Raw genomic sequence first — 114,522 nt, 5'->3', positions numbered from 1 at the left:
CATCGCTGATTGCACTGAAGTGGTGCATTGCTGACAAGGCACTTTTTCATTGCCCAACACCCGCCGGTAAGGAATTAGCGGGGAGTTGACGGCACAATCGAGGGCTTGGCGTGAAATTAGCGCCATCAGGTTTTGGCACAAAAAGTGCATTCATGGGACCTGAAAGTATTTTTAACAACCATCCAGCAACAGGAGATTCTGATGGCAAAGACCGTCGCAGACGTCATGAAAATGGTCAAGGAAAACGAAGTCAAGTTTATTGACTTCCGTTTTACCGACACCCGGGGCAAAGAGCAGCACGTCACCGTGCCCGTGTCCCACTTTGACGAAGACAAATTCACTTCGGGCCACGCGTTCGACGGCTCCTCTGTTGCAGGCTGGAAGGGCATTGAAGCTTCCGACATGCAGCTGATGCCTGACCCCAAGACGGCCAACATCGACCCCTTCTTTGAAGAAACGACGCTGTTCATGAGCTGCGACGTGCTCGAGCCTAGCGACGGCAAGGCTTATGACCGCGACCCGCGCTCCATCGCGCAGCGCGCTGAGGCCTACCTGAAGGCTTCCGGCCTGGGTGATACCGCTTATTTCGGTCCTGAGCCAGAGTTCTTCATTTTTGACGACGTGCGCTGGAACACCGACATGTCGGGCACTTTCTTCAAGATCGAAGAGTACGAAGCCCCATGGAATTCGGGCGCCAAGCTCGAAGGCGGCAACCGCGGTCACCGTCCGACCGTCAAGGGCGGCTACTTCCCCGTGCCTCCCGTTGACAGCACGCAGGACATGCGCGCCGAAATGTCCCTGATCCTCGAATCCCTGGGCATTCCGGTTGAAGTGTTCCACCACGAAGTAGCTGGCGCTGGCCAGAACGAAATCGGCACCAAGTTCAGCACGCTGGTTCAGCGCGCCGACTGGACGCAGATCCTCAAGTACGTGGTGCAAAACGTGGCCAATGCCTATGGCAAAACCGCCACCTTCATGCCCAAGCCCATCGTTGGCGACAACGGTTCCGGCATGCACGTGCACCAGTCCATCTGGAAAGACGGCAAAAACCTGTTTGCCGGCGACGGTTATGCAGGTCTGTCTGATTTCGCCCTGTACTACATCGGCGGCATCATCAAGCACGCACGCGCACTGAACGCCATCACCAACCCCGGCACCAACAGCTACAAGCGCCTGGTTCCTGGTTATGAGGCCCCGGTCAAGCTGGCTTACTCTGCCAAAAACCGCTCTGCATCGATTCGCATCCCTTACGTCGCCAATCCAAAAGGCCGCCGCATCGAAGCGCGTTTCCCCGATCCACTGATGAACCCGTACCTCGGCTTCTCGGCCCTGATGATGGCCGGTCTCGATGGCGTGGAAAACAAGATCCATCCTGGCGAGGCCGCCACCAAGGACCTGTACCATCTGCCGCCAGAGGAAGATGCAAAAGTGCCAACCGTTTGCCACAGCCTGGACCAGGCGCTGGACTGCCTCGACGTAGGCCGCAGCTTCCTGACCAAAGGCGGTGTGTTCACCGACAGCATGATCGACGCCTACATCGAACTGAAAATGGGCGAGGTCACACGCCTGCGTCAGGCGACTCACCCGATCGAGTTTGACATGTACTACTCACTGTAATTTTTTACAGTCTGTGGGTCCAAAAAGACGGCGAAAGCCGTCTTTTTTTATGGGGCAACGTGGTTAATCACCACAATTTTTGCGTTTTTCTACCCTTTGCGAGATACTGACAGACCGTCCTTGCCCTAACAGGCACTAGGGGTTACGCATGAAACCTACAGTACTTCTTTCGATCACAGCCACTTTTCTGACCGTTGGCGCTTCCGCAGCTTTTGCGCAGGAGCGTATTTACCGTTGCAGTGCCAAAGTTGGCAATGTGCCTGAGTACATCAACAACGCCAAAGAGGCGCAACTGCGCGGTTGCAAACAGATAGAAGGTGGCAACGTCACTGTTGTGCAGGGCACTCAGCCCAGCCGCAACGTCGTGCGTGTGGCCTCCGCAACGACCACAAGCCCGGCAACTCCCCGTGCGGCTTCAGACAATGGTGAACAACGCGCCCGCGACAGCGACTCGCGTGCCATTCTGGAAGCAGAACTCAAAAAAGCCGAGGCCAAATTGGCCGAGCAGCAAAAAGAGTACAACAACGGCGAACCTGAAAAGCAGGGCATCGAAGGGCGAAACTACCAGCGTTACCTTGATCGCGTCGCCGAGATGAAGGAAAGCATTGCCCGGAACGAGAGCGACATCGCGGGCCTGAAGCGCGAGATTGCCCGACTGCCCGGAAGCGTTGCCAGGCAGTAAGCCCCCGCGCAGCTTTCTGCGTCAGAATAGATTGCTTGAAAAAGTCCAATCCTCCTCCTGACAGCGCCCTCGCGGCGTCCTCCCGATTTCAGTCTTTTGACCTCCTGGCCACGCTTGTAGCCGTGGTTCAAACCAATGGCGTGGTGGTCTTTGCCAATGCCGCACTGGAAGACGCACTCGGGACTTCGCGCCGGACCATTGAAGGCTCCCGCTTGCCGGAGTGCTTCACGGAACCCCTGATCCTGCAGACGGCGCTTGAAGGCGCCGGCAGCAATGAGTTTGCCGCCCTGCGTTATGACGCCTGGATCAAGCCTTTGAACCGCGAGCCCCTGCCGGTGCACGTGGTCGTGGCGCAATCGGACACACCGGGTGAAGCCATTGTTGAGTTGCTCCCGCTTGAGCAGCAAGCCAGGCAGGACCGCGAGGAACGGTTGATGGACCAGGCTCAGGCCAACAAGGAGCTGATCCGCAACCTCGCGCATGAAATCAAAAACCCGTTGGGTGGAATCCGCGGGGCAGCGCAGCTTTTGCAGATGGAGATTGAATCCAAAGAGCTGACCGAGTACACCCAGGTCATCATTCATGAGGCTGACCGCCTGCAGACGCTGGTTGATCGCCTGCTGGCCCCCCATCGGCGCCCCCATCTGGTGGGCGACGTCAATATCCACGAAGTATGCGAACGGGTGCGTTCGCTGATCCTTGCAGAGTTTCCCAAGGGCCTGCGGGTGCTCCGGGACTATGACACCTCCATTCCCGACTTCCGGGGCGATAGGGAGCAGCTGATTCAGGCGGTACTGAACATTGCCCACAATGCTGCTCAGGCCCTCGCCGAGCGGATAGCTGCGGGTGATGCGCAGATCAGTTTTCGCACCCGAGTGGCGCGGCAAGTGACTTTTGGCAAGCAGCGTTATCGCTTGGCACTGGAATTGCATGTCATTGACAATGGACCGGGCGTACCGGACTCCATCAAGGACCGCATCTTTTATCCCCTGATCTCAGGGCGTGAAGGTGGCTCGGGGTTGGGGCTGACATTGGCGCAAACCTTTGTTCAGCAACACCACGGCTTGATCGAGTGCGATAGCGTCCCCGGCCGCACGGATTTCAAGCTGCTGATACCTCTGCCTTGATGTCTGTGGCCTTTTAGTGGCGGGAAACTGGTAGAACCAAAGGGACAAAAAAATGAAACCGATCTGGATTGTTGATGATGACCAGTCCATCCGGTTTGTGCTGGAAAAAGCCTTGCTGCGCGAGGGCTTGCCAACCCGCAGTTTCACCAACCCGCGTGAGGTGCTGACGGCGCTGGACTCCGCTTCCGACGACGAAGGGCCGCAAGTGCTGGTGAGCGACATCCGTATGCCTGGCGGGTCGGGCCTGGATCTGCTTGCCAAGGTCAAGGAGAAGCACCCCGGGCTACCGGTCATCATCATGACCGCGTTCTCTGACCTGGACAGCGCTGTGTCGGCTTTTCAGGGCGGCGCGTTTGAGTATTTGCCCAAACCGTTTGATCTGACCAAAGCCGTCGAACTGATACGCCGCGCAGTCGAGGAAAGCCAGCGTGAGGAAGTGGCCGAAGAACGCATGGCCGCCACACCGGAGATGCTGGGCCAGGCCCCCGCCATGCAGGACGTGTTCCGTGCCATAGGGCGGCTGAGCCAGAGCAATGTGACGGTCATGATCACTGGCGAGTCGGGCTCGGGAAAAGAACTGGTCGCCCGAGCGCTGCACAAACATTCTCCGCGCGGTGATGCTGGAAACAACGGGCCGTTCATTGCCATCAACACCGCAGCCATTCCCAAGGACCTGCTGGAGTCCGAGCTGTTCGGTCATGAGCGTGGCGCTTTCACCGGCGCACAAACCATGCGCCGGGGGCGGTTTGAGCAGGCCGATGGCGGTACGCTTTTCCTCGACGAAATTGGCGACATGCCGTTTGACTTGCAAACGCGTCTGCTGCGTGTGCTGAGTGACGGGCATTTTTATCGGGTGGGCGGGCATAACGCGGTCAAAACCAATGTGCGGGTCATTGCGGCCACACATCAGGACCTGGAGCAACGGGTCAAGGAAGGCAGCTTCCGCGAAGACCTCTTCCACCGACTCAACGTCATCCGCCTGCGGCTGCCCGCCCTGCGCGAGCGGCGCGAGGACGTCTTCATGCTGACGCGTCATTTCCTGCAGCAAAGCGCCAAACAGTTGGGCGTGGAGCCCAAACGCATTTCTGATGCAGCGCTGCAGCAACTCAGCACGTTCAGTTTTCCGGGAAACGTGCGCCAGCTTGAGAACATTTGCCACTGGTTGACCGTGATGGCGCCAGCCCAGGTGATCGAGGCCAAGGACTTGCCGCCCGAGGTGCTGGGCGCCGCTCCAGCGCCGGGCAAGCTGCCTGCTTTGGTGGAAGGTGGCAGCGTAGCTCCGACCCGTGCAACGTCCGACTCGCCGTCTGCTTCTATTGAGGCGTATGTGCCCGTAGACAAGGCGGTGATGCCAGCCAATGCCGACGCCCAGCCGCCAGGCAGCGAAGCTTCATGGGAGGCGGGGCTTGAGGCTGAGGCCATGGCCCTGCTTGTGACCGGCCGCAGCGACGTGTGGGACGTTCTGACCCGGCGGTTTGAGTCCAGGCTGATCCAGACCGCGCTGCTCAATACCCGTGGGCGGCGCATAGAAGCAGCCCAGAAGCTGGGCATCGGCCGCAACACCATCACCCGCAAGATTCAGGAACTGCATCTCGAATAGGGGCTGCTCTCGGCCCGTTTTTCAGATCAGGGAGTCACTACCTGGCCAATGAACCCGGCAAAGTAGTTGTCCAGCACTTTGACTTCCTGCTCAAGCTCTTTGGTATCCCGGGCGACCGCTTCGGCGTTTTTGGCTTGGGCCGCGCGTTCAATGTTTTCGCACAGGTTGGCCAGCCGCACGGCGCCCACCATGGCAGCTGCACCTTTGATGAGGTGCGCCACACGCGCAACTTCCTCGTAGCAACCGGCGGTAACAGCCTGGCGCAGAAGGCGGGTGTCCTCCTGGTTGGCACGCTGAAATTCTAAAAAGATCTCGCGCTCGAGCTTCGCGTCGCCTTCAGACATTCTGGCCAGCGCTGCATGGTCAATGGGAAGAGGCGTTGGCGAGGCTGACAGGAAACTGCCTGCCGTGACGGCGGTGGCATCAACACCGCCCGCGATCGCTGCGATGGTGGGCAGCGGGAGCGGCAACCACCGATCGAGTTTTCCTTGCAGTTGCTTTAACTCTACCGGCTTGACCAGGTAATCGTCCATCCCCGCTTCCTGGCAAACCTCAGCCTCACCGCCCAGTGCGTTGGCCGTACAGGCCACGATCGGACAACGTGTCGAGCCGCGAACAGCCTCCAGCCGCCGGACAGTCCGCGCCAGTTCGTACCCGTCCATTTCGGGCATGTTGCAGTCGGTCAGGATGAGGGAGAACCTTCCCGAATTCCATAAACCCAATGCCTCCACACCATTGTTGGCGCTTTCCGATGCGTAACCAAGAAGGTTCAATTGGCGAGTCAACAGCGAGCGGTTGGTGGGGTGGTCGTCAACCAGCAGGACCAGCGTTCCCTCCGCTTCTGCCACGCTTGTTTCGGGCGCTTTCCTGCGCGTGGCTGCATCTGTGAAGGTGTTGCGCTGATTGGCGCCCGACTCTGCGGGCACAAGGCTTGCAGGATCGGCTATGGGCAGCGACAGCTCAAGGACCATGGTGGTTCCAACACCAGGCTGGCTGAACATTTGAATGGATCCGCCCATGAGAGACGCGAGGCGCTGGCAAATGGCAAGCCCCAAACCTGTACCGCCGTAACGCCGCGTAATGCTCAAGTCGGCCTGCGCAAAGGGTTGAAACAGCAACTGCTGATGTTCCTCGGAAATGCCAATGCCGGTGTCCTTCACGCTGAAGCGGATTCGCTCTTCGCCGTTTTTCCGGTCAACGATGTCCGCGCTGATGCGCACCTCGCCGCGGGGGGTAAATTTAATGGCGTTGCTGACCAGATTGCTGAGGATCTGGCGCAGACGCAGGGGATCGACCTGCACGGCCGGGCTGATCGCAGGATCAAAGTGAGAGGTGATCAAAACGCCTTTGCTGCTGGCGGCGACCGCATAGATATCGTGAAAATCCTTCATCAACTCCTGGAGGGAGACAACCTCTGCATGGACAGACAGCTTGTCAGCCTCCATTTTGGAAAAATCGAGAATGTCGTCGATGATCCGCACGAGCGACTTCCCGGAGTCGCGAATGATTTTGAGGGTGGCATGTTGTGACTTGTCCAGTGCGGTGAGGCTCAGCAGTTCAAGCATGCCCAGCACGCCATTCATCGGCGTGCGTATTTCATGGCTCATGGTCGCCAAAAAGGTGCTCTTGGCGTGATTGGCAGCATCGGCCTCCCGGCGTGAAAGTTCGGCAGCATCCCGGGCTGCAACAAGCGCCTGGTCAGCCAGGTGCCGGGCCCGGATCTCCAGGCGAATCTGACGGTACAAGGCTGCAAAGATGCAGGCAGCTGCAATCATGGTCAGCAGCATCGAGACGGCTGTGAAACTTGCGAACCGGTCAGACGCCGCCTGACGCTCAAGCAACAACTTTCCCTCGGCAATTTCGATGTTCTCAATCTGCACCAGAACGGCGCGGACCGCGTTCAGGCCCTGGCCGGAATCAACCAGTTTTTTTGCTTCAACAAAGCCGGTCGTCTGGTACAGGCTGACACCTCTGTCCAGCAGGGCCGCCGCACGTTCCATCAGGGTCTGCAAGTTGGTGACGGCTTCGAGTTGGGGTGCGTTGTCACTTACCAGCGAACGAACTTCCTTCACCTGATCGGCCACCTTCGATATCAAATTGCGATAGCGGTCAAGCTGCTCGGGTTGTCCCGAAATCAGGTAGTTCCTTTGGGTCAGTCCTGCTTCTGACATGTCGCCGTGAAGATGGCCCAGTACCGCACGTACTTCCTGGGTATGGGCAACAGCTTTGGCGGAGCTGGCAAATACGACAGTTGCTTTGTATGAAATTCCGAAGCCAATAGCCAACAGCAGGAAGGAAATGGAAAAACCGGTGAGGACCTTACCTTCTATCGATGTCATGACGAAGGCCGCTGTCGACAGCGCCGTGCGCCGCCTGATGGCCAGCATCGTGCCGGCGCTCAAAAGAACAAGGGCGACGGCGGTGTTGATGGCGACTGGTGGAAGCAGGACATCCGTGGTCAGTTCTGTCGCATTCCAGGCATACCCGACCACCGAGATAACGCCGACGAGCATGGGGACAGACGCGGCGATAGAGGCCAAGGTTCTCATCCGTGGCGACGGCAGCATCAGCAAGGCCAGCCCCAAGGCGGCGAAAGAACCCGCCGTATAGGGGGACATGCGACCGGGAATGGCGTTGAAGGCCCCCCCGGTGTCCTCAAACAAAAGCTCGTCAATGCCCATTTCCCAGCCAAACATGTATTGACTTAGAGTGGCCAGCCCCAGCGCGGCGACAACCACTGACATGGCCTGCCCCGCTTGCTCACAAGCCGGGGATCGTTGAATATCCAGAAGCCAGAGGCCGCTGGCTGCCGCCATCAAGCCGAGTGCTGTGTTGGCTTTCATCTCAACTGCGCCAGGCAGTACGCTTTTAAGTGAGGGCCAGTCGCCGAGCCAACCGATCATGGCCACCAACCCGACAAATCCGGCAAGCGCTGCCGCGGCGCGAATCACCAAGGCTGTGAGATGCAAAAGCGTCTGCGTGTGCCCGGTGGAGGTTGGCATGGCTAGGGCCTGTTCGCACTATTTATGCAAGTGCGAAGGTGATGAAAACAGCGCCAATCCAGGCGCACGACGACGCTCAGCCTGGCGGGCTGGGCCAGGAGTGCAACAACGAGTGGCGTTGTTTTCACCACCTTCCCTCCGGGTTGCGGCCAAAAAGGCCATGCGCAGCGTTGCAAAGCCTTGCCGGGCGCTGCCCGTAGCCGTCCGGGCCGCGAAGTGACCCGGCGAAGGGCAGCATTGGCGCTGCTGCGCTGTACAGCTTCGCGCACGGACGCTTCGCAGCGCCGCCCGGCTGCATTTTGCGCCTCACGCATGACCTTTTTGACTCGCAACGCATCTGGCATAAATAGTGTGAGCAGGCCCTAGACCGGCAAAGAAAAATGAAACACTGCGCCGTGGCCCACCTTGCCTTCAGCCCATATCCGGCCCCCGTGCCTGGTCACGATACGGTGCACGATGGGCAAACCCACCCCGGTTCCTTCGAATTCTTCAGGCGTGTGCAGCCGCTGAAACATCTCGAAAAGCTTGTCGTATTGCTCCATGTCGAACCCAGCGCCGTTGTCGCGGACCGAATAAATCGCCTCTGTGCCGACGACGCGGCCAGATACATCCACACGGGGGCTTGCCGCACGGCTGCTGTACTTCACAGCATTCGACAACAGGTTCACCCACACCTGGCGCAGTAGCGCTGCATCGGCCGGTACCGCCGGCAAATGCCCCAGCTCAATGAGCGTCTGTGCTCCCGCAGCATCAAGTTGCAGGTCTTTGACAATCTGCGGAACAAGTTGCTGTACGTCTACCGTGGTCTTGCTAAGCTGCCCTTGCCCCAGCTTTGAAAAAGCCAGCAGGTCGTCGATCAGTTTGGACATGTTTCGCGTCGTCGCCGTAATGACAGACAGGTAGCGACGGCCCTTGTCGTCCAGCTGGTTCCCATAGTGTTTTTCCAGAAGGCCTGCGAAACCTCCAATGAGCGCCAGGGGCGAGCGCAAATCGTGTGTGGCTGCCGCCGTGAAGCTGTCCAGGCTTTTGTTGCTTGCCTCCAGGTCAGAGGCGCGTGCCATCAACGCATCGTTCAGCTGGAGGATTTCGCGCTCCATCTGTTTCTGCAGCGTGACATCTTCAGAAATTCCAAGAAGGTGAGTTGGCACGGCCTGGTCGTTAAGTACAGCCACTTTTTTGGTTCGAAGCAGGCGAATTCCCTTGTCGGCTGTCTGGATCTCCTCTTCCGTGATTTCCAGCTGTCCGCCGGTTGCCAGCACTTCCCGGTCGTTGGCAACGAAGGAGTCACTCTCTTCTTTGGGGAAGAAGTCATAGTCCGATTTGCCGAGCATTTCGTGGCGTGAATAGCCGACCAGTTCCTCTCCGGCACGGTTCAATCTGACGTAATGCAGGTTGACAGCATCCTTCACGAAGATCGTGTGGGGAATGTTCTCGATGACCGAGTCAAGAAACCCGTTGGCCGCCACTGCCTCAGCGGTGCGGGTTGCCAGGAGTTCGCGACTGTCATGCAACTCCTTGTTGCGCTGCGCGGAGGCGTCGTAGGTTGAGATGAGCAGGTTCAGGATTTGCGCGCGGCTGGCCGTCACGTGGTGTTTTTCCCCATGAAAAACAATATCCACGCCGCCGGCTTCCTGCGGCTGAGGACCCGCAAGGCGATTGCTCAGCGCGAGGGCGACGCGGGCCAGCATGTGGTCCTTGTTATAGGGTTTGATCACGAAGCTGTCGGCGCCGCACTGAAGGCCCAGCAACACATCCTGGGGATCCGAAAGAGTGGTCACCAGAATGACCGGGCAGTCGCGCAGGGCGGGATTCGCCTTGATGTGTTTACACAGCTCGTACCCGCTCATTTCGGGCATGTTGACGTCGCTGACAATCAGATCGGGCTGCAACTCGCCAGCCAATTGCAGGGCGCTGCGCCCGTTGTCGGTGCGACTGACCTTGTATCCCTGTTCTTCAAGGATCCGCCGGAGCATGAAGGCCTGTACGCCGCTGTCTTCGGCAATCAGGATGTGCGCGGTTGTCTGAATCGGGGCAGGGGAGTTCATGCGGCCAACCCTTGCGGAGCCTCAGCGACTCAAGCTCGTGCCAAAGTGCGTATCTTCCGCAGCTGGGTTTCCGTGGCTCGCCCATTCCGGAACGTGCACGGTAGTGCAGTTCTGGCCTGACACACTTCGGTAGATGAATGAATTCATGCCGCTTGCTCCCAACTAAAAGTATGTGACTTGCCGGTTTGCAACAAGTTCCTACTCTGATGTCGATATGTAAGTCTAGGTAGTATTGATGTCCTGGACAAGTCAACCAGGCTGCAATTTCGGCTAAAAAGTCACCAAGATTTAGGTGGGTAAGTCAAATTCAGCCGTGCTGCCTCGCGCCTGAGAGCTGCACAACAATGGTGCGCCGTACCTGGATAAAGCAAAACAGAAATGAGCAAACTTTCCCACACACGCGACAAAATCTACAAAACTGTTTCCCGACAGCTGCACGGGCAGGTGCCTTGCTGGGTTTGTGGTGAGCATGTGCCGCGTGACGCAGCAACGCTGGAGCATATTCAGCCTCTGTCAGAGGGGGGAAACAGCCACGCTGAGAATCTGGCCATCAGTCATGCGGTGTGTAACAACCGGCGCCACGCCAAGGTGCGCGAGGCTTCAGGGGAAAAAGACGAGCCTGCCCTTTGATGGCGGGCAAACTTAGCTATGTTCTTTATAGCAAGTTGAGGTCTGCGACGACCGGCACGTGGTCGCTGGGGCGCTCGTTCTTGCGAGTCGATTTGTCGATCACACAGCTGCTCACAGCAGACTTGAGCGCCTCGCTGACCAGAATGTAGTCAATGCGCAGGCCGCGGTTGCGCCGGAAGGCGAACTCACGGTAGTCCCACCAGGAGTAACTTTTCTCTGGCTGGTCGAACAACCGGAACGCATCGTGCATGCCTAGTGCGAGCAGGGCTTTCAGGTGGTCGCGCTCCTCGGTCGTGTGGTGAATGGTTTCCCGCAGACCGTCGGCGTCGTAGGTGTCGCGATCGTCAAATGTGATGTTGAAGTCGCCCACGAGCACAAGTCTGGGATTCAACAACAGTTCGTCGCGCAGCCAGTTTCGCAGGCCTTCCAGCCATCGCATCTTGTAGGCAAACTTGTCGGTACCAGGCGCCTGACCGTTGACGAAGTAGCCGTTGACCAGCCGAAGCTCGCCCTGCGGCGTGTCCAGCGTGGCGGCAATCACGCGTGATTGCTCATCGGTAAACCCGACGATGTTTTTTACGATGTTGCGTGCGGGCGCACGGCTCAGGATCGCAACGCCGTTGTAGGTTTTTTGCCCGAAAACCGCGCTCTGGTAGCCGGCTGCGGCCAGGGCCTCGAGCGGAAACTTGTCATCGCTGAGCTTGAGCTCTTGCAGGCACAGCGCATCTACCGGGTTGGCGGCCAGCCAGTCCAGCACCTGCGGCAGCCGCACGGCCAGCGAATTAACGTTCCAGGTCGCGATTTTCATGGCCGCTCCAGCGTGACAAAACTGTAGGGCAGGCCGCTTTTGGCGGTGTGGCTGCTGCGCGCTGTTTCACACCAGGCATTGCCCAGTACCGGTGCATGGGCGTCGCCTTCAAAGTCCTGCGCGATTTCCGTGACTTCAATGCGACTGGCAAGCGGCTCTGCCTGTGCATAAACTTGCGCGCCGCCTATGACCCATACCTCAGGCACAGCCCCGGCCAATTGCAAAGCTTCTTGCAGGCTGGCGGCGCGTTGCGCACCTTCTGACTGCCAGTCGTTTTGCCGGGTGATCACGATGTTAGTGCGACCCGGCAGTGGCCGAAATTTCGGCGGCAGCGAATCCCAGGTTTTGCGGCCCATGACCACAGGGCATCCATGGGTGAGCTGTTTGAAGTGCGTCAGATCTTCCGGCAAATGCCAGGGCATGGTGCCGTCTCTGCCAATCACGCCGTTGGCGGCGCGAGCGTAGATGAGGTTAATGCGGGGAGGAATGCTCATACCGTCGCCTCCCTAACCAGGTAACCTGCAAAAGACCCAGGGGTCGGCTCCCAGCGGCCTTCGCGCGGTGTCGATCCCCGCTGCGCGGGGCCCCTCGCCAGTGCGCTCATACCGCTACAGGCGCTTTAATCGCCGCGTGGTGCTGGTAGTCCATAAACTCGAAGTCTTCGAATTCGTAGTCGAAGATCGAAGCGGGTTTGCGCTTGATGTTCAGCGTGGGGTAGGGGAAGGGCGCACGGCTGAGCTGCAGCGCTACCTGCTCCGCGTGGTTGCTGTAGATGTGGCAGTCGCCACCGGTCCAGATGAAGTCGCCGACGTCCAGATCGCACTGCTGCGCGACCATGTGGGTGAGCAAGGCGTAACTGGCGATGTTGAAGGGCACGCCCAAAAATATGTCTGCGCTGCGCTGGTAGAGCTGGCAGCTGAGCTTGCCTTTGCCTTCCGACGTTGCGGGAGGCGCCACGTAAAACTGGAAAAACGCGTGACAAGGCATCAGCGCCATCTTGGACAAGTCGGCCACGTTCCAGGCGCTCACGATGATGCGGCGGGAATCGGGATTGGTCTTGAGCGTTTTGATGACATCGGCAATCTGATCGATATGGCCACCCTCGGGTGTGGGCCAACTGCGCCACTGCACACCGTACACCGGTCCAAGGTCGCCGTCTTCGCGTGCCCACTCGTCCCAGATGGTGACGCCGCGCTCCTTGAGCCAGTTGTTGTCGCTGGAGCCGTGCAAAAACCACAGCAGCTCATGGACGATTGACTTGAGGTGAACCTTCTTGGTGGTCACCAGCGGAAAGCCTTCGTTGAGGTCAAAGCGCATCTGGTAGCCGAACACGCTTTTGGTGCCGGTACCGGTTCGGTCGGCTTTGAAGACGCCGTGGGTTTCCACGTGGCGCATGAAGTCTTCGTATTGGGAGCGGGTGGGGCGGGTCATTGGAAACCAGTTGGCTTGAAAGTCGGGAGACACAGATGCGGCATGCCGCCGGGATGACTTTAATTATGCCCGCAGCACCCGCCCGGGGTTCATCAGGTTCTGCGGGTCCAGCGCCTGCTTGATGGCGCGCATCATGCCCAAAGCCACGGGCGATTTGTGCTTCTCTAGTTTGCCAACCTTGAGGCTGCCCACGCCGTGTTCGGCGGAAATGGAGCCACCAAATTTCTGCACCGAGTCATAAACGATCGCGTTGACGTTTTCTTCCTGCTCGCGCAGAAAAGTCGCCGCATCGCCACCCGCTGGCGCCTGCACGTTGTAATGCAGGTTGCCGTCGCCCAGATGACCGAAATTCACCAGGCGCACACCGGGGATGTTGTTGGCAAGCAGTTGGTCGGTAACTCGCACAAACTCGGGAATCAATGACACGGGCACCGAGATATCGTGTTTGATATTCAGGCCTTCCTCGGCCTGCGCCAGCGGAATGCTTTCGCGCACATGCCAGAGCTGGTGGGCCTGTTGCAGGTTTTCGGCCACCACGGCGTCGGTCACACAGCCTTCTTCCATGGCGATTTCAAGCAGACGCTCGAACTGTTCGCGGGCGTGACTTTCCGATTCGTGGTCAGAGTTCTCAAGCAACACACAGTAAGGGGTGTCCAGATACAGCGGCACCCGTTGCTGCGGAAAGTGTTGGGCCACCAGGCTTAGCGCAAATTGCCCCATCACTTCAAAGCCGGTGAGCCCGGCGCCCAGGTGCCGGTGCGCCAGGCCGAGCAGGGTGACGGCCTCGTCTATGGACGGCACTGCAGCCCACGCGGTCAGCTGTGCCGCAGGCATCGGATAAAGCTTCATGGTTGCTGCGGTGATGATGCCCAGCGTCCCTTCGCTGCCGATGAAGAGGTCGCGCAGGTCGTAGCCGGTGTTGTCCTTGCGCAGGCCCGACAGGCCTTCCCAGACCTCGCCTTGCGCGGTGACCACTTCCAGGCCCAAACACAAATCACGGGCATTCCCGTAGCGCACAACCTGCGTGCCGCCCGCGTTGCTGCCCAGGTTGCCGCCTATCGTGCAGCTGCCTTCTGCGGCAAGGCTTAGCGGGAAGAGGAAGCCGGCTTTTTCGGCGCTCTCCTGTAGTGTTTGCAAAATACAACCGGCTTCGACTGTCATAGTCAGGTTGGCCGCGTCAATGGCCCGGACCGCATTCATGCGCTGCAGGCTCAACACAATCTGCCGACCCGATTCGTCAGGCGTGGAGCCCCCCACCAATCCCGTGTTTCCGCCCTGCGGCACCAGGCTGATGCCTGCCTCCACGCAGATTTTGACCACCGCTGCGACTTCGGCCGTGGTGCGCGGCCGAACGACAGCGAGCGCCTTGCCACGTGAGCGTTTGCGCCAGTCCAGCTCCCATGCCGAAAGGTCGCCTTCGCTCAACACGTGAGTAGCGCCGACAATCTGGCGCAGGGCGTCGAGCAATTTTTTCATAATTGTCAGGCGACTGGCGCTTTCTTCAGCCTCACGCGCACATGCATGGCGCAGGCAGTAAAAATCAGCAAGCACAGTGCGACTTCAATCATGGCCAGATAGTTGCCGGGCGGCTTGTCGCTGTAGGCGCGTACTGCACCCTCGGTGAAGTACAGCCAGATCATCAGGCTGAGCCAGCGGTAGGTGTACATCCGATTTTTGAGCAAACCGGCCAGCGGAATACACAGGGGGAGCACCTTCAGCGCCAATAGCGAGCCACCCGGCCGCACCGGCGCCAACCACATTTCCCAGGCCAGCCCGAGGACGATCAAGGCGCCAAGGCTGCCCACGGCGAGCCAGCGTGTGGCGTCGATCTGCATTGTTTTATTCATGTCGATGGCATGATACCGGGGATGAAATTCCAGCAGTCCCTGCAGCAGTTATTGCAAGATCTATCGCATTTTCCCTGGCGCGATACCGCGATCACCTTGCGCCAGCGTTTTCGCGAGGACCACATGGGCCTGACGGCCAGCAGCCTGACCTTTACCACCACCATCGCCCTGGTGCCGTTTTTTACCGTGGCGCTGGCCATCTTCACGGCTTTCCCGATGTTTTCCAAACTGCAGGGTGCGCTGCAGGTGTGGCTGGTCAACAGCCTGATTCCGGACAATATTTCGCGCCAGGTGTTGGGCTACCTCACGCAGTTTGCCAAGCAGGCCAACAAGCTGGGTGTGGTCGGGTTGGCCGTATTGCTGGGTACGGCCATCGCGCTGATCCTGACAATTGACCGCACGCTCAATGGCATCTGGCGTGTGAAAAAGGCGAGGCCGCTGGCGCAGCGCGTGCTGATTTACTGGGGCGCGATCACTCTGGGGCCTTTGGTCTTGGGCGCCAGCTTGGCCGTGACGTCTTATGTTTTTTCGGGGTCCCGCGGCACGGTGACTATGCCAGGCGCGTTGCGCGTGTTGCTTGATCTGCTTCAGTTCTTTTTGCTCGCTGGCGGCGTGGCCGCCTTGTACCGCTATGTGCCCAACACCTTTGTGCGCTGGTCGCACGCCTGGGTGGGTGGGCTTTTTGTGGCCGCCGGTATCGAGCTGGCCAAAAAAGCGCTGACGCTTTATCTGGCCAGTGTGCCGAGTTATTCACTGGTGTATGGCGCCTTTGCAACCTTGCCGATTTTGCTGGTGTGGATTTATGTGGCGTGGGTGATTGTGTTGCTGGGCGCAGTGATCGCGGCCTATCTGCCCAGCCTGATGGCTGGCGTGAAGCGGCGCGGCAGCGGCCATGGGTGGCAGTTCCAGATCGCGGTGGAGCTGCTGCAGCAATTGCACCAGGCACGTGCCACGCCGCGCATGGGCTTGGGCGCCTCCCAACTGGCGCAAACGTTGGAGCTGGATGTGCTGCAACTGGAGCCGGTTCTGGAAACCCTGCTTGCGCTGGACTGGATCGGGCAGCTGGCGGACCCTGAGGGTGCCCATGAAGCGCGGTACCTGCTGCTGGCCGACCCCGCAAACACAGCAATGGCGCCGCTGATGCAGCAGTTGCTGCTGAGTAACGAGGGCACCATGAAGAACTTCTGGGACAACGGCCGCTTTTCGGCGATTCGACTGCGCGACGTTCTTTAGGGCTACGTGGGGCTGTTACTCGGAGCCTGTCAGAGGATGGCCACCTTGCCAAGCCAGATATCCTTGTACATGGCCCAGTCACCCATAAAGCTGTAAAGAGGTCGTTTGAAAGACGCGGGCTTGTTCTTCTCAAACCCGAAATGGCCAACCCAGGCAAAACCGTAGCCGCACAGCAGGCCGGCCAGCAACCACCACGGATTGCCTGTGACCACCATCGCCAGTACGCAGAGAAGTGACAGGGTTGAGCCCGCAAAGTGCAGACGACGGCAGGTGAGGTTGCTGTGTTCGGTCAGGTAAAACGGATAGAACTCTGCAAAGCTCTGGAAGGCTCTGGCATCCACCGGCGTCGGCAAGGCGCTTGTTTCCATCGTTTGTCTCCTGTCGTGTGTTGTCCAGCCATGATATCCACGCTCGTTGGGCGTATCAATCACTTCCGCGTCAACACACAGCAAAAGGTGCTTTCAAAAACCCCCTGAAGCGGGCCCGCCCGCCACGCGTTGGCGCGGCAGTAAGGCGGTAGTCGGGAAAACGTTGCAAAAAGCGGCCGATGGCAATGCGGCCCTCGAGCCGCGCCAGGCTTAGCCCGGCGCACTGGTGAATGCCAAATCCGAAGGCGAGGTGGCGGTTTTCGGCCCTTGTGAGGTCCAGCTGCTCGGGCTCGGCAAACTGGGCCGGGTCGCGGTTGGCAGCGCCTATGCATAGCGTCAGCAACGCGCCTTCCGGCAGGTCCACGCCGCCAACGTGGCAGGCTTTCAGCGCGCGGCGGTTGCTCAGCTGGTTGGACGACTCGAAGCGAAGAAATTCGTTGACTTCAGTGCTCAAATCGGCCTCCGGCCCTTTCCCCGCCTGCGCAAGCAGCTTCACTTTTGATAGCAAATTCGCTTTGGCTTCGGGCCATTCCTGCAAAGTGACCAGTGCGTTGCCAATCAGGTTGGTGGTGGTTTCGTGGCCCGCGTTCAGGATAAAGACGCAGTTTTGCAGCAGCTCTGTTTCGCTCAATTGTTCGCCAGTCTCTTCCCTCGTTATCAGGCGCGTCAGCACGTCGTGCTCGGGGTCCCCGGGGTTCCGGCGTCGCTCTGCCACCAGCGTTTTCAGGTAGGCCGTGAATTCCCTCACACTCTGATTGCCCAGCGCCTCCTGCTCTGCCGTTAGCCTGGGTTCAAGCGCGCCGAGGATGGCCAGCGACCAGCCGCGCAGCGGACCCCGGTCAGCGTGCGGGACCCCCAGCAAGTTGCCAATGATCTCAACCGGAATCGCCGAGGCAAAGTCTTCAATCAAATCGCCGCCGCCTTTGGCTTCGATGGCATCAAGCAAGCTGTCCACCAGCGAAACAAGGCCCGGCTCCAGCTCGGCAATCGCGCGCCGGCTCAACGCGCCCATGATCAGCTTGCGCACCCGGGTATGCAGGGGCGGATCGTTGAAGACCAAACTCGTGGTGTGGTGCTCAAGCAGTGGCGGGACGGCGCCGTCGCTACCAAAGGGGCCTCCGAATTTGGGCGTGAACTCCACCTTCTTGTCAGAGCTGAAGGTATGAGCGTCGCGATACACCGCCACGATGTCCGCGTAACGGGTAAGAAAGTACGAACCATCGGGCATGCGCCGCACGGGTTCATGCTCCCGCAGCCACGCGTAAACCGGGTAGGGGTTGAAGTAGAAGTCTGGGGGCAACGCGCGCAGGTCAAAACTGGCAGCGATCTCATTTGCCCGTGCTGCTGTCATCGCTGCTGTGGCCGAGCCCTCGCTCATATCTTCAGAAAGTCGCGCATGGCAAACAAGGTCTCTTCGGGCGTCTCGGTCATCTGGTGGTGACCTACGGGCAGCTTGGCGACCTGCACGGTCTTGCCACTGGTTTTTGCCTTGTCGATCAGGAGTTTGGCCGATTTAGGCATGGTCATTTGATCCTGCGCGCCCAGCAGAAACAGGACCGGACAGGTGATCTGTGTGATGGCCTGCTCGCCGTTGGCGTAGCTGTCGCAGGCCTTGAAGCCGCGATGGAACACATTGACTTTTGTGTTGCTGGCGATGACCCGCCGGCCCAGCGCCATGCTGGCGCCGTACACCCAGGTGCCCGGCCCAAGGGCTGAGGGCGGTGCGGCAAGTGTGCTGCGCGAGAACACATTGACCATCTTCAGCGCCTTCATAGGTTCGTTCAGCGCTGAGTCGAGCAGCGCTGCCGAGACTTTCATTGGCCAGGCGGTGCCGACCAACACGAGGTGGCTGATGCGGTCTTTGAGGCGGGCAGCCGCTTCCAGGGCAATCAGTGATCCCCAGCTGTGGCCAATCAGCGCCGCGCGCTCAACGCCCGCAGCAGCTATCAAGGCCGCTACGAAGTCGGCTCCTTCCTCCACTGACGCAGGCGCTTCGCCATCGCTACGGCAATGGCCAGGCAAGTCAACGGCGAGCACGTTCCAGCCGTGGTGGGCCAGGTAGCGGCTTTGCAGTATCCATACGCTGTGGTCGTTGATAACGCCGTGAATGAAAACCACTGTGGGCTTGGCCGCATCGAAGGGTTTTCCGCCGGTGTAGCAGTAGGTCTTGTTGTTGTTGACAGTGAGGTACATGTCAGCCCCCGGCTTTCTCGGCAGCCTTCAATGCCCGTTTCAAATCATCGATCAGATCGTCGGGATCTTCCAGGCCAATGCTCAGGCGTATCGTCCCCTGGCTGATGCCCGCGCCCGCCAATGCTTCATCCGTCATGCGGAAGTGGGTGGTGCTGGCCGGGTGAATCACCAAACTGCGGCAGTCGCCCACGTTGGCCAGGTGGCTGAACACCTTCAGCGCCTCAACGAAGGCTTTGCCTTGCTCCCGGCTGCCCTTGATGTCAAAACTGAAAACCGAGCCTGCGCCGCGCGGCAGGAGTTTTTTCGCCAGCGCGTGGCTGGGGTGGCTCTCCAGCATCGGGTGGCCCACGCGTGAGACCAGCGGATGGCTGGCCAGAAACGCAACCACGCTTTCGGTGTTGGACATATGCCGCGCCATGCGCAGCGGCAAAGTTTCAAGGCCCTGCAGAATCAGCCAAGCCGTGTGCGGGCTCATGCAGGCGCCAAAGTCGCGCAGGCCTTCGCGGCGCGCGCGCAGCAAAAACGCGCCTACCGTGCTTTCCTCGCTGAAGACCATGTTGTGAAAGCCGTCATAGGCCTGACTCAGCTCTGCAAACTTGCCGGATTTGTCCCAATCGAAACTCCCGCCGTCTACGACGATGCCGCCTATCACCGTGCCGTGCCCGCTCAAGAACTTGGTGGCCGAGTGGTAGACCAGGTCAGCGCCGTGATCAAACGGTTTGATGAGCCATGGGGAGGTGAGGGTGGAGTCGACGAGAAGCGGCACACCGGCCTCATGCGCGACGGCGGATACGGTGGGCATGTCCAGCACATCCAGGCCCGGGTTACCCACGGTTTCGCCAAAAAAGAGCTTGGTGTTGGGCCGTAGGGCAGAGCGCCAGCCATCGATGTCGCCCGGTTTGACAAAAGTTGTCTCAATGCCAAACCGCCGCATGGTGTAGTGCAGCAGGTTCTGGCTGCCGCCATACAGCGCGGTTGACGCAACAATGTGTGAGCCCGCACCCATCAGCGTTGCAATGCTCAGGTGCAGCGCAGCCTGTCCGCTGGCGGTCGCGATCGCACCTATGCCGCCTTCCAGCGCCGCCACGCGCTGCTCCAGCACCGCGTTGGTGGGGTTGCTGATGCGCGAGTAGACATGGCCGGCGCGCTCCAGATTGAACAGGCTGGCGGCGTGGTCGCTGGACTCGAAAACAAAGGAAGTGGTGAGATGGATGGGCACGGCACGCGCGCCGGTTGTCGGGTCGGGCGCTGCGCCCGCATGCAGGGCCAGCGTGTCAAAGCCCGGGTCAGAGTAGCCAGACATGGTGTCTCCAGAAGATGGCAGGGGTAAAGAGGCTCATGCGTCTTGAAACAAATCGCGATGGCCTGTGAAGGGATTGTGGGCTATATTTGAACTGAATTCCGTCCGGGACAGCACCGGGAAAGCCCCGCCAGCCGCCCAGCCAAATAAAGAGGAGCACCCCATGAAAGTACTCGACATCCTGCGTGTCAAAGGCAATACGCTTTACACCGTCCAGCCCGGCGAACCGCTGGCCAAAGCGGCGCAGATCATGGCGGAAAAAGACATTGGCTCGCTGGTGGTCATGGAGCATGGTGATCTGGTGGGCATGCTGACCTTTCGCGAGGTCATTGTGTGCATCGTGAAAAACGGTGGCGAAATCGGCAACACGCTGGTCCGCACGGCCATGGACGACGCGCCCCTGACTTGTACGCCCGACACCGAAATTGACGAAGTCCGCCGCATGATGCTGGGCCGGCATGCACGCTACATGCCAGTGCTCAACAAGAAAGTGCTCGAAGGCGTCATTTCCTTCTACGACGTGGCCAAGGCCGTGGTGGATGGCCAGAACTTCGAAAACAAAATGCTCAAGGCCTACATTCGCGACTGGCCGTCTGAGGTGGTGGACGAGCCGGAGACCAAGCTCTGATTGGCGGCGCAGCGCCAGCGCTAGCCTTGCATGCCCCCTAAAGTTGTTACCTCGCAGGGCGGTTAAATGCGCGCTGTCATCATGCCGTCAGTGAGAGACACCAAGTGAGTCGGACGCAATTATTGGTGGCCTTGGGGGTAGCTGCATTCGTGGCACTACTCCCGCTGATCGTGCTCATGTGGATGACGTCGGGATCGTGGACACCAAGCCGAGTTCACTGGCTGGATATCGCGCTTGTTTTGCCCATGATTGCGGCGGTGAATATGGGGTTTGGGCGAGGGTGGGCATTGGGGTTGTCGTTCTTTGTCTACTGGAGCATTGCCTTCGTACTTTTCGTGAGTTACGTCCAAAGGCAAACTCTGAAGACAAGGCCGACACCCAATGAGAAGAGTAAGGTCTAACATCGCAATCGATGCGGACGTCGGGAAAACCGCGGCAGTTCTTTCATTTGGGTATTCGGCGCACTGGAGCAGCAAAAAGTGTTCCGCGTTTCGGCTTAGTTTTGGTGCCCTCAGTAAATGCGTGACCATCGGGGATAATCCCCGCATGAGCGGCAACACCTTCGGAACATTATTCGCAGTCACCAACTTTGGTGAATCCCACGGCCCGGCCATTGGCTGTGTGATTGATGGTTGCCCACCTGGCATGGCATTGAGTGAAGCGGACATTCAGGGTGACCTGGACCGCCGCCGCCCGGGTACGAGCCGCCATGTGACGCAGCGCAATGAACCTGACGCGGTTGAAATTCTGTCCGGCGTGTACGAGGGCAAAACCACTGGCACACCGATTTGTTTGCTGATTAAAAACACCGACCAGCGCAGCAAGGACTACGGCGACATTCTTAACACCTTCCGTCCCGGTCATGCCGATTACACCTATTTGCAGAAGTACGGCATTCGTGACCCGCGCGGTGGCGGCAGGGCTTCGGCACGCTTGACGGCACCTATGGTGGCTGCGGGTGCGGTGGCCAAAAAATGGCTGCTTGAAAAATATGGCACGACATTTCGCGGCTGCATGACGCAGATTGGCGACATGCCTATCGCCTTTGAGTCCTGGGAGCATGTGCCCCACAACCCGTTTTTTGCGCCAGTGGCTGACGTCTCCAAGCTTGAGACGTATATGGACGAACTGCGCAAGGCTGGCGACTCCTGCGGCGCGCGCATCCGCGTGACGGCCAGCGGCGTGCCGGTGGGCCTGGGCGAGCCGTTGTTTGACAAGCTGGACGCAGACATCGCCTTCGCCATGATGGGTATCAACGCCGTCAAGGGCGTGGAAATCGGCGCGGGTTTTGCCAGTGTGACCCAGCGAGGCACCACACATGGCGACTCGCTCTCGCCCCAAGGCTTCAAGTCCAACAACAGCGGCGGCGTGCTGGGCGGCATCAGCACGGGGCAAGACCTGGAAGTGTCGATTGCGATCAAACCGACCAGCTCTATCGTCACGCCGCGTGAGTCCATCGACATGGCGGGCCAGCCGACATCGGTGGTGACCAAAGGCCGGCACGACCCGTGCGTCGGCATCCGCGCCACGCCGATTGCCGAGGCCATGCTGGCGCTGGTGGTGATGGAGCACGCGCTCCGCCATCGCGCGCAGTGCGGCGATGTGGTTTCTCCCATGCAGGCAATCAAGGCTTCTGCCTGACCCATGGCCCATGGTGCTCAGGCGGCCTCGCGTCGCCAGCTGGTGCCATTTGCGGCGCTGTCTGCCAGTTACTTTGCTCACATCGGGTTTTTTAATCCCTACCTGCCGCTATGGCTCCAGGAGCTGGGATTCAGCATTCTGGCCATTAGTTTGCTGACCTCTGTGCAGGCGGCAACGCGCCTTTTTGCGCCCTACGGCTGGGGCGCGCTGAGCGACCGCACCGGTGAACGCGTCAAGCTGCTGCGCTATGGCGCCACGGTCGCGCTGATTGCGTCCCTTGGGTTGTGGCTGGACTTTGAGTCGCGCTTCGGCATCTGGTGGTTAACCGCCGTGTTGCTGGTCATGTTTACCCACACCAGCTCAATGATGCCCATGAGCGAGGCCGCCATGGCGCACCTGATCAGCCAGGGCGGCGCTTTTGACGCGCGGCGTTACGGGCGTGTGCGCTTGTGGGGCTCGCTGGGATTTCTGGTGACGGTGTTTGCTGCGGGTGCGTGGTTTGAACATTTCGGCATGAAGGGCTTTCCCGCTTGGACATTTCTCTCGTTGCTCGCGGTGACGGTGAGCGTCTGGCTGTTGCCGGACCTGAAGGAAGCCGTGCACGCTGATGACAAAAAAATTTCGGTGTTGCCCATTCTTCGGCAACGCACGGTGCAGTGGTTTCTGGCGGCAGCGTTCTTTCATGTGATGGCGCACATCGGCATCTACATCTTCTTCTCGCTGTACCTTGATTCGATTGGCTACAGCAAAACCATGATCGGTGTGTTGTGGGCCGTGTCTGTGATCGTTGAAATCGGCTGGTTTTACACCCAGGGCCGCTGGTTGCCCAAGTTAAGCCTGACCGCCTGGCTCATTGCGTGCTCTGTTGCCATGGTTTTGCGCATGGGGTTGACCGCTTCTTTCGCCAGCGTGTTGCTGGTCTTGCTGTTTGCCCAGGTGCTGCACGCGTTGACTTTTGCTACGCACCACACGGTGTGCATTGCGCTGCTGTCCCACCATTTCCCCGGCAGGCTGCGCGGGCGCGGTCAGGCGCTGTATGTGGTGGTGGCGTATGGCCTGCCTGGTGTGCTGGGCGGGCTGGCGGGCGGTTTGCTCAGCTCGACTTTTGGTCTGGTCAGTGTGTACTGGGCTTGCGCTGTCATCAGCCTGATGGCTGTGTTTTGCGCGTGGCGGGCCTGGCGGCTCCAGCGCAGCCTTGACGCTGCCCAGGGAAATTTGAGATAGTTTGGGCTGTTTGCCCTTTATTCATGGGCGCAAGCTGATACTAATTGGATAGCATTCGGTCAGGAGTTTTCGCGGTTCCTGAAAGGATTAAATCCGGTAATCATCGCAGTCGCAGCCAGAATCAGCATGCAGCCCGGGACCATGCCCCAGGTGACAGGCTCCCCCAGAAACAGTCCTCCCCAACTGACACCAAACAGCGGAATCATGAAGGCGGCAGAAGTGGCTGCACTGGCCGGAATTTCCCGCATCAGCCGCATGCTGACCCAGTACATCAGGCCGGAGGTGAGCACGCCCAGCACTGCCACCGCAATCCATGCGGCCATTGTGAACGTGGCCGCTGGCAGCGTCGCGCCGGAGGGCAGCAGAAGAATGAGTGCAGCGGCAACATGCACCGCAGCTGAAGAAGGCAGCGGGCCGTACGCCAGCGTTGCGCGCTTCATCAGGATGGCGCCGAACCCGTAAGACGCCGCGGCTGCCGTGCAAGCCAGCGCCGCCAGCACCACCTGGGGCGTCACCGCCACCGGACCCAACTGCACCAGCAGCGCCACGCCGGCGAAGCCCACCGCGCAGCCCAGCAACCGACGGGACGTGAGTCGCTCTTCCCCCGCAGCGGCAGCGCCCAACACGCCAAAAAGCGGTGCGGTTGCATTCAGCACGGCCGAATAGCCAGCCGGGATCACCAGTGCCGCCCAGTTAAACAAGACAAATGGTGCCACCACCGTCAGCAGACTGAGCAGGCCAAGAGCCCGCCAGGCCTTTGCGGGAGGCCAATGCTCGCGTAGCAAACGCATCAGCAGAGTCAACACCACCGCAGCAAGCACGCAGCGCACACCAGCCAGCAGCCACGGACCAAAGGCTGGGCTGGCAATACGCAACAGCGGGAAAGAGCCACCCCAGAGGGCGGAAAGGAAAATCAGCTGTAAAAAGTGGCGAGTTTGCATATGGATCGGCCAGAATCAGCCATTGGCTGCTCATTGTTGATATTCTCGTCATTCCTGACGCCCCACCGCTAAAGGTGATCCTGCCCTCGCCTCAGGAAGGTTCAGGGCCAATGGGTCATCAATTGCCTGTCATGATCCATGGAAGGTTCAATCATCCATCAACCACCCAACGACATGAGCAGCATTTTTGAAGGTTTTCTTTCAACCCCGGAAGTTCTGGAGGCGTTCAGCGAGCGAAGTTTCCTGAGCGCGATGCTGCGCTTTGAAGCGTCGCTGGCGCGCGCCCAGGCCACCGTGGGCTTGATCCCCGAGTCGGCCGCCCGGTCCATCATTGGAGCCTGCAAGGTTGAGCTGTTTGACGTCGCCAAAATCGCGCGTGACAGCGGGCAGGCGGGCAGCATTGCCATCCCGCTGGTCATGCGCCTGAAAGAAACCGTTCGCCTTGTTGACCAGGAGGCCGCCGACTTTGTGCATTTGGGCTCGACCTCGCAAGATGTGATTGACACGGCGATGGCTTTGGTGACCCGCAACACGCTTGCCCTGATTGATACGGACCTGAACAAAGCGATTGCTGCCTTATTGATGCTGGCGACGCGGCATGCAGAGCATCCGGTGCTGGGGCGTACCCTGATGCAGCCCGCGTCGGTGACCAGCTTCGGGTTCAAGTGCGCTGGCTGGGCTGCGCCTCTGGTGCGCAGCCGGCAGCGCCTGAAGGCCAGTGCAAGCAACGCCCTGAGCGTTCAGCTTGGTGGTGCTGTGGGCACGCTGGCGCAAATGCAGGGCAAAGGTGCGCAGGTTAGGGCCCTGATGGCGGCAGACCTGAAACTGAAAGCGCCAACGTTTGCCTGGCACACGCAGCGCGACGAATGGATTGGGCTGGGATGCGAGCTGGGCTTGCTCGCGGGCAGTTTTGGAAAAATCGCCAAAGACATTTCGCTCATGAGTCAGTATGAAGTTGGCGAGGTCAGCGAGCCCACCAAACCCGGACGCGGCGGATCATCCGCCATGCCGCACAAGCGCAACCCGGTGGCCTGCATGGTCGCGCTGGCGGCGGCGCAGCGGGCGCCGCAGCGTGTGGCGGCCTTGCTGGCTGCCATGCCGCAAGAGCATGAACGCGCGCTGGGCAACTGGCAGGCTGAACTGGCCGAGTGGCCGGGCTTGCTGATGTCGGCGCACGGCGCCACACGTGCCATGGCGCGGGCGCTGCCGGGTCTGCAGGTGGACACTGCCCGGATGCTTGCAAACATTGAAAAGCTGCGGAATGAATTGCCGGGCGATGTGGCAAAAGAGTGGTTTGGCTTGGACCTTGCACAGGGCGCCGCCGCGCTGGCGCGGGGACAGGTCACCATCCTCACAGAGCTCAATGAGTCAACAGAAACAACAAACGCTGGGACAACACCATGAATGACTACGACAAAGGAATGGTCAACCGCCGCCGCGTGCTGGGTGACGCCTGGGTTGACAAATCCATCGCCAGCAGCAACTCCTTCAACGACGAGTTTCAGGACCTGATCACCCGGTATGCCTGGAACGAAATTTGGGGCCGCCCCGCGCTGGGTGACAAAACGCGTCGCCTGATGGTGTTGTCGACCCTGATAGGGCTGAAGGCTTATGACGAGTTTGTGCTGCACGTCCGCGCAGCGCTTGATGGACCTGACGATTCACGCCTCACCCCTGATGACATCAAGGAAGTCATCATGCAGGCGGCCATTTATTGCGGCCTGCCGGCTGCTAACCATGCAATGGCACTGGCAACTGGCGTCCTTCGGGAAAAAGGGCTTTTGCCTGCGATTACATCCGCAAGCGATCAAAACGAAGCATGACAACGCCGCGCTTGCATTGGGTTAGCGAAGGGCAGGGCCCGGCGGTGGTGTTGAGTCACGCCCTGGGTTGCGACATCAGCATGTGGGACGGCGTCGCTGCGGTTCTGGCCCGCCGCTACACCGTGCTGCGTTACGACCATAGAGGCCACGGGCAATCCGAAGCACCGCCGGGCCCGTACACGATCGACATGTTGGCCGATGATGCCGCCGGACTGATACAGACGCACGCAAAAGGACCGGTGCATTTTGTTGGCCTGAGCCTGGGCGGCATGACAGCGCAGGCGCTGGCCGCGCGGCACCCGGAGCTGGTCAAGAGCATCACCATTGCCAATTCCGCCAGCTGGTATGACGAGGCTGCCCGTGCCATGTGGCAGGCACGGGTCGACACGGTGCTTGCCAATGGGGTTGCCGCTATTGCAGACGGCGCCATGCAGCGCTGGTTCACGCCAGCATTCAGGGAAGACGCGGCGGGTGGCGGCGCCCAGCGAGTCGCAGCGCTGCGCACCCGGCTTGAGCTTACCGATGCGGCCGCTTATGCCGCAAGCTGTGTGGCCGTCGCCAACATCGACTTTCGGGCCAGTAATCCCGGCATCAAATGCCCCGCGCTGGTCATTGGCGGTACGCTGGATGAAGCTACACCGGTTGCCATGTCGCAAGCTATTGCGGAAAGTATTCCAGGCGCGCAGTTGCGTACCCTGGACGCCGCGCATCTCAGTGCCGTTGAGCAAGCCGGGTCTTTCTCGTCCTTGCTTGAAAGCTTCTGGGGCGAGCTCAAACAACCTGGTTGAGCGCAAGGTGCGGCTTGGCGAGGGGATGGCGGAGAAGATTGCCACCATCATTTGATCGAAGCCAAGGCTGCGCCGATAATCCTTCTTGACGCTGACACCTGACAACAACAGAAAGCCTTGTCCATGAAAACAGTTCTGGTCCTCAATGGTCCCAACCTCAACCTGCTGGGCACACGCGAGCCTGCGGTGTACGGTTCACAGACACTGGCCGACGTTGAGGCCTTGTGCCAGAAGGCCTGCGCCACGCATGGTTTCAAGCTGGATTTTCGCCAAAGCAACCACGAAGGCGCGCTGGTCGACGCCATTCAGGAAGCAGGGCGCGCACAGGCTGCCGGTACGCTGGTCGGCGTGGTGCTGAATGCCGGCGCCTACACCCACACCAGCATTGCGCTGCACGACGCCATCAAAGGCGCGGGTGTGACACTGGTCGAGCTGCACATCAGCAACGTGCATGCGCGCGAGGCATTCCGCCACCACTCCTACATCTCGCCCGCGGCCAAGGCCGTGATGGCCGGCTTCGGCGTCAAAGGTTATGCCCTGGCCATTGCCGGTTTGGCGGACATGGCCGCCTGACGAGCGACGCGCGTGTTACCGCCCAGCTACCCGGTCGACGAGCGCGAGGTCGAGTTCAGTGCGATCCGCGCTCAGGGCGCAGGCGGCCAAAACGTCAACAAGGTCTCAAGCGCCATTCATCTGCGCTTTGACATCGCAGCTTCGTCACTGCCCGACGCCATCAAGGAGCGGCTGCTGGCGCTAAGTGACAGTCGCATCACGCAAGAAGGAGTCTTTGTGCTGAAGGCGCAGCAACACCGCACGCAGGAGATGAACCGGGCCGACGCTCTTGCCCGGTTGCAGGAAGTGGTTGATGCGGTAGCAGTACCCCCCAAACCCCGCCGCGCCACCAAACCGACCTATGGCTCCAAGCAGCGACGGCTTGAAGGCAAAAGCCAGCGCTCGGCGATTAAGAGTTCTCGCGGAAAAGTGGCCGAATAGGGCGCTCCCCTGGCGTTGGTTGATGAAATTGGCACTTTGCCCTTTACTGGTGGGAATAGATTGCTATCAAAATAGGAGTGTGCCTGTCATCCCGGGCCTGACCCGGGATCCATGCCACGCCAGCAAATAAAACCCGCGCCCACCCTTTTATGCCACGGGCAACTGCTCTCAGCAGGTCTGCGTGCGGCGTTTGTTCTGGTGCTGCTCGCGTACAAGCGTTTCCTGCCACGGCCAGCCGCATGAAGGGCGGGCACAATGCCCGCAGGAGTTTTCGCCCATGCTTGATTTACCCCTTTCCTTTCTGCACCGTCCCGCAAATGCGGCAAGTGCGGCGCCTTGGCTGCTGGTGCTCATGCACGGCGTCGGCAGCAATGAAGAAGACCTGTTTGGCCTGGCGCCCTATGTACCCAGGAATTTTCATGTGCTCAGCCTGCGTGCTCCATATGTCATGGGGCCCGGGGCTTACGGGTGGTTCGAATTCAGCATCACCCGGTCAGGCGAACGCATCATCGACGAACCACAAGAAGAGGCCAGCCGCGCCACCGTTGCGACAACCTTGACCCTAGCCGCACAGCAACTCGGCATCCCGGCAGATCGCGTGGTGGTAGGCGGCTTCAGCCAGGGAGGCATCATAGCGTTGTCTCTGCTCCTGACTCAGCCTGGATTGCTGCAGGGCGCCATGGTGCTGCACAGCCGCCTTCTGGCGCAGGTGGTGCCTCTGGTGGCGACGAACGCGGCTTTAACAGGCAAACAACTTTGGCTCAGCCACGGTACACACGACCAAGTAATTCCGCTGGATCGAGCGCATGCGATCCGCGAGCTGGTGCAAACACTGCCGATTGAGTTGCGCTACTCGGAGTATCCGAGTGCGCATGAGTTGATTCAGCAGGAGTTGGTTGATGCGATGGGGTGGCTAGAGGGCTTGACTGTTTGAGCTGTCTTCACCGATCGGTCCGAAATCATAGGACGTCGAGTTATTTTCGAACCAGAGAACGATACTGCCCACTGCGGCAAGGCCCTGGCAGCGAAAAACAAATGCAATCGCAGAGAGAGTGCTACGTCGTGGCGGTCGAAGGGCGGTGTTCAAGCACAGCATTACTTGAGAACACGATAGGCAAGTAGACAAAATGCCACTCCTAAGATGAGTGTCAGCAAGCCGCCAACAAGCGTTTTCGTGGAATCGCCAAACAACGCTGCAAAAAGCATGGACAGGCCACAAATTGCTCTGCAACTACCTTCTGCGGACAGCGTCGACCACCCGCCAAGAATGGCCAGCCCTCCCAAAATGCTGACACATCCAAGGGCGAGTGCAAACCAACCAAAGAACTTAAGCTCGCGTTGCATAGTTATCCAACTTGATCAAAAGATTGACCCCAACTTAACAGCAGCCAAACGAAACCCTTGGCGCGTGGACTTCCTCTGTACGAGCATCCACTACTGCAGCCCTTTCGAATGACAGACCCAATTGATTGGTATTGGTCCGAACCGTGTTTGTCAGCCACCGAGGCGACCGCTTTGAAGCTCCACTGCTCATCCCAAGCGCCTCAACAACCCCGGCACCGAAGAAGCCAGCAAGGCCACCCCAGAGCAAGTCAACAAACTCAACACCAACTTGCGAAACGAAGTCTCGCTGATACCGACATAAAGACGAGCACCCAACAAGGATGGAATCAACAGCGCCAGCGCGACGATGGCGAGGTAGGGCAGGGTGGCGGTGGTGATGATGCCTGTGGCGAGGTAACTGCCAAAGGTGACGAGCAGCATGGACAGGTTGAAGCTTTGCACGATGGCGCGCTGGGCATTTTTTTCCATGCCGCGCAGGGTGCACCACAGCGTAGGTATAACGCCGGCGAAGCCGCCCAGGCCGCTCATCACGCCACCGCTTGCGCCTATCAGGGCGTCTGCAACACGCCCGCCACGTGTGATGCGTGGCAGTTTGCTGCTGAACAACATGGCCGGGCACCAGATGACGAGCAGTGTGCCGAGGAAGGCCTTGAACACCATCACGTCCAGCCGGGGCAAAAGCAGCAGGCCGATCGGCAGGCCCAGCAGGCCACCGATAACAAAGGGCGCCAGCAGTTTGAGATCAAAACCGCGTCGCACGGTGACAGCCGCAATCACCTGGCCGGTCAGGCCACCAAATACGGCCATAGCCGCCGCCAGTCGCGGATCAATCGTCCACGCCCAGAAGGACATAGCCACCATTCCGAAGGCGAAACCGGTAAGGCCCTGCACAAAGCCTGCGGCTATTGCGCCGGCGATGATGACAAGTGTCTGGGTTTCCATGATGAATCGGCATTCCGTCAGGGTATCGTGGTTAATTCAAACCGTCCGCCCTGAGGCTGTAGAGCGATTGTTGATTGACACCCGGCTTCCACAGGCTCAGCCCGAACGGTGAGACGAAGTATGGCGTATCGTGGAGCGGCTAGTCCAGACGGTCATGCAACTCGAGAGCAGATTACGGTCGGCATACACGTTGGTGCGCACAGCCTAGGGGCGCTAACCTGCGACCGATACCTGCGCGAGGCCTGCGTCCACCAGCAGGTTTTGTCCGGTGATGCCGTCGCTGTCGTCGCTGGCCAGAAACAAAGTCGGACGGGCCACATGGACTGACTCCAGCCGGAACTTGAGGCACTGGAAGTCTATAAATTTTTGGTCTTCCACCGGATCACGCCAGAGCTGGGTTTGCCTCTCCGTCACGATGGCGCCGGGTACGAGGGCATTGACGCGAATACCGTGCTCACCGAGTTCCCGCGCCAGGCTGCGCGTCATGCCGCTGATGGCGGCTTTGGCGCTGGTGTAGCCGATCAGGTTGGGCCGCCCGCGCATCCAGCTGATGCTTCCCATGTTGATGATGGAGCCGGGCAGCCCGGCTGACTTCAGTTGCCGGGCAACGGTTTGCGTTGCAAACACCTGGTGGCGCAGGTTGAGGTTCAGGCAGTTGTCCCAATAGTCGGGGGTGAGTTCGTCAAGCGAATGGCGGTCGTCGCGTCCCGCGTTGTTGACCAGAACCTGTATGGGGCCTAACTTGTCGGCCACCCGGCCCAGCATGGCTTGCAGTGCCGGCACATCCCGCACATCGCAGGCCTCGTAAAAGGGCGCCAGCCACCCGGCGGCGGTAGCTTCTTCCGTGAGTCGGTCGCCGCCGCCGGGTTGGGTGCCGCAGAAGGCCACCTGACTGCCCTGCGCGGCAAAGGCTTTCACCAGCTCGGCACCTATGCCCGAACTGCCACCGGAGATAAAGACGACCTTGCGCTGCAGGGATGGGTAGACGGCAAATGTCATGGGCTGGAAGAAGTTTCGGCGTTAATGAGGTGGGTTGCCATGTGCCGCTGTAGGCACGGTCCGTGTGGTGTCGTCTCAGTTGTTGTCAGAAACCTGCGGGAAGAATATCGCGCATCAGCACGGGCTGACCGGTTTCGATACTTCGGTGGGCCGCCAGACCGGTCGCGACGCTGCGCAGGCCTTCTTCCAGGGGGATCTCTGGGGGTTCGCCGCTGCGAATGGCGTGCGCAAAGCGCTGGTGCTCGATGTAGGAGGCACCAAAGTGCTGGCCCGGATAGCGGATATTTGTGTCCCACACGCGCCGTACCGACACCCCGCGCCCAGTGCCTGAAGGCTGGCCCCAAACTTCGCGTTTGCCCCAGTCGTCGCGGCGCCCGTGGCGAAGTTGCAGCGACGGAATCAGCGACTCAAGTTTTCCTTCGTCGCCCACGACGGTGATGTGTTCGTTGTCCATCGAATTTTCGGCAAACATGCACAAGTCGAGCATGGCGCGAGCGCCGCTCGCGTACTCCACGATCACGTAGGCGCTGTCCAGAATGTCCGGTGTGGTTTTTCCGTCGGGGCCAGCGTAGCGCTCGTCCAGGTGGTTGACGCGCTGGGCACCCGAGGCAAAAACACGTACTGGACTTTCACGCAGCACGAGGTCCATGAGGTTGAAGTAGTGGCAGCACTTTTCGACCAGCGTGCCGCCGGTGTTGGCGGTGAACCGGTTCCAGTCGCCGACCTTGGGATAAAACGGCTCCCGGTGCTCCCGGATCGCCACCTGATGCAGGCGGCCGATGGCACCATCGTGCGCAAGCCGGATCATCTCTGCCACGGGCGGCATGTAGCGGTACTCCTGCGCCACCCAGACGATGCCTTTGCGACCCTGGGCCTGATGAACAAGGTCGGCGCAGTCGGCCAGCGTCGTGCAGAGCGGCTTTTCGATCAGCAGATGTGCCGATGTCGGCAACGCCTGGCGCATCACCTCGGCGTGGGTGAAGTTGGGCGTGGCGATGACAATCGCATCGCACAGTTCGGCGTCCAGCAGATCCTGGTAACGATCGAACACGCGGGTCGTATCGCTCAGCAGCGCGCTGGCTGCGCTGCGGCTGGCCGCATTGGGGTCGGCAATGGCGACAACCTGCGCACCATCCAGCGCCTTGATGTTTTCAATGTGCTCGCGGCCCATGCTGCCGCAGCCGATGATGCCGTAACGGATCTGCTGCATCGTGCTCATCCCTTTATTCCACCTTGAGTCAGTCCACCCACCACACGCTCCTGAAACACGGCGATCAACACCGCAATGGGAACGATGGCGACGATGAGTGCGGCCGAAATGATAGGCCACGGAAATGTAAATTCGCCCTGGTACAGCGTGATGCCAACCGGAAGCGTGCGCATGGATGCGCTGGAGTTGAGCGACAGCGCGAGCAAAAACTCGTCCCACGCGTTGACGAAGGCCAGTATGCCCGCCGTCATGACGCCCGGTGCTGCCAGCGGAATGACGACGTGCCAAAGCGTGCCCAGTCGCGTGCAGCCGTCAATCATGGCCGCATTTTCCAGATCTTTGGGAATGCTCTGGAAGAAGCTGACGAGGACCAGCGTGCAGATTGGAAGGTTAAGCACCACGTACGGCAACACCAAGGCGGTGTAGGTGTTCAGCAGGTTCAATGTGCGCATGGTCTCGAAGATTGGCACCAGCAGTGTGACCAGGGGGAACATGCTGGACGCCACGATGGCGGTCAGTATGAGTTGGCGGTGCTTCAAGTTCAGCCGTGCAATGGCATAGGCGGCGCACGCCGCCACCAGCAGGGAGAACACGGTGGCTAGGCTTGCAACGATAAAGCTGTTTGCCAGGTAGCGCAGCAGCGGCTGGTCGGTAAATGCCTGCACGTAGTTGTGCAACGTCGGATTGTGCGGCCACCAGGTAATGGGTTTTTGCACCAACTCCACGTCCCGTTTGAGCGAGGTGAGGAGAATCCATACGGCAGGAAAAAAGCCGTTGATGACGACCAGTGCTGCGGCTACAAAACGAAGCCGGCCAGACGTCCACAATTCGCCGGTGTTCATGCCGCCCTCCCAATGCGCTTGAGATAAAACGCCGTGACGCTCAGCGAAATCAGGAACATAAATACCGCCAGGGTCGAGCCGTAGCCAACATCAAGGTATTCAATCGTCGTCTTGTGTATCAGCATGGCCAGGGTTTCGGTGGAGTTGCCAGGGCCACCCCGCGTCATGGTGTAGGGAATATCAAAGGTCTGCAGGGCGGTGATGGTGCGAAAGATCAGGGCCACAATGATGCTCGGCATCAGCATGGGAATGGTGACTTCCCGAAACTGCTGCCACTTACTGGCGCCGTCAACTTCCGCAGCTTCATAAAGCGACTTGGGAATCATCTGGAGGCCAGCCAACAAAATAAGTGCCATGAAAGAGCTGGTTTTCCAGATGATGGTCAGGCAAATGGCAGTAAACGCGAGGTTGGGGCGCAGCAGCCACATCGTCTGGTCCCGGTTCGTGGAGACCCCCAAGCGCTGCATCACGTCGTTGACGACGCCGTATTCGGTGTGGAAAAACCAGGCAAAGATCAATCCCGCAAAACTCAGTGGCAAAGCCCATGGCAGCAGCAGCGCCAGCCGCACGGGCCATTTGCGTTTGAAGGGCAGGTTGGCCAGCATGGCAAGGCCCAGGCCCACCACAAGGGACGCTGGCACGGTGATGAGCGTGATCAGGATGGTGTTGGTGGCGGCGTTCCAGAAGTCCGCGTCCTTCCAGGCGTCGGCATAGTTGGCCATGCCAATGAACTTGAAGGCGTTGACGCCGCTGGACAGTCTGAAGTCAAAAAAGCTGTTGTAGATCAGCTTGCCGATAGGGTAGGCCACGATCATGGCCAGCAGCGCGAAGGCCGGCAGCAGCAGCATGAAGCCGAGCGCTTTTTCGGAAGGGTCGCGTAGGTTTTTCAACATGGTGCTGTTGCCGTCGGGCGGGTTGCAAGCCCTGGCGCTGGGGGTCCAGCGCCAGGGGACGTGCGTCTATCGCAGGGCGCTTACCGCATCACGCGGCTGAGCTTGCCTTCAATTTCGTTCACTCCGTCTGTCGGGGTCTTGGTGCGCGCAAGCACGGCGCTGGTCGTGGTCCGGATCGCGTCGCTGACTTCGCCGTAGCGAGGGCTCATCGGGCGGCTTCGGCCGGCGACGACGACAGCTGCGGCATCCTTGAACCATGGCACCTCCTTGACCACGTCCGCGTCGGTGTAGACGCTCTGGATGGTCGGCATCAGCGAACCCTGTACTGCCAGGAACTTGCTGGAGGCTGGGGAAGCCAGGTGTTGTACCAGCTTGGCTGCGGCAGGCTTGCTTTTGCTGAAGGCACTTACTGCCCATTGCCATCCGCCGATGCAGGTCGCGCTGGTTCCGCCAGCGACTGCGGGAAGGGGCATGACGCCAACTTTGCCCTTGACCTGACTGTCTGGATCCCCCTGGAAACGGTCCCAGGCAAAGCCCCAGTTGATGGCAAATGCGACCTGACCGGCCTTGAACTCGTTGACCGTGTCCGGGGTCTTGACCTCGGCCACGTTGCGCTTGATTACGCCCTGGTCCACCATCTTCAGCCACATGTCCATGCCCTTGGCGGCAGCGGCCTTGTCCAGGGTCATCTTGCCGGAGGCATCGTTGAATGACTTGCCCATGCTCCAGTACGGCAGCAAGAAAGTGCAGACCGCCCCTTCAATAGGAGCGCCCTGGATGGACAGTCCCTGCAGGTCGGGTCTCTTTTCGGCCTGCTGGATTTTCATCGAGGCGGCACTCAATTCATCCCAGGTCTTGGGTTCCTTGATGCCATATTTTTCGAGCAGGTCCTTGCGGTAGTACATGAACATGGCGTCAGCGAATGCGGGCATGGCCGCGACCTTGCCGTCTACGACATTGGCTTGCGAGTAGACAGGAAGGTAGGGTTTGAGCGCTGACACGCCGCCGACGTACTGGTCCAGCGGCTCAAGCCAACCCGCGCTGAAATATTGCGCCGGGTTCACGATGTCAATGAGGTAAATGTCGATGGCGGAGTCTTTGGCGTTCAGCACCGTCGACAGGTACTGCCGCTGCAGCTCCGATGTCGCGCCGCCAGTTTCAATCTCGATCTTGACGCCCGGGTTGGCTGCCTGGTATTGATCGAACAGCTTGCGCATCAAGTCGGGGCGCTGGTTTTGGCCGCCCGAAAAGACACGCAGGGTGGTGGTTTGCTGCGCCCAGGCGCTGCCGGTGAGCAGCGCTGTGGAAAGAGCCACGCCCATCAGGGCCAGGGGTGCGAGGTTACGTCGTTTCATTTCATGTCTCCTTGGTGGTAGCTCGGTTTACTAGTGAAAAGGCAGTCGGTGCTTTGGCACTCTTCTCGGAATCAGGGATCAAACTCAAAACGGGGACGGCGGCCGCACTCATCGCAAGGCGTTGCCACTGGCGGCGTCGAAGAGATGGATTTTTTCAGCGGGCAGGTAGATCGTCATCGGGCTGCCCGGTTTCAGGTTGAAACTTGCCGGGCAGCGCGAGATCAGCTCGCTGGCGCCCACCTGGAAGGTCACCAGCGTCTCGGCGCCCAGCGGCTCGGTCAGTACCACGGTGGCGGACAGCGCAGTGGCTTCGGGCGCAGCGGCGAGGGCGACGTCTTCGGGACGTATGCCAAACCGCAGTTCGCTTGCCAGCGTGGCAACGGGCTGAAGGGGCGCTGGCAGATCCACCACAGCGCCCCCGCCCAGATCTATCTTGCCGTCGCGCAGCGTGCACGGCAGCAGGTTCATGGGCGGTGAGCCCGTGAAGCCCGCCACGAAGAGCGCGGCAGGGCGGTTGTAGATCTCGTGCGGACTGGCGTACTGCATCTTGTGGCCCGCGCTGAGTACAGCGATTCGGTCGGCCAGCGTCATGGCCTCGACCTGGTCATGCGTGACGTAGATGATGGTTGTGCCCAGGCGCTGGTGCAGCTTCTTGATTTCGGTGCGCATTTCCCCGCGCAACTGGGCGTCGAGGTTGGACAGCGGTTCGTCGAATAAAAACACCTTTGGCTGGCGCACGATCGCCCGTCCGATGGCCACCCGCTGGCGCTGCCCGCCGGACAGCGCTGCGGGTTTGCGATCCAGCATGTGGTCGATGCGGAGCAGGCCTGCTGCGTCCATCACGCGACGCTTGATTTCCGGTTCCGGCGTTTTTCGCAGCCGCAGCCCGAAGGCCATGTTGTCGTAGAGGTTCTTGTGCGGATACAGCGCATAGTCCTGGAAGACCATGGCAATGTCCCGGTTGCGCGGCGGCTCGTCATTCACTCGCTTGCCGCCTATCAACACATCTCCGCCGGTGATTGGCTCCAGCCCTGCAATCATGCGTAGCAGCGTGGATTTCCCGCACCCCGAGGGGCCGACAAAGACGATGAACTGACCGTCTGGAATTTCCAGGTCAATGCCGTGAATGACATTGTTTTTTCCGTCGTAGGACTTGGTGATTTGCCGAAGCTGTACGTCAGCCATGCGCGCGCTCCATGTACTTGCCACTATTGTCTTGACCGGGCGAAAAAGTGTTCATTCAATAGCCCTGGCTGTGGATGACGGTGGTCTGCGCCCGGACCTCCGACAGCGCCGCTGCGCACTGGCGCATCATCAGGCCGAGGTCAGAGCCGCAGGCAATGTAGTCGAAACCGGAGGCGCGGTAGGTTGCCACCGCCTGGGGCGTGCCGCCCACCGTGCCGACTGGCTTGCCGACTGCGTGGCATTGCTTCACGCCGCCCGCCATGAGGGCGACCACTTCGTCGTGCATGGGATTGCCGACATGGCCCATGGCGCCACTGAGATCTCCGGGACCGAAGAACAAGGCATCGACCCCGGGCACGGAGGCGATTTCAGCCACTTTTGCGATGGCCTCGGGGGTTTCAATTTGCACAATGACGCTGACAGCCGCATTGGCGACCTTGAAATAATCCTTAACGGTGCCAAAGCGCGAACCGCGGCTCATGGCGGCCATGCCACGAAGCCCGTCGGGTGCGTATTTGCAGGCGGCTACCGCTTGTGCTGCTTCGGCGGCGTTTTGCACAAAGGGAAACATGATGGTTTGGGCGCCTGCGTCCAATACCCGCTTGACCATCACGGTGTCGTTCCAGGGGACGCGTGTGATGGGCAGCATGGGGGTACCTGCGATCGCTTGCAGAAGATGCACCAGGTTCATCTGGTCCAAGGGGCTGTGCTCCATGTCGACCACAGCCCAGTCAAAGCCTGCGCAGCCAACGGCCTCAGCCACCACGGGGCTGGCCGACATGACCCAGGTGCCTACGGGATAGCCGCCGGGGTAGCCGGTGCGTGCCAGCATGGTTTGAAAGGGATTGTTCATAAGTGCATTTGCGTCAGGGTCAGAAGATGGCAGGCTCCGGCGTGGGGGCGGTGCCCTGCAAAAAGTCGAAGTCGCAGCCTTCGTGCGCCTGTGTCACGTGCCGCTGATAGAGCTGGGTGAAGCCGCGCTGGTACCGTTGTTCGGCAGGTTTCCAGGCGGCCTTGCGGCGGGCGAGTTCCTCGTCATCAACATGCAGCTCCAGTTTGCGCGCATCGACGTTGATCTCGATGACGTCCCCGGTGCGCACGAAAGCAAGCGGCCCGCCGATCGCGCTCTCGGGGGAGATGTGCAACACGCAGGTGCCGTAATGGGTGCCGCTCATGCGCGAGTCGCTCAGGCGGAGCATGTCGCGCACACCCTGCTTGAGCAGCTTTTTGGGAATGGGCAGGTTGCCCCACTCAGGCATGCCAGGCGCGCCCACGGGACCGCCGTTGCGCAATACCAGCACCGTGCTGGCGTCGCAGTCCAGCGTTTCGTCGGCCATGGCAGCCAGCATCTCGGGCTGGTTGTCAAACACCAGAGCCTTTCCGCGGTGGTGGAGCAGCGCAGGCGTGGCGGCACTCGGCTTGATGACCGCACCGTTGGGCGCGAGGTTGCCCTTGAGAACGGCCAACGCTGAACTGCCGGACACCGGGTTGTCAAGCGTGCGGATCACATCGCCGTCGGGTAGGGTGGCCAGTTTGAGGTGGTCTGCGACCGTGGTGCCAGCCACCGTCATTTCACCGGTCGACAGCTTGGACTCGATCGCCCGCATCAGCGACGGCAGGCCGCCCGCGTAATAAAAATCTTCCATCAGCTTGTCGCCGCTCGGGAAGAGATTTGCAAGCACCGGCACGTCGCGCGCAGCGGTGTCGAGGTCTTGCAGCGTGAGTTCAATGCCGGCCCGACCCGCCATGGCCAGGATGTGCACGGCAGCATTAGTTGAGCCGCCCAGCGCCATTTGAACCGCGACCGCGTTGTCAAAGGAACCACGGGTCAGCAGACGCGAGGGCTTGAGGTCCTCCCAGATCATCTTGACAATGCGCTGTCCGCATTGCGTTGCCATGCGCGTGTGTGCCGAGTCCATGGCCGGGATGCTGGTTGAGCCGGGAAGCGCCAGGCCCAGGGCCTCGACGATGCTGGTCATGGTGCTGGCCGTGCCCATGGTGTTGCATGTGCCTGGCGAGCGCGTCATGCGGCTCTCCAGCTGTTGCATGTCGGCCGCGTTCAATTTTCCGGCCTGATATTCGTCCCAGAAGATTCGCGTATGCGTGCCCGCACCGACCACTTGAGACACGCCGTTTTTTACATGGCGGTCATTGAGCATGGGGCCCGCCGCGCAAAAGATGGTGGGGATGTCCATGCTGATCGCGCCCATGACCGTGCCGGGGGTGGTTTTGTCGCAACCCGCCAGCAGCACCACGCCGTCGCAGGGCAGACTGCGCAGCAGCTCTTCGACCTCCATCGCCAGGAAGTTGCGATACAGCATGGTGGTCGGCTTGACCATCACCTCGCCCAGGCTCATGGCAGGAAGTTCGACCGGGTAGCCGCCGGCCATGAGGATGCCTTTCTTGACGGCTTCGGCGCGCTCGCGCAGGTGCGAGTGGCAAGGGGACAGGTCGCTCCAGGTGTTGATGATGGCCACCATGGGCCGGCTCATCACATCGGCGCGTTGCCAGCCTTGCTGCTGCATGCGTTGACGGTGGGCGAAGCCGCGCATGCCACTATCGGCAAACCAGCGCTGGCTTCTGAGTTCAGACAGCGTTTTCATTAAAAATTATTTCAGCTTGATCGATCAACCGTGTTAGCGGTAACATTAACGCTTGGCGATACTCCTGCCATCAAGATAAACCCTATGTCCGCAGCAACAAAGTACAACAAGCGTTCAACCGGCCGCAGCACCCTGGCGGATGTGGCCCGCCTGGCGGAGGTCACGACCATGACCATTTCGCGTTATTTGCGCGAGCCGCACCGGGTATCTCCTCCCACCGCTGACAAAATCCGCGAAGCACTGGCCGCCACTGGCTATACGCCGAACAAGCAGGCGGGCGGATTGGCCAGTGGACGCTCCCCGGTGATAGCCGCGGTTATCCCAAACATCGGTAACACCATTTTTGCGGAGACCGTCCAGGGCTTGTGCGACGTCTTTCAGGCAGTGGGTTACGAGCTGCTGTTGTCGGCTTCCAATTACAGTACTGCGCGCGAGGAGGAACTGGTCCGCGCGATGCTGGGCTGGATGCCCGCCGGCCTGGTTGTCACCGGGCGTCGCCACAGTGCAGCGACGCTGCAGATGATGCGTTCAGCACGGGACGCAGGAACGCCAGTGATTGAAATGTGGGACAAGGACCCCAAGCCGGCGGAGTTCGTGCAGATCGGCTTCAACCACGAGGCCGTTGGCGCTCTCATGGCCGATCACCTGGTGGAGCAGGGTTATCGCGAGCTCTTGTATGTCGACAGCGGCGTGCCGGAAGATTTTCGCGCGCACGAGCGCGGACTCGGTTTTGTAAAACGCGCAAAACGCCTCGGGTGCAGCGTTAGCACCGAGGTGGCGCCGCGATGCGAGCCCATGCTGGCGGGGCGGCAGGCAATGGCGGCGCTGATGACGCGCGGCCTGCCCCGCGCTGCAGCCTTTGCAAATGACCATCTGGCCGTCGGCGCGTATCTTCATGCGCAGGCCCAGTCGCTGGTGATGCCCGGGGATTTTGCGATCCTTGGTTTCGGCGACTTCCCCATCGCGGCGCAGTTGGGCGCGGGCATCAGCTCGGTCGCGACGGACCGCTACAACATTGGCCAGGCCACGGCATTCAGGCTCCTGCATGACCTGGGTCCAGAGGCCAAGCCTGTACCCGCGCACCTGGAAGGCGTGAGCGGTGCTTCAAGCTACCTGGAACTTTCGGAAATGCGCAAACTCAACCCGCGCGTGGTCCAGCGTTCAACGTCATAAAACGGAGCCCTCCACACCAAACCTGGGGGGTGTCTCAGGCGTAGTCGGCCACCGGCACGCAGCTGCAAAACAGATTTCGGTCGCCATACACATTGTCAACGCGGCCGACCGGTGGCCAGTACTTGCCCTGCTTGAGGCTGACCAGTGGAAAGGCGCCGACTTCGCGTGTGTACGGCCTGTCCCACTCTGCGCCCAGCAAACTCGCCGCGGTGTGCGGTGCATGTTTAAGCGGGTTGTTGTCTTGCGGCCAGGTGCCCTTTTCGACCAGGCGAATTTCTTCACGGATCGCAATCATGGCGTTAACGAAGCGGTCAATCTCGGCAAGGGTTTCGCTTTCGGTCGGCTCCACCATCAGCGTGCCGGGAACGGGGAAGCTCAGTGTGGGTGCGTGAAAGCCGTAGTCCATGAGGCGCTTGGCCACGTCTTCTGCGCTGACACCGCTGGTTTCTTTCAATGGGCGCAAGTCCAGAATGCACTCGTGCGCCACGTGGCCGTTTTCGCTGGCGTAGAGCGTCGGGTAGTGGTCTTTGAGTCGTGCGCTGATGTAGTTGGCGCTGAGGATGGCAATCTCGGTGGCTTGCTGCAGGCCTTCAGGGCCCATCATGCGGCAGTACATCCAGCTGATCGGCAGCACCGATGCGTTGCCCAGTGGCGCTGCTGAAATCGCTCCCACGCCGTTGACTGGCAGGCCCGCCGTTGCATGACCGGGCAGGTAAGGCACCAGGTCAGCCACCACACACACCGGGCCCACGCCCGGGCCGCCGCCGCCGTGCGGAATACAGAAAGTCTTGTGCAGGTTCAGGTGACTCACGTCGCCGCCAAACTCGCCGGGTGCCGCCACGCCAACCAGCGCGTTCATGTTGGCGCCGTCCACGTAAACACGGCCACCGTGTGAGTGCACCAGCGCGCAAAGCTCTTTCACCTGTGTTTCAAACACGCCGTGCGTGCTGGGGTAGGTAATCATCATGCAGGACAGCTTGTCGCTGTACTGCTCGCACTTGGCCTTCAGGTCGGCCATATCCACGTTGCCCTGCGCGTCGCAGGCCGTCACCACCACCGTCATGCCGACCATCTGCGCGCTGGCAGGGTTGGTGCCGTGCGCGGAAGAAGGGATCAAACAAATGTTGCGGTGGCCCTGGCCTTTGGCCTCGTGAAAAGCCTTGATGACCAGGAGGCCGGCGTACTCGCCTTGCGAGCCGGCGTTGGGCTGCAGGCTGATGCCCGCATAACCTGTGGCCTGGCACAACCAGTCGCGCAGCTGTTGGTCCAGCTCAACATAACCTTGCAATTGGTCCGCAGGTGCAAACGGGTGAATGTTGGCAAACTCTGGCCAGGTCACGGGAATCATTTCGCTGGTGGCGTTGAGCTTCATGGTGCAGCTGCCCAGCGGGATCATGCTCCGGTCCAGCGCCAGATCCTTGTCGCTCAGCGCGCGTATGTAGCGCAGCATGCCGGTCTCACTGTGGTGGGTGTTGAAGACCGGGTGCGTGAGAAAAGGTGTGGTCCGGCGCAATGCCTCGGGGATCAGCGGCTCCACGCCTTTTTCGAAATCGCGCAGACGCGGCATGGCCTGCCCGGGCTTCACAAAGAACGACCACAACATTTCGATGTCTTCTCGCGTGGTGGTTTCGTCCAGCGACACGCCCAGGTGGTTTCTTAAGCGATATCGCAGGTTTGCCCTTGATTGACGGGCGCGCATAGCTATCGAATTGGTAGCGTCTCCGGTCTGGATGGTGACCGAGTCAAAAGCGCTTGTATTGGTGATTTCATAACCCATCTGCTGCATGCCGCGCACAAAAATCGCGGTGTAGCTGGCGACGCGCAAGGCAATGCGTTTAAGGCCTTGAGGGCCGTGGTACACCGCGTACATGCTGGCCAGCACGGCCGGCAGCACCTGCGCGGTGCAGATGTTGGAGGTGGCTTTTTCGCGGCGGATGTGCTGCTCGCGGGTTTGCAGGGCCAGCCTGTAGGTGGGGCTGCCGTGCGAGTCAATGCTGACGCCGACGATGCGGCCGGGCAGCGAGCGTTTGTAGTCGTCGCGGCAGGCCAGGTAGGCCGCGTGCGGCCCGCCATTGCCCATGGCTACGCCAAAACGCTGCGTGCTACCCAGCACAATGTCCGCGCCCCATTCACCGGGAGGCGCCAGCAGCGTCAGGGCCAGCAGGTCAGCAGCGACGCAAAATGCTGCTCCGCTGGCTTTTGCATGGCCAGCCAGCGGACGCAGGTCATGCACCATGCCGGTGGTGGCCGGGTATTGCGCCAGCACGCCAAAGTAGTCGCCCTCAGCCATCAGCTGCGGCAGGGTGGCGGCAGCGGTGCTGACCTTGACAGTGATGCCCAGCGGCTTGGCGCGGGTCTGGATCACTTCAATCGTCTGCGGGTGGCAGTCACCGGCGACGATGAAGGTGTTGCTTTTGCTTTTGACGCTGCGCTTGGCCAGGGTCATGGCCTCGGCGGCGGCGGTGGCTTCGTCGAGCATGGAGGCGTTGGCGATCGGCATGCCGGTCAGGTCGCACACCATGGTCTGGAAATTGACCAGCGCTTCCATGCGACCTTGGGAAATTTCAGCCTGGTATGGCGTGTAGGCGGTGTACCAGGCCGGGTTTTCAAGAATGTTGCGCAGAATCACGCCAGGCGTGTGGGTGCCGTAGTAGCCCTGGCCAATAAAGCTTTTGAAGACCTGGTTTTTGGCGGCGATGGCTTTCAGTTCGGCCAGTGCAGCGGCCTCGGTGATGGACTCAGGGATGGCCATGGCCGTGCTGCGCGCGATGGATCGAGGCACGATGCCTTCAATCAGGTCGCGCCTGGACGCTGAACCCACGGCGCTGAGCATGTGGGCTTCATCGGCCTCGTCAATACCGATGTGGCGGGCAATGAATTCAGAAGCGTTTTCAAGCTCGCGCAGCGGCTTGGCGGTGGGCATCAACATGGCGAACTCCGGAATAATAAATCGGTCATTGGGGGGCATGGATCCCGGATCAAGTCCGGGATGACAGCCCGGAGCGGGGACGACAGCAAAATCTGTCATTGCGGGCTTGACCCGCAATCCATGCCGCGATCATTTGCGGCTCAAGTTCATGTGGCATGGATCCCGGATCGAGTCCGGGATGACAAACCGGGGGCATAAGGACAGGGGTGTCGGTATTCAGCTTGCGGAAAACGTGCTGTACGTGGTTTCGTCCATCAAGGCATCCAGCTGCGCTTTGTCGGACAGCTTGACCTTGAAGAACCAGCCTGCCGCCAGCGGGGCGGTGTTGGCCAGTGAAGGGTCGTCGCGCAGGGCTTCGTTGACTTCGGTGATCTCGCCGCTGATCGGCATGTAGACGTCGGCGGCGGCCTTGACCGACTCGACCACGCCGGCCACTTCTTTCTGCGCCAGCGTGCTGCCCACGGAGGGGAGGTCCACAAACACCACGTCGCCCAGTGCGTCCTGCGCATGGACGGTGATGCCTACGGTAGCGATGTCGCCTTCAACTTTGACCCACTCGTGGTCTTCGGTGTACTTGACGGTCATGAGGTTCTCCTAAAAATAGTCAGTTTAAAAAATCGTTGCTTACTTCACCAAAATACCAATGCTCGACAGGGAACATTTCCCCGTCGTCTCCTTCTACGGTGAATGCGATGCCAACTTCCTGCATGTTGGCAGGAATCTGCAGTTGCCACCGTGCAGATAGCCTGCCCTCGGCAGGTGCCGCATTGACGTGTGATTGAAAATACGCCTCGTCGATATAGAGACAGAGTTCACTGCAAAACATATCTGGTTGGGTGATGACGGCTGTTACACGCACCTTCTTCCATTGCTCAGGCTTGGCCGCCATGAGATATGCACATGCCTTGAGCATCAACTCTGCACATTTCGCACGTTGAGCTGTGGGCGCGTGTTTACCCTGCACCAGACTGGCATGTACGGGGAGCTTCCAGTTGTAGTACCGCTCGCCGCGTTGGACTGTGGGCCTTAAATCAGGAAAGCCGTCCTTGAAACTCTCAGCCCAGCGGTCCAGAGCACGCAAGTGGCGTGGAACACCTCTGAGTCTTTTCTGACTCATCGCCAGTCTGCGCGTCATAGTTAGACACCCGTTCCACGAAAGTAATTGGCGGGAACAAAAGGCATGGCCGCCACTTCCATGGGCACTGGCTTGCCGCGCACGATGGCGTTGACTTTGGTGCCCAGCGCTGCATAAGCGGGGTCCACAAAGGCCATGGCAACTGGCTTGTCAATGGTGGGGCCCAGCAAGCCGCTGGTGACTTCGCCGATGACCGTGCCGTCGGTGCTTTGCAGTTCGGTGTGCTCGCGAACAGGCACACGCTCCAGCGCGATCAGGCCCACGCGTTTGCGCGTCAGCGTTGCAGGGTCTGTCAATTGGGCCAGCACTTTGTCTGCACCCGGGAAGCCGCCAGCGCGTGCGCCGCCCGTGCGCCGTACTTTCTGGATCGCCCAGTTCAGGCTGGCTTCGATGGGCGTGGTGCTGATGTCCAGGTCATTGCCATAGAGGCAGAGCCCGGCTTCCAGACGCAGCGAGTTGCGTGCACCCAAACCAACTGGCTTGACCTCTGGTTGCGCGAGTAGGGCGCGTGCCAGTGTGTCGGCTTGCGCGGCCGGAACAGAAATTTCAAAACCATCTTCGCCGGTGTAGCCGCTGCGTGTGAGAAAGCAGTCGCAACCCGCCACCTTGAAGTGTCCGCCGGTCATGAAGACCAGTTTTTCAACGCCGGGCGCAAGGCGCGACAGCGCGGTTACAGCTTGCGGCCCCTGCAATGCGAGCAGGGCCATGTCGGGCATGGGGATCACTTCGCAACGTTTGCCAATCTTTGCCTGAATGTGCGCAATGTCGCCAACCTTGCAGGCGCCGTTCACAATCACAAAAATGTCGCCGCCGTTGGCGTAGTCACGGTTGAAAAACATGAGGTCATCAATGATGCCGCCATCGTCATTGAGCAGCAGACCGTAGCGTTGCTTGCCGGCTGGCAGGTCGATCACGTCTACGGGAATCAACGTCTCCAGCGCGGCGGCGGCGTCCGGGCCCACAAGGCGAAGTTGCCCCATGTGGGAGACATCAAAAAGCCCGGCGGCGGTGCGTGTATGGTGATGCTCGGCCATCAGGCCTGCCGGGTATTGCACCGGCATGGAATAGCCGGCAAACGGCACCATGCGCGCGCCCAGTTCGGCGTGCAGGTTGTACAGGGGCGTTTTCAGCAAGGTGGCGTCGGTAGCGGACAAATGCGTTCTCCGGGGCAAAGCGTTATCCATGAAATTCATGGGCTGCCCCTGCTGTCCTCTTTACCTGAGAGATTCACCCGGCGATGCGGGTTTGCTCCTTCGGTGGGCCGCCTGATGAAGGCGGCCTCTCTCCAGTAGGGAACGTCTTTCAGCAGGCAGTGCCGAAAGACGGTTGTCAGTCCTTTTGCCTGAGCGTTCAGCGCCCCAGTGTGGGAGTGCATGCGCCTTCGGCGGTTTTCCGGGAAAACTCTCTCCTGACCTCGCAAGTGTAGCGGAACGGGGTGGTTACATGCCGCTGTAATTGGGCCCGCCGCCGCCTTCAGGCGTAACCCACACGATGTTCTGGGTCGGGTCCTTGATGTCACAGGTTTTGCAGTGCACGCAGTTTTGTGCGTTGATCTGAAGGCGGTCTGTGTTGTCAGCGTTTTTGACAAACTCATACACACCGGCAGGGCAATAGCGCGACTCGGGTCCGCCATAAGTGGCCAAGTTGATCTGCACCGGGACGCTGGCGTCCTTCAGTGTCAGGTGGGCGGGCTGCTGCTCTTCGTGGTTGGTGTTGGAGACAAACACCGAGCTCAGTCGGTCAAAAGTGATTTTGTTGTCTGGCTTGGGGTAAACAATTTGCGGGCACTCCGACGCTGGCTTGAGCTTGGCGTGGTCAGCCACCTTGTTGTGGAGGGTCCACGGTGGCGACTTGACGCCCAGCTTGGGCAGCAGCCACAGCTCGATGCCGTTCATGATGGACGACAGGTACAAGCCTTTTTTCATCCACTGCTTGGTGTTGCGCGACGCGTCCAGCTCTTCGTACAACCAGCTCTTTTCAAAAGCCTCTGGGTAGGCGGTGAGTTCATCGTGCTGGCGTCCGCTGGTCACTGCTGCGTAGGCCGCTTCGGCCGCCAGCATGCCGGTTTTCATGGCCGCGTGGCTGCCCTTGATGCGGGCGAAGTTGAGGAAGCCGGCCTCGCAACCCACCAGCGCTCCACCCGGGAACACGGTTTTGGGCAGGCTCATCAAGCCGCCGCAGGTGATGGCGCGTGCGCCATAGCTGATGCGTTTACCGCCTTCAAGGTATTGGCGAATCGCAGGGTGGGTTTTCCAGCGCTGCATTTCCTCAAACGGGCTGAGCCAGGGGTTGCTGTATTCGAGGCCGGTGATAAAGCCCAGCGTGACCTTGTTGCCTTCCAGGTGGTAAAGAAAACCACCGCCGTAGGTCTGGTTGTCCATGGGCCAACCCAGTGAATGAATCACGTGGCCGGGTTTGGCCTTGGCAGGGTCAATCTCCCACAGCTCCTTGATGCCCAGGGCATAGGTCTGCGGGTCTTTGCCAGCATCAAGCTGGAACTTCGAGATCAGTTGCCGGCCCAGATGGCCGCGCGAACCCTCGGCAAAAATCGTGTACTTGCCATGCAGCTCCATGCCGAGCTGAAAGTGGTCGGACGGCTGGCCGTCCTTGCCGACGCCCAGGTTGCCGGTGGCCACGCCCTTGACGGAACCGTCTTCGTTGTAAAGCACTTCAGCAGCGGAGAAGCCGGGGAAAATTTCCACGCCCAGCGCTTCGGCCTGCTGGCCCAGCCAGCGCACGACGTTGCCCAGGCTGATGACGTAGTTGCCTTCGTTGTGCAGGCTTTTGGGGATGAGAAAATTTGGTGTGCTGAGCTTGCCGGTCTGGCTCAAAAACAGCATCTCGTCGCCAGTGACGGGCTGATGCAGCGGGGCGTCCAGCTCTTTCCAGTTGGGAAACAGTTCGGTCAGTGCGCGAGGGTCCATCAGCGCGCCGCTCAAAATGTGCGCGCCGGGCTCGGAGCCTTTTTCAAGAACCACCACCGAGACATCGGTGCCTTTTTCGGCAGCGAGCTGTTTGAGGCGAATCGCCGTGGCCAAACCGCCGGGGCCGCCGCCGACCACGACCACGTCGTATTCCATGGCTTCGCGGGGGCCAAACTGGGCCAGGATCTCTTGGTTGTTCATCGTGGACTCGCTGATAATGATTTTCAGGAAAGCTGGTGCTCGAGGTCATGGCCGCAGCGCTTGTGCCTGATTTTATGTCGTGATTTCACAAATACGAACGATCGTTCGTTTCGCTACACATTTATTGAGAGGAGCCTCTAATGGCCTATAGCCTGGATCTTTCAGGACGCGTCGCATTGGTGACCGGTGCATCGGGCGGTTTGGGTGCGCAGTTCGCCAAAACGCTGAGTCGCGCCGGTGCTGCGGTCGTGCTGGCCAGCCGGCGCATGGACAAGCTCAAGGCATTGCGTGCGCAGATTGAGGCCGAAGGTGGCGATGCGCACGTGGTGGCACTGGACGTGACAGACCATGCCAGCATCAAGTCAGCGGTTGCGCATGCTGAGACGGAAGTCGGGCCCATCGACATCCTGATCAACAACTCGGGCGTCAGCACCACACAGCGGATACAGGATGTCGCAGAAGAAGACTACGACTTCATCTTCAACACCAACGTCAAGGGTGCGTTTTTTGTGGCGCAGGAAGTGGGCAAGCGCATGCTGGCGCGCTCACGCGGCACGGCACCGGGCGCTTTTTCAGGCGGCCGCATCATCAACATCGCCTCCATGGCGGGGCTGCGCGTGTTGCCGCAGATTGGCGTGTATTGCATGAGCAAGGCGGCGGTGGTGCAGATGACCAAAGCCATGGCGCTCGAGTGGGGCAAGTTTGGCATCAACGTCAACGCCATTTGCCCCGGTTATATCGATACCGAGATCAACCACCATCACTGGGAAACAGAGCAAGGCAAAAAGCTGGTGCAAATGCTGCCGCGCAAGCGCATTGGCAAGCCCGAAGACCTGGACGCCTTGCTGGTGATGCTGGCCAGCGGGCAGAGCCACTTTATCAATGGCGCGGTCATTGCGGCGGATGATGGTTTTGGCACCTGATTTGATCCGTTTTAATCCCGCTTCCCGCCCATGCTGACCGGCATTCTGGCGGGCCTGGCCGCCGGTGCGCTGTGGGGGCTGGTGTTTGTGGTGCCTCGCATGATCAACATGGGCGAGGGCGGGTATTCGTCGGTTGATTTGATAGCGGGCCGATTTGCCGTTTATGGCTTGGTGGCTGCATTGATCATTGTGCTTGGCTGGCGCACCCGGCGACTGCCCACCTTGCGCCAGGCCGGTGCAGCGCTGGTCATGAGTGTGCTGGGATTCAGTGGCTACTACCTGCTGCTGGTTCTGGCGATACGCGATGCGGGCACCGAGGTGCCGTCACTCGTCATCGGCACCATACCTATCTGGATCATGTTGCTGGGCAAACCTCAGGGCCTGCGCTGGGCGTCTCTGCTGCCGGGGCTGGCACTGACTGTGGCGGGATTGGCGCTGATGATGGGGGCCACGCACGGTGCCGGACAGGAGGGTACTGCCACCCATTTCTGGCGCGGCATGGCATTTGTAAGTGCCTCGCTGGTGTGCTGGACCGTCTTCGCCATTTTTAACTCCGCCTGGCTCAAGCGCCACCCTGAAGTCAATGCCACCGACTGGGCCAACTGGCTGGGCATCGCGACGGGTCTGGGCGCGCTGTTGATGTGGGCGGTTGCAGGCTCGGACTTTCAGGCGATGACAGTGCGTGAGGAGCGCGGAACCTTTGTGCTGCTGTGTGTGCTGGCCGGGTTTGGCTCGACCTGGCTGGCTACCATTTTGTGGAACGTGGCCAGCCAGCGCCTCAGCGCCAGCCTGTGCGGCCAGCTCATCGTCAGCGAAACCGTTTTTGCATTGCTTTATTCTTTTGCCTGGGACGGCCACTGGCCAACGCTTGCGCAGGCTGCAGCCTGTGTGCTGTTTACGCTCGGCATTCTTGCTTCCATCCGCGCCCACCGCTAACCAACGTCATTTATGAAAATCGACATCCCCGAGAACAAAAAACTTGTTTATGAAATGCGCGTCCCCATCCGCTGGGGCGACATGGATGCCATGGGCCATGTCAACAACGGCAGTTATTTCCGCTATCTTGAAACCGTGCGCATTGACTGGCTGCATTCGATCAACTGCGTGCCAGATCCCATGGGGGAAGGCCCGGTCATCGTCAATGCCTTCTGCAATTTTTACAGGCAGCTGCAGTACCCCGGCGATGTACTCATCAAGATGTATGCAAGTGGCCCCGGCCGCACCACCTTCGAAACTTGGGGCACGATGGAGCGGGCCGATCAGCCCGGTGTGATTTGTGCCGCCGGTGGCGCCACAACCATCTGGATCGACTTCCCAAGCCAGAAGGCCAAAACACTGCCGGACTGGGTGCGTTCACTTGTGACTTGAAGTAAAATCACCGGTTTGCCCTTTGTTGACGGGCGCTAGTTGCTATTGAAAAAGTAGCAAGATATGAAATCTTTAAGAAGGTCTTTCACAGCGCATCGGGGCTGGTCTTGCCCACGGCGCGCCATTCGTCGGCATGGGAGGCTAGCCACTCCCCGGCCAGGGCGTCACCGCTATTGGCGGATGCTGTGGATGTATGCCCGGCGGGGTGAAAGCCTGGCTTGAAGTACGCAAGCAGGGGCAGGGTGCAGCGCCACGCCACGCCATCGCGCCCGAAGAAAAAAGTTGTGGCGCTCCACCATGTGCCGGGCTTGAAAAGTGCCTTGTCGCGCCAGAGGTTCAGCGTGGTTTGCACCCCGGCGTCGAGCGAGAACAAGACCAGGACGTAGGCAAACCATAGCGACCGACGCAGGGTGCCGCCACCCAGGGCCTGGTAAACATCAAAGGCAACGGCCCTGTGCTCGGTTTCTTCAACCGCGTGCCAGAGCCACAATGTGCGCATCTTCGGCTCGGCCGCATCAAACCAGCTGCTGTAGCGCAAGGTGCCTTCAGCAAATACGGCGGTGCAATGCTCATAGGCGGCCGTAACAGCCAGCTGGTGCAGCACGTGCAGATTGCGCGATAGTTCAATCCGCCACGTGGCAAGGCGCGCCCAGATGTTGATGAGGCCCTGCTTTTCCAGCTGGGCGTTGTACAGCCCATGCACATGCCGGTGCGTGGCCTCCTGGCCTATGAAGCCGCGGACCAGATCGTGGAGATGCTGGTGGGCCGCGTCTTGCGGCAGCAGTGCTGCACCCGCGCGTACCGAATCGATGAAGTATTGCTCACCGACCGGGAAACTCATGGACAGCGCGTTGAAGTACTGGCTGCGAAACGCATCGCCACCGTGCCAGTGGCGGGCAAACCCGGTGGAGAGGTCAATGTTGAGCTTGCGAACGGTGAGTGTTGTCATGAAACCTTGTGCTGGCGTTGATTTATGAGCATTATTCAGTTTTGTATGCAGTGCGACAACTCGCTTGTTGCTCAGTTTTCCTCCATTTCCATCCATGAACAAAAAGCCCTCGATTCTCTTCCCTGAAGTGATGCGAAAAGAGCCTACCCAGGAACGTGCCCAGCGCACCATTCAGGCCATCTTTGAGGCAACTGCTCAGATTATGGAAAGCGAAGGCGAGGCGGGCCTGACGACCAACAAGGTTGCGCAGAAGGCGGGCTTTTCGATTGGCACGCTGTATCAGTATTTCCCGAGCAAGGAAGCCATCATTTTGGCCATGTGCCAGCGCGAGCGCCGCCGTGTAATGGATGACATGCACACCATGATGACCCGGGCCGTGCAGGAGGGGCGCGACGCTGAAGATGTGGTGCGCGAGATGATCCACACCCTGATAACCTCGTTTGCGGCTGGCCCGCGTTTGCGCCGCGCCATGGTCCGTATGGTCTGGCGGCTGGATCACCATGAGAATTTTGCCGAGGCGTTGCGAGAAGCGGCCGATCGCAATGCGATCGCATTGGCTCAGCTCAACGATCCGCGGCTGCGCCCCCCCAGCCCGGCGATGATGTTTGTGTCTACCCGCGCAGTGATGGGTGCCATTCGCAGCGCGTCACTGGAGGATTCGCCCCTGCTCGGCACCCGCGAGTTTGAAGACGAGCTGGTGCGCATGGTGTGGGGCGCCATGCAGGCCTAACGCAGTAAGGCGCGTTATTTTTGTTTTGGCACCCGGCCCAAAAGATAAAACTCGGGGTTGGGCATCATGTTGCTAAAGCTGGCCATGCGGTTGGACAAGCCAAAGAAGGCCGTGATGCCCGCGATGTCCCAGATGTCTTCGTCGTTAAAGCCGTGTGCATGCAGGGCAGCAAAGTCGGCCTCTTCGATCTCGTCTGATTTCAAACAAACCTTCATCGCAAAGTCCAGCATGGCGCGCTGGCGCGGGGTGATGTCTGCCTTGCGATAGTTCACCGCCACCTGGTCGGCCACCAGCGGTTTCTTTTCGTATATCCGCAAAATCGCACCGTGCGCCACCACGCAGTACAGGCAGTTGTTGGCCGCGCTGGTGGTGGTGACGATCATCTCGCGGTCGCCCTTGGTAAGGCCGGATTCTTCTCTCAGCATCAGCGCATCGTGGTACGCGAAAAAGGCGCGCCACTCTGCTGGGCGGCGGGCCAGTGCGAGGAAGGCGTTGGGAATGAAGCCGGATTTTTCCTGGACTTCGAGGATTTTGGCTTTGATGTCTTCTGGGAGGGTGTTTAGGTCGGGGAGGGGATATCTTGCGCTCACGTTTTTGTCTCCTTGGGGTATGGAACGGATCATACGTTCGGCTTGCCGCCTGTCATCCCGGGCTTGACCCGGGATCCATGGTGGCTTACTCGTGCAGTGCGGTCTGCCAATAAGCCGGGGGTTGCCCGGCGGCAACTCACTTTTCTTTTGCGTCGCCAAAAGAAAAGTAAGCAAAAGAAAAGGCGACCCTGCTGTCTGCGTCCCTCCGCTGCGCTGCGGGCAACCTGCGGTGCTCTGTTCAGCCGGGGTCTGACACAAACTCGCCTGCGGCTCAAACAAGTGTCAGCCCTGATCCGTCTGAACCTGCGCTCCTCGGCGCATACAGAAGGGGTGGGGGAGCGGAGTCGGGGTCGAATGCGATACGGGGATGGATTCCGGCCTTCGCCGGAATGACAAGCCCTTGCGCGCTTAGCGCGCAAGGGCTTGCACGGAAACCTCATTCATGCACGCGAGCGCAGCACACATTGCCAAATGCGGCTCCCATCCATCGCCCAGCGGGTCGAGGGAAGGGCGGGGGGTGGGAGTGGGGAGTTACGCCTACTGTCTAAAGCAGACCCGAGGCGCAGCGTGACGCTTGCGCCAGCGGGATCAAGCCAGATCGAAACGATCCAGATTCATCACCTTGCTCCACGCCGCCACAAAGTCCCGCACAAAGATCTGCTGCGCGTCGCTGCTACCGTAAACCTCCGCGATGGCCCGAAGCTGGGAGTTGGAGCCGAAGACCAGGTCAACAACCGTACCCGTCCACTTCACTTCACCAGTTGTACGGTCACGCCCTTCGAGCACCTCCGCAGCTGCCGCAGACTTTTGCCATTTGGTGCGCATGTCCAGCAGGTTCACGAAGAAATCGTTGGTCAAGGTTTCAGGCTGTTTGGTGAACACACCATGTTTGACCTGCTCAACGTTGGCATTGAGCACGCGCAGACCGCCGATCAGTACGGTCATCTCCGGTGCAGTCAGTGTCATCAGGTTGGCGCGGTCCACCAGATGTTCGGCCGCTCCTTCGACGCCTGCTCGCAGGTAGTTTCGAAAGCCATCCGCAGCAGGCTCAAGCACGGCGAAGGAGGCCACGTCTGTCTGCTCTTGCGATGCATCCGTACGGCCCGGCGAGAAGGGTACCGTCACCTCATGGCCGGCCTTCTTTGCAGCCGCTTCCACCGCGGCAGAGCCAGCCAGAACAATCAGGTCAGCCATCGAGACCTTTTTGTTGCCCGACTGCGCATCGTTGAAGTCGGCCTGAATCGCTTCCAGAGCTTGCAGCACGACTGCCAGTTGGGCCCGCTGATTCACCTCCCAGTCTTTTTGCGGCGCCAGGCGAATACGGGCGCCGTTGGCGCCACCGCGCTTGTCGCTGCCGCGGAAAGTGGACGCAGATGCCCAGGCGGTCGACACCAGTTGTGAAGTGGAAAGGCCCGATGCAAGCACCTTTGCCTTGAGCGCCGCAATGTCCTGCTCGTTGATCAATTCATGGTCTACCGATGGCAAAGGGTCTTGCCACAGCAATTGCCCTTTTGGAACCAGCGGGCCCAGGTAACGCGCTATCGGCCCCATGTCGCGGTGGGTGAGCTTGTACCAGGCCTTGGCGAATACGTCTGCAAATTCCTGCGGGTTCTGGTGAAAGCGTCGGGAAATCTTCTCGTACGCCGGGTCCATGCGCATCGCCATGTCGGCGGTGGTCATCATGGGGGCGTGGCGTTTGGCGGGGTCGTGTGCATCCGGCACGGCTCCGTCGCCAGAGCCGTTTTTCGGCTTCCACTGGTGCGCCCCGGCGGGGCTTTTGGTCAGCTCCCATTCGTGGCCGAACAGGTTGTCAAAGTAGCCGTTGTCCCACTGGATCGGGTTGTTGGTCCATGCGCCTTCAATGCCGCTGGTAATGGTGTGAGCGCCCGTGCCGCTTTCAAAGCTGCTGGTCCAGCCGAAGCCCTGGTCGGTGATGTCGCCGCCCTCGGGTGCGGGGCCGCAGTGGTCCTCTGGCGCCGCGCCGTGCGACTTGCCAAAGGTGTGGCCGCCGGCTGTGAGTGCAACGGTCTCTTCGTCGTTCATCGCCATGCGAGCGAAGGTTTCGCGGATGTCTCGCGCGGAGCCCAAAGGGTCCGGTGTGCCGTTGGGGCCTTGCGGGTTGACGTAGATAAGGCCCATCTGGACCGCGCCCAGCGGTTGCTCAAGCTCCCGGTCACCGGTGTAACGCTTGTCGCCCAGCCAGGTGTCTTCACTGCCCCAATAAATATCTTCGCCTGGCTCCCAGACGTCTTCGCGCCCGCCTGCAAATCCATAAGTCTTGAATCCCATGGATTCCATGGCCACGGTGCCGGTGAGAACAATCAAATCGGCCCACGAAATCTTGCGGCCGTACTTTTGCTTGATGGGCCAGAGCAGGCGACGCGCCTTGTCGAGGTTGCCGTTGTCCGGCCAGCTGTTGAGGGGCGCAAAACGCTGTGTGCCAAAACCCGCACCACCGCGGCCATCGGCAATGCGATAGGTGCCCGCGCTGTGCCAGGCCATACGCACAAAGAAGGGGCCGTAGTGGCCGTAGTCGGCAGGCCACCAGTCTTGCGAGTCCGTCATCAGGGCACGCAGGTCCTTGACCACGGCGTGCAGGTCCAGACTTTTGAACTCCTCGGCGTAGTTGAAGGACTCCCCCATGGGGTTGGACTTTCCGGAGTGCTGGTGGAGGATTCTCAGGTTCAGCTGGTTGGGCCACCAGTCGGCATTGCCGCGCGCGCCGGCCAAGGTGGGTTTAAGGGCAGCGGCGGCAAAGGGGCATTTGGTTTCTGAGGACATGTTCTTCTCCGGTGCGTGATTGCGATTTGGCTAACGGAGTCTAGTTTTCGATAGAAAATTCAACCAATCAATAATCCCAATGCGCTCGATAGTTAAAAGCGTGAAGGTCAGGCTTTTGCCCGTGCTTTTACCCGGATATGGCCCGCGTATGCTCGCGGCCTGTGTGTTTTCTTCAGGAGAAGTTGTATGTCAACCCAATTCGACAAAGGTCTGGCCATGCGCAAGCAGGTGATGGGCGAAGACTTTGTGGCCAACGCCTCTGCAAATGTGACCAATTTCACCCGCCCCATTCAGGAGCACATCACCGAAAAGGCCTGGGGCGATGTGTGGCAGCGCCCGGGGCTCGATCTGAAAACCCGCAGCCTGATAACTGTTGCGATGCTGACCGCGCTGGGCAAGCAGCACGAACTCAAAGGGCACTTGCGCGGAGCCTTGAACAACGGCGCCACGCCAGAGGAGTTGCAGGAGGTGTTGCTGCATGCAGCGGTGTATTGCGGTGTGCCGACGGCGGTAGAGGCCTTTCGCACCGCTGCCGAAGTCGTGGACGGCCCGAAGAAGGCTTGAGCCGGCATTCTTCAAGCCGTTTGCGCCGTTTGCCCAAGAACGACGGGCGTGATGTGCTATCAATTGAGGAGCTATTCAGGAAGCAGTGTCTGGCTGAAGGGCGGCCTTACCCTGGCATTGGAAGGAGACCTACAACTCATCCGGTGGAAAGGGCCCACAATGAAATGTCCAGCCGCCCAACCGGGCGGTCGCACAGCAGCAAGGCCAGCAGGCTTTTTCGCTGCAATAGTTCAATGAAGGAAGACATCCATGCAAATTCAGGTCAACTCCAACCACACCATCCACACCGGCGAGTCGTTTGAACGCTGGGCGAGCACGGAGCTCAATGAATCGCTGGCCCGTTTTAAAAACGACATCACACGGATTGAAGTGCACATGAGCGACGAGAACGGCGACAAGCAGAGCGCAGATCACAAGCGCTGCATGATGGAGGCGCGCCTGGCCCATCGCGAGCCCCTCGCCGTCAACCACCACGCGCCCAGCCAGGATGAAGCGTTTCGCGGTGCCAGTGACAAACTCAAGCGCCTGCTGGAGCACACCCTGGACAAGCTGCGCGATCACCGCTCGCGTGAGTCCATTCGGCGTGAGCCGGATCCCGAGGCACTGTGAGCATCAACGGCGAAAATTATTAACGTTTTCTGCCGTCTGCCCTTTATCCGCGGGCGAGAGCTGCTATTGATTCAATAGCATAGATGGCGCTTAGCTGCCATCCATCAGCTTGTGCACCAGGTCCGCAGTGGTAGACGCTTTGTACTTTCGCATCAGTCTCGCCCGGTAAATCTCCACCGTGCGGTGACTGATGATCAAGGCACGACCGATCTCTTTCGACGTGAGGCCGTCCAGCAGATGCGCGGCAACCTCCCGCTCGCGCGCGGTGAGCTCGGCTTTGACCGGCCGGCGCGAACTCAAATCCTCAAACGCCCAGATGCCTGACTCGTGCGGCTTGGCGCGGTTAAGTGCACGGCCTACGACATGGCACCAGAAGGTCTCGCCCTTCAGGCGACCATCCAGCCGCTTCATGATGCGATCGTCGGCGTAATGACCCTTGGCATTGAGAATCGGCAGCATGCGCGCGCCGATGCGCTCGTACTCGTCAGCGCTGGGGTAGAGGATCAGGAAGGATTGCCCTATCAGTTGCTCACGCGAGGCGCCAAACATGTCACACACATGCTGGTTGCAATCGACAATGGACCGGTTGCGCGAAAGCACCATGCCAACGGGGGCCATGTTGAATGCCAGGCGGTAATCGATGTCCATGCAAGTGAGGCGAGGGTTAGGCTTTAGGGATAACTACGTATGTATATAAGTAGTATCGTAATGCTTTCCGAATTGTGTAGACGCGTTCCAGGAGATTTGTGTGAATAAAATTTTTCCCTCCGCCTCCGAGGCGCTCAAAGGCGTCGTCAAAGACGGCCAGTTGATGGCCGTCGGAGGCTTCGGCCTGTGCGGCATTCCTGAAGCATTAATTGACGCGCTGCGTGACAGTGCCGTCAAAAATCTCAGCGTCATCTCCAACAACGCGGGTGTTGATGGTTTTGGCCTGGGCAAGTTGCTGGAGACCCGGCAGATCAAAAAAATGATCTCCAGCTATGTCGGCGAGAACAAGGAATTTGAGCGCCAGTACCTGGCGGGTGAGCTGGAGCTGGAGTTCACACCGCAAGGCACGCTGGCAGAAAAGCTGCGCGCCGGCGGCGCTGGCATCCCGGCCTTCTTTACCAAGACCGGTGTGGGCACACAAGTGGCCGACGGCAAAGAGCTGCGCGACTTTGACGGCGAGACCTACGTCATGGAGCGTTCGCTGGTGCCAGACGTGTCCCTGGTCAAAGCCCACGTGGCTGACAAATCAGGCAACCTGCAGTTTCGCCTGACCGCACGTAACTTCAACCCGGCCGTGGCCATGGCCGGCAAGGTCTGCATTGTTGAAGTTGAAAAAATTGTAGAGACTGGCGAACTGGCCCCAGACCAGATTCATTTGCCCGGCATTTACGTGCACCGCATCGTGCTCAACGCCAAGCCTGAAAAGCGCATCGAAAAGCGCACCATCACCGAGAAAGCTGGAGTCTGATATGCCCTGGAATCAAGACCAAATGGCAGCCCGCGCTGCGCAAGAACTGGAAGACGGGTTTTACGTCAACCTCGGCATCGGCATCCCGACGCTGGTAGCCAACTTTGTGCCCGCCGACAAAGAGGTGTGGCTGCAATCCGAAAACGGCATGCTCGGCATTGGTCCTTTTCCGATTGAAGAGGAAGTGGACGCCGACCTGATCAATGCCGGCAAACAAACCGTCACCACCATCAAGGGCTCGTCCATCTTCGGCAGCCACGACAGCTTTGCCATGATCCGCGGCGGCAAGATCAACCTCAGCATTCTGGGCGCCATGCAGGTCAGCGAAAAAGGCGACCTGGCCAACTGGATGATCCCGGGCAAGATGGTCAAAGGCATGGGCGGCGCGATGGACTTGGTCGCCGGTGTCAAACGCGTGATCATCCTGATGGAACACGTCGCGAAGAAAAAAGACGGCACCGAAGACCTGAAAATTCTGCCGAAATGCACGTTGCCTCTGACGGGCGTTGGTGTGGTGGACCGCATCATCACCGATCTGGCTGTGATGGACGTGACGCCCGAAGGCCTGAAGGTGGTTGAACTGGCGCCCGGCGTCACGATGGAAGCCCTTCAGGCGAAAACGGGCTGCAAACTCCATTGAAAGCGAGTGCTGCAAAACGCAGCTGCCATGAAAAAAGGCCCGAGAGAGCCTTTTTTTGTTTGGAGCGGGTGATGGGAATCGAACCCACGCTATTTGCTTGGGAAGCAAAAGTTCTACCATTGAACTACACCCGCGTTGGCCGATTGTAAAACCACCTGAAGAGTAGGAGAAAAGAAAAGAGTTCAGGGCCGCGACTAGGGCTAGTCTCTGCGGCTCATCATTTGTTCATGTCTCCTAGGCACAGGTATTTCATCTCCAGGTACTCCTCCATGCCATGGCGCGACCCCTCGCGGCCCAGGCCTGATTGTTTGACGCCGCCAAAAGGCACGTGCTCAGTGGCGATCACGCCGACGTTGATGCCGACCATGCCGTACTCCAGCGCCTCGCCGACGCGGAAAATGCGGCCCACGTCGCGGCTGTAGAAATAGCTGGCCAGGCCAAACTCGGTGTTGTTGGCGGCATCGATGGCCTCTTGCTCGTGCTTGAAGCGGAACACCGGCGCAAACGGGCCAAATGTTTCCTCTTTGGCGCAGAGCATGTCGGCAGTCGCTTCAGAAATCACGGTGGGCTCAAAAAATTGGCCCTCCAGCTTGTTACCACCGGCCTGCAGCTTGCCGCCTTTGGCCAGGGCGTCCGCCACGTGGCGTGCTACCTTTTCAACAGCAGAGTCCTCAATCAGCGGCCCTTGTGCCACGCCGTCTTCAAAGCCGTTGCCTACTTTGAGCAGCTTGACCTTAGCGGCAAATTTTTCAACAAACTGGTCGTACACGCCGTCTTGCACATAGATGCGGTTGGCACATACGCAGGTTTGGCCGGCGTTGCGGTATTTGCTGGCCATCGCGCCGTCAACCGCAGAGTCCACATCGGCATCGTCAAACACGATGAAGGGTGCGTTGCCCCCCAGTTCAAGTGCCAGCTTCTTGATGGTGGGCGCGCTTTGCGCCATCAGGATGCGGCCGACTTCGGTAGAGCCTGTGAAGCTGATGTGGCGGACGATGTCGCTGGAGCAGAAGACCTTGCCGATGGCGATCGAGTTGTCGCCGTCGGCGGTCAACAGGTTCAGCACCCCTGCAGGAATGCCGGCGCGCACGGCCAGTTCGGCTGCGGCCAGTGCGGTGAGGGGAGTCAATTCAGCGGGCTTGATGACGACAGGGCAGCCGGCTGCGAGCGCGGGCGCCACCTTGCGGGTGATCATGGCCAGCGGAAAGTTCCAGGGTGTGATGGCGGCGCACACACCGATTGGCTGCTTGATCACTATCAGGCGTCGGCTGTTGTCGAAGGGGGGAAGAGTTTCGCCGTTGACGCGCTTGGCTTCTTCGGCAAACCACTCGACAAAGCTCGCGCCATAAGCGATTTCGCCCTTGGCCTCGGCAAACGGCTTGCCCTGCTCGGCGGTCATGATGCGCGCCAGATCTTCCTGGTTGGCCATTAGCAACTGAAACCACTTCATCAAGATCGCGTGGCGCTCTTTGCCGGTTTTGTTGCGCCAGGCGGGCCAGGCGGCGTTGGCCGCGGCAATGGCGGCTTCGGCGTCTTTAGCGCCCAGGTTGGCCACATCGGCCAGTTTGCGGCCATTGGAAGGGTCGTTGACGTCAAAACGGGCAGCACCCTTGACCCACTCGCCGTTGATCAGGGCGTCGGTTTTGAGGAGGCTAGGGTCTTTGAGTAGGGAGATGGGGGAGGTCTTCATGTCCATGAGCGGTCTCTTTCAAAAAGCTGGCCCCGTGGGCGGCAGGGCAGGGGGGCAACTCACAAGCATAGCGCGTCGTGCGGCTTTGTGCTGCTTGAGACGGGACACCCCTTGCCAAACTTATAATCAAATGTTCAGGCAAATCAAGCATTTACGCGCGATGCGCACCTCGAGCCGCATGCCTGCCCCCGTTGACGCCAACAGCACCACAAAAGTTACATGAGCACTCCCACTTTCACCGTCGCCGATATCCGCAAAAGTTTTCTCGACTTTTTTGCATCCAAGGGTCACACCGTGGTGGCCTCCAGCTCGCTGGTGCCCGGTAATGACCCGACGCTGATGTTCACCAACTCGGGCATGGTGCAGTTCAAGGACGTGTTTCTTGGCAATGACAAGCGCCCTTACGTTCGCGCTGCATCGGTGCAGGCTTGCCTGCGTGCCGGCGGCAAGCACAACGATCTGGAAAACGTGGGCTACACCGCGCGTCATCACACTTTTTTCGAGATGCTCGGCAACTGGAGTTTTGGCGACTATTTCAAGCGTGAATCGCTGAAATGGGCCTGGGAGCTGCTGACCGAGGTTTACAAGCTGCCGCCCGAGCGCCTGCTGGCCACGGTGTATGAAGAGGACGACGAGGCTTACGACATCTGGACCAAAGAAATCGGCCTGCCGCCCGAGCGTGTGATCCGCATCGGTGACAACAAGGGCGGCCGCTACAAGTCCGACAACTTCTGGATGATGGCGGACACAGGCCCCTGCGGCCCGTGCAGCGAAATCTTTTACGATCACGGCGACCACATTCCCGGGGGCCCGCCCGGCAGTCCGGATGAAGACGGCGACCGCTTCATTGAAATCTGGAACAACGTGTTCATGCAATTCGACATGGCGGCCGACGGCAGCGTCACCAAGCTGCCTGCGCCTTGCGTGGATACCGGCATGGGCCTGGAGCGTCTGGCTGCCATCTTGCAACACGTGCACAGCAACTACGAAATCGACATCTTTGCAGAGCTGATCAAGGCCGCATCACGCGAGACTGGCGAGAAAGACTTGGGCAACAAGAGCCTGTTCGTTATTGCCGACCACATCCGCGCCACAGCATTTTTGGTTAGCGACGGCGTCAACCCGTCCAACGAAGGCCGCGGCTACGTGCAGCGCCGCATCATCCGCCGCGCGATTCGCCATGGCTACAAGCTGGGCAAAAAGACGCCGTTCTTTCACAAGCTGGTGGCCGATCTGGTCAAGCTCATGGGCGATGCGTACCCGCGGCTTAAGTCCGATGAAAAACGCATCACTGAGGTTTTGCGTGTTGAGGAAGAGCGTTTCTTCGAGACGCTGGAAATCGGCATGACGATTCTGGACGCAGCCCTTGCCGGCGATGCCAAAGTGCTGCCTGGCGATGTGGCCTTCAAGCTGCACGACACCTACGGCTTTCCGCTCGATCTGTCGGCCGATGTCTGCCGTGAGCGTGGGCTTGAAGTTGACGAGGCCGGTTTTCGTGCTGCCATGGACAAACAAAAAAACCAGGCGCGTGCGGCGGGCAAATTCAAGATGGATCGTGCGCTGGAGTATTCCGGGGACGGACACCTCTTCACTGGTTATGAATTGCTGGAAGAGCCGGCCAAGGTTGTCGCGCTGTATGCAGACGGCGTGGCGGTTCAGAGCCTGAGTGCAGGGCAGAGCGGCGTGGTTGTTTTGAACACGACGCCGTTTTACGCAGAAAGCGGCGGCCAGATCGGTGACCAGGGACGATTGACGGCATCCGGTGCAAGTTTTGCAGTGGATGACACGCTAAAAATCAAGGCCGACGTGTTTGGACATCACGGCACGCAGGAAGAAGGCACGCTCAAGGTCGGCGATGCCATCACCGCACAGGTCAACACCGCTGTACGTGCCGCTACCGTGCGCAATCACAGTGCCACGCATTTGATGCACAAGGCTTTGCGCGAAGTGCTGGGTGAGCACGTGCAGCAAAAGGGCAGCCTGGTCAACGCCGAGCGCACCCGCTTCGACTTTGCACACAACGCGCCGGTTACCGACGCGCAGATCCGCGAGATCGAAGCGCGCGTTAATGCAGAAATTTTGTCCAACGTGGCCACCGATGCCAGCGAGATGGACATGGAGTCTGCGCAAAAGAGCGGCGCCATGATGCTGTTTGGTGAGAAGTACGGCGACAAGGTGCGCGTGCTCAGCATAGGCTCAAGCAAAGAGCTGTGCGGCGGCACTCACGTGGGCCGCACGGGTGACATTGGCCTTTTCAAGATCGTTGCCGAAAGCGGTGTGGCTGCGGGTGTGCGCCGGGTTGAAGCCGTTACCGGCGACAACGCGCTGGCTTACTTGCAGTCGCTGGAATCCACCGTGCAGACTGCGGCAGGCTCGCTCAAGGCCAGCCCTTCGGAATTGCAGAACCGCATTGGACAGGTCCTGGATCAGGTGCGCGCGCTTGAGAAAGAAGTTGCGGCGCTGAAAGGCAAGCTGGCTTCGTCGCAGGGTGATGAGTTGATGTCGCAAGCAGTCGACATCAAGGGTCTGAAAGTTCTGGCAGCAAAGCTGGAAGGCGCTGACGCCAAGACCCTGCGCGACACCATGGACAAACTCAAGGACAAGCTCAAAACTGCCGTCATCGTGTTGGCCGCTGTCGATGGTGACAAGGTGCAGATCGCAGCCGGTGTGACAGCTGATAGCGTGGGCAAGGTCAAGGCCGGTGAGCTGGTCAACTTTGTCGCGCAACAAGTTGGCGGCAAGGGCGGCGGCAAAGCCGACATGGCCATGGCAGGTGGCACAGACGCTTCCCGGTTGCCAGCTGCGCTGCAGTCGGTGCAGGCCTGGGTTGCCGAGCGGGCATGACAGTTGGCCGGGCCTGTCTGCTATCGAAACAGTAGCTGTCGGCGCCCGTGAATACTGGGATAAAGGCCATTTTTGTTGCCAACATGCTGTTGGCGGCACTGCCGGGCATCGCTGCACCGCGCGAGGTGTTCTTTAACAGCCTTGACGGAACCGTGATCAAGGCCTGGGTGTTTCCGCCCACCGAGAAACTTGCGAAAGGCACCGTCAAAGGCACGGTGATTGCGCTGCACGGATGCGGCGGTCTATACGCCAGCGGCGGCCGCAACAAGGGCCTGTTCAATGCGCGGCATCAGGCCATGGCCGATCTGCTGGTGGCTGAGGGTTACGCCGCCGTGTTTCCTGACAGCTTCACGCCGCGCGGCGAATCATCGATCTGCGTGCAGAAAATCGGCATGCGCAAGATTGACCAGAGTGAGCGCCGCGCCGACACCCTGGCCACGCTTGATTGGGTTGCCGCCCAGCCGTGGGGGCAGGCCACACGCACAGCCTTGTTGGGTTGGTCTCATGGCGGCAGCGCCGTGCTTGGCGCCACCGACGTGGCGCGCGCCGAGGTGCGGCGCCGGCCCGTACAGCCTGCGGTGGGCATCGCCTTTTACCCCGGCTGCAGCGCGGCATTGAAATCAGGCTACCGCATGGGCGCGCCGCTGGTGATGATGCTGGCCGAAAAAGACGACTGGACGCCTCCTGCGCCCTGCATTGAGCTGGGCAAGGCGGTTGGCGCTGAAGTCAACATCTACCCCGACAGTTATCATGACTTTGATTCGCCCACAGGCCGCGTCCAATTGCGCAAGGACGTGCCGAATGGCGTTAATCCGGGCCAGGGCGTCCACGTCGGCCCGAACCCGGCAGCGCGGGAGGCGGCGTATGCACGCCTGCGCGAGATTCTGCGCAAAGCCCTGCCGTAACAGGTCAAGCTACTGCCTGCTCCTGCAACTCATGCAGTTGCTGCAAGCTGGCAAGGGTCCGCACGCAGGCTTGTGCCACTTCCTTTCCCTTGACCAGAAAGTGCTCGGTGAAGAACCGGCGATGCTCTTCATGTTCGTGAAAATGCTGGGGTGTCAGCACCGCTGAAAACACGGGGACCCCGGTGTCCAGCTGCACCCGCATCAGGCCGCTGATGACCGCATCGGCCACAAACTCGTGGCGGTAGATGCCGCCGTCCACCACCAGGCCACACGCAACGATGGCTGCATAGCGGCCAGAGCGTGCAAGCTGCTGCGCATGCAGTGGAATTTCAAAAGCGCCTGGCACTTCAAAGATGTCGATGTTGTCAGGCGCTATACCTTGCATACCCATCTCCGCCACAAAGGCGTCGCGCCCCTTGTTGACAATGTCTGCATGCCAGCTGGCCTGAACAAAGCAAAATCTGGCGGGTTGCTGCGGCAGCAGGGTTGAGGGGTGTCGGTGACTCATGGGCTTCTCCTGAAAACGGTTGAACAGAATTCAGGGCGCACGAGTTTGCAGCCCGCCACAAGCCGGCGCGCAAGCGCCAGCCCACGGCAGGGGCCGAAAACGTCGCGCTCTCTTTCATCCGGACTATGACCGTCGGCTTCGGAGTTGAACCGAGGGAAGCGCTGGACAAGCCCCTGCGGCGTGCGATCAGCCGGACTCGGGCGGTCTGCCGCGTTGAATTTCTTGCCAATAGCCAGCTATTGACTGCGAAATCCGCCTTGCATCCCATCCCGATCCGGCTGCCGCGCCTCCGCAGCGACTTATCCAGCGCTTCCGAATCTGCTGACCCTGACATGCAAGAGCAAGCCAGGCGCTCGCGGGCTGATGCGTTTTTAAATGCAAACACCGCCGGTGGGGAATTTCGCCCCGCCCTGAGAACGCTGTGCCGGCGTAATGGCCGGCACACATCGAGTTTAAGCGCTGTCCCAAAGCCGGAGCTGTGGCCGGGCTATTGGGCACCGCTGGCCGATCGCGAGGCATTCCACCGCATTACCAGCGGGGCCGCGATCCGGCTCCGCCGGGCGTAAGGCGCCGCCCCTGCAAGGGGGAGGAGGCAAAGCCTCCACGGGGTGTGCTTATGTTATTTCGGCAATCATCTCGATTTCAACGCAGGCACCCATGGGAACTTGTGCCACGCCAAACGCGCTGCGTGCATGCGCGCCTTTCGCTCCAAAGACTTCAGCCAGCAACTCGCTGGCGCCGTTGGTCACCAGATGCTGCTCAGTGAACTCGCCGGTGGAGTTGACCAGGCTCATCAGCTTGACGATGCGCGTGACCTTGTTCAGGTCGCCCACGGCCGCGTGCAGCGTGCCCATCAGGTCAATGGCGATGGCGCGCGCGGCCGCTTTGCCTTCTTCCGTACCCATGGTTTTACCAAGTTGGCCCACCCACGGCTTGCCGTCCTGCTTGGCGATGTGGCCACTGAGAAACACCAGCTTGCCGGTTTGCACAAAGGGCAGGTAGGCTGCTGCGGGAATGGCGACGGGAGGCAAGGTGATGCCCAGGGCGGTGAGTTTGTCGTAAACGTTCATGGGGGTCTCCTGAAGGGGTTCTAACGTTGGTTGATGATCAAAATCGGCCTCCGCCCTTAAAGTACGGCAATAGTTTGCTATACAAACAGGAGCAACCGTCGTGCGGCACTTGAGAATTCTAGTCCGGCTGTGGCAGCGGCGTCACCGTCACGGCCACATCCAGCACATGCCGTGCACCCCCACGAATCACCCCGCGCATGGGTGACACATCGAGGAAGTCGCGGCCAGTCGCCAGGGTGATGTAGTCCTCCCCCGGGGCGCGGTTGTTGGTCGGGTCAAAGTCCAGCCAGACGCCCGAGGTTTGTCCGGCGGCAAGCGTCATGCCGCTGCCTGCGCTGACGGCGGGGCAATAAACCGATGCCCAAGCGTGCGAGGCGTCGCTGCCAATCAGGCGCGGCTTGCCGGGCGGCGGGTTGGTCAGCATGTAGCCGCTGACATAACGCGCCGGCACACCCATGGCGCGGCAGCAGGCCACCATGATGTGGGCAAAGTCCTGGCACACGCCTTTGCCCGCCTGCAGCGCCTCTAGCGCCAGGGTGCCGACATCGGTGCTGTCGCTCTCGTAAGTCATGCGGGCATGAATCCGCTCCATCAAGTCTTGGGCAACTTCGGGCAAAGGGCGGCCCGGGGTAAAGCTGGGCCGGGCAAATTCTGCAAAGGCGTCGTCGCGCGGCACATAGGGCGAGGCAAACACAAACTCGCAGGCGCTGTCGTAGGCGCCGCCGGCCTGATAACGAAACTGCTCGCGCACCTGTTCCCAGGGCAGGCCCCATGACAAGTCCTTGGATGTGGTGTTGACAGCAAGGGTGGAGACAACGCTGTCGGCCGTGACGGTGAGTTTTTCATGCGGCACCCGCAACGAAAAAAACGTGCGGGCATTGCCGTACACATCCGGTAGCTCCTGCACCTGCGTTGGTTCCGGGCTGATGGTCAGGCTGTGTTGCAGTAACTGCTGGCCTGCGTGGCTGGCTGGCTTGAGGTGCAACACGTGGTGCGCGTTTTCAACCTGAGGTTTGTACCGGTAGCGCGTTTCGTGGACGAGGTGAAGCAGCATGAAGAGATAGAGGTGGGGCCAGGGGGGAGCTCAGGCGCCCAGGCTGTGGTCGCTGGACGAAGAATGGCTGAAATAGCGCCTGCTGATCGCATCGGACAGCTCAAAGGCGGCGCTGCAGCACTGCTCCAGCTGCGCCAGCAGCCCGGCGTAACGCTCGCTCCCCATACCGGGGATGATGACGCTGAGGTCAGCCAACTGCCAGCTAGCGGGATTGGGCAGGGCCGCTGTCATGTCGGGCGCGTCCTGCGCTGCGCCCGCCGTGTTGCGCGCCAGCTTGCTGAGCCGCTCGCGCAGCGTCTGCGTGACCCAGCCCAGGGAGCGCGGGTTGTCCCGGTCCAGCACCAGCAAATCCAGCAGGGCCGGGACTTCGCGTTGTTGCTGATACTGCGCGTGGAAAGTGATGGTGCTGTCGAACAGCGCAATGATGGCGTCGAATCCGCCTGCGTCGTGCACGGCGCCGCTTTCAAAGCCGAGGATCAGCGCGGCAGCCAGCGTGTTCAGGCGTTCAATGTGGCGGCCTGTGCTGAGCAGGCGCCAGCCGTCGTCGCGTGTCATGCGGTCGGTTTGCGCACCGGTCATGGCGGCCAGGAAACTGCTGGCAGACTCCAGCGCACGCAGCGCCTCCACGGACGAATATTCAAGTGCCTGCGTGGCCGGATGCTCCGGGCCGCTGAAAGACGCGCAATGCCGGAAAAAATCTTCTTCGGCCCGCACGATCACATGCCACTGCTCCTGCGACAGGCGCTCGCGCACGGCCGATGCTGCGCTTTTGAGCGAGCGCAGGTTGTAGCCGACGCTGGCCGTTTGCTCGGTGTCGGCCAACGCAGAGATCAGCGAACGCTCAAACACGCGGCGCGCCTGCGTGGCTGGCGGCACGGACTCCAGCACCAGCCCGTTGCGCACGGCCATCTCCGACAGCCATGCAAGCAGGGGTTGTGAAGACTGCTCTTCGCCGTTGAGTGACTGCAGTGTCAGCTGGGCCAGCCGGATCGAGTTTTCAGTGCGCTCGGTGTAACGTCCCAGCCAGAAGAGGTTTTCTGCCGCGCGGCTGGTCACCGGTGGTTTGTGGCGCGCAATGGGGGTGGCTGGATTCAAAACGCCGGGACGGGTGGCGGGCTCGGAAAAAACTTTTGTTCCGCGATTGCCTGTGGTGGTGGCAGGCTCTGCGTCTTCCGCCAGCGCCCACACGTCGGCACTGCTGCCACCTTGCTGCATGGACGCGATCTTGTTGTTGAGGCCGGCCAGACGCGCCAGCCCGCCCGGCAGGACCTGCCATTCGCCCGCGCCATCAGCTACCGCAAAAACACGGAGCATGGTGGACTTGGGCGCAAGCCGCTCGCCTTGCCAGGTCGGTGTTTGCGACAGCGGCAGGTACGCCTGAACGGTGTACTCCTCGCTATGCCGCATGATGCGGCCAGCCCACTCGTCCAGCTCGCGGCGGGACAACATTTGTGCAATCACCGCGTCAATGCCGGAGCCGGGGTAGGTGCCCTTGATGACGCAGTCCTTCAGGCGGGGCAAAACCTCATGCAGCGCGGCCTGCTCGCCGCACCACCAGGTGGCCAGTGAAGGCAGGGCGAGCGGCTCGTTGAGGAGGTGGCGCGAAAGCGCGGGCAAAAATCCAAGCAGGGCACTGGACTCCAGAAAGGCCGAGCCCGGCGCATTGGCCACCAGCACATTGCCCGCCCGTATAACCTGCAGCAATCCCGGCACGCCCAGCGTGGAATCGGAGCGCAGTTCAAGAGGGTCCAGAAACTCATCGTCCAGGCGCTTGAGCAATCCGTGTACGGGCTCCAGTCCCTGCAGGGTTTTGAGGTACAGCCGGTCGCCACGCACCAGCAGGTCACTGCCTTCCACCAGGGTCAGGCCCAGATAACGCGCCAGGTAGGCGTGTTCGAAATAGGTTTCGTTGTACGGCCCAGGCGTCAGCAGAACGATGCGGCTGTCCTGGCCATCTGCGCCTGCCGGGCTGCGCGCTTTCATACCGTCAATCAGCGCTTTGTAAGAGGCAGCCAGCCGCTGCACTTTCATCTCACGGAAGGCCTGCGGGAAAAGCCGTGAAATGGCCAGACGATTCTCAAGCAGGTAACCCAGGCCAGAGGGCGCCTGAGTGCTTTGCGAAACGACCCACCAGCGTCCATCAGGGCCGCGCGCCAGGTCAAACGCCGCAATGTTCAAAAAATGCCCGCTGGCCGGCTGCACGCCGTGCATGGCACGCAGGTAGCCGGGGTGGCCCTGCACCAACGCTGCGGGCAGCAGGCCCAGCGTTAGAAGCTGCTGGGGACCGTACACGTCCGCCATGATCTGGTCCAGCAAGCGGGCGCGCTGGCGAACACCGGTTTCGATGCCCGCCCACTCCTGGGCTGACAGAATCACCGGAAAAAGGTCCAGCGACCATGGCCGCTGCGGACCGTCTGCGTCAGCGTAGACGTTGTAGGTCACGCCGTTGTCGCGGATCTGGCGTTGCAGGTTGGTGCTGCGGTGGTTCAGGTCGTCAAAACCCTTGCCGCCCAGAAAGTTGAAGAAGCGGTTCCAGCTGGGCGACAGTGCTGCTTGCGGCACCGGTTTTTCAGCTGTAGCCGACTGGGCAGTTTGCACAGGAGCGGGTTCAGCTCCAGCCATTTGCAGGGGGAGGCGCTGGGCTTGGCTTTGACTGGCCGGCGGCGTAATCCGTGGCTCTACAGCTGCCCTGGCCGTGGTGACGCCATGCAGCTCGTCAAAATGACCGGCGGCAGCAGGCAACGCGAGGGCACGCGCAAGATCAACAGGCGTCTCCAGCGCTGCGGCCGCAAAAAGTGAGTTGTTGTTTTCCACCGTTACCCTTGAACAGGCCCCAAGTATCCTTCATGGCCGGTCTGCGTGGACCCGCGTCAAACCAGAATTGACCCGGGGATGTGGCGAAGTAGACGCTCAGGTGTACTCAACGTGCGAGATTTTTGCGGAAATCCAGATAGGCTTGAGCTGTTTCTGAGCTCGCCTCCAGGTGCGGGAGATGGCCAATACCGGGCAGGATTTGCAGTTGCGACCTGGGTATCAGCTGGTGCAGGATTTTGGCACCGGAAACGTCAGTGGCACGATCTTCCTCACCCCAGGTGATCAGGGTTGGCGTCAACAACCCGGCCACGCGTGACTCCAGGAAAACCGGCTTCTGACTGGCGACCATGTCACGAAATATGCGCGTGTGCAGGTCGTAGTTTGTTATTGCGCGCTCGGTCACCACCTGTTTAACACTCCCGGGCAGGTAAGGCGGTTTGGACATCACGGTGAGCAAAATGCGGTCAAAGTCCTGCGGTGTTTTGGCAAACAGCAAATACTCACCGCGCTCGGTATAGGCCGTCAACACGCCTGAAGGCTTGGCAGTGGCGACCCCTGCAGCGTCGAGCAGCCACAGGCTGCTTACTTTCTTGGGATGCGCCGCGGCATAACTCGCCATGATCCAGCCGCCCATGGAGCTACCCCCAAGATGCACGCGGTCAATCTTGAGCGTAGCCAGGAACTGATCCAGCCGCTCGACCTGCTTGTCAATGCTGTAGTCGGCATCGGCAGGCTTGCTGGCGTCGCCAAAGCCTGGCAAATCGATGGAGATCACGCGCATCTGGGGCGTCAAGTGCATGGCCACGCGGTCGAAGTTGTCCTTGTCGGCGCCAATGCCGTGCACCAGTACCAAAGCCTCCCCGCCGGCCGGACCGCCCTCAAGGTAGGGAATGTCGAAGCCGGGAATCTGCGCCTGTTTTAGTTGCAGGCCAGAAACGCTGCGCTGCAGGTCGATCAGTGTCCGGGCCATTGGTTCGGGGATGACGCGGTCCAGCACCGCCATGCTCACCACCAGCAGGGCGACAAGGGCCGCAATCAGGCCGACAATTTTTCCGAAAATACGCATGCCAATAATTCCATTCGTAAATGTTGCTAGCCTTGCCGAAACGGCGGGCCTGCGCTGGGCCACTGGCCCTAGCGCAAATCGAGCGTGAACGGAAACTCGCGGCTTGCTTGCGCCGCTTGCACTTGCACCTTGCCGGGTGTGTGTCCCATGCGGAAAAAGCGGTTCAGACGCCGACTCTCGGCCTCGTACGAGTTCACCGGCAGGGTGTCGTAGGCGAGGCCGCCTGGGTGCACCACATGGTATTGGCAGCCGCCCAGTGATCGTTCCATCCAGGTGTCAACAATGTCAAAAGTCAGTGGCGCATGCACGCCCACCGAGGGGTGCAGGGCCGATGGCGGATTCCAGGCCTTGTAACGGACGCCAGCGACGTATTCGCCCACGGTGCCCGTGTTCTGCAGTGGCAACGCGCGGCCGTTGACTGTGATGACATAACGGTTGTCGTTAAGACCAGTGACATGCACTTCTACACGTTCAAGGGACGAGTCAACATAACGCACGGTGCCGCCGGAGGAGCCTTCCTCGCCCATCACATGCCAGGGCTCCAGCGCGCTGCGCAGGGTCAGCTCGATGTTGTTGGCCTTGACCTGGCCGATCATCGGGAAGCGGAACTCAAAATGCGGGTCAAACCAAGTCATGTCAAAGCCGTAACCGGCCTCGTTAAGCTCGGTCAGCACATCGGCAAAGTCCTGGCGTACAAAGCCGGGCAGCAAGAAGCGGTCGTGCAGCTCGGTGCCCCAGCGAGTCATGCGGCCGTGGTAGGGCTTGTTCCAAAAGCGCGCCACCAACGCACGCAGCAACAGCTGTTGCACGATGCTCATGCGGGCATGCGGCGGCATTTCAAAAGCGCGCAATTCCAATAGTCCAAGTCGGCCTGTGGCCGAATCGGGTGAATACATCTTGTCGATGCAAAACTCGCTGCGGTGGGTGTTGCCGGTTACGTCCACCAGGATGTTGCGCAGCGTGCGGTCAACGATCCATGGCGGCATTTCCTGGCCGTATTTTTCGCGGTTGGTGGTGATCTCGCGCAGCGCGATTTCCAGCTCGTACAGCTGGTCGTTACGCGCTTCATCAATCCGCGGGGCCTGGCTGGTGGGGCCGATAAACATGCCCGAGAAAAGGTAGCTCAGCGACGGATGGTTGTGCCAGTAGGCAATCAAGCTGCCCAGCATTTCCGGCTTGCGCAAAAACGGGCTGTCGGGTGGCGTTGCGCCGCCCAGCACAAAGTGGTTTCCCCCGCCCGTGCCGGTGTGGCGGCCATCGGTCATGAACTTTTCAGCAGACAGCCGTGTTTCGTGCGCGATCTTGTAGAGAAACTCGGTGTGCTCAACCAGTTCGTTCCAGTTGTAGGCCGGGTGGATGTTGACTTCAATCACACCGGGGTCGGGCGTGACCTGCAGCATTTTCAGGCGCGGGTCGCGCGGTGGTGGGTAGCCCTCCAGCACGATCTGCAGATTCAACGCCTGTGCGCTGGCTTCGATGGCGGCCAGCAAGTCCAGGTATTCCTCCAGCCGCTCCACGGGCGGCATGAAGATGTAGAGCGCGCCGGTTGGCGGCTTGGTGCCAACGTCCTTTTCGGTGGGTTTGGTTTTGGGCTCGTCTTTGGGTCCGTTGGCGCGTGCAGGGTCGCGCACTTCCACACACAGTGCAATGCGGGGTAGCCAGGGCGCCGACTGTTTGGGAGCTGGCATGCGGTCAGCATCTTTGGCAATTGGGGCTGCTGGCGCCTTGACCAGCGCAGCTGCGTCCGGGGCCGCTGCATGCCGCTCGCTGATGCTCTCGGCAGAAGGCAACTCCTCACGCGGCGCAAAAGGGTCGGCCTCGTTGACGCCAGGGTTGTCGGTTTTGGACACCCAGGGCATGGCGTCGAGCGGCAGCCGATAACCCATGGGGGAGTCACCGGGCGCCAGGTACATGCGGCCATCGCGGAAGTACCACGGACCGGTGGCCCACAGCGGTCCCGTGGCCGGTTCAGTTGATTCTTCGCGAACCTTGAGCGGCAGCACATACCCCACCACTGCATCCAGACCTTGTGAGAAGACTCGACGCAAGCGCTCGCGTTCCATCGCGTCGTCCAGCTTGGTGTCAAACGGGTCTACGTTGACGGGCAGGCGGCGCTCGCGCCACAGGTAGTACCAGGTGTCTTCATAACCCGGGGTGATGTGTTTGGTGCTGAGGCCCAGCTTGCCGGCCAGCGTGTCGGTAAAACGTTTAGCGTCTGCAGTTGTGTAGTTGCAGCCGGCCTTGGTAGCCTGGGCATTGCGCTCGTCGGTGAACAGCGCAGGGTTTTTCCAGACCGGCTGGCCGTCCTTGCGCCAGAAAATGCTTAGTGCCCAGCGCGGCAACTGTTCGCCGGGGTACCACTTGCCCTGGCCAAAATGCAGAAAACCGCCTTTGCCGTATTCAGCGCGGAGTTTTTGCACCAGCTCCGTGGCATAGCCGCGTTTGGTGGGGCCCAGGGCGTCGATGTTCCATTCGGCCGCGTCGCGGTCTTGCGTGGCAACAAAGGTCGGTTCGCCGCCCATGGTCAGGCGCACATCGCCGGCCAGCAACTCCTGATCCACCTTGTGGCCGAGCTTGAGCACGTCGGCCCACAGCGCATCGGTGTAGGGCTGTGTCACGCGTGGCGATTCAAAAATGCGCTGCACACCCATGTGGTGGGTGAACTCAACTTCGCTCTCGTCCACGCCGCCTTCAATCGGCGCTGCGCTTGACGGCTCTGGCGTGCAGGCCAGCGGAATATGGCCTTCACCGGCCATCAGACCAGAGGTCGGGTCCAGCCCAACCCAGCCCGCGCCCGGCAAAAAGACTTCGCACCACGCGTGCAGGTCGGTAAAGTCGGTCTCTGTACCGCTCGGGCCGTCCAGCGACTTGACGTCCGCCTTGAGCTGAATGAGGTAACCCGAGACAAAACGCGCGGCAAGCCCCAGATGGCGGAACAGCTGCACCATGAGCCAGCCGGTGTCGCGGCAGGAGCCGACGGCCAGCTTGAGCGTGTCTTCCGGCGTCTGCACGCCTGGCTCCATGCGGATGGCGTATTTGATGTCGCCCTGCAGCTTCTGGTTCAGGCCGACCAGAAAGTCGATGGTGCGTTTGGGTGTGCGGTCAATCTCCGCCAGGTAAGCCTTCAGCAGGGGCGTGGCGGCTTCAGTGGCCAGGTAGGGCGCGAGCTCGACTTCCTGCGCTTTGCTGTACTTGAAGGGAAATTCTTCAGCCTCCGGCTCCAGAAAAAAGTCAAACGGATTAAACACCGCCATCTCGACGACAAGGTCCACGGTGACTTTGAACTCGCGCGTCGGTTTGGGGAAGACCAGCCGCGCCTGGTAGTTGGCAAAGGGGTCCTGCTGCCAGTTGATGAAATGGTCTTTGGGCTCAACGGTCAGCGAATACGACAGCACCCGAGTGCGGCTGTGCGGGGCCGGGCGCAGACGAACAACCTGCGGACCTAGCTTGACCAGGCGGTCGTACTTGTAATGGGTGATGTGGCTCAGGGCAACGTGGATGGACAAGGCAATCTCGCTTTTCAAATATTTCAGAGGCGTAACAGGCACTATGCCGTAGAAAACAGGGTATGCCTCCCAATCAATCCACGGTTTTATGCAGACAATACTAGCAAGAGCTGCGCCATGGGTCCGCTTCCATGTCCGGCCACAGGTTTTACAACAATGATTCGGGGGAGGTTTGTGCGTTCATCGTCATCAGCAAAACCCGGCGTTGCTAGCCATGCAAGCTTGATTTTCATGGGCTTCATCGCGGGGGTTGCGCTTCAGTTGCAGCAGCGCGAATTGTGGGAAGTGCGCATGCATGTTGTCTTGGTGGCCGGCGCAATTTTGCTGTCGATTCTGGCTGCGAGAGGGGTGATACGCAGGAGACCCCTGGATTGGGCTCCGGCCGTAGCGATATTGGCTATCGCATTCTCACTCGGCTTTGCGCTGAGTGGCCTTCGCGCCGCAGTGTTTCAGTCCGCGGCGCTCAATCCAGCCCTTGAAGGCAAAGACATCGACATCACTGGCCGCGTGGTGGCCATGCCGCAGCGCGGGGATGATGGCGTGCGCTTTAGGTTTGCGGTTGATGCCGCGAGCCTGAAAGGCCAGCCCGTGGTTTTGCCGGCGCAGATTTACCTTGGCTGGTATGCGGGTTTTGGCAATCGGGAGCCTGCGCCGGCTTTGCTGGATATTGACAACCCCGACGCACCCGCAGTCCTGCTGGCTTTGCAGCGCCAGCCGCAGCCTTTGCGGGCCGGCGAGCAGTGGCGCATGACGGTGCGCCTGAAAGCACCGCACGGCAACAGCAACCTGCATGGCTTTGACTATGAGCTCTGGCTTTGGGAGCAGGGCCTGCAGGCGACGGGCTATGTGCGTGCGGGGCCAAATGATCCGCCGCCCCAGCGGCTGGCTGACAGCTGGCGTCATCCAGTCGAGCGGGCGCGCCACGCGGCTCGCGATGCGGTGTATGCGCGCGTGAAAGACCGTCAGTTGGCCGGCGTGGTGGCGGCCTTGCTGGTGGGTGACCAGAATGCCATTGACCGTGCGGACTGGGACGTGTTCAGGGCAACGGGTGTGGCTCACCTGATGTCGATATCAGGCTTGCACATCACCATGTTTGCATGGCTGGCCGCGCTGGGCATTGGCTGGTTGTGGCGGCGATCGGCGCGCTGGAGTCCGACGCTGTGCCTGGCCCTGCCAGCGCGCAGTGCGGGCGCTTGGGGTGGGCTGCTGCTGGCCACGGCTTATGCGCTGTTCTCTGGCTGGGGCGTGCCCGCGCAGCGCACGATTTTGATGCTGGCTGTCATGGTGCTGCTGCGCCAGAGCGGCAAACGCTGGCCCTGGCCGCAGGTGTGTTTGCTGGCCATGGCCGCGGTGGTGGCGCTGGACCCTTGGGCTTTGATGCAGCCGGGGTTCTGGTTGTCGTTTGTGGCGGTGAGTGTTCTGTTCGCCGCTGGAGGTCCCTTGCAAAGGGATGAGGATTCCACGAGTTTGAGTGATGATGCTACTAATGCAATAGCAAACTATTCCCGAAACGAAAGGGCGGATGGCCAATTTCACTCTGAACATCAACCGAAAAGAGGTTTTCTGGCCCGGCTGACGCCCGTGGCGGCATCTGTGTTTCGGACCGCCCGTGAGCAATGGATCGTCACCTTAGCCCTCACGCCGTTGTCGCTGCTGCTTTTCAACCAGGCCTCTCTGGTCGGCTTGCTGGCCAACGCGCTGGCGATCCCTTGGGTGACCCTGGTGGTGACGCCGCTGACCATGCTGGGTGTGGTGTGGGCGCCCATTTGGGATTTGGCCGCTGGATCGGTGGCTGTGCTGATGGCGTTTTTGCAGTGGCTGGCGCGCTGGCCGGTGGCCAGTGTCAGCGTGGCGGCGGTGCCCCTGTGGTGTGCCGTGGCCGGCGTTGCGGGCGGGCTGCTGCTGGTTATGCGACTGCCATGGCATTGGAGAGTCTTGGGTGTACCCCTGCTGCTGCCGGTGCTGCTATGGCAGCCGCTTCGTCCGCCCGCCGGGCAGTTTGAAGTGATCGCGGCTGATGTAGGGCAGGGCAATGCGCTGATTGTGCGGACTGCGGCACGCACCTTGGTATACGACACAGGGCCACGCTTTTCCCGTGAGAGTGATGCCGGGCACCGGGTGCTGGTTCCCTTGCTGCGCGCTCTGGGCGAGCGGGTGGATACCGTGATGCTCAGCCACCGGGACAGCGACCATGTGGGTGGCGCCGGCGCTGTGCTGGCCATGCAACCGCAAGCGGCGCTACTCAGCTCCATTGAAGACGGCCACCCTTTGCAGACTCTGCGTGCCTCAACGCGGTGTGTCGCTGGCCAGCGCTGGTTGTGGGATGGCGTCACTTTTGAGGTGCTGCACCCGGCGCCGTCCGACTACGAATTCGCGCAAAAATCCAATGCCATGAGCTGCGTGCTGCGTATCTCCAATGGCGCGCAGACGGTGCTGCTGGCCGGCGATATTGAGCTGGCGCAGGAGCAACGCCTGGTCGCCGCACACGCCAATTTGAAGGCCGATGTGCTGCTGGTGCCGCACCACGGCAGCAAAACTTCGTCGAGTGCGGGTTTTCTGGATGCCGTGCACCCCCGGTTGGCATTGGCTCAAGCGGGCTACCGCAATCGCTTTGGGCACCCCGCGCCGCCAGTGCTTGAGCGCTACCGCGAGCGCGGCATCACTGTGCTGGCGTCCCCCACGTGCGGGGCTGCCACCTGGAGTAGCGAGCGGCCCGATGGGCCGGTTTGTCAGCGGCAGGCGGGTCTGCGCTATTGGCATCACAGCCCGGAGCTCAGTCGTTGAAGCGCGCCGACGCGCAAAAAGATGCATCGCCCTACAGGCCGCTGGCGCATTCCTTGCTAAGCTAGTGGTACAAAAAGAATGCGCTAAACACCACGCGGAGATAAGTTGATGAGCTCTATGAAGTTTGACGAGATGAACGCCACCGACCAGAGTGTGCGTGCGCATTACCAGAGCTACCAGCGCTGGCTGGCCCGGCAACCGGACCCTGTCATGCAGGCCAGGCGGGCTGAAGCCGAGATGATTTTTCGCCGGGTAGGCATCACCTTTGCCGTGTACGGCGACCAAGACGACGGCAACGCAGAAAACGGCGGCACTGAGCGCCTGATCCCCTTTGACCTGATTCCCCGCATCATCCCGGCCCACGAATGGGCAAGCATGGAGCGCGGCCTGGTGCAGCGCGTGACAGCGCTCAACCGCTTCATCCACGACGTGTATCACGACCAGAAAATCATCAAGGCCGGCGTAGTGCCGTCCGAGCAGATTTTTCAGAATGCGCAGTTCCGGCCCGAGATGATGGGTGTGGACGTACCCGGCAATATCTACTCCCACATCGCAGGCATTGACATTGTGCGGGCGCCCAACGCGCAGGGCGAGGGCGAGTACTACGTGCTTGAGGACAACCTGCGCGTGCCCAGCGGCGTGAGCTACATGCTGGAAGACCGTAAGATGATGATGCGGCTTTTCCCGGCCTTGTTCAGCGAAAACCGTGTCGCGCCCGTCGCTCACTACCCCGACTTGCTGCTGGAGACGCTGCGCGATAACTCGCCCGCGCACCGTGCGGAGCCGACTGTGGTGGTGCTGACACCGGGGATGTACAACTCGGCGTATTTTGAGCACGCGTTTCTCGCGCAGCAAATGGGTGTTGAGCTGGTCGAAGGACAAGACCTGTTTGTCAAAGATAACTTTGTCTACATGCGCACCACCCGCGGCCCCAAGCGTGTGGATGTGATTTACCGCCGTGTGGACGACGACTTTCTGGACCCGCTCGCCTTCCGGCCGACATCCACACTCGGTTGTGCAGGCCTGCTCAATGTTTATCGCAGCGGCAACGTGGCACTGTGCAACGCCATCGGTACCGGCGTGGCCGACGACAAGTCCATTTACCCCTACGTGCCCAAGATGATCGAGTTTTACCTCGGTGAAAAACCCATTTTGAAAAATGTCCCCACGTACATGTGCCGCAACGAAGATGACCTGAAGTACACGCTGGCCAACATGAAAGACCTTGTGGTGAAAGAAGTGCACGGCGCCGGCGGCTACGGCATGCTGGTGGGCCCGGCTTCTACCAAGGCCGAGATTGAAGACTTCAGCAAGGCCGTGAAGGCCAACCCCGCCGGCTACATTGCGCAGCCGACGCTGAGTTTGTCCACCTGTCCGACCTATGTGGAGAGTGGCATTGCACCGCGCCACATCGATCTGCGTCCGTTTGTGCTGAGTGGAAAAACCGTGCAGATGGTGCCCGGTGGTTTAACGCGCGTGGCCCTGAAAGACGGCTCACTGGTTGTCAATTCATCGCAAGGTGGGGGCACCAAAGACACCTGGGTTTTGGAAGATGCACAGGCGCCTTCGCAGGCCCAATCACAGTCGCAGTCTGGCCAATCGCAGTCGCAATCACAGTCCGGAGGTGCTTAACTATGCTGTCACGAACCGCCGATCATTTGTTCTGGATGTCCCGCTACACAGAGCGGGCTGGCGACATGCCGCAGGCATTCGCGGGGATGACTGACAACTGCGCGCAGCGCTTGTCACGTCGTCACCAAAACACGCCAAGCGCGTTAGCGCTTTCGGTGTTTGAGGCAAGGAGTTAAACCATGTTGTCACGTACTGCTGATCATTTGTTCTGGATGTCCCGTTATACAGAGCGCGCCGAAAACACCGCGCGCATGCTGGATGTCAATTACCAGACCTCGTTGTTGCCGCAATCAACGGGTGTAGCTGAAGTAGGCTGGCAAGGCTTGCTGAGCATCAGCGAGCTGACCCCCGCGTATGAAGCCAAGTACGGCGCGATCAATGCCCGCGATGTGATGGACTTCATGGTGCGCGACGAAAAAAATTCGTCCAGCATCATCTCCTGCCTGAAAAACGCGCGTGAAAACGCACGCGCCGTGCGCGGCACGCTGACCACTGAGGTGTGGGAGACGCAAAACCAGACCTATCTTGAAATCTTCCGCATGTTGCGCAATGGCGATTTTGAGCGCGACCCCGGCCAGTTTTTTGAGTGGGTGAAATTCCGTTCACACCTGTCACGCGGCGTCACGGTGGGCACCATGCTGCAGGATGAAGCGCTGTATTTCATGCGCCTCGGTACCTTTCTGGAACGGGCCGACAACACGGCGCGGCTGGTGGACGTGAAGTTTCACGCGGTGCAAAGCGACTTTTATGGCGCGGCGAGCGAGAAAGATCAGGAGTACGATTTTTACCACTGGAGCGCGATTTTGCGCAGCGTCAGTGCTTTTGAAATCTACCGCAAGGTTTACCGCAATGTGATCAAACCCGAGCGCGTGGCAGAGCTTCTTATGCTGCGCACCGACATGCCGCGTTCGCTGGCGGCCAGCCTGTGTGGCGTGGTGACCAACCTGGAGAAGGTCACTGATGACACATCGTGCGAAACCGTGCGCCGCGCCGGCAAGCTCAACGCCGATTTGCAGTACGCCCGCATTGACGAAATTCTGGCCACCGGCCTGCATGGTTACCTCACGCAGTTTCTCGACCGTGTGAACGAGCTTGGAGCCTGCATCAGCCGCGAGTTTCTGGTCCCGACTACGAGTTGAAGATGACACCTCGCCGAGCGGACGTGGGCGCTCCATGAAACTGCATATCAGGCACACGACAAAGTACCGGTATACAGAGCCCCTGCGTTATGCCCTGCAGACCTTGTGCCTGACGCCGAAGTCCGGCCCGGCACAAGACGTTCTTTTCTGGACCCTGGGTGCGCCACGTGCCCTGCATGAACAGCACGACGGCTTTGGCAATGCCATTCACTCTTACACCTTCGTGGGCGAGGTGGCCGAGCACGTAACGGGCAGCCTGGTCAACGCAGCGGGCCAGGTCGAGACGCGTGGTGTGGCTGAATTTATCGACGACGCGAACATGCCGCACCCGGCATTTTTTTTGCGCCCCACGTCACTTGCGGCGCCGCACGCGCAGCTGACGGACTTTGGCAGGCGATTTGTATCAGGTGCTGCAGACTTGAGCATACTTTTGGCACTTAGCCAAGGCGTGGCGGGCGCCGTTAGCTATAAAAAAAAATAGCACCGATGTTGAAACCACGGCGATACAAGCCTTCGAGGCTGGCGCCGGCGTGTGCCAGGACCAGGCCCATGTGATGGTCGCCATCTGCCGCAGCCTTGGGATTCCGGCGCGATATGTCAGCGGTTACTTTTACGCGGCAAATGAGCCAGATCTTGCAAGCCACGCGTGGGCCGATGTTTGCCTGGATGTGGAAACCCGACGTTGGGTCAGCATAGATGTGACCCACAGCTGCCTGATCGACCAGCGCCATGTGCGCCTTGCCGTGGGCACCGACTACAACGCGTGTCCACCCATCAAGGGTATTCGCCGCGGCGGTGGGGAGGAGGTAATGACCGTGGAGATCACGATTGAGCCCGTGTAACTCATCAGCTGTTAAATCTCAGCGCTTGAGCGCCTCCATAGCCACATGCAGCGTGATCTGATCGCTGATCAGCGGTGCAAATCTCCCCAGGTTGAACTCGCTTCGCCGGATTTTCCCGGTCGCGTTAAGGCCACAAGTTTGTTTACGCAGCATCGGGTGCATGCCGCATTTGTAGTTGGTCACTGTTAGGGTCAGCGGCTGCGTGATGCCCTTGATGGTCAGGTTTCCGTCAACTGAGGTCACGTCGTCGAACTTACCGAAAGTAAGTTTGGTGGATTTGAAGGTCACCACCGGAAATTTTTCGGCGTCAAAAAAACTGTCGCTCATCAAAACCTGATTGAACAGGGCCGATCCGGTGCTGATGGAGCGCACATCAATCGTGACGTCCACGCTGCCCGTCTGGTTGGGAAGATCCAGGGTGACCGTTGCATCAACTTTGTCAAAACGTTCGCGCTGGAGGCTGAAGCCGAGGTGGTTGAACTCGAAGAAAGCGAAGGTGTGGTCCGGGTCGCGGTCGTAAATATCGACTGCCATCACCGGGGACAAGGTGAGGCAGCACAGCAGGATGGCGACGAGTTTTTTCATGGATGCCTCTCAAGCAGGATGTTCGTGTTGTCAAGGCCGCAGCACAAGCTGAAACTGCACTGTCACCTCGTTGGCCACCACCTTGACGTCGCCCCAAACGCCGCCGCCAATGCCGTAGTCGAGGCGCTTGATGACGAATGAGCCATCCATCACGGCCTGGTTGGCGCCGGGTTTGAGCATCGCCTCCATGACCACAGGTTGGGCAATGCCCTTGATGGTCAGGGTGCCATTGACCTGAAAGCGTCCGCCGCCCTGGGGCTGGATCTGGCGCATGTCGAAACGCGCCTCTGGATGGCTCTTGACGTCAAACCATTGCGTTCCGGTGACTTCTTCATTGACTTCACGCACGCCGGTGTCAATGCTCGCAAGATCAATGCGCAATTGGCCACGGGCTGCCGCTGGTGCCGCGGGGTCGAGCGCAACGCTTGCGTCGAATTTGCGGAAGGCGCCGTCCACCGCAACGCCCATCTGGCGGGACGTGAAAGTGATGCGACTGGCGCCAAGGTCAACCCGGCGGTATTCAGCAGCCTCGATGCTAGCTGAGGAGATGAGTAGCGCCAGCGCTGCGGTGATGGCTTTCATGAATGTGCCCTGTTAAAGCGGAACATGCGGCCCAGCAGGCCGTCCCGGTCGATGAAGTGATGTTTTAAAGCTGCTGCGACGTGTAGAGCAACCAGGCAAAGCAGCGTGTAGTTGAGGATGACGTGCAAGGCCCCCAGAAGCTGCCCCAGCGCCTCGTCGCGCGACAGTAAATTAGGCAGCGCCCACAAGCCAAAGTACACCGTGGTAACGCCTTTGGCGGAGCTCATCAGCCAGCCCGAAACCGGCACGCAGAACATCAGCACATACAGCAGCAGGTGGCTGACATGCGCGGCGCTTGTCTGCAACGCGGGCATAAGGGCGGGCAGTGGAGGAGGCGCGTGCCGGGCACGCCAGGCCAAACGAAACAGCAGAAAGCCCGCAATGCTGAGCCCTATCCATTTGTGGTACGAGTAGAGCTGAAGTTTCAGGGGGCTGAGCGGCAGGTCCACCATGTAGAAACCGACCGAGAAACCTGCCACCAGCAGCACGGCCATCGTCCCGTGTAGAACAATGGCTGTGCGTGTGTAGGCGACGGGTGGGCTGTTGGCATGATCAGGGCGCACCGAATCATTCTGCCTCCAATTGGTGACCGGCGATATGGGGCCAGTGAATACCCCGAGAGGCACCGAGCCCGGCGCGCTAAGGCCTGATCCGCGCCGCTACTTCCTGACCGAGCTCGATGACCGACATGGCGTAGTAGCTGCTCCAGTTGTAGCGGGTGATGACATAGAAGTTTTCAGTGCCGGCTACGTAGGTCGGGCCACTGCCGCCGTTGGCTGGGTCGCCATTGAGCAGTTCAACCAGGGCCAGCGGCCCGGCATGCTGCAGGGCCGCCCCTTCCAGCACCGCGCCTTTGGCGCCAAAGCTGGCCACGCCAAAGGTTGGAAGGATGTCGGGCGCCATCAGGGCGTCCATGTCGAGGATGGCGTTGTCAAATCGCACGGGGTAGTGGGTGGGCATGCCGGGCCGCCAGCCAAAAGCCTTGAAGTAGTTGGCCACCGAGCCAATGACATCGCTGGTGCTGTTCCAAAGATCCACCTTGCCGTCGCCGTCGAAATCCACCGCATATTTGTTCCAGCTGGACGGCATGAACTGCGGCATGCCCATGGCGCCGGCGTAGCTGCCGCGCGGCAGGGTCGGATCTGAGCCCATGCGGCTTTGCATGGTCAAAAACTGTTCAACTTCGCCTCTGAAAAACTCGGTGCGTTCACGGGCCCGTGGGTGCGTGGCGGGAAAATCAAAGGCCAGGGTGGTGAGCGCGTCCAGCACACGAAAGCTGCCAGTGTCCCGGCCGTAGATGGTCTCAACGCCGATGATGCCCACGATGATGTCGGCCGGTACGCCGTATTCACTTTCAGCGCGGGCCAGCGAGGCCCGGTTGTCCTGCCAGAACCGCACGCCGGCTTCGATACGCACGGGGTCAATAAAGCGGCTACGGTAAACGCGCCAATTTTTTACAAAGGTTTTTGCCGGCGGCTGCATCAGGCGCACAACGCTGGGCATGTAGCGCGCCTGCCCAATCGTGTCGCGTACCCAAGCGGGGTCCAGGTTGCGGCGGCTGGCCAGGTCATCGGCAAACTGCATCACCTCGGGTCGACTTGAATAGCTGGGTCCTTGAGCGGGCTGGCTGACAGTCCTGCGGGGTTTCAAGTCTTTTGGGGTTCTGGCCCAGGAAGCGTGGGCGCAGAATGCTATTAAAAGAAGAGCAACAGGGGTGCGAAGCGAGGTGAGCTTGAAAAGGGAATAGGGGATCATGCGCAAGGCTGTTTGGGAGGCGGGAAGGCTGAAATCGCTCAACCCGGCCAGTTTAGCTGGTGGTATTGTTTTTTCAGTTCCGCAAAGCTCGCCGAAGCGCGGGAATAGCGCTGCGCTTCCAGTTGCATCAACCAGTCGTGCAATGCCTGACCCTGCTTTCCGCGGCGGCGCAGAACCTGTAAAGCAAGCTGGCGCGGCGGCGTTGACGCATTGCTGGAAATACCGGCTTTGGCCAGCCGCTTGCGTGCCCCGGAAAGCAGGCGCAGCCAAGGGTCATGCTGCACGCGCTCCCACCAGGCCCAACTGGCACCGCCCAGACTCACCAGCACGATGATGCCCAGCAATACATAACTGAGGTCTTCCCAGCTTGGGGACTCAAAGCCGATGTTCTTGAGCAGATCAAGCTGCTTGCCTTCGGTGTAGTTCAACACCCACTGGTTCCAGCGGTTGTTGACGGCCTCCCAGGTGGCCCGCAATTGTGCGGCAAGTGTGGGATTGAAGCTGCGCAAGGCCTGCCCAACCAACCCGGGCTCTGCCACCAGCCGTTGGAAGGCGCCTGTGCGTTCTGGAGATACGGCCGAGGTGGGATCTACTCGTACCCAGCCTTTGCCGGCGTACCAGACTTCGGCCCAGGCGTGCGCGTCGCTTTGGCGCACCATCCAGACGCCATCCACGGGATTCGCTTCTCCGCCCTGGTAGCCCGTGACAATCCGGGCCGGGATATCCATGGCGCGCATCAGCACCACAAAGCTTGATGCGATGTGCTCACAGAATCCCTGCTTGCGGTCAAACCAAAACTCGTCAGCTGTGTTGGCTCCATACACTCCGGGTTGCAGTGTGTACACGTATCCGCCGGTGCGAAGCCGCTCAAGTGCTGCCTCCACCAGCGCTGCGGTGCCGCCCTGCACGTACCGCGGGTCGCGCCGCATCTCTGCAGCCAGCGCCAGCGTGCGCGGGTTGAAGGCTGACGGCAGATCCACAAATTCCTGCAGGCCAACCTCCTGCTTCTCTGGTCCATGCCGAAATTGTGGGTAGCTCTGTACCCTGTAGCGCACCAGGTCGCTGATGGGGCGGTCCGTCAGCCACTGGAGCTCGCTGTTCATGCGCGTTTCGTAGCCGGGCAGGGCAGGACTACGATTGGTGGCTTCCATCACAAACAGCCAGGGGCGGCTGGTTGGCTCCAGGGTCACCTGGTAGGAGACGGGCTCTCCCTGAACGGTCAGGTTGTCGGCCAGCTTGTAACGGGAGGGGAAGCTTGAGCGAAACGACGGCCGCCACTCGCGTCCGTCAAAACTGGAGAGGACTGGGCCGCGAAAGTACAGATCGCGCTGCGCCGGCGTGGGGCCCTGAAACTGGACCCGCATGGCCACGCTGCTGTCGAGCGCCAGCTCAGCGATAGTTCCGACCTGCATCGTTCCGCTCAGGCCGCTGCGTCCGGTCATGGCGTCGGAAGGAAGGCCCCACAGGGGGGCGATGCGTGGAAACAGCAAAAAGAGGATGACCATCATGGGTGCACCCAATAAGGCCATCCAGCTCGCAGTCTTCGCCGCTTCCCACAGGGGTGGTTTCCCCACCGGCATGTGGGCGTTGACCACAACCGTGAGCAGGCCCAGCAGCCCGAACAGCATGCTGAAAGCCGTCAACAGCGACTGCGAGTAAAAGAAGTTGGTGAGCATCGTAAAGAAGCCCAGGAAAAAAATCACGAAGGCGTCGCGTTTAGCGCGCAGCTCCAGTGTTTTCAGGGCCAGCAAAATCACGATGAGAGTGACGCCGGCATCGCGCCCCAGCAGCGTCTTGTGAGTCAATGCCGTTGCTCCCACCGCGATGACCAAGAGCCCCAACAGCCACCATTTGCCAGGCAGGGACTGGGCTTTGAAGGCCAGACGGCCGCGCCACAGCAGCATCCCCGCCGCCATTGCGCTGCACCAAAGGGGTAATTCGCCGATCTGCGGCAACAGCACCCAGGCGATGACTGCCAACAGGAACAGGGTGTCCCGGCTGTCGCGGGGGAGGGATTGGAGGCGGGTCAGCATGGGGATTTTCCGAGGCCGTTGTTGCCTTCAGATTTGTCATCCGGCAACCCATTGCTGTCATTCCGGACTTGATCCGGGATCCATGTTGGCTTCCTACTGTCTCCTCGTTCCGTTCGGGCTGAGCTTGTCGAAGCCTGTGTTTGCATCCAATTCTGGTGATTTGCCTGCTTGCCGGGGGTAGCCCGGCGGCTACTCACTTTCTTTTGCTTCGCCAAAAGAAAGTAAGCAAAGAAAAGGCGACCCCGCTGTCTGCGTCCCCTGCGCTTCGCTCCGGGGCAACCTGCGGTGCTCGGTTCAGCCGGGGTCTGACACAAACTCGCTGCGCTCAAACAAGTGTCAGCCCTGATCCGTCTGAACCTGCGCTCCTCGGCGCATACAGAAGGGGTGGAGAAGCGGGGGAAAAAGCCAAATCCACTAAGGACACGCCATGGCGTGTCCTTGTTTCCCCGGGTTTGTCTTCCCTCCCAAACCCCGTCGGGCCGGGCCGAGGAGCGCAGGTCAAAGCGGATCAGGGTTCGCAGCTGTCTGAGCCGAAGGCGAGTTCTGCGAGACCCCGCTTTTACCGAGCACCGCAGGTTGCCCCGGAGCGAAGCGCAGGGGACCCGGACCATCGGGTCGCCTTTCTTTTGGGTACTTTTCTTTGGCGACTCAAAGAAAAGTGCCTCGCCCGCCGGGGCGAGACCCGGCTTGCCCGAGGCACTTTGACAGGGAGCACCCGCAATGACGCCAACGTAACTCAGCATAAAGCCAACGCCTCCAGACACTGCCTCTTATGCGCCTCCCCACTCCCAGGCTTGATCTGCAAACCTGGCAGCCGCAAGCCATAACTCAGCCCCATCTTGTGCGCCATCAGCACCCAGGCGGACAGCCGCGATAGCCGTGCCTCGGTACCCAGCGCTCCGGCTTTTACAAAATCGAGCTGCAGCTCGTAATGCTGCGCCTGCTGGGCATCGCGCACCACCAACCCATTGCCCTGTTCGTCAGCTTTTGCGGCTTTTTTCCACATCACGAGTTTCAATGGGTCGCCGCGCCGGTATCCGCGGATGCCGTCGAACTCGCCGCTGTTTTGCACCCGGGCTGCTGCGGCAGTTCTGCCGGACCGGGGCTCGCCGGGAGGCAAGGGTGGCGCTTGCAGCTCAGGCGCTGGGTAGACCAGAATTTGCGCGGCAGGGCGCCAGATGGTCCAGACGCGGAATGTGCCCAGGGGAAAGCGGGTTTCGGCGGTCAGGATGGGCAGGCGGTGCAGGCCGCGGTGGCTGGGCGTAAAGGCCACCTGCACGGTGGTGCTGTTCTGCGCGGGCACGTCGGTCCACACCCAGTGCAACTGGCTGGTAGAACCTTCCGTGGGGAGCACACTGAGCCCGATCCCGTGCCGCGTGGATCGGCGGGTGTTGGTGAGTTTGACGTCAAAAACGGCTGCTGCCCCCGCAAACTGGGCGGGAGGCGCTATCAAATTCATTGCGAGCCCGCGCAGGGTGGCGTGGCACACATGCATGCCCACGACGGCGCTGCCGGCCAGCAGAAAGGTCAGCAGGTAGCCCAGGTTGAGCTGGTAATTGATGGAGGCGACCAGGAGAACCAGCAGCGTCAGCGCCAGCATGAAGCCCGGCCGGGTCGGCAGAATGTAGACGTTGCGCTGTGTCAGCAACACGCTATCGGTCAGAGGCAGGCGGGCTTGCCACCACCCACGAAAACGGCTGCGGACGAACACCAGGGGATTCCATTCGCGGGCCACCGTGGAACCGGCTTTGCCCGGCCACGGGTGGCGCCCCCCCGGGGGGGAGGCGCCGGAGGCGCTTCGGGGGGGAGTCAATTTCACGGCAAGGGCACGGCCTCAAGCATGGCCCGGACTTGTTCAACAGAACCACGTCCCGCATCACTCACCGGAATCAGCCGGTGCGCAACCGTTTGAGGCAGCACGGCCACGATGTCATCCGGGGCCACGTAATCGCGCCCGCTCAAAAAAGCCTGGGCCCGGGCCGCACGCATGACCGCAATCCCCGCGCGCGGGCTCAAACCCTGTAAAAACCAGTGGCCCGAGCGGGTTGCGGCAATGAGGTCCTGCAGGTAATTGAGTAGCGGATCGGCTGCATGAACGGTGAGGACCTGCTGTTGCAAATCCAGCAGGTCGTGTGGGCTCAGCAAAGGCGGCAAGTTGTCCAGCATGTCGCGGCGGTCCTTGCTGCCAAGCAGCTCCCGCTCGGCTGCGCGGTCTGGGTAACCTAGCGAAATGCGCATATGGAAACGGTCCAGTTGGGACTCGGGCAGTGCGTAAGTGCCCAGCTGATCGTGCGGATTTTGTGTGGCGATCACAAAAAAAGGCACGGGCAGAGGCCGGGTTTCACCTTCGACCGTCACCTGCTTTTCTTCCATGGCCTCCAGCAATGCGCTTTGGGTGCGCGGGCTGGCCCGGTTGATCTCATCGGCCAGCAGCACCTGGGCAAACACAGGGCCGGGGTGAAAGACGAAGGCTTCTTTCTGGCGCTCATAAATAGAGACGCCCGACAGGTCGCTGGGCATCAGGTCGGCGGTGAACTGCACGCGTGAAAACTGCAGACCAAATGAGCGTGAGAGTGCATGCGCCAAAGTCGTTTTTCCAACGCCCGGCACGTCCTCAATCAGCAAGTGTCCGCCGGCCAGCAGGCAGGCGACACAGTCCTGCACCTGGGCGGGCTTGCCCACAATGACCGTGTTAAGCTGATTTAATAGCGCCTGAATTTTTTGTTTCGCGTTCATGCCATCAACCTTACCGCAAAATTTTCCGCCATGAGCGCGACCGCGTACTTCACCCACAAAGACTGCTGGAAGCATGAAATGGGCGCCGGCCACCCCGAGTGCCCCGAGCGCCTGGATGCTATCGAAGACCGCCTGCTGATCACCGGCGTGGGCGACGCGCTGGACAAGCGGGAGGCGCCGCTTGCCTCGCTGACCGACCTGGAGCTGGCCCATGGGCGCATGATGATTTCCGCCATGCGCGGCATGAGTGACCGGCTGGCCGACGAGGTGCAGGCCGGCGGCCCGGCTTACGCCCAGATTGACCCTGACACGGCGCTAAACGCCCACACCTGGACCTCGGCCCTGCGCGCAGCGGGGGCAACTCTTGCGGCCACCGATGCGGTGATGGCCGGCGAGGTGGAAAACGCGTTCTGCGCCGTCCGCCCGCCCGGCCACCACGCCTGCCGCGACAAGGCCATGGGCTTTTGTTTTTTCAACAACATTGCCGTTGCGGCCAAATATGCGCTGCAGCGCCACGGCCTCAAGCGCGTGGCAATCATTGACTTTGATGTTCACCACGGCAACGGCACCGAAGACATCATCGCGGGTGACAACAGGATCTTGATGGTGAGCTTCTTCCAGCATCCCTTCTACCCCTTTACCGGCAACCAAACTAGCGCCAGCAACATGGTGAACCTGCCAGTGCCGGCCTATACCAAGGGCATGGAGGTCCGTGAGCTGATCGAGGCGACGTGGATTCCGCGTCTGGAAGCTTTCAAACCGCAGATGATTTTCATCAGCGCTGGTTTTGATGCCCACCGCGACGATGACCTGGGGCAGATGGGCTTGACCGAGCAGGACTTTGCATGGATCACCCAGCGCATCAAGGATGTGGCCAAACGCCACGCCAAGGGGCGCGTGGTGTCCTCTCTTGAAGGTGGCTACAACCTGGGCGCGCTGGCGCGCAGCGTGGAGGCACACATCCGGGTGCTGGCTGATTTATGACAGGCATGTATGCATTGGTCGAGACAAGGAAACATCGATGGCTGTAGGCAAACCCAGCGCCCGCATTGACGATATTGATACCTGGCTGGCGACACTCACCCAGTCCAGCGCACTGGCCGAGGTAGCGGTGTTGTTGCTGTGTGTGGGGCTTGCGTGGGGCCTGGTCTGGGGAGTGCGTCGTGCCAGCGGTCTGCCGGACGAACGCTCAATCTGGTTCGGACGCAACATCATTGACGGCGTGATGTTTCCGCTGGTGCTGTTGTCGCTGGCTTACCTTGCGTTCATGCTGCTGGCGCGTTCGCTGCCAGTGGCCGTTTTCAAAATTGCCATTCCGGTCCTGGTTGCGCTGGCGGTGATTCGCCTCGGCGTCAAGGTTCTGCAGGTGGTTTTTGTGCAGTCCCCGGTGGTGCGGATTCTGGAGCGCAGCATCTCCTGGGTGGCCTGGCTGGTTATGGTGTTGTGGGTCAGCGGCCTGCTCCCTCTGGTGCTTGAAGAGCTTGACGACATTCGCTGGAAGGTGGGCGACTCCACGTTGTCAGTGCGCACCCTTCTGGAAGGGGCCGTCAGCGCCTGCATTGTGCTGATCATCACCCTCTGGATTTCTTCCGGCATCGAGGCGCGCCTGCTCAAGTCGTCAACGGGGAGCCAGCTCTCCCTGCGCAAGGCCCTCAGCAACGCCACGCGCGCCGTGCTCCTGTTTGTGGGTTTGCTCGTTGCCCTGTCTGCCGTTGGTATTGATCTGACCGCGTTGTCGGTACTGGGCGGCGCCATTGGTGTGGGCGTGGGTTTTGGCCTGCAAAAGCTGGCCTCCAACTATGTCAGCGGATTTGTCATTCTGGCTGAGCGACAGTTGCGCATTGGGGACAACATCAAGGTTGATAACTATGAAGGCCGCATCAGCGACATCAATGCTCGCTACAGCGTGATCCGTGCGCTCAATGGCCGCGAATCCATCGTCCCCAACGAAATGCTGGTGATCAACCGTGTGGAGAATATCTCGCGTGCCGACCCGCGCGCCGCCCAAACCATCGTGCTGTCGGTGGCGTATGGCAGCGATGTGGATGTTGTGATGGGGTTGCTGGTGGAGGCGGCTGAAAAACAGGAGAGGGTGCTCAAGGACCCCGCCGCGTTTGCCGCCTTGTCAGCCTTCGGCGCCGAAGGGCTGGAGTTCACCCTGAGTTACTGGATCACCAATCCGGAAACGGGCGCCCTGGCTTTGCGCTCAACGATTAACCTGGCCATCCTGCGTGCGCTGGAAGCCGCTGGCATTGCCATCCGGGCGCCCGGCATCGTGCTGCAACGCGTCACTTCATAAACGACGGCAACCAAAGGCTGAGCGCGGGGAAGGCCAGCAAGATCCCGAGCGCCACCACCTGCATGACAACAAAAGGCCAAGTACCCCGAAAGATATTGCCCAGGCCCACCTTGGGTAGCAGGGTGTTGAGCACAAACAGATTCATGCCGACAGGTGGCGAGATCAATCCAATCTGAATCACCATCACGATCAGCACGCCAAACCACACCGGGTCAAATCCCAGTGCCACCACAATCGGGAAAAACAGCGGAATGGTCAGCAGCACCATGGTCAGCTCTTCCATCACCGTGCCCAGCACCACGTAAATCGCCATCATTGCGGCCACGACCATCAGGGGTGACAAGCCGAGGTGGGTGATCCACTCCTTCAGCTCATTGGGCATGGAGGTGAAATTGACGAAGTTGGCAAAAATGGTTGCGGCTATCAGCAGGGTGAACAACATGGCTGTGGTGCGCGCCGACTCCACCAGCACTTCAAGCGTCGATTTAACCGTAAGCCGCCTGCGGGCCAGCGCAAAGAAGAAGGCGCCCGCCGCTCCTATGCCAGCACCCTCGGTGGCGGTGAAGACACCGCCATAAATGCCGCCCAGCACCAGCACCACCAGCAGCAACACGCCCCAGATGCCGCGCAATGCCGCCCAGCGCTGTGTCCATGTGGATTTTTCACCAGCGGGCGCATGTTCAGGATCGCGAAAAGTCATGAAGAGCACGGCCACCATCAGGAGCAGGGCGGTGAGAATCCCCGGGATCACCCCCGCCGCAAACAGTTTGCCAATGTTGGTTTCGGTGACGATGCCGTAGATCACCATGATGGTGGAGGGAGGGATCATGATGCCGAGCGTGCCGCCTGCCGCAATCACACCCGTAGAAAGCGAATCGCTGTAGCCCAGTTTTTTCATCGACGGATAGGCCACCTTGCTCATGGTGGCTGCCGTGGCGATGGACGAGCCGCAGATGGCGCCAAACCCGGCGCACGCCGCGATGGTGGCGTGTGCCAGGCCGCCGCGCAGGTGGCCAATGAAGGCGTAAGCGGCGTGAAACAGCTCGTGCGCCAGGCCAGCTCGCGCAACAAAGTTGCCCATCAGGATAAACAGCGGAATGACGGAGAGTGTGTAGGCAAAGCCGGTTTCGTGAACAACCTGAGCGGTACTGGTCAGTGCAGGCAACCACCCGCGCGTCAGGCCCATGCCGACAATGCCGACCAGGCCCATGGCAAAGGCCAGAGGCAGACGCATCAGTGCCAGGATAAATATGGCGGCGAAGCCGATCATTGCTTCGGTCACAGAGCACCCCCTTCGGCTTCATCAGCCGGTGCGGAAGGCTTGAACGCAAAACCCAGATGAATCAACCCGGCAACCACGCACAAGGCGGACATGCCGTACATGAATGGCGCCTTCAATATTTTGAGTTGGGCGGTGGTTTCACCGGTTTCCAGAAACTGGCCGCCCGTCTGCCACATCAGGTAACCCAGCGCCAGCAGGCAAACGCAGCACACGCCATGCATCAGCATTCGTTGCATCTTGCGGACAGCAGCGGGAAGGTAATGATCCAGAGAGTCAAAAACAATGTGTTCTCCGCGCAGGGACACCAGTGGCAAGGCCGCAAAAATCACGACCACCATCAGCAACTCTGTCAGCTCAAGCGAGCCTGGAATGGAGTTGGACAAGAGCTTGCGCCCGGTCACGTCAAAAAATGTCAGCGCCATGATGGCAAACAGTGCGCAGGCGGCCAGCAGGCCGCACGTCCATTCAATGGTCTTTTTCAATCGCAATCTCTATCTTGTTGCTGCACGTAAAAAAGCGCGGAGCTCATCTGCATGAGCCCGCGCTGGCTTGCTCGCGGAGCTGGGTGTTTATTTTTCCTGCTTCGCGATTTCGGCGCGGAACTCCGCCAGCAATTTGGCCGCGTCTTTCAGGCCCTTGACTTCTGCGTCCTTGATCCATTTTTGCTCAAGCGGGGCCGTGCGCGTCTTGACGTCGGCCACAAATTTAGGATTGGCCTTGACGATCTGCACATTGTTGGCCTGCATCAAGGCCGTGGCGCGGGTATCCACTTTGTCCCAGCCGCGGCCATACATGCGTGCCGCTACTTCGCCGGAGATGGCGTCAACCGCCTTCTTCTCATCCGCGCTGAGTTTGTCGTACTTGGCCTGGTTCATCATGAACACGAAACTGGTGTTGTACAGGCCGCCCGGAAACATGGTGGCGTGTTTGATGAGTTTGTCGATACGAAACGACTCAGTCGACTCTGCGGGGAAGAGCGTGCCGTCCATCACACCACCGGACAGCAGCTCATACGAGTCGGGGGCCGGCTTCAGCGTGACATTCATGCCCAGCGACTTGGAGATTTCATTCACCATGCCGCCGCCAACACGCCATTTCAGTCCAGCCGCCTCTTCCACACTGGTGACGGGCCTTTTGGTGTTGAAGACGATGCCGGGGCCGTGGGTGAAGAAAGAGAGGACCTTCACGCCTTGATGCTCAGACAGAAATTGCGGGTTCTTGAACGCGATTTTGTTGAAGGCAATGGAAATGGGCTCCGCCTTGTTACCCAGAAAGGGGAACTCCGCCATCTGTGTGTACAGAAAACGTCCGGGGGTGTAGCCGTGCACGGTGTAGGAAATATCGGCCACACCATTTTTGACAGCATCGTAGGTGCCGGGTGGCGCAGCCACGGCGCGCGGCAGGATGTTGCATTTCATCTTGCCGGTGGTGTTTTTTTCCAGCAGGTCGCACCATTCCTTTTGGGCCATGCTCAGGGTGTGCGTAGGTGGCAACCAGCTGGACACGGTGAACACTGTTTGTGCGCTGGCCATTCCGCCGCAAAGGCCGCAGCCCACGGTGAGCAGGGCGGCGGCGAGGGATTTGATTTTCATGAACACTCCAGGGCAGTCGGTGGAAAAGGGTTAGGGGCCGAAAAAAACCCACTGTATGTCAGTGACTGATGCAGGTCTGTCCCGACTTACCCGAATTAACCGACCCAACGGTCTGTTAATTAGCCCTGTCACAACGGATACAAGTAATTGGGGTGATGGCTCTAACTGGCGCGCCATCGGCTCCTATAATCAAAATAGAACGACCGTTCTTTTTAACTCAAAGATCGGCCAGAACCGGGTTTGCCGGTGGGTGCTGTGCAAGTGCAGCATAGAATCAAACGCTTTACGTACACGTCAACTCTCTCAACTCTTGGAGTCCTGCAAATGAAGGTCTTGGTCCCCGTCAAACGCGTTGTGGATTACAACGTCAAAGTCCGCGTTAAATCCGACGGCACCGGTGTCGATATTGCCAATGTCAAGATGAGCATGAACCCGTTTGACGAGATTGCCGTCGAAGAGGCCACGCGACTCAAGGAAAAGGGTGTTGTGACCGAAGTCATCGCGGTCAGCTGCGGTGTGGCCCAGTGCCAGGAAACCCTGCGCACCGCCATGGCCATCGGTGCAGACCGCGCCATTCTGGTTGAGACAGCAGAAGAGTTGCAGCCACTGGCCGTGGCCAAGCTGCTGAAAGCCCTGGTCGAAAAAGAGCAGCCCCAGCTGGTGATTCTGGGCAAGCAGGCGATTGACGACGACTGCAACCAGACCGGCCAGATGCTCGCCGCCATGCTGGGCTGGCCCCAGGCCACCTTTGCTTCCAAGGTTGACGTTGCAGACGGCAAGGCCGTGGTCATGCGCGAAGTCGACGGCGGCATGGAGACGCTGTCCCTCACTTTGCCCGCCATCATCACCACCGATCTGCGCCTGAACGAGCCACGTTACGTGACCTTGCCCAACATCATGAAGGCCAAGAAAAAGCAGCTCGACAATTTCAAGCCCGAAGATCTTGGCGTGGATGTCAAGCCGCGCATCAAGACCCTCAAGGTCAGCGAGCCGCCCAAGCGCAGCGCCGGCATCAAGGTGCCCGATGTCGCCACACTGGTGGACAAGCTGAAGAACGAAGCCAAGGTCCTTTGATGGAATCCCGGGCGAGGGGCCCCGCAAAGCGGGGATCGACCGGTCGATGAATCAAAGCCCCAAACCTACAGCGACTTATATCCATATCTCCCCAGGAGTTACCTCATGACATCTCTCGTAATTGCCGAACACGACAACGCCACCATCCGCCCCGCCACGCTGAACACCGTCACGGCTGCTGCTCAATGCGGTGGCGACGTGCATGTGCTGGTAGCTGGCCTGAACGCCGGCCCCGCTGCGCAGGCTGCCAGCCAGATTGCTGGCGTGACCAAGGTCATCCACGTGGATGCCGCCTACTTCGAACACGGCCTTGCCGAAAACATGGCTGCACAAGTCATCGCATTGGCTTCCAGCTATTCGCACATCCTGTTTCCCGCCACGGCGTCGGGCAAAAACATCGCCCCGCGCGTGGCTGCCATGCTGGACGTGGGCCAGATTTCCGATATCACCAAAGTGGATGCAGTTGACACTTTTGAGCGTCCGATTTATGCGGGCAATGCGATTGCCATCGTCCAAAGCCTGGACGCAACCAAAGTCATCACGGTGCGCACCACCGGTTTTGATGCGGCTGCAGCCAGCGGCGGTTCTGCTCCCGTTGAAGTGGTGGCCGGCGTTGCCGACAGCGGCAAGTCCGTTTTTGTGGGCAGCGAAATTGCCAAGAGCGACCGTCCTGAATTGACCGCAGCCAAGATCATTGTCAGCGGTGGCCGTGCCTTGGGCAGCGCCGAGAAGTTTGATGAAGTGATGACCCCACTGGCCGACAAGCTCGGTGCAGCGCTGGGTGCTTCGCGTGCTGCGGTTGACGCGGGTTACGCCCCCAACGACTGGCAAGTTGGCCAGACCGGCAAGATTGTTGCGCCACAGCTCTACATTGCTGCCGGCATCAGCGGCGCGATTCAGCATTTGGCCGGCATGAAAGACAGCAAGGTCATCGTGGCGATCAACAAGGATCCCGAAGCACCGATTTTCAGCGTGGCTGATTACGGGCTGGAAGCCGATCTGTTTACGGCTGTGCCTGAGCTGGTCGCTGCGCTGTAAGACTTTTTAGAACTTGTCATTGCGGGCTTGACCCGCAAGCTGTGTTGGTGCGCCGGCATGGATCCCGGATCGAGTCCGGGATGACACATATAACGGAGACAAGAACATGAGCTACAAGGCCCCCCTCAAGGACATGCTGTTTGACATTAAACACCTGGCCAACATCGACGCAGTGGCGCAGATCCCCGGCTTTGAAGAAGCCGGGTTCGACACCGCGCAGGCGGTACTCGAAGAATGCGCCAAGTTCAACGAGGGTGTGCTTGCGCCGCTGAACCGGGCGGGTGACACCAACCCCTCCAGCTTTCAGTCCGGCGCGGTCACAACTACTCCGGGGTTCAAGGAAGCCTACAAGCAATATGCCGAGGGTGGCTGGCAGGGGCTGCAGCATCCGCTGGACTTTGGCGGTCAGGGTCTTCCCAAAACCATAGGCGCAGCCTGCGGTGAAATGCTCAACTCCGCCAACATGAGTTTTGCGCTGTGCCCGCTGCTCAGCGATGGCGCCATCGAGGCGCTGCTGACGGCAGGTTCGGACGAACTCAAGGCGATTTACCTTGAAAAGCTGGTGAGCGGTCAATGGACGGGCACCATGAACCTGACCGAGCCACAGGCCGGCTCTGACCTGGCGATGGTGCGCTCGCGCGCTGAGCCGCAGGCTGACGGAACCTACAAGGTTTTTGGCACCAAGATTTTCATCACCTACGGTGAGCACGACATGGCCGAGAACATCGTGCATCTGGTGCTGGCACGTGTGACCGGCGCCCCAGAAGGCGTCAAGGGCATCAGCCTGTTTGTGGTGCCGAAATTCATGGTCGGCAAAGACGGCGCTTTGGGTGCGCGCAACGATGTGCATTGCGTCAGCATCGAGCACAAGTTGGGTATCAAGGCCAGCCCGACCGCCGTTTTGCAATACGGCGACAACGGCGGTGCCATTGGCTACATCGTTGGTCAGGAAAATCGCGGGCTGGAATACATGTTCATCATGATGAACTCGGCGCGTTACGCGGTGGGCATGCAGGGCATCGCGGTGGCCGAGCGGGCCTACCAGCAGGCTGTGGCCTTTGCCAAAGACCGTGTGCAAAGCCGTCCGGTTGATGGTTCGATCAACGCCAGCGCGCCCATCATCCATCACCCCGACGTGAAACGCATGCTGATGACCATGCGTGCCTACACTGAGGGCTGCCGCGCCATGGCCTCTGTCGCCGCGGCGGCATATGACGCGTCGCATCACCATCCTGATGCCGACGTGCGCAAACAAAACCAGGCGTTTTATGAATACATGGTGCCGCTGGTCAAAGGTTACAGCACCGAGATGAGTCTGGAAGTCACCTCGCTGGGCGTGCAAGTGCATGGCGGCATGGGTTTCATCGAAGAAACCGGCGCAGCGCAGTATTACCGCGATGCCAAGATCCTGACGATTTACGAAGGCACCACTGCCATCCAGGCTAATGACCTGGTGGGCCGCAAGACGGCACGCGATGGTGGCCAGACAGCCAAAGCCATTGCTGCGCAAATCGAAGCCACCGAGGCCTTGCTGGTCAAGCAGGGTGGGGCTGCCGCCAAGGTAGTGGCCAAGCGCCTGAAGGCCGCGCGTGAAGCCTTTGTGGACGTGGTGAACTTTGTGGCAGGTAATACCAAGGCGTCGCCTAACGCCGTGTTTGCAGGCAGCGTGCCCTACCTCATGTTGGCGGGCAACGTGGTGGCGGGCTGGCAAATGGCGCGCTCCCTGCTGGTGGCTGAAGAACATCTGGCCCGCGGCGAAGACACGGCCTTCATGCAGGCCAAAGTCACCACGGCCGTTTTCTACGCCGACCACCTGCTGAGCAAGGCCCCGGGCATTCGCGACAGCATTGTGGACGGTGCCGACAGCGTGACGGCTCTGGCGCTGGAAGCGTTCTGATTCTTGTCATTGCGGGCTTGACCCGCAATCCATGCAGGCACACCACCATGGATCCCGGATCAAGTCCGGGACGACGGTTTCCTTTAACCCGATAACGCAAACCATGTCCAAACTCCCCAAGACCCTGCAAAATCTGCCGCTGCCCATCATCGGCTCGCCGCTGTTCATCATCAGCAATCCCAAGCTGGTGATTGCGCAGTGCATTGCCGGTGTTGTTGGCGCCATGCCTGCTCTCAACGCGCGTCCGGCTTCGCAGCTTGACGAATGGCTGGCCGAGATCACCGAGACACTGGCTACCTACAACAAGGCCAACCCGGACAAACCTGCCGCCCCGTTTGCCATCAACCAGATCGTCCACAAGTCCAATGAGCGGCTGGAACATGACATGGAAATGTGCGTGAAGTACAAGGTGCCGATTTACATCACGTCGCTGGGCGCGCGTGAAGACATCAACGCCGCAGCGCACAGCTATGGTGGCGTGGTACTGCACGACATCATCAACAACAAGTTTGCACGCAAGGCGATTGAAAAAGGCGCCGACGGCCTGGTGGCAGTAGCTGCGGGCGCGGGCGGCCATGCGGGTGTTAAAAGCCCGTTTGCATTGATTCAGGAAATCCGCCAGTGGTTTGACGGCCCGCTTGCTTTGTCAGGCGCCATCTCCACCGGCGGCGCTGTGTTGGCCGCGCAGGCCATGGGTGCAGACTTCGCTTATATCGGCTCTGCCTTCATCGCCACCGAAGAGGCCCGCGCATCAGACGCCTACAAGCAGGCGATTGTTGACAGCAACTCCGACGACATCGTCTACAGCAGTCTTTTCACCGGCGTTCATGGCAACTACCTCGCACCTTCCATCCGCGCGGCGGGCATGGACCCTGACAACCTGCCCGAAGGCGACGTCAAGACCATGAACTTTGGCGGCGGCGAAGGCAGCAAGTCCAAAGCCTGGAAAGACATCTGGGGCTGTGGCCAGGGCATTGGCTCTGTCAACAAGGTGCAGAGCACGGCCGACTATGTGGCGCAGCTCAAACGCGAGTACCAGGAAGCACGCCAGCGGGTTTGCGCTTAGTCACCTCTCCCGTCACGCGTCGACAAGCTGCCGCCTTGACGCCATCCCCGCAGCGCCTGCCGGGCATTGATGCTCTGAAGGCGCTGGCCTGCATGCTCATCGTCTGGCATCACCTGGCCTTTTATGGACCCATGTCTGATGTTGTCCAAACCGCCGCACCAGGTTTGATCAACTGGCTGTATGACTACGGGCGTATGGCGGTGCAGGTGTTTCTGGTGGTGGGCGGTTTTCTGGCAGCTGCGGCACTGACGTCGCTGCACATTGACAAACCCGCCCAGCCGGGGCAATTGATATTTCGTCGTTATCGGCGGTTGGCATTGCCGCTGGTGGTCGCGGTGCTTATTTGTGTTGCGGTCGCTGCTGCCGTGCGTCCGTGGTTTGCGCACCCCTCTGTGCCCGACGCGCCTGGCTTTTCGCAATTGGTGGCGCACGTGTTTTTTCTGCAGGATCTGGTTGGCCAGGAAGCTTTGTCCGCCGGTATCTGGTACGTCGCGATTGACTTCCAGCTCTTTGTGGTCAGTGTGGCCCTCTTCACATGGGTGCCGCGCCATTGGCAGCGTTGGGCCGTGCTGGTTGTGGCGGCTGCGTCCTTGCTGGTCTTCAACCGCCACGGTGGCCTCGATGCAACGGCTTTGTATTTCTTCGGTTCTTACGCGCTCGGCATGATGGCCTGGTGGGCATCGCGCAGTCAGCATCCTGTGCGCTGGCTGCTTGGCATGACGGTGCTCGTTGCCTGCGCCCTGGCGATTGATTTCCGGGGTCGCATGCTGCTGGCATTGCTGGTTGCGCTGAGTCTTGTGTTCATGCAACGCGGTTGGTGGACTTTTGGCTGGCTGCAGGCTCCGTGGTTGCTGCGTTTGGGACAAATGTCGTATTCGATTTTCCTCATCCACTTTTCGGTCTGCCTGCTGGTCAACGCCATCGTCACCCATGTCTGGCCCGGGCAGCTTGTGCCAAACAGCCTCGGTATGCTTGCGGGCTTTGGGCTGTCTTTGCTGGCTGGCTGGGCGCTCTACGTGGGCGTGGAATCTCCCGCTGCGGCTTGGCGAGCGCTGCCTGCGTTTCGCCGTCGATAAACGAAACTTCGGAGCGAAATACGGCTCTTGCCCTTTATACTCGGGCGTTAATTGCTATATAAAACATAGCAAATGAATCCTTGCGAGTCCCGATCGGCGGGAATATACTGTTTATTAATACAGTATTTAATAGATCCGCTGATTCTCATGTCCGAAGTCCGTATTCCCCTGCACGCCATCAAGGGCCGCGGCACATCCACGCGCATGGCGCACCGCTTTTCCAGGGACGCGCGTGATGCCTGGGACGACGGCTGGGGCACGCTGGAAGACTCACTCGCGGAGGAAACGCAGCCATCAACCGAGGTGACTTTTGAAGACGCGCGCAGCGCCATCAGCCGCAATGATTCACCTGATATTCATTTCGACTACTCGGTCAACCCGTACCGGGGTTGCGAGCATGGCTGCATTTACTGTTATGCACGGCCAACCCACAGTTATCTGAATCTGTCGCCCGGACTGGATTTCGAAACCAAGCTCATTGCCAAGCGCAACATCGTGGAAGTGCTGCGTGCGGACCTTGCCAAACGGAGCTACCTGCCAAAGCTGATCAACATCGGATCGGCCACCGATTGTTATCAACCCATTGAGCGCGAGCTGCGCCTGACGCGCAGCGTGATTGAACTCATGCAGGAGGTCGGGCACCCGTTTTCCCTTGTCACCAAGTCCAGCAGCGTCGAGCGCGACCTCGATTTGATTGCACCCATGGCAGCCCGAAAGCTGGCTGCTGTGTACATCACGATCACAACGCTGGATGGCGAGGTGGCGCGCAAGCTGGAGCCACGCGCCGCGGCACCCCACAGACGGCTGCGCACCATTCGCGCACTGGCCGAGCATGGCGTGCCTGTGGGCGTGAGCCTTGCGCCGCACATCCCGTTCGTGACCGACGACATGGAGCAGGTGCTGGAAGCCGCATGGGATGCCGGGGCGCGCTCGGCGTTTTACCATGTGATTCGCTTGCCCTGGGAGGTGGCGCCGCTGTTCAAGCAATGGCTGGAGGTTCATTACCCGCTGCGTGCCGCGCGCATCATGTCGCATATCCACGAGATGCGGGGCGGTAAAGACTATGACGCCGATTTCGCCACGCGCATGAAAGGCTCCGGCTTGTGGTCAGACCTGGTTCGCCAGCGTTTTCAGAAAGCTTGCCAGCGTTTTGGCTTTAACCGGGAACGTATAGAGCTCGATGTGAGTCAGTTTCGCGCCCCCAGCGTTTCGGGGCAGGGCGACCTGTTTTAAGACGCTGCGGCGGCCATTGGCCGAAGCTATAGTTCAAACTGTTTGCTTCGAGCCGGTTTGACAAGACAGGCACGAAAACCGTGTTAAACGAGAGGAACAAACCGTGGCGCTTGAGTGGAAATATTCATCGGAAGGCATGACGGCTTCGGATTGGGAAGAGCTTTCACACCTGTACCGGGCGGCCCCACTGGGTGACAAAAAGCCGGCGGACCTTCAACTGGTGTTTTCCAACAGCATGTTCAAGTGTTTTGTGTATGACGCTGGCCAGTTGATTGCGGCAGGCCGCGCGGTGGCAGACGGCAAGGACTGCTCTTACATCTGCGACATCGCGGTTGCGCCGGACCGCCAGGGCTCAGGCATGGGCAAGGACATGGTGGCGGCACTTGTGCGGCTTTCCGGTGGCCACAAGAAAATCATCCTGTACGCGGTGGCTGGTAAAGAGCCGTTTTACCGCAAGCTTGGATTCAAACGCATGCTTACCGCGATGGCAATTTTTGCCAATGAGGACCAAGCTCTTCAAAGCGGCTTGATCAGCGACACCTGAGGCGTAGCGCTCGGGTGACTCACGCTGTTACAGCGCCAAGTTGCCGCGCATGGTGATGCAGATGTTCAGCCATGAAACTGGCGACGAAGTAATAACCATGGTCATACCCGGCATGGCGATGCAATTCCAGCGGCTGGCCTGCCTGGGCGCAGGCGGATTCAAACAACTCGGGGTACAGCTGCTCAGCCAGAAATTTGTCGGCTAGTCCCTGATCAATGCGAATCCCGCCGGGGTAGGGCGCGTGACGAAGTTGGTTCATGAGCGCGGTGGCGTCATGCGCCGCCCAGCCTGATGCATCGTTGCCCAGATATCCGCCAAATGCCTTGCGCCCCCAGGGGCACTGGCTGGGTGCACAGATGGGCGCAAAGGCGGACAGTGACTTGAAAAGGCCGGGATGCCGCAGCGCCAAAGTCAGCGCACCATGACCGCCCATGGAGTGGCCGAAGATGCCGATGCGGCCTGCATCAATCGGTAGTGCACCCGTGATCAGTGGCAACAGCTCCGCCGTGATGTACCTTTCCATGCGCCAGTTCTGCGACCACGGAGCCTGCTTCGCATCGAGATAGAAGCCCGCTCCTACGCCGAAATCCCAGCTGTTTGCCTCGCCAGCCACATTCGCGCCGCGTGGACTGGTGTCAGGTGCGATCAGTGCCAGACCGAGTTCCGCCGCCAAACGCTGTGCACCCGCTTTGGCCATGAAAGTTTCTTCGTTACAATTTAACCCTGCCAGGTACATCACGGCGGGTACAGGGCCGTGCGATGCCTGCTGCGGCAGAAACACCGAAAACCGCATGGGCAAGCCGATCTCGCGCGAGTCATGCTTGTAAAAGCGCTGCACACCGCCGAAGCAGCCGTGTTCGCTGAGAAGTTCGAGTTGGGTTGTCATGGGGATCTCGTGTTTATGTGTTCGTCATTCATGACACCACACCGTTCGGGCTGAGCTTGTCGAAGCCTGTCCTGAGCACGACGAAGGGCCCTTCGACAAGCTCAGGACGAGCGGAAGTTCAGTGAACGAACGTGGGGGCAATAGCTAATACAGCACAACTCCGCGAATCGATTCACCGGTCTTCATCAAATCAAAACCCTTGTTGATGTCTTCCAGCGGCATGGTGTGTGTGATCAGGTCATCGATGTTGATCTTGCCTTCCATGTACCAGTCGACAATTTTCGGGACATCGGTGCGGCCACGGGCCCCGCCGAAGGCTGAGCCCTCCCATTTGCGGCCAGTGACCAGTTGAAAGGGCCGCGTGCTGATCTCGGCGCCGGCCTCCGCCACGCCAATGATGATGCTGCGCCCCCAGCCCTTGTGCGTGCACTCCAGGGCCTGGCGCATGACCTTGGTGTTGCCTATGCATTCAAAGCTGTAGTCGGCGCCGCCATCGGTCAGCTGCACGATCGCGTCGACAACGTTTTCGGTTGTTTTGGGGTTGATGAAATGCGTCATGCCAAACTTGCGCGCCATCTCCTGCCGCGCAGGATTGATGTCGACACCGATGATCTTGTCCGCACCCACCATTTTTGCGCCCTGAATCACATTCAGGCCAATGCCGCCCAGACCGAACACGACCACATTTGCGCCAGCCTCTACCTTGGCGGTGAACAGCACTGCACCAATGCCTGTGGTCACGCCGCAGCCGATGTAGCAGACCTTGTCAAAAGGTGCGTCCTTGCGAATTTTTGCCAGCGAAATTTCTGGCGCCACCGTGTAGTTGCTGAAGGTGCTGGTACCCATGTAATGAAAGATGGGCTTGCCGTCCAGGCTGAAACGGCTGGTGGCGTCTGGCATCAGGCCCTTGCCCTGTGTGCCGCGTATCAGCTGGCAAAGATTGGTTTTGCGCGAGAGGCAAAACTTGCATTGCCGGCACTCGGGCGTGTAGAGCGGAATCACGTGATCGCCTTTTTGCAGGGTGGTCACACCCGGCCCCACGTCCACGACGATGCCCGCGCCTTCATGGCCGAGGATGGCCGGGAAAATCCCTTCCGGGTCAGCACCGGAGAGGGTGTAGTAGTCCGTGTGGCAGATGCCGGTGGCCTTGATCTCGACCAGCACTTCGCCAAATTTCGGCCCTTGCAGGTCCACGGTTTCGATGGTGAGAGGCTCACCTGATTTCCAGGCAACGGCGGCTTTTGTTTTCATGATGACCTCTTGAGTGGCTATTTAAAATCAGGCAGGGCGACCCGCGGGAATGGAAGGCGGCGCGCCGTACAAATGCAGGCGGCCCACCAGCCACAAGCTGAAAAAAGTGGCGACCACACCTACCAGGGCATTGCCCCAGAAATTTTGCACCATTCCCTGCGCGTCGCGGCTGATGATCAAGCCGCCCACAAACGCCGCAGCGCCCATGGCCGCCGATTGCACGGAAGAATTCAGGGCCATAAAGGTGCCCCGGAGCTTGGGATCGGCGGCGCTGGACACCAGCGCCATGCCCGGCACCATACGCCCGTTCAAGCCGATGAACAATGTTGTGCTCACCAGCAAGATGCCCCACATGCCAAATCCGGCGCTCTGGGTTAACAACAGCATGGGGACAATCGCAAACACCGCCATGATGCTGAACATTTTTGCCTTGCCGACCGAGTCTGTAAACCGGCCGATATAGCGCGCCGTGACCAGCGTAGCGGCCCCGCCGCAGAGGTATAGGTAAGGCACCTGCGTTGCGCTGAAACCGCCGTTGGTTGTGACAAAAATGGTGATGTAGGGGATCAAGGCAAATCCGCCAAACATCAACAAGGCGCTGAAGGCAAACGCCTTGAGATGGTTTTTGTCGCGCAGCACTTGCGCAATGCTGCCAATGGCCGATTTCCGCTCGTGCTTTAAGTGCTCGGTTAGCGGCGGCAGGGTGAGCCAGGCGCCTAACGCCAGCAAGCCGCTGGTGGCCGCAATGGCATAAAAGGGTGCGTGCCACCCAAGGCGGGCGGCCAGAAACAACCCGATGGGAACCCCTGCCACCGATGCCACAGAGAACGATGACATGACCACCGCCATGGCCCGACCGCGCCGTTCAAACGGGATCACGTCAGCCACGATGGTTTGCGTCATGGCCGCCATCACGCCGCCAAAGGTACCCGCCGCAATACGCGCCAGCATCAGCGTGTCATAAGTGGGCGCCAGCGCACAGGCCAGAGTGGCCAGCGCAAAAAGCACGTACAGCGTCAGCAGCAGCTTCTTGCGGCCAAAGCGGTCAACATACAAAGAGGCGAGCAAACCTGACGCGCCTGCCGCAAAGGTATAGGCCGAAACCAGCAGCCCAAATTTTGCGTCACTGATGTTGAAAAGCTGGGTGAACTGGGGGCCCAGCGGCATCATGACCATGAAGTCGACGATGTGTGTGAACTGGATGCCCGCCAGCGTGAGAAGCAGCCACAGTTCGCGTTTGGGTGTCAGCGCAGTTGTCATGAGGTCCCTGAAAACAACAGGCGACTTTACTGGACCTGGTGTGTTGGCGCTGGAGTGCCGCACAAGACCTTTTGCTGGGTGTTGTGCGGAGTGTCACAGGGGTCTGGTGGACCCCGCGCTCAAGTGCGTACGGACATCTCGAAAGAAAATGCCAATATGCCCAATCATGACGGGCAGAGCTTGCTATTGAAAGAGTAGCAAATTGCCCGCGGAGCTCAGGGCGCGAAGAAGCTCTTGAGCTTGTCGGTCCAGGTCTCTTCGGTCGGCGAATGTTTGGCACCCCCTTTTTTGATGGACTCGTCCAGCTCCTTGAAGAGCTTGCGCTGATGCTCGGTGAGCTTGACCGGTGTTTCCACAGTGATGTGGCAATACAGGTCGCCCGGGTAGCTTGAGCGCACGCCCTTGACGCCCTTGCCGCGCAGTCGGAACTGCTTGCCGGTCTGCGTGCCTTCAGGAATGTCGATGGCTGCCTTGCCAGCGAGGGTGGGGACTTCAATCTCGCCACCCAGAGCCGCTGCCGCCATGCCGATAGGCACCACGCAGTGCAGATCGTCGCCGTCGCGCTCAAAGATGTCATGCTTCTTGAGCCGGATCTCGATGTACAGGTCGCCCGGAGGTCCGCCATTGGTTCCTGGCTCGCCGTTTCCGGTAGAGCGGATGCGCATGCCGCCGTCAATGCCGGCCGGGATTTTGACTTCCAGCGTCTTGTTGTTTTTGGTTTTGCCAACGCCGTGGCAAGACATACAGGGCTCGGGGATCAGCTTGCCGGTGCCCTTGCACTGAGGGCAGGTTTGCTGCACGCTGAAAAAGCCCTGGCGCATCTGCACCACGCCGTGGCCGTGGCAGGTGGTGCAGGTGACCACCTTGGTGCCAGGCTTGGCACCGGTGCCGTGGCAGGTGTTGCAGTCGTCCCAGCTCGGGATGCGGATCTGCGCATCTTTGCCCGTGGCAGCTTCTTCCAGGGTGATTTCCATGGCGTAGCTGAGATCGCCGCCACGGTAAACCTGCCGTCCGCCGCGCTGACCACCGCGCTGCTGCGCACCAAACACGTCACCAAAAATGTCGCCAAAGGCCTCGGCAAAACCACCAAAGCCCTCAGCACCCGGGCCGCCGCCACCGCGATTCGGGTCTACGCCGGCGTGGCCGTACTGATCATAGGCCGCACGTTTTTGCCCGTCAGAAAGCATCTCGTAAGCCTCTTTGGCTTCCTTGAATTTTTCTTCTGCCGCCTTGCTGCTGTCGCCCTGGTTGCGGTCAGGGTGATGCTTCATCGCCAGCTTGCGATAGGCTTTTTTGATGTCTTCATCACTGGCGTTTTTGGGGACGCCCAGTGTGTCGTAGTAGTCTTTTTTGATGGCCATGAAATTGCGTGTTCAGTTAGAAAGCTCTCAAAGCCCGGAAGCGGCAAAGCGGAATGCGGAAGAAAACCTCCCGATTCCGCTTCGCTGCCGTAAGGCGTGCACTCAGCAAGGGATCAACCCTTTTTGACTTCCTTGACTTCCGCGTCCACCACGTTGTCATCGGCAGCCGGCTTGGCCGCGGCATCTTCGCCTGCAGGCGCGTCAGCACCCTGCGCGGCCTGTGTTGCCTGCATGTCCGCGTACATTTTTTCGCCGAGCTTCTGGCTTGCATCCATCAACGCTGCGTTTTTCGCTTCGATGGTGTCCTTGCTTTCGCCTTTCAGTGCTTCTTCCATGTCCTTGATGGCGGCTTCGATTTTTTCCTTCTCGCCAGCGTCCAGCTTGTCGCCGTACTCGACCAGCGACTTCTTCACGCTGTGCACCATGGCCTCGGCGTTGTTCTTGGCCTGAACAAACTCAACGCGCTCTTTGTCGTCGGCTGCGTGCAGTTCGGCGTCTTTCACCATTTGCTGAATCTCGGCTTCTGACAAACCGGAGTTGGCCTTGATGGTGATCTTGTTTTCCTTACCGGTGCCTTTGTCCTTGGCGCCAACGTGCAGGATACCGTTGGCGTCAATGTCAAAGGACACTTCAATTTGCGGCGTGCCACGTGCGGCTGGTGGAATGCCTTCAAGGTTGAATTCGCCCAGCGCCTTGTTGCCGGTGGCCAGCTCACGCTCGCCCTGGTACACCTTGATGGTCACCGCAGGCTGGTTGTCTTCAGCGGTTGAGAAAGTCTGCGCAAATTTGGTCGGGATGGTCGTGTTCTTCTTGATCATCTTGGTCATCACGCCGCCCATGGTCTCAATGCCCAAAGACAGTGGCGTCACGTCCAGCAGCAACACGTCGGTTCGGTCACCAGACAGAACCTGACCCTGAATGGCGGCGCCCACGGCCACAGCCTCGTCAGGGTTCACGTCCTTGCGTGGCTCCTTGCCGAAGAACTCCTTGACCTTTTCCTGCACCTTGGGCATACGGGTCTGGCCACCGACCAGGATCACGTCATGGATGTCGGAGACGCTCAGGCCAGCGTCCTTCATGGCGGTGCGGCAAGGGGCGATCGTGCGCTCGATCAGCTCGTCAACCAGGCTCTCCAGCTTGGCGCGGGTGAGCTTGACCAGCAAATGCTTCGGGCCAGATGCAGGGTCGTGTGCAATGTAGGGAATGTTGACTTCGGTCTGCGCGCTGTTGGACAGCTCGATCTTGGCTTTTTCTGCAGAGTCTTTGAGACGCTGCAGGGCCACCACGTCTTTGCTCAGATCAATGCCGCTGTCCTTCTTGAACTCGGCAACGATGTAGTCGATGACGCGCTGGTCAAAGTCTTCACCGCCGAGGAAGGTGTCACCGTTGGTGGACAGCACTTCAAATTGTTTTTCACCATCGACGTCGGCAATCTCGATGATGGAGATGTCGAACGTGCCGCCACCCAGGTCATACACCGCAATCTTGCGGTCGCCTTTTTCCTGCTTGTCCAGGCCAAAGGCCAGTGCAGCAGCAGTGGGCTCGTTGATGATGCGTTTGACATCGAGGCCGGCAATGCGGCCCGCGTCTTTGGTGGCCTGACGCTGGGCGTCGTTGAAGTACGCAGGCACCGTGATCACGGCGTCGGTCACTGGCTCGCCAAGGTAGTCTTCGGCGGTTTTTTTCATCTTGCGCAGAATGTCGGCGCTGACCTGTTGTGCAGAGAGTTTTTTGCCGCGCACTTCAACCCAGGCGTCGCCGTTGTCGGCAGCCACGATGGCGTAAGGCATGAGTGCGATGTCCTTCTGGACTTCTTTCTCGCTGAACTTGCGGCCGATCAGGCGTTTGACGGCGTACAGGGTGTTCTTGGGATTGGTAACAGCCTGGCGCTTGGCGGATGTACCGACCAGCACTTCGCCGTCTTCCTGATAAGCAACGATGGAGGGCGTGGTGCGCGCGCCTTCCGAGTTTTCGATGACGCGGGGCGTGTTGCCTTCCATGACAGACACGCAGCTGTTGGTGGTGCCCAGATCGATACCGATGATTCTTCCCATGATGACTCCTGCTATTTGAATTCGTTAAAAATTTTGAAGGGTGGACTGTACTCAGGCCACTCTGAAAGACTGTGTTGAAGACTTGTGGATAACTTTTCCAACTTCAAGTGCAGCAACTGATTTTTTTGGCTATTTAGGTGCGGTTACCGTAACGAGCGCCGGGCGCAATACGCGGTCCGCGATGAGGAAGCCTTTTTGCAGAACACTCACCACAGTGTTGGCATCCTGTTCTGCTGGCACCACGCTGATGGCCTGATGCTGATGCGGGTCAAAGCGGGTACCAGCGGCGGGATTGATCTCCATGACCCGGTTGCGCTCGAGCGCGCTCTTGAGTTGTTTCAGGGTCGCTTCTGCGCCTTCGCGGAGCTGCTCTGGCGAGGCGTCCTTGATGGCCAGGCCGGCTTCGAGGCTGTCCGTCACCGGGAGCAAGCTTTCGGCAAAACTCTCAACTGCAAATTTGCGCGCCTTGGCAATTTCTTCGTCCGCGCGGCGGCGGGCATTTTCAGCCTCGGCCTTGGCTCGCAAAAAGTTGTCTGCCAGTTCGGAGTTTTTGGCCTGTAGCAGGGCTACATCGGCCTGGGCCGCAGACAGCGCATCGGTTTCGTTGGCGGCCTGTGCGGCCTCCAGCTCTTCAGGGCTGGGGGCACCTGTAAGTTCTTGATTCTGTTCGGTTTGTGGATTGTCAGACATGGCGAAAGTGGCTTATTCAAAGGGACAAGAGAGCTAACTGGGGGCAGCAAAGCCCTTTTCAAGACAGGGGATTGTGCCTTGCGGCACGATGCGCGCCCCGCAGGGCGGGGGAACGGAGATTTTAATGAAGGCCGAAACGGGCCTCGCACACACGATCCAATTGGGAGCGCCTCAAAAGTCTTTGCGACCTGTCAAATGTGTCGCCCCCAAATAAAAAGACAGGCGCTTGGCCTGTCTTCTTTGCGGCGCGTGGCTGCTTATTTCTTTTTAACGGTGCCTGCTGCCTTGACCTGGCTGAGCTGCCACTTGCCGGCAAATGCCTGCATGTCGTTCAGACGCTTGAGCAGGTCGGCGCCCAGGGTCGTAACGATGTAGCCATCAGTACCGTGACCCATCAGGCCGGCGGCACGCAACTCTTTGATGCGGGTGTTGAGCGTGTTGGGTGTGATGCTGCCAACGCTGTCCTGCAACAGGCGGAAAGTCTGCGGATGACCATCTTTCAGTGCCCAGAGAACGCGCAATGCATAACGTGATTCAAGCAGCTCAAACAGTTGGCCGACTGCAGCATTTTCTTTGGCACTCATGGGGAATATCTCCTGGTCACTTATTCTTCAGATTAATCGGGTAAGCACGCGCTCAACCAGAAATATAGCTCAAATTTTGCGCTGCTACTGCTTTTATAGCTAACTTCGCCCATAGGGTGTAGCCTTCCAGCCAAAAAGGCTTGAAAAACGACACAGGATGGGATAGAGCTTCCGAACAAATAGACATGCACGGGCCAAGCGCTGCCGTTAATTAGGCAAGCGCGCAGGGACGAAGGTCAACAGGTGTAGGCCCGAAATTGCGCAGCCCTGCGCGCGCACGCGGCCTCGTGCGGCAGGCCCATGCGCTACGGGCCGCGCGCTGAGGATCTGATCCTTAACGGACCATGCAAGGCATCTTGTTGTTGAACTTCCAGTTCGGAACCAGGTATTGCATTGCCACCGCGTCATCACGCGCGCCCAGGCCATGCTTGAGGTAAAGCTGATGAGCTTTCTCAACTTCAGCCATGTCAAGCTCAACGCCCAGGCCGGGCTTTTTCGGAACAGCGACGCTGCCATCAACAATTTGCAGTGGATTTTTTGTCAGGCGCTGGCCGTCTTGCCAGATCCAATGTGTGTCGATGGCGGTAACCTTGCCTGGCGCGGCTGCAGCCACGTGGGTGAACATCGCCAGTGACACATCAAAATGGTTGTTGGAGTGTGATCCCCAGGTCAGTCCCCATGTCTGGCACATCTGGGCCACACGCACAGAGCCTTGCAAGGTCCAAAAGTGCGGGTCGGCCAGCGGAATATCGACACACTGCAAAGAGATGGTGTGCGCCATTTCGCGCCAATCGGTGGCCACCATGTTGGTGGCTGTCATCAGGCCCGTTGCGCGGCGAAACTCTGCCATCACTTCACGGCCCGAGAACACGCCTTCGGCGCCGCACGGGTCTTCTGCGTAAGCCAGCTCCTTGTGACGGTCGCGGCAAAGGCGGACTGCATCTTTCAGCAACCAGCCGCCGTTCGGGTCCAGCGTGATACGCGCATTGGGAAAGCGCTCTGACAGCGCCACGATGGCTTCAACTTCTTCCTCGCCGCGCAGCACGCCGCCCTTGAGTTTGAAATCCTTGAAGCCGTAGCGGTGGTAGGCCGCCTCAGCCAGGCGCACCACGGCTTTCGCGTCCATGGCTGGTTCATGCCGCAGGCGCTTCCAGTCATCACTTGCGCCCGCGTCGCTGAGGTAGGGCAGGTCGGTTTTGCTTTTGTCGCCGACATAAAACAGGTAACCGAGCATTGCCACCGAGTCGCGCTGCTGGCCATCGCCCAACAAGGCAGCCACTGGCACATCCAGAAACTGACCCAGCAGATCGAGCAGCGCGCTTTCCACGGCTGTGACGGCGTGAATCGTCACCCGCAGGTCAAAGGTCTGGCTTCCCCGTCCTGCACTGTCGCGGTCAGCAAAGCCACTTCGCATGCTGTTAAGGACTTTGTTCCAGTCACCCAGCGCCTGGCCTTCTATAAGAGGGCGGGCATCTTCAAGTGTCTGGCGAATCTTCTCGCCGCCCGGCACCTCGCCCACACCCGTTCTGCCGGAGCTGTCTGTCAGGAGCAGCAGGTTGCGTGTGAAAAATGGCCCATGCGCGCCGCTCAGGTTGAGCAACATGCTGTCGTGACCAGCGACAGGGATGACCCGAAGGCTGGTAATACGCGGTGTTTGGGTCGTGAGCGGGGTGGAAGAGGCGGAATCTGGCATGAGAGTTAGGGAATTCTTTAAGATCAGTCATCGTACAACCTGACGCAGGCATGATTGATTAGGGATAACCCTCGTCCGCCCTTGTCCCCGGTACTGCCGCTGTCTACCTTTAGACGGGCGGGCCGGATTGACCTTTGCTCAAGCGTTCACGGCTATTGGAAAGGTGAGTGCGCATGGCTGCGCGTGCGGCTTCTGCATCCTGGCTGCGGATGGCGTTGTAAATGTTTTCGTGCTCTGCATTCACGCGCTGAAGGTAGTTCAGCCGGCCTTCCGGTGCGCTTTGCGGCGTGTTGACCCGTGTACGGGGAATAATCATCGTCCCCAGATAAGTCATCAAGTCTTCGAAGTGGCGGTTACCCGTGGCGCGCGCCACTTCCATATGAAACTGGAAGTCGGGCGGGACGGTGTCGGTGTCGCCGTGAATCGAATCCTGAAATGCGCGCAGGGCAGTAGCCAGCGCCTCCAGGTTTTCCGTCGTACGCCTTTGGGCTGCCAGGCCCGCGGCCTCAGTCTCCAGGCTAATACGCAGCTCCAGTACCGAGATGACGTCGGCGACGGTGGCAAAGTCAGCAGGGGCAATCCGGAAATTTCCTGCGTCACGGTTGGGAATCACGAATGTGCCAATGCCGTGCCGGGTTTCAACAAGCCCGGATGCCTGCAGTTTTGAGATGGATTCGCGCACCACAGTCCGGCTCACATCAAAACGGACCATGATTTCCGCTTCGGTAGGCAGCTTGTCACCCGGCTGCAACTGACCTTCACGAATGCTGGCCGCCAGACTGTCTACGATTTCCGATACCAACCCACGCGGGCGCCGGGGGCGGAGGACTTCGGCGAGGGGTGGCGCAATCAGGTTGGATTCCATGTTCTTTTCTCGGCTAGGGGTTTGCCCTTATGGGCGGTAAATCCTCTTGACACTCAAAAAGCCTTCACTAAAATTCAAGTCATCAGACAACATATGACTGACGTGTAAAGATTCGATTGACTTTAGCAAAACTGGTAAAAAAGTCCAGCGTTTAAGTCCAGCTTCGTTTCCTCAGGTTCCACCAGGTTTCAACAAAGAGATTTATGACGATCAAGGTTCATGACAGACTGCTTTTGACCGGTGCTGCCGGCGGCTTGGGTAAGGCCCTCCGCGGGCGCCTCAAAGCCAATTGCACCACGCTGCGTTTGTCTGACTGGACCGATTTTGGCACCGCCACGGATGGCGAAGAAATTGTGCTGTGCGATTTGGCCGACCCCGTTGCAGTCCATGCGATGGTGGAGGGCGTCGACGCCATCGTTCATCTGGGCGGCGTGTCGGTTGAAGGTCCTTTTGGCCCAATCCTGCAAGCCAACATCCTTGGTGTTTACAACCTGTACGAGGCAGCACGCAAGCACGGCGTCAAGCGTGTGGTGTTTGCCAGCTCCAATCACGTCACGGGTTTTTACCGTCAAAGCGAAACGATCAACGCCGACGTGCCAGCCCGGCCAGACAGCCTGTACGGGCTGAGCAAGGCATTTGGCGAAGACCTGTCGCGCTTTTACTTTGATCGTTACGGCATTGAGACCGTGTGCGTGCGGATTGGCTCATCTTTCCCAGAGCCGCGAGACAGGCGCATGCTGGCCACCTGGCTCAGTTACGACGACCTTCACCGCCTTATCACTGCATGCCTGACAAGCCCGGTGGTGGGTCACAGCATTATTTTCGGCATGTCGGACAACGCAGTTACCTGGTGGGACAACAGCCGTGCGCAACATATTGGCTTCAAGCCGCAAGACAGCTCCGACATCTTCCGCGATGCGGTCTACGCTCGCACAGATGCCCCCGACCTCAGCGATCCTGCCGTCCAGTTTCAGGGCGGCGGCTTCGTCAAAGCTGGCCCTTTTGCCGATTGAGGCAGAGCCCGCAGCACATCCGTTTTTTTCGTGTCAGTAGCTTTTAAACCCGTCCAACAAGGAGACAAACCATGACTTTTCGCAGACACCTCATTGCCGCCGCAGCGCTGGCTTCCTTTGCATTTGCGGCGCCTATGGCCGCGCAGGCCGTTGAGCTGCGTTCCGCCGATGTGCACAACAGCGACGACTATCCAACCGTCGCAGCCGTGCGCCACATGAGCGAGGCCCTGTCCAAGCAAAGTGGTGGCAAGTACACCATCAAGGTGTTCAACAAGAGCGCCCTGGGTTCCGAAAAAGAGACGCTTGACCAGGTCAAGATCGGTGCGCTGGACATGAACCGCATCAACATCAGCTCGCTCAACGCTATCTGCCCGAAGAGCCTGGTGCCCACCATGCCTTTCCTGTTTAACTCAATCCCGCACATGCGCAGGGTTCTGGACGGCCCGGTTGGTGAAGAAATTCTCAAGGGCTGCGAAAGCCAGGGCCTGGTTGGTCTGGCGTTCTACGACAGCGGTGCACGTTCGATCTACGCCAAAAAGCCCGTGCGCACACTGGCTGACACCAAAGGCATGAAGATCCGCGTTCAGCAGTCGGATCTGTGGGTAGCGCTTGCTTCCGCCATGGGTGCCAACCCCACGCCAATGCCTACCGCTGAGGTCTATACCGCCCTCAAAACCGGTTTGATCGACGCAGCTGAGAACAACATCCCTTCCTACGAAGGCTTCAAGCACTACGAAGCTGTGAAGGTGTACTCGCACACCGAGCACTCGATGGCGCCTGAGATGCTGGTGATTTCCAAGGCTATCTTTGACAAATTGACGCCAGCAGAACAGTCAATGTTCCGTACCGCGGCCAAGGAATCGGTGACCTTCCAGCGCCAGAAGTGGGACGAGCAGGAAGCCAAGGCTCTGGACATCGTTTTGAAGTCGGGCTCGCAGATCGTCAAGGACGTGGACAAAAAGTCGTTCCAGGACGCCATGAAGCCAGTCTACGCAAAGTTCATCAACACGCCTGATCTTCAGCGTTTGGTGAAAGCCGCGCAAGACACCAAGTAACTTGCCACCCCCACCCGCGTGGCACGTGCCGCGCGGGTGCTTCTGGGTTTCAACTGTTCGATCGTTCTTCCGTTCTGCCGGCCCCCCCCATGACCCCACTCCCCATTGAGCTGCCGCATCGGCTTCCGCCTGCGAACCTCCTCTTCAACCGCATCTGTGGCGTGATCAGCAAGATCAGCCTGATGATTGCCATTGGCGGCCTCATCACCCTGATCCTCGCGGTGCAATTGCAGGTTGTCGGGCGTTATGTTTTTAACGACACGCCCACCTGGACCGAGGCGCTGGCCTTGCAGCTTGTGCTTTTCATCACTGCGCTGGGTGTTGCTGTCGGCGTGCGCGACGCAGGGCACATCGGCCTGGAGTCGCTGGTGGGCCTACTGCCCGACTGGATGCGGATGAAAATCGAAATACTGATTCACCTGCTGGTGGCGCTCTTTGGCGGCATCATGGTCTCCAGCGGCTGGCTCTGGACCAAGCTCAAATGGACCGAGCTGGACCCCATGCTCGGCCTGCCCGCAGGGCTTGACTACCTTGCGCTGGTGATCGCCGGCGCACTCATCGTGCTGTTCTCGTTCGAGCACGTCCTCGCGCTATTGCGCGGCGAGGAAGTACTGCCGTCCTGGCACTGAATCAACCAAGCTGCTCTCGAGACAAGGCAAATCATCATGGAACTGGCTGTTCTTTCCGTTACCTTCATCATTCTTCTGCTGGTCGGCGTGCCGGTGGCGTTTTCCATCGGCCTGGCGTCGGTGGCCACTGTGATGTACGCCGGCGTTCCTGTCCCTGTCGTCTTCCAGAAGATGGTCGGCGGCATGCAGGTGTTTTCCTTTCTCGCCATTCCCTTCTTCGTATTTGCCGGTGAGCTGATGCTTTATGGCGGCATTGCCGAGCGTATTGT

The 114,522-nt window shown here is 59.9% G+C and carries 103 protein-coding genes, 1 tRNA gene and 2 riboswitches; of the genes, 45 read left to right on the top strand and 59 right to left on the bottom strand.

All coding sequences use genetic code 11. The features are described 5' to 3' along the window. The first annotated feature begins 201 nt into the window (after positions 1 to 201). The 4 genes from glnA (at position 202) to ntrC (ending at position 5,026) form a co-directional block, all read left to right on the top strand. Positions 202 to 1,617: a type I glutamate--ammonia ligase gene (glnA, locus tag VE934_RS10780; RefSeq protein ID WP_324887269.1), complete on the top strand. Its 1,416-nt coding sequence runs from the start codon at positions 202 to 204 to the stop codon at positions 1,615 to 1,617. Positions 1,618 to 1,765: 148 nt separating this feature from the next. Further along, a complete protein-coding gene (locus VE934_RS10775; RefSeq protein WP_324887267.1) occupies positions 1,766 to 2,299 on the top strand; it encodes a hypothetical protein in 534 nt (177 codons plus the stop codon). Between the two features lie 35 nt (positions 2,300 to 2,334). Continuing rightward, on the top strand, positions 2,335 to 3,426 hold the full coding sequence (gene glnL, locus VE934_RS10770; RefSeq protein WP_414693836.1) for a nitrogen regulation protein NR(II): 1,092 nt from the start codon (positions 2,335 to 2,337) through the stop codon (positions 3,424 to 3,426). 52 nt (positions 3,427 to 3,478) lie between these two features. After that, on the top strand, positions 3,479 to 5,026 hold the full coding sequence (gene ntrC, locus VE934_RS10765) for a nitrogen regulation protein NR(I) (protein WP_324887265.1): 1,548 nt from the start codon (positions 3,479 to 3,481) through the stop codon (positions 5,024 to 5,026). Between the two features lie 26 nt (positions 5,027 to 5,052). Here the strand turns inward: ntrC and VE934_RS10760 are convergent, their stop codons facing one another. Continuing rightward, positions 5,053 to 8,028: an ATP-binding protein gene (locus VE934_RS10760; protein WP_324887263.1), complete on the bottom strand. Its 2,976-nt coding sequence runs from the start codon at positions 8,026 to 8,028 to the stop codon at positions 5,053 to 5,055. Positions 8,029 to 8,390: 362 nt separating this feature from the next. Next, positions 8,391 to 10,073 carry a response regulator gene (locus tag VE934_RS10755; RefSeq protein ID WP_324887261.1) on the bottom strand — a complete coding sequence of 561 codons (1,683 nt, stop codon included), beginning with the start codon at positions 10,071 to 10,073 and terminating at the stop codon, positions 8,391 to 8,393. Positions 10,074 to 10,451: 378 nt separating this feature from the next. Between VE934_RS10755 and VE934_RS10750 the strand changes: the two genes are divergently transcribed. After that, a complete protein-coding gene (locus VE934_RS10750) occupies positions 10,452 to 10,703 on the top strand; it encodes an HNH endonuclease signature motif containing protein (protein WP_324887259.1) in 252 nt (83 codons plus the stop codon). Positions 10,704 to 10,728: 25 nt separating this feature from the next. Here the strand turns inward: VE934_RS10750 and xth are convergent, their stop codons facing one another. The 5 genes from xth to VE934_RS10725 all read right to left on the bottom strand — a co-directional run bounded on the left by xth (position 10,729) and on the right by VE934_RS10725 (position 14,789). Continuing rightward, positions 10,729 to 11,511 carry an exodeoxyribonuclease III gene (gene xth, locus VE934_RS10745; RefSeq protein ID WP_324887257.1) on the bottom strand — a complete coding sequence of 261 codons (783 nt, stop codon included), beginning with the start codon at positions 11,509 to 11,511 and terminating at the stop codon, positions 10,729 to 10,731. Then, positions 11,508 to 12,005: a dihydrofolate reductase gene (locus tag VE934_RS10740; RefSeq protein WP_324887255.1), complete on the bottom strand. Its 498-nt coding sequence runs from the start codon at positions 12,003 to 12,005 to the stop codon at positions 11,508 to 11,510. The genes xth and VE934_RS10740 overlap by 4 nt, the downstream gene beginning before the upstream one ends. 106 nt (positions 12,006 to 12,111) lie before the next feature. After that, on the bottom strand, positions 12,112 to 12,942 hold the full coding sequence (locus tag VE934_RS10735; protein WP_324887253.1) for a thymidylate synthase: 831 nt from the start codon (positions 12,940 to 12,942) through the stop codon (positions 12,112 to 12,114). Positions 12,943 to 13,005: 63 nt separating this feature from the next. Continuing rightward, a complete protein-coding gene (locus VE934_RS10730; protein WP_324887251.1) occupies positions 13,006 to 14,418 on the bottom strand; it encodes an FAD-binding oxidoreductase in 1,413 nt (470 codons plus the stop codon). 5 nt (positions 14,419 to 14,423) lie between these two features. Beyond that, positions 14,424 to 14,789: a DUF2069 domain-containing protein gene (locus VE934_RS10725; RefSeq protein ID WP_324887249.1), complete on the bottom strand. Its 366-nt coding sequence runs from the start codon at positions 14,787 to 14,789 to the stop codon at positions 14,424 to 14,426. A gap of 21 nt (positions 14,790 to 14,810) precedes the next feature. On the opposite strand from VE934_RS10725, the gene VE934_RS10720 reads away from it, so the two are divergent. Continuing rightward, complete coding sequence (locus VE934_RS10720) at positions 14,811 to 16,022, top strand: YihY family inner membrane protein (protein WP_324887247.1); 1,212 nt, start codon at positions 14,811 to 14,813, stop codon at positions 16,020 to 16,022. A gap of 29 nt (positions 16,023 to 16,051) precedes the next feature. On the opposite strand, the gene VE934_RS10715 is transcribed toward VE934_RS10720, so the two are convergent. From VE934_RS10715 to VE934_RS10700, 4 genes are all read right to left on the bottom strand, one after another. Beyond that, positions 16,052 to 16,390, bottom strand: coding sequence for a DUF962 domain-containing protein (locus tag VE934_RS10715; protein ID WP_324887245.1), 339 nt, complete (start codon positions 16,388 to 16,390; stop codon positions 16,052 to 16,054). A 70-nt stretch (positions 16,391 to 16,460) separates the two neighbouring features. Further along, positions 16,461 to 17,768 carry a cytochrome P450 gene (locus tag VE934_RS10710; protein ID WP_324887243.1) on the bottom strand — a complete coding sequence of 436 codons (1,308 nt, stop codon included), beginning with the start codon at positions 17,766 to 17,768 and terminating at the stop codon, positions 16,461 to 16,463. Beyond that, entirely contained in the window at positions 17,765 to 18,583 is an 819-nt protein-coding gene (locus VE934_RS10705; RefSeq protein WP_324887242.1) for an alpha/beta hydrolase, read from the bottom strand. The genes VE934_RS10710 and VE934_RS10705 overlap by 4 nt, the downstream gene beginning before the upstream one ends. Before the next feature lies 1 nt (position 18,584). Next, positions 18,585 to 19,886, bottom strand: coding sequence for an O-acetylhomoserine aminocarboxypropyltransferase (locus VE934_RS10700; RefSeq protein WP_324887240.1), 1,302 nt, complete (start codon positions 19,884 to 19,886; stop codon positions 18,585 to 18,587). A 160-nt stretch (positions 19,887 to 20,046) separates the two neighbouring features. On the opposite strand from VE934_RS10700, the gene VE934_RS10695 reads away from it, so the two are divergent. The 3 genes from VE934_RS10695 to VE934_RS10685 all read left to right on the top strand — a co-directional run bounded on the left by VE934_RS10695 (position 20,047) and on the right by VE934_RS10685 (position 23,376). Then, a complete protein-coding gene (locus VE934_RS10695) occupies positions 20,047 to 20,511 on the top strand; it encodes a CBS domain-containing protein (protein WP_324887238.1) in 465 nt (154 codons plus the stop codon). 546 nt (positions 20,512 to 21,057) lie between these two features. Then, positions 21,058 to 22,152 (top strand): chorismate synthase, encoded by a 1,095-nt coding sequence (gene aroC, locus VE934_RS10690; protein ID WP_324887236.1) that lies wholly within the window; start codon positions 21,058 to 21,060, stop codon positions 22,150 to 22,152. Positions 22,153 to 22,155: 3 nt separating this feature from the next. After that, positions 22,156 to 23,376, top strand: a complete 1,221-nt coding sequence (locus VE934_RS10685) for an MFS transporter (protein ID WP_324887234.1) — start codon at positions 22,156 to 22,158, stop codon at positions 23,374 to 23,376. A gap of 59 nt (positions 23,377 to 23,435) precedes the next feature. Here the strand turns inward: VE934_RS10685 and VE934_RS10680 are convergent, their stop codons facing one another. Then, positions 23,436 to 24,317: a DMT family transporter gene (locus tag VE934_RS10680; protein WP_324887232.1), complete on the bottom strand. Its 882-nt coding sequence runs from the start codon at positions 24,315 to 24,317 to the stop codon at positions 23,436 to 23,438. 174 nt (positions 24,318 to 24,491) lie between these two features. Here VE934_RS10680 and pcaB point away from each other — a divergent pair, with 174 nt between their 5' ends. From pcaB to VE934_RS10650, 6 genes are all read left to right on the top strand, one after another. After that, positions 24,492 to 25,721 carry a 3-carboxy-cis,cis-muconate cycloisomerase gene (gene pcaB / locus VE934_RS10675; RefSeq protein WP_324887230.1) on the top strand — a complete coding sequence of 410 codons (1,230 nt, stop codon included), beginning with the start codon at positions 24,492 to 24,494 and terminating at the stop codon, positions 25,719 to 25,721. After that, positions 25,718 to 26,140, top strand: coding sequence for a carboxymuconolactone decarboxylase family protein (locus VE934_RS10670; RefSeq protein ID WP_324887228.1), 423 nt, complete (start codon positions 25,718 to 25,720; stop codon positions 26,138 to 26,140). The genes pcaB and VE934_RS10670 overlap by 4 nt, the downstream gene beginning before the upstream one ends. Then, positions 26,137 to 26,928, top strand: coding sequence for an alpha/beta fold hydrolase (locus VE934_RS10665; protein ID WP_324887226.1), 792 nt, complete (start codon positions 26,137 to 26,139; stop codon positions 26,926 to 26,928). Before VE934_RS10670 ends, VE934_RS10665 begins: the two co-directional genes overlap by 4 nt. A gap of 123 nt (positions 26,929 to 27,051) precedes the next feature. Beyond that, entirely contained in the window at positions 27,052 to 27,501 is a 450-nt protein-coding gene (gene aroQ / locus VE934_RS10660; protein WP_324887224.1) for a type II 3-dehydroquinate dehydratase, read from the top strand. A 12-nt stretch (positions 27,502 to 27,513) separates the two neighbouring features. Beyond that, positions 27,514 to 27,921, top strand: coding sequence for an alternative ribosome rescue aminoacyl-tRNA hydrolase ArfB (arfB, locus tag VE934_RS10655; protein ID WP_324887222.1), 408 nt, complete (start codon positions 27,514 to 27,516; stop codon positions 27,919 to 27,921). 277 nt (positions 27,922 to 28,198) lie between these two features. After that, positions 28,199 to 28,855: a dienelactone hydrolase family protein gene (locus VE934_RS10650; protein WP_324887220.1), complete on the top strand. Its 657-nt coding sequence runs from the start codon at positions 28,199 to 28,201 to the stop codon at positions 28,853 to 28,855. Between the two features lie 161 nt (positions 28,856 to 29,016). Here the strand turns inward: VE934_RS10650 and VE934_RS10645 are convergent, their stop codons facing one another. From VE934_RS10645 to araD, 10 genes are all read right to left on the bottom strand, one after another. Beyond that, the gene (locus VE934_RS10645) at positions 29,017 to 29,265 is read right to left on the bottom strand and encodes a hypothetical protein (RefSeq protein WP_324887218.1); all 249 of its coding nucleotides are present in this window, start codon (positions 29,263 to 29,265) and stop codon (positions 29,017 to 29,019) included. Positions 29,266 to 29,451: 186 nt separating this feature from the next. Beyond that, a complete protein-coding gene (locus VE934_RS10640) occupies positions 29,452 to 30,207 on the bottom strand; it encodes a sulfite exporter TauE/SafE family protein (protein WP_324887216.1) in 756 nt (251 codons plus the stop codon). A 213-nt stretch (positions 30,208 to 30,420) separates the two neighbouring features. Then, the gene (locus VE934_RS10635; RefSeq protein ID WP_324887214.1) at positions 30,421 to 31,206 is read right to left on the bottom strand and encodes an SDR family oxidoreductase; all 786 of its coding nucleotides are present in this window, start codon (positions 31,204 to 31,206) and stop codon (positions 30,421 to 30,423) included. Between the two features lie 85 nt (positions 31,207 to 31,291). Further along, complete coding sequence (locus VE934_RS10630) at positions 31,292 to 32,425, bottom strand: Gfo/Idh/MocA family oxidoreductase (protein ID WP_324887212.1); 1,134 nt, start codon at positions 32,423 to 32,425, stop codon at positions 31,292 to 31,294. Then, positions 32,422 to 33,258, bottom strand: a complete 837-nt coding sequence (locus VE934_RS10625; protein ID WP_324887210.1) for a carbohydrate ABC transporter permease — start codon at positions 33,256 to 33,258, stop codon at positions 32,422 to 32,424. Before VE934_RS10625 ends, VE934_RS10630 begins: the two co-directional genes overlap by 4 nt. After that, positions 33,255 to 34,151, bottom strand: a complete 897-nt coding sequence (locus VE934_RS10620) for a sugar ABC transporter permease (protein ID WP_324887208.1) — start codon at positions 34,149 to 34,151, stop codon at positions 33,255 to 33,257. The genes VE934_RS10625 and VE934_RS10620 overlap by 4 nt, the downstream gene beginning before the upstream one ends. A gap of 80 nt (positions 34,152 to 34,231) precedes the next feature. After that, positions 34,232 to 35,506: an ABC transporter substrate-binding protein gene (locus tag VE934_RS10615; RefSeq protein ID WP_324887206.1), complete on the bottom strand. Its 1,275-nt coding sequence runs from the start codon at positions 35,504 to 35,506 to the stop codon at positions 34,232 to 34,234. A 108-nt stretch (positions 35,507 to 35,614) separates the two neighbouring features. Continuing rightward, positions 35,615 to 36,691, bottom strand: a complete 1,077-nt coding sequence (locus VE934_RS10610) for a sn-glycerol-3-phosphate ABC transporter ATP-binding protein UgpC (RefSeq protein ID WP_324887203.1) — start codon at positions 36,689 to 36,691, stop codon at positions 35,615 to 35,617. Between the two features lie 55 nt (positions 36,692 to 36,746). After that, positions 36,747 to 37,544, bottom strand: coding sequence for an HpcH/HpaI aldolase family protein (locus VE934_RS10605; protein WP_324887201.1), 798 nt, complete (start codon positions 37,542 to 37,544; stop codon positions 36,747 to 36,749). Between the two features lie 19 nt (positions 37,545 to 37,563). Next, entirely contained in the window at positions 37,564 to 39,294 is a 1,731-nt protein-coding gene (gene araD, locus VE934_RS10600) for an L-arabinonate dehydratase (RefSeq protein ID WP_324887199.1), read from the bottom strand. Between the two features lie 84 nt (positions 39,295 to 39,378). On the opposite strand from araD, the gene VE934_RS10595 reads away from it, so the two are divergent. Next, the gene (locus VE934_RS10595; protein ID WP_324887197.1) at positions 39,379 to 40,467 is read left to right on the top strand and encodes a LacI family DNA-binding transcriptional regulator; all 1,089 of its coding nucleotides are present in this window, start codon (positions 39,379 to 39,381) and stop codon (positions 40,465 to 40,467) included. 34 nt (positions 40,468 to 40,501) lie between these two features. On the opposite strand, the gene gcvP is transcribed toward VE934_RS10595, so the two are convergent. From gcvP to VE934_RS10570, 5 genes are all read right to left on the bottom strand, one after another. Then, entirely contained in the window at positions 40,502 to 43,396 is a 2,895-nt protein-coding gene (gcvP, locus tag VE934_RS10590; RefSeq protein ID WP_324887195.1) for an aminomethyl-transferring glycine dehydrogenase, read from the bottom strand. Positions 43,397 to 43,612: 216 nt separating this feature from the next. Beyond that, entirely contained in the window at positions 43,613 to 43,981 is a 369-nt protein-coding gene (gene gcvH / locus VE934_RS10585) for a glycine cleavage system protein GcvH (protein ID WP_324887192.1), read from the bottom strand. Between the two features lie 19 nt (positions 43,982 to 44,000). Continuing rightward, a complete protein-coding gene (locus VE934_RS10580; RefSeq protein WP_324887190.1) occupies positions 44,001 to 44,531 on the bottom strand; it encodes a DUF3916 domain-containing protein in 531 nt (176 codons plus the stop codon). Between the two features lie 2 nt (positions 44,532 to 44,533). Continuing rightward, positions 44,534 to 45,715, bottom strand: a complete 1,182-nt coding sequence (gene gcvT / locus VE934_RS10575) for a glycine cleavage system aminomethyltransferase GcvT (RefSeq protein ID WP_414693840.1) — start codon at positions 45,713 to 45,715, stop codon at positions 44,534 to 44,536. A gap of 11 nt (positions 45,716 to 45,726) precedes the next feature. After that, positions 45,727 to 45,830: riboswitch (glycine riboswitch) on the bottom strand. A gap of 21 nt (positions 45,831 to 45,851) precedes the next feature. Beyond that, positions 45,852 to 45,952, bottom strand: a riboswitch (glycine riboswitch). Between the two features lie 18 nt (positions 45,953 to 45,970). Next, the gene (locus VE934_RS10570) at positions 45,971 to 47,656 is read right to left on the bottom strand and encodes an electron transfer flavoprotein-ubiquinone oxidoreductase (protein WP_324887186.1); all 1,686 of its coding nucleotides are present in this window, start codon (positions 47,654 to 47,656) and stop codon (positions 45,971 to 45,973) included. 140 nt (positions 47,657 to 47,796) lie between these two features. On the opposite strand from VE934_RS10570, the gene VE934_RS10565 reads away from it, so the two are divergent. Genes VE934_RS10565 through VE934_RS10555 form a run of 3 tightly spaced genes read left to right on the top strand, consistent with a single transcriptional unit; the run spans position 47,797 to position 49,947 of the window. After that, positions 47,797 to 48,579: an SDR family oxidoreductase gene (locus tag VE934_RS10565; RefSeq protein ID WP_324887184.1), complete on the top strand. Its 783-nt coding sequence runs from the start codon at positions 47,797 to 47,799 to the stop codon at positions 48,577 to 48,579. A 30-nt stretch (positions 48,580 to 48,609) separates the two neighbouring features. Next, positions 48,610 to 49,515, top strand: a complete 906-nt coding sequence (locus VE934_RS10560; RefSeq protein ID WP_324887182.1) for a DMT family transporter — start codon at positions 48,610 to 48,612, stop codon at positions 49,513 to 49,515. A gap of 12 nt (positions 49,516 to 49,527) precedes the next feature. Next, on the top strand, positions 49,528 to 49,947 hold the full coding sequence (locus VE934_RS10555; RefSeq protein ID WP_324887180.1) for an acyl-CoA thioesterase: 420 nt from the start codon (positions 49,528 to 49,530) through the stop codon (positions 49,945 to 49,947). Positions 49,948 to 50,032: 85 nt separating this feature from the next. Here the strand turns inward: VE934_RS10555 and VE934_RS10550 are convergent, their stop codons facing one another. After that, complete coding sequence (locus VE934_RS10550) at positions 50,033 to 50,896, bottom strand: metal-dependent hydrolase (protein WP_324887178.1); 864 nt, start codon at positions 50,894 to 50,896, stop codon at positions 50,033 to 50,035. Positions 50,897 to 50,990: 94 nt separating this feature from the next. Here VE934_RS10550 and VE934_RS10545 point away from each other — a divergent pair, with 94 nt between their 5' ends. After that, positions 50,991 to 51,626: a TetR/AcrR family transcriptional regulator gene (locus VE934_RS10545; protein WP_324887176.1), complete on the top strand. Its 636-nt coding sequence runs from the start codon at positions 50,991 to 50,993 to the stop codon at positions 51,624 to 51,626. Positions 51,627 to 51,640: 14 nt separating this feature from the next. On the opposite strand, the gene VE934_RS10540 is transcribed toward VE934_RS10545, so the two are convergent. Together VE934_RS10540 and katG are read right to left on the bottom strand one after the other, a co-directional pair. Further along, positions 51,641 to 52,216 (bottom strand): peroxidase-related enzyme, encoded by a 576-nt coding sequence (locus tag VE934_RS10540; RefSeq protein WP_324887174.1) that lies wholly within the window; start codon positions 52,214 to 52,216, stop codon positions 51,641 to 51,643. Between the two features lie 588 nt (positions 52,217 to 52,804). Next, entirely contained in the window at positions 52,805 to 54,997 is a 2,193-nt protein-coding gene (katG, locus tag VE934_RS10535) for a catalase/peroxidase HPI (RefSeq protein WP_324887172.1), read from the bottom strand. 186 nt (positions 54,998 to 55,183) lie between these two features. On the opposite strand from katG, the gene VE934_RS10530 reads away from it, so the two are divergent. Further along, positions 55,184 to 55,561, top strand: coding sequence for a carboxymuconolactone decarboxylase family protein (locus VE934_RS10530; protein ID WP_324887170.1), 378 nt, complete (start codon positions 55,184 to 55,186; stop codon positions 55,559 to 55,561). Between the two features lie 249 nt (positions 55,562 to 55,810). Beyond that, positions 55,811 to 56,170, top strand: coding sequence for an HPF/RaiA family ribosome-associated protein (locus VE934_RS10525; protein ID WP_324887168.1), 360 nt, complete (start codon positions 55,811 to 55,813; stop codon positions 56,168 to 56,170). 90 nt (positions 56,171 to 56,260) lie between these two features. Here the strand turns inward: VE934_RS10525 and VE934_RS10520 are convergent, their stop codons facing one another. After that, positions 56,261 to 56,818 (bottom strand): PAS and helix-turn-helix domain-containing protein, encoded by a 558-nt coding sequence (locus VE934_RS10520; RefSeq protein ID WP_324887166.1) that lies wholly within the window; start codon positions 56,816 to 56,818, stop codon positions 56,261 to 56,263. A 100-nt stretch (positions 56,819 to 56,918) separates the two neighbouring features. Between VE934_RS10520 and VE934_RS10515 the strand changes: the two genes are divergently transcribed. Both VE934_RS10515 and VE934_RS10510 read left to right on the top strand, forming a co-directional pair. After that, complete coding sequence (locus VE934_RS10515) at positions 56,919 to 57,626, top strand: CoA transferase subunit A (protein ID WP_324887164.1); 708 nt, start codon at positions 56,919 to 56,921, stop codon at positions 57,624 to 57,626. A 1-nt stretch (position 57,627) separates the two neighbouring features. Next, the gene (locus VE934_RS10510) at positions 57,628 to 58,266 is read left to right on the top strand and encodes a CoA transferase subunit B (protein ID WP_324887162.1); all 639 of its coding nucleotides are present in this window, start codon (positions 57,628 to 57,630) and stop codon (positions 58,264 to 58,266) included. A 60-nt stretch (positions 58,267 to 58,326) separates the two neighbouring features. Here VE934_RS10510 and VE934_RS10505 read toward each other — a convergent pair. After that, positions 58,327 to 58,400 (bottom strand) — tRNA-Gly (locus VE934_RS10505). An 83-nt stretch (positions 58,401 to 58,483) separates the two neighbouring features. After that, positions 58,484 to 59,962, bottom strand: coding sequence for an NAD-dependent succinate-semialdehyde dehydrogenase (locus VE934_RS10500; protein WP_324887160.1), 1,479 nt, complete (start codon positions 59,960 to 59,962; stop codon positions 58,484 to 58,486). A gap of 213 nt (positions 59,963 to 60,175) precedes the next feature. Between VE934_RS10500 and alaS the strand changes: the two genes are divergently transcribed. Then, positions 60,176 to 62,800 carry an alanine--tRNA ligase gene (gene alaS, locus VE934_RS10495; protein ID WP_324887157.1) on the top strand — a complete coding sequence of 875 codons (2,625 nt, stop codon included), beginning with the start codon at positions 60,176 to 60,178 and terminating at the stop codon, positions 62,798 to 62,800. 47 nt (positions 62,801 to 62,847) lie between these two features. Further along, a complete protein-coding gene (locus VE934_RS10490; RefSeq protein WP_324887156.1) occupies positions 62,848 to 63,705 on the top strand; it encodes a dienelactone hydrolase family protein in 858 nt (285 codons plus the stop codon). 4 nt (positions 63,706 to 63,709) lie between these two features. Here VE934_RS10490 and VE934_RS10485 read toward each other — a convergent pair whose 3' ends face one another. The 7 genes from VE934_RS10485 to VE934_RS10455 form a co-directional block, all read right to left on the bottom strand. Continuing rightward, positions 63,710 to 64,213, bottom strand: coding sequence for a 6,7-dimethyl-8-ribityllumazine synthase (locus VE934_RS10485; RefSeq protein ID WP_324887154.1), 504 nt, complete (start codon positions 64,211 to 64,213; stop codon positions 63,710 to 63,712). Between the two features lie 614 nt (positions 64,214 to 64,827). Next, positions 64,828 to 65,283, bottom strand: coding sequence for a RidA family protein (locus VE934_RS10480; protein WP_324887152.1), 456 nt, complete (start codon positions 65,281 to 65,283; stop codon positions 64,828 to 64,830). 118 nt (positions 65,284 to 65,401) lie between these two features. Next, a complete protein-coding gene (locus VE934_RS10475; protein WP_324887150.1) occupies positions 65,402 to 66,337 on the bottom strand; it encodes a transglutaminase family protein in 936 nt (311 codons plus the stop codon). 30 nt (positions 66,338 to 66,367) lie between these two features. Further along, positions 66,368 to 69,151 carry a circularly permuted type 2 ATP-grasp protein gene (locus VE934_RS10470; RefSeq protein WP_414693835.1) on the bottom strand — a complete coding sequence of 928 codons (2,784 nt, stop codon included), beginning with the start codon at positions 69,149 to 69,151 and terminating at the stop codon, positions 66,368 to 66,370. A 106-nt stretch (positions 69,152 to 69,257) separates the two neighbouring features. Beyond that, entirely contained in the window at positions 69,258 to 70,217 is a 960-nt protein-coding gene (locus tag VE934_RS10465) for an alpha/beta fold hydrolase (protein ID WP_324887148.1), read from the bottom strand. A gap of 68 nt (positions 70,218 to 70,285) precedes the next feature. After that, complete coding sequence (locus VE934_RS10460) at positions 70,286 to 73,723, bottom strand: transglutaminase family protein (RefSeq protein WP_324887146.1); 3,438 nt, start codon at positions 73,721 to 73,723, stop codon at positions 70,286 to 70,288. Positions 73,724 to 73,809: 86 nt separating this feature from the next. Beyond that, a complete protein-coding gene (locus VE934_RS10455; RefSeq protein WP_324887145.1) occupies positions 73,810 to 73,956 on the bottom strand; it encodes a hypothetical protein in 147 nt (48 codons plus the stop codon). Here VE934_RS10455 and VE934_RS10450 point away from each other — a divergent pair. From VE934_RS10450 to VE934_RS10430, 6 genes are all read left to right on the top strand, one after another. Then, positions 73,955 to 76,507 (top strand): DNA internalization-related competence protein ComEC/Rec2, encoded by a 2,553-nt coding sequence (locus tag VE934_RS10450; RefSeq protein WP_324887143.1) that lies wholly within the window; start codon positions 73,955 to 73,957, stop codon positions 76,505 to 76,507. The genes VE934_RS10455 and VE934_RS10450 overlap by 2 nt on opposite strands. Positions 76,508 to 76,615: 108 nt before the next feature. After that, positions 76,616 to 78,139 (top strand): circularly permuted type 2 ATP-grasp protein, encoded by a 1,524-nt coding sequence (locus VE934_RS10445; protein WP_324887141.1) that lies wholly within the window; start codon positions 76,616 to 76,618, stop codon positions 78,137 to 78,139. A 2-nt stretch (positions 78,140 to 78,141) separates the two neighbouring features. Further along, the gene (locus VE934_RS18180) at positions 78,142 to 78,315 is read left to right on the top strand and encodes an alpha-E domain-containing protein (RefSeq protein WP_414693834.1); all 174 of its coding nucleotides are present in this window, start codon (positions 78,142 to 78,144) and stop codon (positions 78,313 to 78,315) included. A 3-nt stretch (positions 78,316 to 78,318) separates the two neighbouring features. Continuing rightward, a complete protein-coding gene (locus VE934_RS10440; RefSeq protein WP_324887140.1) occupies positions 78,319 to 79,278 on the top strand; it encodes an alpha-E domain-containing protein in 960 nt (319 codons plus the stop codon). Between the two features lie 34 nt (positions 79,279 to 79,312). Further along, positions 79,313 to 79,759, top strand: a complete 447-nt coding sequence (locus tag VE934_RS10435) for a transglutaminase N-terminal domain-containing protein (protein WP_324887138.1) — start codon at positions 79,313 to 79,315, stop codon at positions 79,757 to 79,759. A gap of 49 nt (positions 79,760 to 79,808) precedes the next feature. Then, complete coding sequence (locus VE934_RS10430) at positions 79,809 to 80,120, top strand: transglutaminase family protein (protein WP_324887136.1); 312 nt, start codon at positions 79,809 to 79,811, stop codon at positions 80,118 to 80,120. Positions 80,121 to 80,138: 18 nt separating this feature from the next. On the opposite strand, the gene VE934_RS10425 is transcribed toward VE934_RS10430, so the two are convergent. The 7 genes from VE934_RS10425 to VE934_RS10395 all read right to left on the bottom strand — a co-directional run bounded on the left by VE934_RS10425 (position 80,139) and on the right by VE934_RS10395 (position 87,811). Beyond that, positions 80,139 to 80,705 (bottom strand): YceI family protein, encoded by a 567-nt coding sequence (locus VE934_RS10425; protein WP_324887134.1) that lies wholly within the window; start codon positions 80,703 to 80,705, stop codon positions 80,139 to 80,141. A 30-nt stretch (positions 80,706 to 80,735) separates the two neighbouring features. Continuing rightward, positions 80,736 to 81,287 carry a YceI family protein gene (locus tag VE934_RS10420; protein WP_324887131.1) on the bottom strand — a complete coding sequence of 184 codons (552 nt, stop codon included), beginning with the start codon at positions 81,285 to 81,287 and terminating at the stop codon, positions 80,736 to 80,738. Next, positions 81,284 to 81,850: a cytochrome b gene (locus tag VE934_RS10415; protein WP_324887129.1), complete on the bottom strand. Its 567-nt coding sequence runs from the start codon at positions 81,848 to 81,850 to the stop codon at positions 81,284 to 81,286. Before VE934_RS10415 ends, VE934_RS10420 begins: the two co-directional genes overlap by 4 nt. A gap of 76 nt (positions 81,851 to 81,926) precedes the next feature. Further along, positions 81,927 to 83,042, bottom strand: a complete 1,116-nt coding sequence (mltB, locus tag VE934_RS10410) for a lytic murein transglycosylase B (protein WP_414693833.1) — start codon at positions 83,040 to 83,042, stop codon at positions 81,927 to 81,929. A gap of 38 nt (positions 83,043 to 83,080) precedes the next feature. Then, the gene (locus VE934_RS10405) at positions 83,081 to 85,075 is read right to left on the bottom strand and encodes a DUF3488 and transglutaminase-like domain-containing protein (RefSeq protein WP_324887127.1); all 1,995 of its coding nucleotides are present in this window, start codon (positions 85,073 to 85,075) and stop codon (positions 83,081 to 83,083) included. 736 nt (positions 85,076 to 85,811) lie between these two features. Continuing rightward, a complete protein-coding gene (locus VE934_RS10400; RefSeq protein WP_324887125.1) occupies positions 85,812 to 86,810 on the bottom strand; it encodes a DUF58 domain-containing protein in 999 nt (332 codons plus the stop codon). Between the two features lie 80 nt (positions 86,811 to 86,890). After that, complete coding sequence (locus VE934_RS10395) at positions 86,891 to 87,811, bottom strand: MoxR family ATPase (RefSeq protein WP_324887123.1); 921 nt, start codon at positions 87,809 to 87,811, stop codon at positions 86,891 to 86,893. 30 nt (positions 87,812 to 87,841) lie between these two features. Here VE934_RS10395 and VE934_RS10390 point away from each other — a divergent pair, with 30 nt between their 5' ends. Beyond that, positions 87,842 to 88,795, top strand: coding sequence for a histone deacetylase family protein (locus tag VE934_RS10390; protein WP_324887121.1), 954 nt, complete (start codon positions 87,842 to 87,844; stop codon positions 88,793 to 88,795). 37 nt (positions 88,796 to 88,832) lie between these two features. Next, on the top strand, positions 88,833 to 90,110 hold the full coding sequence (locus VE934_RS10385; protein WP_324887118.1) for a mechanosensitive ion channel family protein: 1,278 nt from the start codon (positions 88,833 to 88,835) through the stop codon (positions 90,108 to 90,110). Here VE934_RS10385 and VE934_RS10380 read toward each other — a convergent pair. The 3 genes from VE934_RS10380 to VE934_RS10370 all read right to left on the bottom strand — a co-directional run bounded on the left by VE934_RS10380 (position 90,100) and on the right by VE934_RS10370 (position 92,984). Next, positions 90,100 to 91,392, bottom strand: a complete 1,293-nt coding sequence (locus VE934_RS10380) for a TRAP transporter large permease (protein ID WP_324887116.1) — start codon at positions 91,390 to 91,392, stop codon at positions 90,100 to 90,102. The genes VE934_RS10385 and VE934_RS10380 overlap by 11 nt on opposite strands. After that, positions 91,389 to 91,874 (bottom strand): TRAP transporter small permease, encoded by a 486-nt coding sequence (locus tag VE934_RS10375; RefSeq protein WP_324887114.1) that lies wholly within the window; start codon positions 91,872 to 91,874, stop codon positions 91,389 to 91,391. Before VE934_RS10375 ends, VE934_RS10380 begins: the two co-directional genes overlap by 4 nt. Positions 91,875 to 91,961: 87 nt before the next feature. Next, positions 91,962 to 92,984, bottom strand: coding sequence for a TRAP transporter substrate-binding protein (locus tag VE934_RS10370; protein WP_324887112.1), 1,023 nt, complete (start codon positions 92,982 to 92,984; stop codon positions 91,962 to 91,964). Between the two features lie 324 nt (positions 92,985 to 93,308). On the opposite strand from VE934_RS10370, the gene VE934_RS10365 reads away from it, so the two are divergent. The 7 genes from VE934_RS10365 (at position 93,309) to VE934_RS10335 (ending at position 100,912) form a co-directional block, all read left to right on the top strand. Then, entirely contained in the window at positions 93,309 to 94,058 is a 750-nt protein-coding gene (locus VE934_RS10365) for an electron transfer flavoprotein subunit beta/FixA family protein (RefSeq protein WP_324887110.1), read from the top strand. A 105-nt stretch (positions 94,059 to 94,163) separates the two neighbouring features. Further along, positions 94,164 to 95,096, top strand: coding sequence for an electron transfer flavoprotein subunit alpha/FixB family protein (locus VE934_RS10360; RefSeq protein WP_324887108.1), 933 nt, complete (start codon positions 94,164 to 94,166; stop codon positions 95,094 to 95,096). A gap of 106 nt (positions 95,097 to 95,202) precedes the next feature. After that, positions 95,203 to 96,993, top strand: coding sequence for an acyl-CoA dehydrogenase (locus VE934_RS10355; RefSeq protein ID WP_324887106.1), 1,791 nt, complete (start codon positions 95,203 to 95,205; stop codon positions 96,991 to 96,993). Positions 96,994 to 97,096: 103 nt separating this feature from the next. Further along, positions 97,097 to 98,059, top strand: coding sequence for a nitronate monooxygenase family protein (locus VE934_RS10350; protein WP_324887104.1), 963 nt, complete (start codon positions 97,097 to 97,099; stop codon positions 98,057 to 98,059). Positions 98,060 to 98,094: 35 nt separating this feature from the next. Next, positions 98,095 to 99,135 (top strand): acyltransferase, encoded by a 1,041-nt coding sequence (locus VE934_RS10345; protein ID WP_324887102.1) that lies wholly within the window; start codon positions 98,095 to 98,097, stop codon positions 99,133 to 99,135. 147 nt (positions 99,136 to 99,282) lie between these two features. After that, positions 99,283 to 100,368, top strand: coding sequence for a PA0069 family radical SAM protein (locus VE934_RS10340; RefSeq protein ID WP_324887100.1), 1,086 nt, complete (start codon positions 99,283 to 99,285; stop codon positions 100,366 to 100,368). A gap of 103 nt (positions 100,369 to 100,471) precedes the next feature. Further along, complete coding sequence (locus VE934_RS10335; RefSeq protein ID WP_324887098.1) at positions 100,472 to 100,912, top strand: GNAT family N-acetyltransferase; 441 nt, start codon at positions 100,472 to 100,474, stop codon at positions 100,910 to 100,912. Positions 100,913 to 100,931: 19 nt separating this feature from the next. Here VE934_RS10335 and fghA read toward each other — a convergent pair whose 3' ends face one another. The 9 genes from fghA to VE934_RS10290 form a co-directional block, all read right to left on the bottom strand. Next, a complete protein-coding gene (gene fghA / locus VE934_RS10330) occupies positions 100,932 to 101,798 on the bottom strand; it encodes an S-formylglutathione hydrolase (RefSeq protein WP_324887096.1) in 867 nt (288 codons plus the stop codon). A gap of 144 nt (positions 101,799 to 101,942) precedes the next feature. Beyond that, a complete protein-coding gene (locus VE934_RS10325; RefSeq protein WP_324887094.1) occupies positions 101,943 to 103,049 on the bottom strand; it encodes an S-(hydroxymethyl)glutathione dehydrogenase/class III alcohol dehydrogenase in 1,107 nt (368 codons plus the stop codon). Positions 103,050 to 103,076: 27 nt separating this feature from the next. Beyond that, on the bottom strand, positions 103,077 to 104,309 hold the full coding sequence (locus VE934_RS10320; RefSeq protein ID WP_324887092.1) for an MFS transporter: 1,233 nt from the start codon (positions 104,307 to 104,309) through the stop codon (positions 103,077 to 103,079). A 215-nt stretch (positions 104,310 to 104,524) separates the two neighbouring features. Further along, a complete protein-coding gene (dnaJ, locus tag VE934_RS10315) occupies positions 104,525 to 105,670 on the bottom strand; it encodes a molecular chaperone DnaJ (protein WP_324887090.1) in 1,146 nt (381 codons plus the stop codon). A 113-nt stretch (positions 105,671 to 105,783) separates the two neighbouring features. Beyond that, entirely contained in the window at positions 105,784 to 107,724 is a 1,941-nt protein-coding gene (dnaK, locus tag VE934_RS10310) for a molecular chaperone DnaK (protein WP_324887088.1), read from the bottom strand. Between the two features lie 129 nt (positions 107,725 to 107,853). After that, entirely contained in the window at positions 107,854 to 108,414 is a 561-nt protein-coding gene (gene grpE / locus VE934_RS10305; RefSeq protein WP_324887086.1) for a nucleotide exchange factor GrpE, read from the bottom strand. A gap of 257 nt (positions 108,415 to 108,671) precedes the next feature. Continuing rightward, positions 108,672 to 108,998, bottom strand: a complete 327-nt coding sequence (locus VE934_RS10300; protein ID WP_324887084.1) for a winged helix-turn-helix transcriptional regulator — start codon at positions 108,996 to 108,998, stop codon at positions 108,672 to 108,674. Positions 108,999 to 109,332: 334 nt separating this feature from the next. Then, complete coding sequence (gene gudD / locus VE934_RS10295) at positions 109,333 to 110,691, bottom strand: glucarate dehydratase (RefSeq protein WP_324887082.1); 1,359 nt, start codon at positions 110,689 to 110,691, stop codon at positions 109,333 to 109,335. A 109-nt stretch (positions 110,692 to 110,800) separates the two neighbouring features. Then, positions 110,801 to 111,556, bottom strand: a complete 756-nt coding sequence (locus VE934_RS10290; RefSeq protein ID WP_324887080.1) for a FadR/GntR family transcriptional regulator — start codon at positions 111,554 to 111,556, stop codon at positions 110,801 to 110,803. Between the two features lie 203 nt (positions 111,557 to 111,759). Here VE934_RS10290 and VE934_RS10285 point away from each other — a divergent pair, with 203 nt between their 5' ends. The 4 genes from VE934_RS10285 to VE934_RS10270 form a co-directional block, all read left to right on the top strand. After that, positions 111,760 to 112,569 (top strand): NAD(P)-dependent oxidoreductase, encoded by an 810-nt coding sequence (locus VE934_RS10285; RefSeq protein ID WP_324887078.1) that lies wholly within the window; start codon positions 111,760 to 111,762, stop codon positions 112,567 to 112,569. Between the two features lie 71 nt (positions 112,570 to 112,640). Continuing rightward, positions 112,641 to 113,624 (top strand): TRAP transporter substrate-binding protein, encoded by a 984-nt coding sequence (locus VE934_RS10280; protein ID WP_324887076.1) that lies wholly within the window; start codon positions 112,641 to 112,643, stop codon positions 113,622 to 113,624. Between the two features lie 89 nt (positions 113,625 to 113,713). After that, positions 113,714 to 114,253 (top strand): TRAP transporter small permease, encoded by a 540-nt coding sequence (locus VE934_RS10275; protein ID WP_324887074.1) that lies wholly within the window; start codon positions 113,714 to 113,716, stop codon positions 114,251 to 114,253. A 36-nt stretch (positions 114,254 to 114,289) separates the two neighbouring features. Then, positions 114,290 to 114,522: TRAP transporter large permease subunit (locus VE934_RS10270; protein WP_324887072.1), on the top strand; the 233-nt coding region annotated here is incomplete at its 3' end.

Origin of the sequence: Polaromonas sp. (assembly GCF_035638815.1) — a bacterium.
Lineage (GTDB): Bacteria > Pseudomonadota > Gammaproteobacteria > Burkholderiales > Burkholderiaceae_C > Polaromonas.
Note: the sequence above shows the minus strand (reverse complement) of the source record. Positions and strands in the feature narration are given on the sequence as shown.

Coding starts and splice junctions, on each gene's coding strand:
- glnA (WP_324887269.1), top strand. CDS start 202: ATGGCAAAGACCGTCGCAGACGTCATGAAAATGGTCAAGGAAAACGAA.
- VE934_RS10775 (WP_324887267.1), top strand. CDS start 1,766: ATGAAACCTACAGTACTTCTTTCGATCACAGCCACTTTTCTGACCGTT.
- ntrC (WP_324887265.1), top strand. CDS start 3,479: ATGAAACCGATCTGGATTGTTGATGATGACCAGTCCATCCGGTTTGTG.
- VE934_RS10760 (WP_324887263.1), bottom strand. CDS start 8,028: ATGCCAACCTCCACCGGGCACACGCAGACGCTTTTGCATCTCACAGCC.
- VE934_RS10755 (WP_324887261.1), bottom strand. CDS start 10,073: ATGAACTCCCCTGCCCCGATTCAGACAACCGCGCACATCCTGATTGCC.
- VE934_RS10750 (WP_324887259.1), top strand. CDS start 10,452: ATGAGCAAACTTTCCCACACACGCGACAAAATCTACAAAACTGTTTCC.
- xth (WP_324887257.1), bottom strand. CDS start 11,511: ATGAAAATCGCGACCTGGAACGTTAATTCGCTGGCCGTGCGGCTGCCG.
- VE934_RS10740 (WP_324887255.1), bottom strand. CDS start 12,005: ATGAGCATTCCTCCCCGCATTAACCTCATCTACGCTCGCGCCGCCAAC.
- VE934_RS10735 (WP_324887253.1), bottom strand. CDS start 12,942: ATGACCCGCCCCACCCGCTCCCAATACGAAGACTTCATGCGCCACGTG.
- VE934_RS10730 (WP_324887251.1), bottom strand. CDS start 14,418: ATGAAAAAATTGCTCGACGCCCTGCGCCAGATTGTCGGCGCTACTCAC.
- VE934_RS10725 (WP_324887249.1), bottom strand. CDS start 14,789: ATGAATAAAACAATGCAGATCGACGCCACACGCTGGCTCGCCGTGGGC.
- VE934_RS10720 (WP_324887247.1), top strand. CDS start 14,811: ATGAAATTCCAGCAGTCCCTGCAGCAGTTATTGCAAGATCTATCGCAT.
- VE934_RS10715 (WP_324887245.1), bottom strand. CDS start 16,390: ATGGAAACAAGCGCCTTGCCGACGCCGGTGGATGCCAGAGCCTTCCAG.
- VE934_RS10710 (WP_324887243.1), bottom strand. CDS start 17,768: ATGAGCGAGGGCTCGGCCACAGCAGCGATGACAGCAGCACGGGCAAAT.
- VE934_RS10705 (WP_324887242.1), bottom strand. CDS start 18,583: ATGTACCTCACTGTCAACAACAACAAGACCTACTGCTACACCGGCGGA.
- VE934_RS10700 (WP_324887240.1), bottom strand. CDS start 19,886: ATGTCTGGCTACTCTGACCCGGGCTTTGACACGCTGGCCCTGCATGCG.
- VE934_RS10695 (WP_324887238.1), top strand. CDS start 20,047: ATGAAAGTACTCGACATCCTGCGTGTCAAAGGCAATACGCTTTACACC.
- aroC (WP_324887236.1), top strand. CDS start 21,058: ATGAGCGGCAACACCTTCGGAACATTATTCGCAGTCACCAACTTTGGT.
- VE934_RS10685 (WP_324887234.1), top strand. CDS start 22,156: ATGGCCCATGGTGCTCAGGCGGCCTCGCGTCGCCAGCTGGTGCCATTT.
- VE934_RS10680 (WP_324887232.1), bottom strand. CDS start 24,317: ATGCAAACTCGCCACTTTTTACAGCTGATTTTCCTTTCCGCCCTCTGG.
- pcaB (WP_324887230.1), top strand. CDS start 24,492: ATGAGCAGCATTTTTGAAGGTTTTCTTTCAACCCCGGAAGTTCTGGAG.
- VE934_RS10670 (WP_324887228.1), top strand. CDS start 25,718: ATGAATGACTACGACAAAGGAATGGTCAACCGCCGCCGCGTGCTGGGT.
- VE934_RS10665 (WP_324887226.1), top strand. CDS start 26,137: ATGACAACGCCGCGCTTGCATTGGGTTAGCGAAGGGCAGGGCCCGGCG.
- aroQ (WP_324887224.1), top strand. CDS start 27,052: ATGAAAACAGTTCTGGTCCTCAATGGTCCCAACCTCAACCTGCTGGGC.
- VE934_RS10650 (WP_324887220.1), top strand. CDS start 28,199: ATGCTTGATTTACCCCTTTCCTTTCTGCACCGTCCCGCAAATGCGGCA.
- VE934_RS10645 (WP_324887218.1), bottom strand. CDS start 29,265: ATGCAACGCGAGCTTAAGTTCTTTGGTTGGTTTGCACTCGCCCTTGGA.
- VE934_RS10640 (WP_324887216.1), bottom strand. CDS start 30,207: ATGGAAACCCAGACACTTGTCATCATCGCCGGCGCAATAGCCGCAGGC.
- VE934_RS10635 (WP_324887214.1), bottom strand. CDS start 31,206: ATGACATTTGCCGTCTACCCATCCCTGCAGCGCAAGGTCGTCTTTATC.
- VE934_RS10630 (WP_324887212.1), bottom strand. CDS start 32,425: ATGAGCACGATGCAGCAGATCCGTTACGGCATCATCGGCTGCGGCAGC.
- VE934_RS10625 (WP_324887210.1), bottom strand. CDS start 33,258: ATGAACACCGGCGAATTGTGGACGTCTGGCCGGCTTCGTTTTGTAGCC.
- VE934_RS10620 (WP_324887208.1), bottom strand. CDS start 34,151: ATGTTGAAAAACCTACGCGACCCTTCCGAAAAAGCGCTCGGCTTCATG.
- VE934_RS10615 (WP_324887206.1), bottom strand. CDS start 35,506: ATGAAACGACGTAACCTCGCACCCCTGGCCCTGATGGGCGTGGCTCTT.
- VE934_RS10610 (WP_324887203.1), bottom strand. CDS start 36,691: ATGGCTGACGTACAGCTTCGGCAAATCACCAAGTCCTACGACGGAAAA.
- VE934_RS10605 (WP_324887201.1), bottom strand. CDS start 37,544: ATGAACAATCCCTTTCAAACCATGCTGGCACGCACCGGCTACCCCGGC.
- araD (WP_324887199.1), bottom strand. CDS start 39,294: ATGAAAACGCTGTCTGAACTCAGAAGCCAGCGCTGGTTTGCCGATAGT.
- VE934_RS10595 (WP_324887197.1), top strand. CDS start 39,379: ATGTCCGCAGCAACAAAGTACAACAAGCGTTCAACCGGCCGCAGCACC.
- gcvP (WP_324887195.1), bottom strand. CDS start 43,396: ATGTTGATGCCCACCGCCAAGCCGCTGCGCGAGCTTGAAAACGCTTCT.
- gcvH (WP_324887192.1), bottom strand. CDS start 43,981: ATGACCGTCAAGTACACCGAAGACCACGAGTGGGTCAAAGTTGAAGGC.
- VE934_RS10580 (WP_324887190.1), bottom strand. CDS start 44,531: ATGACGCGCAGACTGGCGATGAGTCAGAAAAGACTCAGAGGTGTTCCA.
- gcvT (WP_414693840.1), bottom strand. CDS start 45,715: ATGGATAACGCTTTGCCCCGGAGAACGCATTTGTCCGCTACCGACGCC.
- VE934_RS10570 (WP_324887186.1), bottom strand. CDS start 47,656: ATGAACAACCAAGAGATCCTGGCCCAGTTTGGCCCCCGCGAAGCCATG.
- VE934_RS10565 (WP_324887184.1), top strand. CDS start 47,797: ATGGCCTATAGCCTGGATCTTTCAGGACGCGTCGCATTGGTGACCGGT.
- VE934_RS10560 (WP_324887182.1), top strand. CDS start 48,610: ATGCTGACCGGCATTCTGGCGGGCCTGGCCGCCGGTGCGCTGTGGGGG.
- VE934_RS10555 (WP_324887180.1), top strand. CDS start 49,528: ATGAAAATCGACATCCCCGAGAACAAAAAACTTGTTTATGAAATGCGC.
- VE934_RS10550 (WP_324887178.1), bottom strand. CDS start 50,896: ATGACAACACTCACCGTTCGCAAGCTCAACATTGACCTCTCCACCGGG.
- VE934_RS10545 (WP_324887176.1), top strand. CDS start 50,991: ATGAACAAAAAGCCCTCGATTCTCTTCCCTGAAGTGATGCGAAAAGAG.
- katG (WP_324887172.1), bottom strand. CDS start 54,997: ATGTCCTCAGAAACCAAATGCCCCTTTGCCGCCGCTGCCCTTAAACCC.
- VE934_RS10530 (WP_324887170.1), top strand. CDS start 55,184: ATGTCAACCCAATTCGACAAAGGTCTGGCCATGCGCAAGCAGGTGATG.
- VE934_RS10525 (WP_324887168.1), top strand. CDS start 55,811: ATGCAAATTCAGGTCAACTCCAACCACACCATCCACACCGGCGAGTCG.
- VE934_RS10520 (WP_324887166.1), bottom strand. CDS start 56,818: ATGGACATCGATTACCGCCTGGCATTCAACATGGCCCCCGTTGGCATG.
- VE934_RS10510 (WP_324887162.1), top strand. CDS start 57,628: ATGCCCTGGAATCAAGACCAAATGGCAGCCCGCGCTGCGCAAGAACTG.
- VE934_RS10500 (WP_324887160.1), bottom strand. CDS start 59,962: ATGGACATGAAGACCTCCCCCATCTCCCTACTCAAAGACCCTAGCCTC.
- alaS (WP_324887157.1), top strand. CDS start 60,176: ATGAGCACTCCCACTTTCACCGTCGCCGATATCCGCAAAAGTTTTCTC.
- VE934_RS10485 (WP_324887154.1), bottom strand. CDS start 64,213: ATGAGTCACCGACACCCCTCAACCCTGCTGCCGCAGCAACCCGCCAGA.
- VE934_RS10480 (WP_324887152.1), bottom strand. CDS start 65,283: ATGAACGTTTACGACAAACTCACCGCCCTGGGCATCACCTTGCCTCCC.
- VE934_RS10475 (WP_324887150.1), bottom strand. CDS start 66,337: ATGCTGCTTCACCTCGTCCACGAAACGCGCTACCGGTACAAACCTCAG.
- VE934_RS10465 (WP_324887148.1), bottom strand. CDS start 70,217: ATGCGTATTTTCGGAAAAATTGTCGGCCTGATTGCGGCCCTTGTCGCC.
- VE934_RS10450 (WP_324887143.1), top strand. CDS start 73,955: ATGGGCTTCATCGCGGGGGTTGCGCTTCAGTTGCAGCAGCGCGAATTG.
- VE934_RS10455 (WP_324887145.1), bottom strand. CDS start 73,956: ATGAAAATCAAGCTTGCATGGCTAGCAACGCCGGGTTTTGCTGATGAC.
- VE934_RS10445 (WP_324887141.1), top strand. CDS start 76,616: ATGAGCTCTATGAAGTTTGACGAGATGAACGCCACCGACCAGAGTGTG.
- VE934_RS18180 (WP_414693834.1), top strand. CDS start 78,142: ATGCTGTCACGAACCGCCGATCATTTGTTCTGGATGTCCCGCTACACA.
- VE934_RS10440 (WP_324887140.1), top strand. CDS start 78,319: ATGTTGTCACGTACTGCTGATCATTTGTTCTGGATGTCCCGTTATACA.
- VE934_RS10435 (WP_324887138.1), top strand. CDS start 79,313: ATGAAACTGCATATCAGGCACACGACAAAGTACCGGTATACAGAGCCC.
- VE934_RS10425 (WP_324887134.1), bottom strand. CDS start 80,705: ATGAAAAAACTCGTCGCCATCCTGCTGTGCTGCCTCACCTTGTCCCCG.
- VE934_RS10420 (WP_324887131.1), bottom strand. CDS start 81,287: ATGAAAGCCATCACCGCAGCGCTGGCGCTACTCATCTCCTCAGCTAGC.
- mltB (WP_414693833.1), bottom strand. CDS start 83,042: ATGATCCCCTATTCCCTTTTCAAGCTCACCTCGCTTCGCACCCCTGTT.
- VE934_RS10405 (WP_324887127.1), bottom strand. CDS start 85,075: ATGCTGACCCGCCTCCAATCCCTCCCCCGCGACAGCCGGGACACCCTG.
- VE934_RS10395 (WP_324887123.1), bottom strand. CDS start 87,811: ATGAACGCGAAACAAAAAATTCAGGCGCTATTAAATCAGCTTAACACG.
- VE934_RS10390 (WP_324887121.1), top strand. CDS start 87,842: ATGAGCGCGACCGCGTACTTCACCCACAAAGACTGCTGGAAGCATGAA.
- VE934_RS10385 (WP_324887118.1), top strand. CDS start 88,833: ATGGCTGTAGGCAAACCCAGCGCCCGCATTGACGATATTGATACCTGG.
- VE934_RS10370 (WP_324887112.1), bottom strand. CDS start 92,984: ATGAAAATCAAATCCCTCGCCGCCGCCCTGCTCACCGTGGGCTGCGGC.
- VE934_RS10365 (WP_324887110.1), top strand. CDS start 93,309: ATGAAGGTCTTGGTCCCCGTCAAACGCGTTGTGGATTACAACGTCAAA.
- VE934_RS10360 (WP_324887108.1), top strand. CDS start 94,164: ATGACATCTCTCGTAATTGCCGAACACGACAACGCCACCATCCGCCCC.
- VE934_RS10355 (WP_324887106.1), top strand. CDS start 95,203: ATGAGCTACAAGGCCCCCCTCAAGGACATGCTGTTTGACATTAAACAC.
- VE934_RS10350 (WP_324887104.1), top strand. CDS start 97,097: ATGTCCAAACTCCCCAAGACCCTGCAAAATCTGCCGCTGCCCATCATC.
- VE934_RS10340 (WP_324887100.1), top strand. CDS start 99,283: ATGTCCGAAGTCCGTATTCCCCTGCACGCCATCAAGGGCCGCGGCACA.
- fghA (WP_324887096.1), bottom strand. CDS start 101,798: ATGACAACCCAACTCGAACTTCTCAGCGAACACGGCTGCTTCGGCGGT.
- VE934_RS10325 (WP_324887094.1), bottom strand. CDS start 103,049: ATGAAAACAAAAGCCGCCGTTGCCTGGAAATCAGGTGAGCCTCTCACC.
- VE934_RS10320 (WP_324887092.1), bottom strand. CDS start 104,309: ATGACAACTGCGCTGACACCCAAACGCGAACTGTGGCTGCTTCTCACG.
- dnaJ (WP_324887090.1), bottom strand. CDS start 105,670: ATGGCCATCAAAAAAGACTACTACGACACACTGGGCGTCCCCAAAAAC.
- dnaK (WP_324887088.1), bottom strand. CDS start 107,724: ATGGGAAGAATCATCGGTATCGATCTGGGCACCACCAACAGCTGCGTG.
- grpE (WP_324887086.1), bottom strand. CDS start 108,414: ATGTCTGACAATCCACAAACCGAACAGAATCAAGAACTTACAGGTGCC.
- VE934_RS10300 (WP_324887084.1), bottom strand. CDS start 108,998: ATGAGTGCCAAAGAAAATGCTGCAGTCGGCCAACTGTTTGAGCTGCTT.
- gudD (WP_324887082.1), bottom strand. CDS start 110,691: ATGCCAGATTCCGCCTCTTCCACCCCGCTCACGACCCAAACACCGCGT.
- VE934_RS10290 (WP_324887080.1), bottom strand. CDS start 111,556: ATGGAATCCAACCTGATTGCGCCACCCCTCGCCGAAGTCCTCCGCCCC.
- VE934_RS10285 (WP_324887078.1), top strand. CDS start 111,760: ATGACGATCAAGGTTCATGACAGACTGCTTTTGACCGGTGCTGCCGGC.
- VE934_RS10280 (WP_324887076.1), top strand. CDS start 112,641: ATGACTTTTCGCAGACACCTCATTGCCGCCGCAGCGCTGGCTTCCTTT.
- VE934_RS10275 (WP_324887074.1), top strand. CDS start 113,714: ATGACCCCACTCCCCATTGAGCTGCCGCATCGGCTTCCGCCTGCGAAC.